The sequence below is a fragment of the Brevibacillus sp. B_LB10_24 genome (assembly GCF_046036945.1).
In the GTDB taxonomy this organism is placed as follows: Bacteria; Bacillota; Bacilli; order Brevibacillales; family Brevibacillaceae; genus Brevibacillus_C.
This window is the reverse complement of record NZ_JBJQOQ010000011.1, coordinates 1-114,294: the sequence shown is the minus strand read 5'-3', so window position 1 is coordinate 114,294 and position 114,294 is coordinate 1. Positions and strand designations below refer to the sequence as shown.

The 114,294-nt window shown below is 49.5% G+C and carries 113 protein-coding genes, 2 pseudogenes and 1 other annotated feature (1 of these 116 only partly in view); of the genes and pseudogenes, 17 read left to right on the top strand and 98 right to left on the bottom strand.

Going from position 1 to position 114,294, the window contains the following annotated elements; all coding sequences use genetic code 11:
* On the bottom strand, positions 1 to 399 hold the start of the coding sequence (locus ACI7RC_RS12645) for a pyridoxal phosphate-dependent aminotransferase (protein WP_408108605.1). 756 nt of this gene lie to the left of the window's left edge; 399 of the gene's 1,155 nt are visible here — the first part of the coding sequence; it begins with the start codon at positions 397 to 399; its stop codon lies beyond the left edge, outside the window.
* 194 nt (positions 400 to 593) lie between these two features.
* Here ACI7RC_RS12645 and pdxR (ACI7RC_RS12640) point away from each other — a divergent pair, with 194 nt between their 5' ends.
* Positions 594 to 2,045 carry a MocR-like pyridoxine biosynthesis transcription factor PdxR gene (pdxR, locus tag ACI7RC_RS12640; protein ID WP_408108604.1) on the top strand — a complete coding sequence of 484 codons (1,452 nt, stop codon included), beginning with the start codon at positions 594 to 596 and terminating at the stop codon, positions 2,043 to 2,045.
* 62 nt (positions 2,046 to 2,107) lie between these two features.
* Here pdxR (ACI7RC_RS12640) and ACI7RC_RS12635 read toward each other — a convergent pair whose 3' ends face one another.
* The 17 genes from ACI7RC_RS12635 to ACI7RC_RS12555 form a co-directional block, all read right to left on the bottom strand.
* A complete protein-coding gene (locus tag ACI7RC_RS12635; protein ID WP_408108603.1) occupies positions 2,108 to 3,013 on the bottom strand; it encodes an NAD(P)/FAD-dependent oxidoreductase in 906 nt (301 codons plus the stop codon).
* Positions 3,014 to 3,118: 105 nt separating this feature from the next.
* Positions 3,119 to 3,517, bottom strand: coding sequence for an RrF2 family transcriptional regulator (locus tag ACI7RC_RS12630; RefSeq protein ID WP_408108602.1), 399 nt, complete (start codon positions 3,515 to 3,517; stop codon positions 3,119 to 3,121).
* A gap of 30 nt (positions 3,518 to 3,547) precedes the next feature.
* Entirely contained in the window at positions 3,548 to 3,856 is a 309-nt protein-coding gene (locus tag ACI7RC_RS12625) for a M24 family metallopeptidase (protein ID WP_408108601.1), read from the bottom strand.
* Positions 3,857 to 3,942: 86 nt separating this feature from the next.
* Positions 3,943 to 4,929 (bottom strand): tryptophan--tRNA ligase, encoded by a 987-nt coding sequence (gene trpS, locus ACI7RC_RS12620; RefSeq protein ID WP_408108600.1) that lies wholly within the window; start codon positions 4,927 to 4,929, stop codon positions 3,943 to 3,945.
* 105 nt (positions 4,930 to 5,034) lie between these two features.
* Positions 5,035 to 5,289 (bottom strand) — a binding site (T-box leader).
* A gap of 106 nt (positions 5,290 to 5,395) precedes the next feature.
* Positions 5,396 to 6,049, bottom strand: coding sequence for a YczE/YyaS/YitT family protein (locus tag ACI7RC_RS12615; RefSeq protein ID WP_408108599.1), 654 nt, complete (start codon positions 6,047 to 6,049; stop codon positions 5,396 to 5,398).
* 330 nt (positions 6,050 to 6,379) lie between these two features.
* Positions 6,380 to 7,009, bottom strand: a complete 630-nt coding sequence (locus ACI7RC_RS12610) for a nitrite reductase (protein WP_408108598.1) — start codon at positions 7,007 to 7,009, stop codon at positions 6,380 to 6,382.
* Between the two features lie 53 nt (positions 7,010 to 7,062).
* Positions 7,063 to 9,492 (bottom strand): heavy metal translocating P-type ATPase, encoded by a 2,430-nt coding sequence (locus ACI7RC_RS12605; RefSeq protein ID WP_408108597.1) that lies wholly within the window; start codon positions 9,490 to 9,492, stop codon positions 7,063 to 7,065.
* A 41-nt stretch (positions 9,493 to 9,533) separates the two neighbouring features.
* Complete coding sequence (locus ACI7RC_RS12600; RefSeq protein ID WP_408108596.1) at positions 9,534 to 9,734, bottom strand: cation transporter; 201 nt, start codon at positions 9,732 to 9,734, stop codon at positions 9,534 to 9,536.
* A 503-nt stretch (positions 9,735 to 10,237) separates the two neighbouring features.
* On the bottom strand, positions 10,238 to 10,720 hold the full coding sequence (locus ACI7RC_RS12595) for a DsrE/DsrF/DrsH-like family protein (RefSeq protein WP_408108595.1): 483 nt from the start codon (positions 10,718 to 10,720) through the stop codon (positions 10,238 to 10,240).
* Positions 10,721 to 11,070: 350 nt separating this feature from the next.
* Entirely contained in the window at positions 11,071 to 11,298 is a 228-nt protein-coding gene (locus ACI7RC_RS12590) for a sulfurtransferase TusA family protein (protein ID WP_019119587.1), read from the bottom strand.
* A 31-nt stretch (positions 11,299 to 11,329) separates the two neighbouring features.
* Complete coding sequence (locus ACI7RC_RS12585; RefSeq protein ID WP_408108594.1) at positions 11,330 to 12,484, bottom strand: MBL fold metallo-hydrolase; 1,155 nt, start codon at positions 12,482 to 12,484, stop codon at positions 11,330 to 11,332.
* Between the two features lie 194 nt (positions 12,485 to 12,678).
* A complete protein-coding gene (locus ACI7RC_RS12580) occupies positions 12,679 to 13,500 on the bottom strand; it encodes a sugar phosphate isomerase/epimerase family protein (RefSeq protein ID WP_408108593.1) in 822 nt (273 codons plus the stop codon).
* Positions 13,501 to 13,509: 9 nt separating this feature from the next.
* A complete protein-coding gene (locus ACI7RC_RS12575) occupies positions 13,510 to 14,673 on the bottom strand; it encodes a dihydrodipicolinate synthase family protein (RefSeq protein WP_408108592.1) in 1,164 nt (387 codons plus the stop codon).
* Between the two features lie 13 nt (positions 14,674 to 14,686).
* The gene (locus tag ACI7RC_RS12570) at positions 14,687 to 15,838 is read right to left on the bottom strand and encodes a Gfo/Idh/MocA family protein (protein ID WP_408108591.1); all 1,152 of its coding nucleotides are present in this window, start codon (positions 15,836 to 15,838) and stop codon (positions 14,687 to 14,689) included.
* Positions 15,839 to 15,951: 113 nt separating this feature from the next.
* A complete protein-coding gene (locus ACI7RC_RS12565; RefSeq protein WP_408108590.1) occupies positions 15,952 to 17,328 on the bottom strand; it encodes an MFS transporter in 1,377 nt (458 codons plus the stop codon).
* A 113-nt stretch (positions 17,329 to 17,441) separates the two neighbouring features.
* Positions 17,442 to 18,257, bottom strand: a complete 816-nt coding sequence (locus ACI7RC_RS12560; RefSeq protein ID WP_408108589.1) for an AraC family transcriptional regulator — start codon at positions 18,255 to 18,257, stop codon at positions 17,442 to 17,444.
* A gap of 79 nt (positions 18,258 to 18,336) precedes the next feature.
* A complete protein-coding gene (locus ACI7RC_RS12555) occupies positions 18,337 to 19,755 on the bottom strand; it encodes an aminotransferase-like domain-containing protein (RefSeq protein ID WP_408108588.1) in 1,419 nt (472 codons plus the stop codon).
* A 111-nt stretch (positions 19,756 to 19,866) separates the two neighbouring features.
* Between ACI7RC_RS12555 and ACI7RC_RS12550 the strand changes: the two genes are divergently transcribed.
* A complete protein-coding gene (locus tag ACI7RC_RS12550) occupies positions 19,867 to 20,781 on the top strand; it encodes a DMT family transporter (RefSeq protein ID WP_408108587.1) in 915 nt (304 codons plus the stop codon).
* Positions 20,782 to 21,106: 325 nt separating this feature from the next.
* On the opposite strand, the gene ACI7RC_RS12545 is transcribed toward ACI7RC_RS12550, so the two are convergent.
* The 8 genes from ACI7RC_RS12545 to ACI7RC_RS12510 form a co-directional block, all read right to left on the bottom strand.
* Entirely contained in the window at positions 21,107 to 22,303 is a 1,197-nt protein-coding gene (locus tag ACI7RC_RS12545) for an MFS transporter (RefSeq protein WP_408108586.1), read from the bottom strand.
* 40 nt (positions 22,304 to 22,343) lie between these two features.
* Positions 22,344 to 22,799 carry a MarR family winged helix-turn-helix transcriptional regulator gene (locus tag ACI7RC_RS12540; RefSeq protein ID WP_408108585.1) on the bottom strand — a complete coding sequence of 152 codons (456 nt, stop codon included), beginning with the start codon at positions 22,797 to 22,799 and terminating at the stop codon, positions 22,344 to 22,346.
* Positions 22,800 to 22,949: 150 nt separating this feature from the next.
* Positions 22,950 to 23,738: a hypothetical protein gene (locus ACI7RC_RS12535; RefSeq protein ID WP_408108584.1), complete on the bottom strand. Its 789-nt coding sequence runs from the start codon at positions 23,736 to 23,738 to the stop codon at positions 22,950 to 22,952.
* A 230-nt stretch (positions 23,739 to 23,968) separates the two neighbouring features.
* Entirely contained in the window at positions 23,969 to 25,348 is a 1,380-nt protein-coding gene (locus tag ACI7RC_RS12530; protein WP_408108583.1) for a nucleotide sugar dehydrogenase, read from the bottom strand.
* Positions 25,345 to 26,157, bottom strand: coding sequence for a response regulator transcription factor (locus tag ACI7RC_RS12525; protein ID WP_408108582.1), 813 nt, complete (start codon positions 26,155 to 26,157; stop codon positions 25,345 to 25,347). The genes ACI7RC_RS12530 and ACI7RC_RS12525 overlap by 4 nt, the downstream gene beginning before the upstream one ends.
* Before the next feature lie 27 nt (positions 26,158 to 26,184).
* Complete coding sequence (locus tag ACI7RC_RS12520; RefSeq protein WP_408108634.1) at positions 26,185 to 27,582, bottom strand: glycosyltransferase family 2 protein; 1,398 nt, start codon at positions 27,580 to 27,582, stop codon at positions 26,185 to 26,187.
* A 68-nt stretch (positions 27,583 to 27,650) separates the two neighbouring features.
* Positions 27,651 to 28,823, bottom strand: a complete 1,173-nt coding sequence (locus ACI7RC_RS12515; RefSeq protein ID WP_408108581.1) for a HEAT repeat domain-containing protein — start codon at positions 28,821 to 28,823, stop codon at positions 27,651 to 27,653.
* An 88-nt stretch (positions 28,824 to 28,911) separates the two neighbouring features.
* A complete protein-coding gene (locus ACI7RC_RS12510) occupies positions 28,912 to 31,131 on the bottom strand; it encodes a hypothetical protein (RefSeq protein ID WP_408108580.1) in 2,220 nt (739 codons plus the stop codon).
* Positions 31,132 to 31,421: 290 nt separating this feature from the next.
* Between ACI7RC_RS12510 and ACI7RC_RS12505 the strand changes: the two genes are divergently transcribed.
* Positions 31,422 to 32,579, top strand: a complete 1,158-nt coding sequence (locus ACI7RC_RS12505; RefSeq protein ID WP_408108579.1) for a stalk domain-containing protein — start codon at positions 31,422 to 31,424, stop codon at positions 32,577 to 32,579.
* A 78-nt stretch (positions 32,580 to 32,657) separates the two neighbouring features.
* Here ACI7RC_RS12505 and ACI7RC_RS12500 read toward each other — a convergent pair whose 3' ends face one another.
* From ACI7RC_RS12500 to ACI7RC_RS12485, 4 genes are read right to left on the bottom strand one after another with little or no spacing between them, the layout of a single operon-like run.
* Positions 32,658 to 33,353: a YjjG family noncanonical pyrimidine nucleotidase gene (locus ACI7RC_RS12500; protein ID WP_408108578.1), complete on the bottom strand. Its 696-nt coding sequence runs from the start codon at positions 33,351 to 33,353 to the stop codon at positions 32,658 to 32,660.
* A complete protein-coding gene (locus ACI7RC_RS12495) occupies positions 33,350 to 33,853 on the bottom strand; it encodes a DMT family transporter (RefSeq protein WP_408108577.1) in 504 nt (167 codons plus the stop codon). The genes ACI7RC_RS12500 and ACI7RC_RS12495 overlap by 4 nt, the downstream gene beginning before the upstream one ends.
* A 54-nt stretch (positions 33,854 to 33,907) precedes the next feature.
* Positions 33,908 to 34,606: a Crp/Fnr family transcriptional regulator gene (locus ACI7RC_RS12490; RefSeq protein WP_408108576.1), complete on the bottom strand. Its 699-nt coding sequence runs from the start codon at positions 34,604 to 34,606 to the stop codon at positions 33,908 to 33,910.
* A gap of 50 nt (positions 34,607 to 34,656) precedes the next feature.
* Positions 34,657 to 35,082, bottom strand: a complete 426-nt coding sequence (locus ACI7RC_RS12485) for a DMT family transporter (RefSeq protein WP_408108575.1) — start codon at positions 35,080 to 35,082, stop codon at positions 34,657 to 34,659.
* 198 nt (positions 35,083 to 35,280) lie between these two features.
* On the opposite strand from ACI7RC_RS12485, the gene ACI7RC_RS12480 reads away from it, so the two are divergent.
* The gene (locus tag ACI7RC_RS12480) at positions 35,281 to 35,778 is read left to right on the top strand and encodes a DinB family protein (protein ID WP_408108574.1); all 498 of its coding nucleotides are present in this window, start codon (positions 35,281 to 35,283) and stop codon (positions 35,776 to 35,778) included.
* 181 nt (positions 35,779 to 35,959) lie between these two features.
* Here ACI7RC_RS12480 and ACI7RC_RS12475 read toward each other — a convergent pair whose 3' ends face one another.
* The 6 genes from ACI7RC_RS12475 to ACI7RC_RS12450 form a co-directional block, all read right to left on the bottom strand.
* Positions 35,960 to 36,886 (bottom strand): DNA-3-methyladenine glycosylase family protein, encoded by a 927-nt coding sequence (locus ACI7RC_RS12475; protein ID WP_408108573.1) that lies wholly within the window; start codon positions 36,884 to 36,886, stop codon positions 35,960 to 35,962.
* Positions 36,867 to 37,418 (bottom strand): methylated-DNA--[protein]-cysteine S-methyltransferase, encoded by a 552-nt coding sequence (locus tag ACI7RC_RS12470; RefSeq protein ID WP_408108572.1) that lies wholly within the window; start codon positions 37,416 to 37,418, stop codon positions 36,867 to 36,869. The genes ACI7RC_RS12475 and ACI7RC_RS12470 overlap by 20 nt, the downstream gene beginning before the upstream one ends.
* 52 nt (positions 37,419 to 37,470) lie before the next feature.
* Positions 37,471 to 38,043, bottom strand: coding sequence for a bifunctional transcriptional activator/DNA repair enzyme AdaA (locus tag ACI7RC_RS12465; RefSeq protein WP_408108571.1), 573 nt, complete (start codon positions 38,041 to 38,043; stop codon positions 37,471 to 37,473).
* A gap of 315 nt (positions 38,044 to 38,358) precedes the next feature.
* Positions 38,359 to 39,069 carry a B3/B4 domain-containing protein gene (locus ACI7RC_RS12460; RefSeq protein WP_408108570.1) on the bottom strand — a complete coding sequence of 237 codons (711 nt, stop codon included), beginning with the start codon at positions 39,067 to 39,069 and terminating at the stop codon, positions 38,359 to 38,361.
* Positions 39,070 to 39,104: 35 nt separating this feature from the next.
* Positions 39,105 to 39,743, bottom strand: coding sequence for a LysE family translocator (locus ACI7RC_RS12455; RefSeq protein ID WP_408108569.1), 639 nt, complete (start codon positions 39,741 to 39,743; stop codon positions 39,105 to 39,107).
* A gap of 154 nt (positions 39,744 to 39,897) precedes the next feature.
* On the bottom strand, positions 39,898 to 40,530 hold the full coding sequence (locus ACI7RC_RS12450; protein ID WP_408108568.1) for an FMN-binding negative transcriptional regulator: 633 nt from the start codon (positions 40,528 to 40,530) through the stop codon (positions 39,898 to 39,900).
* Between the two features lie 99 nt (positions 40,531 to 40,629).
* Here ACI7RC_RS12450 and pdxR (ACI7RC_RS12445) point away from each other — a divergent pair, with 99 nt between their 5' ends.
* Positions 40,630 to 42,009: a MocR-like pyridoxine biosynthesis transcription factor PdxR gene (pdxR, locus tag ACI7RC_RS12445; protein WP_408108567.1), complete on the top strand. Its 1,380-nt coding sequence runs from the start codon at positions 40,630 to 40,632 to the stop codon at positions 42,007 to 42,009.
* A gap of 32 nt (positions 42,010 to 42,041) precedes the next feature.
* Complete coding sequence (locus tag ACI7RC_RS12440; RefSeq protein WP_408108566.1) at positions 42,042 to 42,179, top strand: hypothetical protein; 138 nt, start codon at positions 42,042 to 42,044, stop codon at positions 42,177 to 42,179.
* A 69-nt stretch (positions 42,180 to 42,248) separates the two neighbouring features.
* On the opposite strand, the gene ACI7RC_RS12435 is transcribed toward ACI7RC_RS12440, so the two are convergent.
* The 11 genes and pseudogenes from ACI7RC_RS12435 to ACI7RC_RS12385 form a co-directional block, all read right to left on the bottom strand.
* The gene (locus tag ACI7RC_RS12435; RefSeq protein WP_408108565.1) at positions 42,249 to 42,617 is read right to left on the bottom strand and encodes a response regulator; all 369 of its coding nucleotides are present in this window, start codon (positions 42,615 to 42,617) and stop codon (positions 42,249 to 42,251) included.
* Positions 42,618 to 42,762: 145 nt separating this feature from the next.
* Positions 42,763 to 43,881: a response regulator gene (locus tag ACI7RC_RS12430; protein WP_408108564.1), complete on the bottom strand. Its 1,119-nt coding sequence runs from the start codon at positions 43,879 to 43,881 to the stop codon at positions 42,763 to 42,765.
* Positions 43,882 to 44,095: 214 nt separating this feature from the next.
* A complete protein-coding gene (locus ACI7RC_RS12425) occupies positions 44,096 to 44,797 on the bottom strand; it encodes an N-acetylmannosamine-6-phosphate 2-epimerase (protein WP_408108563.1) in 702 nt (233 codons plus the stop codon).
* A 28-nt stretch (positions 44,798 to 44,825) separates the two neighbouring features.
* Complete coding sequence (locus ACI7RC_RS12420) at positions 44,826 to 46,412, bottom strand: PTS system mannose/fructose/sorbose family transporter subunit IID (RefSeq protein ID WP_408108562.1); 1,587 nt, start codon at positions 46,410 to 46,412, stop codon at positions 44,826 to 44,828.
* A 17-nt stretch (positions 46,413 to 46,429) separates the two neighbouring features.
* The gene (locus ACI7RC_RS12415) at positions 46,430 to 46,903 is read right to left on the bottom strand and encodes a PTS sugar transporter subunit IIB (RefSeq protein ID WP_408108561.1); all 474 of its coding nucleotides are present in this window, start codon (positions 46,901 to 46,903) and stop codon (positions 46,430 to 46,432) included.
* Between the two features lie 12 nt (positions 46,904 to 46,915).
* A complete protein-coding gene (locus ACI7RC_RS12410) occupies positions 46,916 to 47,320 on the bottom strand; it encodes a PTS sugar transporter subunit IIA (protein ID WP_408108560.1) in 405 nt (134 codons plus the stop codon).
* Positions 47,321 to 47,331: 11 nt separating this feature from the next.
* Entirely contained in the window at positions 47,332 to 48,225 is an 894-nt protein-coding gene (gene murQ / locus ACI7RC_RS12405; RefSeq protein WP_408108559.1) for an N-acetylmuramic acid 6-phosphate etherase, read from the bottom strand.
* A gap of 145 nt (positions 48,226 to 48,370) precedes the next feature.
* A complete protein-coding gene (locus ACI7RC_RS12400) occupies positions 48,371 to 49,231 on the bottom strand; it encodes a MurR/RpiR family transcriptional regulator (RefSeq protein ID WP_408108633.1) in 861 nt (286 codons plus the stop codon).
* A 148-nt stretch (positions 49,232 to 49,379) separates the two neighbouring features.
* Positions 49,380 to 49,739, bottom strand: a complete 360-nt coding sequence (locus ACI7RC_RS12395; protein ID WP_408108558.1) for a VOC family protein — start codon at positions 49,737 to 49,739, stop codon at positions 49,380 to 49,382.
* Between the two features lie 145 nt (positions 49,740 to 49,884).
* Positions 49,885 to 51,513, bottom strand: coding sequence for an amidohydrolase (locus ACI7RC_RS12390; RefSeq protein WP_408108557.1), 1,629 nt, complete (start codon positions 51,511 to 51,513; stop codon positions 49,885 to 49,887).
* 17 nt (positions 51,514 to 51,530) lie between these two features.
* Positions 51,531 to 52,880: pseudogene (locus ACI7RC_RS12385) on the bottom strand (APC family permease).
* A 221-nt stretch (positions 52,881 to 53,101) separates the two neighbouring features.
* Here ACI7RC_RS12385 and ACI7RC_RS12380 point away from each other — a divergent pair.
* Positions 53,102 to 54,337 (top strand): MerR family transcriptional regulator, encoded by a 1,236-nt coding sequence (locus ACI7RC_RS12380; protein ID WP_408108556.1) that lies wholly within the window; start codon positions 53,102 to 53,104, stop codon positions 54,335 to 54,337.
* A gap of 21 nt (positions 54,338 to 54,358) precedes the next feature.
* Here ACI7RC_RS12380 and ACI7RC_RS12375 read toward each other — a convergent pair whose 3' ends face one another.
* From ACI7RC_RS12375 to ACI7RC_RS12310, 14 genes are all read right to left on the bottom strand, one after another.
* Complete coding sequence (locus ACI7RC_RS12375) at positions 54,359 to 55,087, bottom strand: gamma-glutamyl-gamma-aminobutyrate hydrolase family protein (RefSeq protein ID WP_408108555.1); 729 nt, start codon at positions 55,085 to 55,087, stop codon at positions 54,359 to 54,361.
* Between the two features lie 104 nt (positions 55,088 to 55,191).
* Positions 55,192 to 56,295, bottom strand: a complete 1,104-nt coding sequence (locus ACI7RC_RS12370) for a GerAB/ArcD/ProY family transporter (protein ID WP_408108554.1) — start codon at positions 56,293 to 56,295, stop codon at positions 55,192 to 55,194.
* A gap of 185 nt (positions 56,296 to 56,480) precedes the next feature.
* Positions 56,481 to 56,813: a luciferase domain-containing protein gene (locus ACI7RC_RS12365; protein WP_408108553.1), complete on the bottom strand. Its 333-nt coding sequence runs from the start codon at positions 56,811 to 56,813 to the stop codon at positions 56,481 to 56,483.
* Positions 56,814 to 56,841: 28 nt separating this feature from the next.
* Entirely contained in the window at positions 56,842 to 58,242 is a 1,401-nt protein-coding gene (locus ACI7RC_RS12360; protein WP_408108552.1) for an MFS transporter, read from the bottom strand.
* A gap of 102 nt (positions 58,243 to 58,344) precedes the next feature.
* A complete protein-coding gene (locus ACI7RC_RS12355; protein ID WP_408108551.1) occupies positions 58,345 to 58,932 on the bottom strand; it encodes a TetR/AcrR family transcriptional regulator in 588 nt (195 codons plus the stop codon).
* 79 nt (positions 58,933 to 59,011) lie between these two features.
* Positions 59,012 to 61,609 (bottom strand): ABC transporter permease, encoded by a 2,598-nt coding sequence (locus ACI7RC_RS12350; RefSeq protein ID WP_408108550.1) that lies wholly within the window; start codon positions 61,607 to 61,609, stop codon positions 59,012 to 59,014.
* Positions 61,606 to 62,289: an ABC transporter ATP-binding protein gene (locus tag ACI7RC_RS12345; protein WP_408108549.1), complete on the bottom strand. Its 684-nt coding sequence runs from the start codon at positions 62,287 to 62,289 to the stop codon at positions 61,606 to 61,608. Before ACI7RC_RS12345 ends, ACI7RC_RS12350 begins: the two co-directional genes overlap by 4 nt.
* A gap of 93 nt (positions 62,290 to 62,382) precedes the next feature.
* Positions 62,383 to 63,384 carry a sensor histidine kinase gene (locus ACI7RC_RS12340; protein ID WP_408108548.1) on the bottom strand — a complete coding sequence of 334 codons (1,002 nt, stop codon included), beginning with the start codon at positions 63,382 to 63,384 and terminating at the stop codon, positions 62,383 to 62,385.
* Between the two features lies 1 nt (position 63,385).
* Positions 63,386 to 64,069 (bottom strand): response regulator transcription factor, encoded by a 684-nt coding sequence (locus ACI7RC_RS12335; protein ID WP_408108547.1) that lies wholly within the window; start codon positions 64,067 to 64,069, stop codon positions 63,386 to 63,388.
* 209 nt (positions 64,070 to 64,278) lie between these two features.
* On the bottom strand, positions 64,279 to 66,243 hold the full coding sequence (locus ACI7RC_RS12330; protein WP_408108546.1) for an endonuclease MutS2: 1,965 nt from the start codon (positions 66,241 to 66,243) through the stop codon (positions 64,279 to 64,281).
* 399 nt (positions 66,244 to 66,642) lie between these two features.
* Entirely contained in the window at positions 66,643 to 66,792 is a 150-nt protein-coding gene (gene rpmG, locus ACI7RC_RS12325; RefSeq protein WP_408108545.1) for a 50S ribosomal protein L33, read from the bottom strand.
* 347 nt (positions 66,793 to 67,139) lie between these two features.
* Positions 67,140 to 67,730 (bottom strand): NADPH-dependent FMN reductase, encoded by a 591-nt coding sequence (locus ACI7RC_RS12320; protein WP_408108544.1) that lies wholly within the window; start codon positions 67,728 to 67,730, stop codon positions 67,140 to 67,142.
* The gene (locus ACI7RC_RS12315; RefSeq protein WP_408108543.1) at positions 67,730 to 68,665 is read right to left on the bottom strand and encodes an NADP-dependent oxidoreductase; all 936 of its coding nucleotides are present in this window, start codon (positions 68,663 to 68,665) and stop codon (positions 67,730 to 67,732) included. Before ACI7RC_RS12315 ends, ACI7RC_RS12320 begins: the two co-directional genes overlap by 1 nt.
* Before the next feature lie 20 nt (positions 68,666 to 68,685).
* Complete coding sequence (locus ACI7RC_RS12310; RefSeq protein ID WP_408108542.1) at positions 68,686 to 70,065, bottom strand: MFS transporter; 1,380 nt, start codon at positions 70,063 to 70,065, stop codon at positions 68,686 to 68,688.
* A gap of 142 nt (positions 70,066 to 70,207) precedes the next feature.
* Between ACI7RC_RS12310 and ACI7RC_RS12305 the strand changes: the two genes are divergently transcribed.
* The gene (locus ACI7RC_RS12305; protein WP_408108541.1) at positions 70,208 to 71,134 is read left to right on the top strand and encodes a LysR family transcriptional regulator; all 927 of its coding nucleotides are present in this window, start codon (positions 70,208 to 70,210) and stop codon (positions 71,132 to 71,134) included.
* A gap of 80 nt (positions 71,135 to 71,214) precedes the next feature.
* Positions 71,215 to 71,973, top strand: a complete 759-nt coding sequence (locus tag ACI7RC_RS12300; RefSeq protein ID WP_408108540.1) for a TrmB family transcriptional regulator — start codon at positions 71,215 to 71,217, stop codon at positions 71,971 to 71,973.
* A 25-nt stretch (positions 71,974 to 71,998) separates the two neighbouring features.
* On the opposite strand, the gene ACI7RC_RS12295 is transcribed toward ACI7RC_RS12300, so the two are convergent.
* From ACI7RC_RS12295 to ACI7RC_RS12235, 13 genes are all read right to left on the bottom strand, one after another.
* The gene (locus ACI7RC_RS12295) at positions 71,999 to 73,180 is read right to left on the bottom strand and encodes an MFS transporter (protein WP_408108539.1); all 1,182 of its coding nucleotides are present in this window, start codon (positions 73,178 to 73,180) and stop codon (positions 71,999 to 72,001) included.
* A 162-nt stretch (positions 73,181 to 73,342) separates the two neighbouring features.
* On the bottom strand, positions 73,343 to 74,188 hold the full coding sequence (locus ACI7RC_RS12290) for a carbon-nitrogen hydrolase family protein (protein WP_408108538.1): 846 nt from the start codon (positions 74,186 to 74,188) through the stop codon (positions 73,343 to 73,345).
* Between the two features lie 16 nt (positions 74,189 to 74,204).
* A complete protein-coding gene (locus ACI7RC_RS12285) occupies positions 74,205 to 74,459 on the bottom strand; it encodes a hypothetical protein (RefSeq protein ID WP_408108537.1) in 255 nt (84 codons plus the stop codon).
* A gap of 3 nt (positions 74,460 to 74,462) precedes the next feature.
* The gene (locus tag ACI7RC_RS12280) at positions 74,463 to 75,476 is read right to left on the bottom strand and encodes a branched-chain amino acid ABC transporter permease (protein WP_408108536.1); all 1,014 of its coding nucleotides are present in this window, start codon (positions 75,474 to 75,476) and stop codon (positions 74,463 to 74,465) included.
* Positions 75,477 to 75,485: 9 nt separating this feature from the next.
* Complete coding sequence (locus ACI7RC_RS12275; RefSeq protein WP_408108535.1) at positions 75,486 to 76,355, bottom strand: branched-chain amino acid ABC transporter permease; 870 nt, start codon at positions 76,353 to 76,355, stop codon at positions 75,486 to 75,488.
* Positions 76,356 to 76,366: 11 nt separating this feature from the next.
* Entirely contained in the window at positions 76,367 to 77,071 is a 705-nt protein-coding gene (locus ACI7RC_RS12270; protein ID WP_408108534.1) for an ABC transporter ATP-binding protein, read from the bottom strand.
* Positions 77,064 to 77,801: an ABC transporter ATP-binding protein gene (locus ACI7RC_RS12265; RefSeq protein ID WP_408108533.1), complete on the bottom strand. Its 738-nt coding sequence runs from the start codon at positions 77,799 to 77,801 to the stop codon at positions 77,064 to 77,066. The genes ACI7RC_RS12270 and ACI7RC_RS12265 overlap by 8 nt, the downstream gene beginning before the upstream one ends.
* Positions 77,802 to 77,840: 39 nt before the next feature.
* Complete coding sequence (locus tag ACI7RC_RS12260) at positions 77,841 to 79,100, bottom strand: ABC transporter substrate-binding protein (RefSeq protein WP_408108532.1); 1,260 nt, start codon at positions 79,098 to 79,100, stop codon at positions 77,841 to 77,843.
* A gap of 30 nt (positions 79,101 to 79,130) precedes the next feature.
* Positions 79,131 to 80,423 carry an ArgE/DapE family deacylase gene (locus ACI7RC_RS12255; RefSeq protein ID WP_408108531.1) on the bottom strand — a complete coding sequence of 431 codons (1,293 nt, stop codon included), beginning with the start codon at positions 80,421 to 80,423 and terminating at the stop codon, positions 79,131 to 79,133.
* A 147-nt stretch (positions 80,424 to 80,570) separates the two neighbouring features.
* Positions 80,571 to 81,056: a hypothetical protein gene (locus ACI7RC_RS12250; RefSeq protein ID WP_408108530.1), complete on the bottom strand. Its 486-nt coding sequence runs from the start codon at positions 81,054 to 81,056 to the stop codon at positions 80,571 to 80,573.
* Positions 81,056 to 81,859: a DUF3100 domain-containing protein gene (locus tag ACI7RC_RS12245; RefSeq protein ID WP_408108529.1), complete on the bottom strand. Its 804-nt coding sequence runs from the start codon at positions 81,857 to 81,859 to the stop codon at positions 81,056 to 81,058. Before ACI7RC_RS12245 ends, ACI7RC_RS12250 begins: the two co-directional genes overlap by 1 nt.
* Before the next feature lie 28 nt (positions 81,860 to 81,887).
* The gene (locus tag ACI7RC_RS12240; protein ID WP_408108528.1) at positions 81,888 to 83,144 is read right to left on the bottom strand and encodes a M20/M25/M40 family metallo-hydrolase; all 1,257 of its coding nucleotides are present in this window, start codon (positions 83,142 to 83,144) and stop codon (positions 81,888 to 81,890) included.
* A 128-nt stretch (positions 83,145 to 83,272) separates the two neighbouring features.
* Entirely contained in the window at positions 83,273 to 83,482 is a 210-nt protein-coding gene (locus ACI7RC_RS12235; protein WP_408108527.1) for a hypothetical protein, read from the bottom strand.
* A 181-nt stretch (positions 83,483 to 83,663) separates the two neighbouring features.
* Between ACI7RC_RS12235 and ACI7RC_RS12230 the strand changes: the two genes are divergently transcribed.
* Positions 83,664 to 84,185 (top strand): GrpB family protein, encoded by a 522-nt coding sequence (locus ACI7RC_RS12230; RefSeq protein WP_408108526.1) that lies wholly within the window; start codon positions 83,664 to 83,666, stop codon positions 84,183 to 84,185.
* A gap of 77 nt (positions 84,186 to 84,262) precedes the next feature.
* On the opposite strand, the gene ACI7RC_RS12225 is transcribed toward ACI7RC_RS12230, so the two are convergent.
* Both ACI7RC_RS12225 and ACI7RC_RS12220 read right to left on the bottom strand, forming a co-directional pair.
* Complete coding sequence (locus ACI7RC_RS12225; RefSeq protein ID WP_408108525.1) at positions 84,263 to 85,660, bottom strand: PepSY-associated TM helix domain-containing protein; 1,398 nt, start codon at positions 85,658 to 85,660, stop codon at positions 84,263 to 84,265.
* Positions 85,661 to 85,861: 201 nt separating this feature from the next.
* Positions 85,862 to 88,051 (bottom strand): heavy metal translocating P-type ATPase, encoded by a 2,190-nt coding sequence (locus ACI7RC_RS12220; RefSeq protein ID WP_408108524.1) that lies wholly within the window; start codon positions 88,049 to 88,051, stop codon positions 85,862 to 85,864.
* 167 nt (positions 88,052 to 88,218) lie between these two features.
* Between ACI7RC_RS12220 and ACI7RC_RS12215 the strand changes: the two genes are divergently transcribed.
* Positions 88,219 to 88,671 carry a FixH family protein gene (locus ACI7RC_RS12215; protein WP_408108523.1) on the top strand — a complete coding sequence of 151 codons (453 nt, stop codon included), beginning with the start codon at positions 88,219 to 88,221 and terminating at the stop codon, positions 88,669 to 88,671.
* A 7-nt stretch (positions 88,672 to 88,678) separates the two neighbouring features.
* Here the strand turns inward: ACI7RC_RS12215 and ACI7RC_RS12210 are convergent, their stop codons facing one another.
* Positions 88,679 to 89,365 carry a sulfite exporter TauE/SafE family protein gene (locus tag ACI7RC_RS12210; RefSeq protein ID WP_408108522.1) on the bottom strand — a complete coding sequence of 229 codons (687 nt, stop codon included), beginning with the start codon at positions 89,363 to 89,365 and terminating at the stop codon, positions 88,679 to 88,681.
* A gap of 200 nt (positions 89,366 to 89,565) precedes the next feature.
* Between ACI7RC_RS12210 and ACI7RC_RS12205 the strand changes: the two genes are divergently transcribed.
* Positions 89,566 to 90,222 carry a response regulator gene (locus tag ACI7RC_RS12205; RefSeq protein ID WP_408108521.1) on the top strand — a complete coding sequence of 219 codons (657 nt, stop codon included), beginning with the start codon at positions 89,566 to 89,568 and terminating at the stop codon, positions 90,220 to 90,222.
* 93 nt (positions 90,223 to 90,315) lie between these two features.
* On the opposite strand, the gene ACI7RC_RS12200 is transcribed toward ACI7RC_RS12205, so the two are convergent.
* The 12 genes and pseudogenes from ACI7RC_RS12200 to ACI7RC_RS12145 all read right to left on the bottom strand — a co-directional run bounded on the left by ACI7RC_RS12200 (position 90,316) and on the right by ACI7RC_RS12145 (position 99,412).
* The gene (locus ACI7RC_RS12200) at positions 90,316 to 91,149 is read right to left on the bottom strand and encodes a 1,4-dihydroxy-6-naphtoate synthase (RefSeq protein WP_408108520.1); all 834 of its coding nucleotides are present in this window, start codon (positions 91,147 to 91,149) and stop codon (positions 90,316 to 90,318) included.
* Positions 91,146 to 91,787, bottom strand: a complete 642-nt coding sequence (locus ACI7RC_RS12195; protein ID WP_408108632.1) for a futalosine hydrolase — start codon at positions 91,785 to 91,787, stop codon at positions 91,146 to 91,148. Before ACI7RC_RS12195 ends, ACI7RC_RS12200 begins: the two co-directional genes overlap by 4 nt.
* Positions 91,788 to 92,611: 824 nt before the next feature.
* A pseudogene (locus tag ACI7RC_RS12190) lies at positions 92,612 to 93,093 on the bottom strand (IS1595 family transposase); the annotation flags it as partial.
* Between the two features lie 195 nt (positions 93,094 to 93,288).
* Positions 93,289 to 93,630 carry a DUF1801 domain-containing protein gene (locus ACI7RC_RS12185; RefSeq protein ID WP_408108519.1) on the bottom strand — a complete coding sequence of 114 codons (342 nt, stop codon included), beginning with the start codon at positions 93,628 to 93,630 and terminating at the stop codon, positions 93,289 to 93,291.
* 15 nt (positions 93,631 to 93,645) lie between these two features.
* A complete protein-coding gene (locus ACI7RC_RS12180) occupies positions 93,646 to 93,912 on the bottom strand; it encodes a VOC family protein (protein ID WP_408108518.1) in 267 nt (88 codons plus the stop codon).
* A gap of 214 nt (positions 93,913 to 94,126) precedes the next feature.
* Entirely contained in the window at positions 94,127 to 94,564 is a 438-nt protein-coding gene (locus ACI7RC_RS12175; protein WP_408108517.1) for a YciI family protein, read from the bottom strand.
* Between the two features lie 114 nt (positions 94,565 to 94,678).
* Positions 94,679 to 95,944 (bottom strand): RNA polymerase sigma factor, encoded by a 1,266-nt coding sequence (locus ACI7RC_RS12170; protein WP_408108516.1) that lies wholly within the window; start codon positions 95,942 to 95,944, stop codon positions 94,679 to 94,681.
* A complete protein-coding gene (locus tag ACI7RC_RS12165; RefSeq protein WP_408108515.1) occupies positions 95,941 to 96,375 on the bottom strand; it encodes a YciI family protein in 435 nt (144 codons plus the stop codon). The genes ACI7RC_RS12170 and ACI7RC_RS12165 overlap by 4 nt, the downstream gene beginning before the upstream one ends.
* Positions 96,376 to 96,776: 401 nt before the next feature.
* Positions 96,777 to 97,622 (bottom strand): DNA/RNA non-specific endonuclease, encoded by an 846-nt coding sequence (locus ACI7RC_RS12160; protein ID WP_408108631.1) that lies wholly within the window; start codon positions 97,620 to 97,622, stop codon positions 96,777 to 96,779.
* 59 nt (positions 97,623 to 97,681) lie between these two features.
* Complete coding sequence (locus tag ACI7RC_RS12155; RefSeq protein ID WP_408108514.1) at positions 97,682 to 98,026, bottom strand: MGMT family protein; 345 nt, start codon at positions 98,024 to 98,026, stop codon at positions 97,682 to 97,684.
* Positions 98,027 to 98,160: 134 nt separating this feature from the next.
* The gene (locus tag ACI7RC_RS12150) at positions 98,161 to 99,006 is read right to left on the bottom strand and encodes a COG4705 family protein (RefSeq protein ID WP_408108513.1); all 846 of its coding nucleotides are present in this window, start codon (positions 99,004 to 99,006) and stop codon (positions 98,161 to 98,163) included.
* Between the two features lie 139 nt (positions 99,007 to 99,145).
* Complete coding sequence (locus ACI7RC_RS12145; RefSeq protein WP_408108512.1) at positions 99,146 to 99,412, bottom strand: hypothetical protein; 267 nt, start codon at positions 99,410 to 99,412, stop codon at positions 99,146 to 99,148.
* A gap of 250 nt (positions 99,413 to 99,662) precedes the next feature.
* Between ACI7RC_RS12145 and ACI7RC_RS12140 the strand changes: the two genes are divergently transcribed.
* Together ACI7RC_RS12140 and ACI7RC_RS12135 are read left to right on the top strand one after the other, a co-directional pair.
* On the top strand, positions 99,663 to 100,340 hold the full coding sequence (locus tag ACI7RC_RS12140; RefSeq protein WP_408108511.1) for a response regulator transcription factor: 678 nt from the start codon (positions 99,663 to 99,665) through the stop codon (positions 100,338 to 100,340).
* Positions 100,337 to 101,797 carry a HAMP domain-containing sensor histidine kinase gene (locus tag ACI7RC_RS12135; protein WP_408108510.1) on the top strand — a complete coding sequence of 487 codons (1,461 nt, stop codon included), beginning with the start codon at positions 100,337 to 100,339 and terminating at the stop codon, positions 101,795 to 101,797. Before ACI7RC_RS12140 ends, ACI7RC_RS12135 begins: the two co-directional genes overlap by 4 nt.
* Before the next feature lie 13 nt (positions 101,798 to 101,810).
* Here the strand turns inward: ACI7RC_RS12135 and ACI7RC_RS12130 are convergent, their stop codons facing one another.
* The 3 genes from ACI7RC_RS12130 to ACI7RC_RS12120 all read right to left on the bottom strand — a co-directional run bounded on the left by ACI7RC_RS12130 (position 101,811) and on the right by ACI7RC_RS12120 (position 103,988).
* On the bottom strand, positions 101,811 to 101,984 hold the full coding sequence (locus tag ACI7RC_RS12130; RefSeq protein WP_408108509.1) for a hypothetical protein: 174 nt from the start codon (positions 101,982 to 101,984) through the stop codon (positions 101,811 to 101,813).
* Between the two features lie 250 nt (positions 101,985 to 102,234).
* On the bottom strand, positions 102,235 to 103,614 hold the full coding sequence (locus ACI7RC_RS12125) for an aspartate kinase (protein ID WP_408108508.1): 1,380 nt from the start codon (positions 103,612 to 103,614) through the stop codon (positions 102,235 to 102,237).
* Between the two features lie 140 nt (positions 103,615 to 103,754).
* The gene (locus ACI7RC_RS12120) at positions 103,755 to 103,988 is read right to left on the bottom strand and encodes a YwbE family protein (RefSeq protein WP_408108507.1); all 234 of its coding nucleotides are present in this window, start codon (positions 103,986 to 103,988) and stop codon (positions 103,755 to 103,757) included.
* A gap of 173 nt (positions 103,989 to 104,161) precedes the next feature.
* Here ACI7RC_RS12120 and ACI7RC_RS12115 point away from each other — a divergent pair, with 173 nt between their 5' ends.
* Positions 104,162 to 105,298: a DUF2087 domain-containing protein gene (locus tag ACI7RC_RS12115; RefSeq protein WP_408108506.1), complete on the top strand. Its 1,137-nt coding sequence runs from the start codon at positions 104,162 to 104,164 to the stop codon at positions 105,296 to 105,298.
* 142 nt (positions 105,299 to 105,440) lie between these two features.
* Here the strand turns inward: ACI7RC_RS12115 and ACI7RC_RS12110 are convergent, their stop codons facing one another.
* The 5 genes from ACI7RC_RS12110 to argH all read right to left on the bottom strand — a co-directional run bounded on the left by ACI7RC_RS12110 (position 105,441) and on the right by argH (position 111,915).
* Positions 105,441 to 106,502 carry an NAD/NADP octopine/nopaline dehydrogenase family protein gene (locus tag ACI7RC_RS12110; protein WP_408108505.1) on the bottom strand — a complete coding sequence of 354 codons (1,062 nt, stop codon included), beginning with the start codon at positions 106,500 to 106,502 and terminating at the stop codon, positions 105,441 to 105,443.
* Positions 106,503 to 106,520: 18 nt separating this feature from the next.
* The gene (locus ACI7RC_RS12105; RefSeq protein WP_408108504.1) at positions 106,521 to 108,482 is read right to left on the bottom strand and encodes a TRAP transporter permease; all 1,962 of its coding nucleotides are present in this window, start codon (positions 108,480 to 108,482) and stop codon (positions 106,521 to 106,523) included.
* Between the two features lie 152 nt (positions 108,483 to 108,634).
* The gene (locus ACI7RC_RS12100; RefSeq protein WP_408108503.1) at positions 108,635 to 109,660 is read right to left on the bottom strand and encodes a TAXI family TRAP transporter solute-binding subunit; all 1,026 of its coding nucleotides are present in this window, start codon (positions 109,658 to 109,660) and stop codon (positions 108,635 to 108,637) included.
* A 41-nt stretch (positions 109,661 to 109,701) separates the two neighbouring features.
* The gene (locus ACI7RC_RS12095; RefSeq protein WP_408108502.1) at positions 109,702 to 110,409 is read right to left on the bottom strand and encodes a GntR family transcriptional regulator; all 708 of its coding nucleotides are present in this window, start codon (positions 110,407 to 110,409) and stop codon (positions 109,702 to 109,704) included.
* Entirely contained in the window at positions 110,410 to 111,915 is a 1,506-nt protein-coding gene (gene argH / locus ACI7RC_RS12090; protein ID WP_408108501.1) for an argininosuccinate lyase, read from the bottom strand.
* Between the two features lie 386 nt (positions 111,916 to 112,301).
* Here argH and ACI7RC_RS12085 point away from each other — a divergent pair, with 386 nt between their 5' ends.
* Both ACI7RC_RS12085 and ACI7RC_RS12080 read left to right on the top strand, forming a co-directional pair.
* Positions 112,302 to 112,925 carry a DUF1361 domain-containing protein gene (locus tag ACI7RC_RS12085; protein WP_408108500.1) on the top strand — a complete coding sequence of 208 codons (624 nt, stop codon included), beginning with the start codon at positions 112,302 to 112,304 and terminating at the stop codon, positions 112,923 to 112,925.
* A complete protein-coding gene (locus ACI7RC_RS12080; protein WP_408108499.1) occupies positions 112,918 to 113,232 on the top strand; it encodes a hypothetical protein in 315 nt (104 codons plus the stop codon). Before ACI7RC_RS12085 ends, ACI7RC_RS12080 begins: the two co-directional genes overlap by 8 nt.
* 320 nt (positions 113,233 to 113,552) lie before the next feature.
* Here ACI7RC_RS12080 and ACI7RC_RS12075 read toward each other — a convergent pair whose 3' ends face one another.
* Complete coding sequence (locus tag ACI7RC_RS12075; RefSeq protein WP_408108498.1) at positions 113,553 to 114,092, bottom strand: NAD(P)H-dependent oxidoreductase; 540 nt, start codon at positions 114,090 to 114,092, stop codon at positions 113,553 to 113,555.
* Between the last annotated feature and the right edge of the window lie 202 nt (positions 114,093 to 114,294).

Below are 114,294 nucleotides of genomic sequence, written 5' to 3'. Positions count from 1 at the left end.
CGACCCTTGCGCGAGTGCCATCATTTCATAAGCCGGCCAGCCCGGATCGGGAATCAGGATTTCTTCATCAGCGTCGGCAATCGCCTGTAAACAGGCGGTCAAAGCCGTTACTGCACCGGTGGTGACCAGTACCTGTTCACTTGTGATCGTTAAGCCATAGCGGCGGGCAAGATGCTCACACAGTGCATCCCGCAGCGATGGAAAGCCGTACACCGAGGTGTAGCCAGTAAAACCTTCGTTCATGGCTGCAGTGGCTGCTTCCCGGATATGCAGCGGCGTATTGGCGTTAGGTTCACCCACTTCCAGATGAATGGCATCGGGAATCGCCGCGGATAGCTCCATGAGCTGGCGGATTCCTGAATGAGGCAGCCTGCTTCTCGTTTTGGACAATTCTTTCATACTCGTATCTCTCCTTCGCGTTTTGGATACACGATCTTAAAAGTACGTAGATGAGTCTTACCTATTTCTCTGTTTTTTAATATGATAAGGTTCATAGATACCGGTGTCTCCATCCAATTGGTTTGCATCTGGGAGCCAACCAAGCTTTATCAGAGAGTCGTCACATTTGCAGACCGCAAGACGAGGTGAAATACATGTTCCTATCCGACTGGAAGCCAAATCGCGCCGACCCGGTCCCTTTGTATAAGCAGATCACGCATTTCATCAAGCAAAAAATTAGCAATGGGGAGTGGCCGCTAGGGAGTAAAATTCCCACGGAGCGGATGTTAGCGCGAGAGTTCGGTGTCAATCGAAGCACGGTCGTAACTGCTTTTGCCGAATTGACTGCCGAGGGCCTGATCGAGGGGAGCAGCGGAAGCGGAACGAGAGTGGTAAACAATACGTGGTCGATCATGGCGGCCAACTCGGCGCCCGATTGGGATGCCTATACCAGATCCGGTGTCTACCGGCCCAGTCTGCCCACCGTTCAAGACATTAATCAATCGGAAAACAGTCCAACGATCATTCGTCTGGGCACAGCAGGTCCTCCCCCCGAACTTTTTCCGACTGACATGCTGCAATCCATCCTGCCCAAGCTGCCGGCCATGATGAAATCGCTGGATTACGAGGATCCCAAGGGACTGCTTTATCTGAGACAGCAGATAAGCGATTACGCGAGGAAAAGAGGAATCGTGGCCTCGCCATCCTCCATCCTGATCGTATCAGGAGCGCTGCAAGCTCTTCAACTGATCTCGATGGGTCTCTTGAAGCGGGGATCTGTCGTTTTGGCGGAAAAACCTTCCTATGTCCAGTCTCTGTCTGTGTTTCAATCTGCGGGAATGAGGATGGCAGGGCTGCCGCTCGATCAAGATGGCCTCGTGACGGATGCGATTCCGCAGCAGAAGCGGGAGCTAAAGGCGGCGATGCTCTATACAATCCCCTGCTTTCACAACCCTACCGGCATCTTGATGGCCGAAGAGCGGCGCAAGCAGCTGCTGGCGATATGCGAGCGGGAGCAGCTCCCGATCGTCGAGGATGATGTCTATCGGGATTTATGGCTTGACCACATTCCGCCCGCTCCGTTAAAAGCAAGGGATAAAAACGGCTTGGTGCTGTACCTGGGAAGCATGTCGAAGACCTTGGGGCCTGGACTTCGCATCGGTTGGCTGATCGGCCCGGATCCTGTCATCAACCGGCTGGCCGACCTCAAAATGCAGTTGGATTACGGGTCGAGCTCCCTGTCGCAATGGACCGTCGCTGAGTGCCTGAGAAGCGGCCTGTACGAGCAGCATTTGCTGCAGACAAGAGAGACTTTGCAGAGACGCCGGGAGGCCGCCTTACATGCGTTGGACACATATATGACAGGAATGGCCTCGTGGAGCTGCCCCTCTGGCGGATTTTTCATTTGGCTGCGGCTGCATCGTCCTGTTTCGATGCGGGCGCTGTTTGAGAAAGCCCTCCAACAAGAAGTTTTGCTCTACCCCGGGAATATTTACGACCGGTCTGATCACCATCATCTACGGCTTTCATACGGCAGTGCATCGCCGGCCGAATTGGAAGAAGGAATTTCGCGATTGGCGAAGATCATTCAGAAATTTGAACGATAGGCCAAAAGAGCCGATATCCCGCCTAAAGGAGGAATATCGGCTCTCGTGCTTACTGGATAAGATTATTGGACGAAATCTTCCTCTGTCAAATCCATATTGACTCCCATGGCGGCACGGCTGCCGTCGGCTGCGGCATAGATCAATTGGGAAGGTGCGATGTATGAAGCATCCCCGGCGGCGTATAAACCAGGTATCGAGGTTCGTCCCAATGGATCCGTCTTGATCCCGCCGTGCTCCGTCCGTTCACAACCCAATTGTTCTCCAAACGGTGTACTTTGCACAAACTGGGGAGTCACGAAGCCGCCAGTCCGCGGAACTCTGATCCCATCGGCAAAGCGAACCTGCTCAAGCTGTCCGTTTTGGCCGATAAAAGCCGCAATTGGCTGCTCCCTGACTACGACCCCCTTTGATTCCAGCTGTGTTTTTTGCTCATCCGACAGGGACGCCATGCCGTTCGTACAGACGACCAAATCCTCGCTCCAATTGAGGACCAGTTTAGCAATATGAAAAGCGGACGGATGTTCGGAAACAACGACAAGCGGTTGATCCCGCAGCTCCCAGCCGTCGCAATAGGGGCAATTGAACAAGCTTTTCCCGTACAGCGGATAAAATCCATCGATCTCGGGAAATATCTCCTTTACGCCAGTCGCCAGGATCAGTTTTCGCGCTTGAACGCGAAGGCCCGCCGAATCGAGCAGCTCAAATCCGGATGCAAGCTTGCCAACGGAAACAACCTCGGTTTGCAGATGATCGACTGACGGGTAACGCAGGACTTCCTCATAAGCAATACGGCGGAACTCGCCCGGTGTGGTGCCGTCTCTTGTAATAAAGCCGTGGGAAGCATGTGTGACGGCATTTCTCGGCTGATTGTTGTCGATCAAAGCCACCCTTCTCCTCGCCCGGCCAAGCACAAGGGCTGCATTCAACCCGGCGGGTCCTCCGCCAATAATCGCGCAATCATACATCATGACATTCATCTCCTTTAAATAGATATTAAAGACTTATTATATCTGTAATAAAGCCAAAAATTTTTAATAGCAAACCAACCCCGTTTTCCCATAACGGGGCCTATCCTACACTTTCGCTAGCTTTTCTGCCAGGTCAGCCAATTTCGTTTGTTTGAGATGCTGCTCCATCTTCTCTTCGGCTTCCTTCATTACAGCCTGGATCAGGCATTCTTCGCCGTGGACAAAATCGCATTCAAATAGAGAAGCCGTGCCTTCAATGGCCTGGATAATGTCCAAAAACGTGATGTCGTCTTTTTTGCGGGACAACCGATAGCCCCCATTAGCGCCGGACACCGATTCGATCATCCCCGCTTTTACGAGCCTTGTCAAAATTTTGGAGAGATACGTTGGAGAGACGCCTTGAGACTCCGCCAGCTGTTGAACGCCTACCGGCTTGACCGGAGAAGCGGCCATGAGTGCAAGCATGGTATGCAGGGCATAATTGGTCGCTTTTGTAAATCTCATGATGGCACCTCATTTACAGACTTAATATATCTATAATATCTTTAGAGTGGTTGGTATGTCAAGCCTTGGCTTCAAATCGCCCGGTTGTATTTTTCGATTTCCAGGAATGCCATGAGCAATATCCTGGTTGAGGCTAATACAGGTGTATCCAGGAAAGTGATACGTTTTCTTGGGTGCAGGAACAGCCCCATGCTTTTTCAAAAAACGCCCGCCAATATCATCCAGTTCTTTTGTCGTCATTCCCGCGCGTGCGTGACGTTTCATTTCACGTATCGTCCATGCAACGATTTTTCCAATTTCCTTTAGGGCATCAATGTCTTTTTGAGATCCGATTGTCATAAATGGTCCCCTCCGCTTTTAGATATTTTTATCTTACTACAAAGGAGGAATTTTCCATTAGCCTGCTATGATATTTTATGCCAGCATTAGAAATAGTTCATACTCATTGCTTCACGGACCTCTTCCATTGTTTCTTTTGCTGCAAGGCGTGCTTTTTTTGTCCCTGAGATGAGTATTTCATCTATTTTTTTCGGATCGTTTTGATACACGATTCTTCGTTCCCGTATTGGTTCAAGCAGGTCGTTAATCCTTTGCGTAATGTTTCGCTTGCATTCCATACACCCGATTTGCCCTTTTTTACAGCTTTCATAAATCTCATCGGAGCCTTCTTTACGAAATGCTTGATGATAAGCATAGATCGGGCAAATATCAGGATGGCCGATATCCGTTTTGCGAATTCGGGCTGGATCAGTCGTCGCTTTTTGTATCTTCTCCTGCACCTCTTCTCGGCTAGAATCCAGATAAATGGCATTTCCAAGGCTTTTACTCATTTTTTTGTTTCCGTCTAGACCGACAAGCCGCGGAATGTCCCCGATGAGCGCTTGAGGCTCCACTAACACAGGTTTATAAAGTTGGTTAAAGCGGCGGACGATTCTCCTGGTCTGTTCAATATGAGGCAGCTGGTCCTCGCCTACAGGAACCAAAGCCGCTTTACAAAAAGTAATATCTGCTGTCTGACTTACGGGATATCCAAGGAATCCGTAGTACATATCTTGGAACCCGCGCTCCTTGGCTTCCGCTTTAATCGTTGGATTGTGGCGCAGGGAGTTGACCGTCACAAACATGGAAAAATAAGTGGTTAACTCGGCAATCTCTGGGATCAAAGATTGAATAAAGATCGTTGCTTGATCAGGGTTAATCCCTGCGGATAAATAATCCAATGCCACATAGCGCAAGTTTTGCTTGATCAACTCAGGTTTTTCGAAGTGAGTCGTCAGCGCCTGAACGTCTGCTAGCAGTAAGTAAGTTTCATATTGGTTTTGCAGCTCCACTCGGTTTTTTAGGCTCCCGACGTAATGTCCAAGGTGAAGTTTTCCCGTAATCCGATCACCTGTTAAGATGCGTTCTTTCATTTTTAATCCTCCTCATCATGAAGCTTGGGTCATATAAACTTGAGATCCACCAACCGTCATCCATGGACATCCCCCCTTTCAAGGAACACAAATAAACCCCGCCCGGTAAAGGACGAGGTTGTCGTGGTGCCACCTTTTTTAATCGCAACAAGCGATTCACTCTCAAGTACGGTAAGAAACAGAAAATCCTTACGATACTCCTCTCTTGATAACGGAGAGAGAATCCCGGCAACGCCTACTCATCGTTCAGCGAAGCGATTCAGAAGCCCATTCGGCATCAGGTAAGGATCGGTTCACAGCAACCACCGACTCTCTGAACCTCAGATCTGATACGTACTTGCTCTTCTTCAACATCGTTCATTCCTTACTTCACTTATGAAAAACTGACTAACTGAATATGATCCATAAGTTAAATGAAAATTTGTAACCACCACGTCAGCATGTGACGTGGTGGTATTGCTTACAGTCATTCGACAAGCTGTGCCTCTGATGCTCTTCCGTAGGGCTTTGCCATCAATCGCTCCCACATCGGGATAAACTGCTTGATCAACGGTCCGATCGCCAGGGCCGTTACCAGTGTCCCCGCCGAGACCGGTCCCCCGAGCAGAAAGCCCACAATCATAACCGTGCACTCAATCCCGATCCTGACTTTGCCGATGCCCCAGCCCATGCGTTCATGCAGGGCCAGCATAAAGCTGTCACGCGGTCCGGCTCCCAGCCGCGGCGAGATGTACATGCCCGTGCCGAAGGTATAGATCAGCAGACCGGCAGCGAACAAGACGACTCGCTCGATGACTGTCTCGCCGATAGGGATCCAGTTCAGCCACATGAACAAGTCAATGAACAGCCCAAAGAAAAACATATTCAAAAACATGCCCACCGTCGGTCTGATCTTGGCGATGACATAGGATGCGAGAATAATCAGCGCACCTACGATTTGCGACCACATTCCGATGGTCAGGCCAAACGTCTTCTGCAATCCGATATGCAGTGTATCCCACGGAGCAACGCCTAAATTGGCTTCTATCATCATCCCGATCCCAAAACCCATCACGGCCAATCCCAGCATGAACATGCCGTATCGCACCGTAAGCGGATGAAGCCAGAACTTCCTTCCCATGATTCATCCCCCTTTTTGGGGCGGTTAACCCCTGTTCTTCTGCCCTATTCAGGACATGCAGGGGGGTGATTGAGAGAATGCTGCCCAATGTCGTCCATACATAGCTTTCACCTTCTTTCCTGCCGAATCCATCATTCGATTGTTTCATGAACCACCATTAAGGGGGGAAATGGGATCATGTTTGAATGGAAGTCCCATATGACTGACCCGCTGAATGTTGTTGCATGATTGCCGCTTGATTTGAAACCCACACCTTCTCATTTTATACAAATGATGCAAATTGTCTATCAAAATAAAAAGCACCAGAATCATCTGGCGCCAATCCTGCTCTCAACCTTCGTTTACTGCTACCGCTTCCCGCAGCGCTTCAACCGATACCCGGTCAATAAATGTAGAAAATTTCTCCTTCTTTTTTCCATTCTCCTGAAAATACCGAATCAAATTCTGTACAAGCGGTATCAATTGCTCTTCTGTGACCGATGAAAGGAATAGCCGGGCGAGCTTGGCCTTCAATCCTTTGCTTTCTCCTCCCACGTAAATATCGAAGCTATCCTTCATTTTGACGACTGCGATGTCTTTCAGCAACGGCTCAGAGGTTCCCAGAGCGCAGCCGGCATACCCGATCTTTAACGGGGAGGGGACCGGATGGCCAGCCACTGCTTCATCCAACTTCTTCGCTGCAGCCATTCCGGCCTCTACTGCTCCCCGGCAAAAATGGCAGGTGATCAGATTTTTGGTGTAAAAACCGGCAGGCTGAATTTCCAGCCCGGCCTCTTGCAGTTTTTCCTTGATTTCTTCTTCGCGTTCTTCCTGCACTTCCACGTAAAGCTGTTTAAACGTCGTCAACTCAATTTTGGCGTCTTCGCCTACGATCGTACCGAGCACGGCCAACTGCTCCGGGCGAAAAATGGTTCCTCCCACCTCAAAACCGGGTGTAACCGCCAATTTCTTTTTCCCCATAAGCTGGTACCCCTCTTTCGCTTATATCCGATACGAGTATCTTGTTGATTTTTTCAGACTCTCGCCCTTTGCAGCCGCAGGGCATTGAGTACGACGGAGACAGAGCTTAAAGCCATCGCTGCACCGGCGATCCACGGTGCCAAAAGCCCGATCGCCGCGACCGGAATGCCCAGCGTGTTGTAGCCAAGCGCCCAGAACAGGTTTTGCCGGATGTTGCGCATCGTTTTGCGGCTCATGGAGATGGCGTCGGCAATGCTGTTCAGGTCACCGCGCATCAAAGTTACGTCGGCTGCTTCCATCGCGACATCTGTGCCGGTTCCGATCGCCATCCCGATATCTGCGACGGCAAGAGCGGGTGCGTCGTTGATCCCGTCGCCGACCATGGCCACTTTTTTGCCTTGTGCCTGCAGCTTTTTCACTTCTTCCGCCTTTCCTTCCGGCAGGACTTCTGCGAGCACATCATCAATGCCCACCTGCCCCGCGATGGCCTTTGCTGTACGTTCGTTGTCCCCGGTGATCATGATGACTTGAATGCCCATCTGCTTCAAGCGCGCAACGGCTTCTTTGGACGTTTCCTTAATCGTGTCGGCTACGGCCACCATGCCGGCGTATTGGCCGTCAATGGCGATCAGCATCGCCGTTTTCCCTTCTTGCTCCAGCTTCGACATGGTTTCAAACACATGCGCTGCTTCCACGTTGTATTTCGCCATCAGCTTGCGTGTGCCGGCGAGCACTTCTTTGCCTTCCACGACCGCGCGAATGCCGTATCCGGGAATGGCTTCAAACTCGTCTGTACCTGGCATGTCGATGCCTTTGGCCGCAATGCCGGAGACGATTGCTTCTGCAAGCGGGTGTTCCGAGTTCTTCTCGGCAGCACCGACGAGACGGAGGAAGGAAGCTTCATCGATGCGATCGGCAACGACATCCGTCAGTTCCGGTTTCCCTTTGGTCACGGTGCCTGTCTTGTCGAGGACGATCGCTTCGATTTTGTGCGTCGACTCCAAATGCTCCCCGCCTTTAAACAGCACACCAAGCTCTGCGGCGCGGCCTGAACCGGCCATAATCGATGTCGGAGTCGCCAAACCGAGTGCACAAGGACATGCGATGACCAGGATCGCGATGGCTTTTTCCAGCGAACCTGCGAAGTCTCCCGGGGTCACCAGGAAAAACCAGACCAGAAAGGCGACAAGGGCGATACCGACTACGATCGGTACGAAAATGCCGGAAATCACATCGGCGATCCGTTGAATCGGCGCCTTGGATCCTTGCGCCTCTTCCACGACCTTGATAATTTGCGCGAGGGCCGTCTCCTTGCCCACTTTTGTCGCCTTCACCTTCAGTCGGCCATTTTTGTTGATGGTCGCGCCAATGACGGTATCTCCCGCTTTTTTCTCAACCGGAATGCTCTCTCCGGTCAACATCGACTCATCGACAGCGGAAATCCCTTCGATGACTTCGCCATCCACCGGAACCTTTTCGCCCGGCTTCACCAAGACGACGTCCCCGACAATGACTTCCTCCACCGGGATGGTCAATTCCTGTCCATCGCGCACGACGAGGGCGGTTTTGGCCTGCAGTCCCATCAACGTCTTGATGGCCTCAGACGTGCGGCCCTTGGCCAGTGCTTCAAACAGCTTGCCGAGAATCACAAGGGTAATCAAGATCGCACTTGTCTCATAATACATCGCTGGAACGTTATGTGCTTCACCTAATGCCATCGCCCATTGAAGTGTTAAAAATAGACTGTAGAAGTACGCGGCCGACGTTCCAAGCGCCACCAGGACATCCATATTGGCGCTTTTGTTGCGAAGCGCCTTGTATGCGCCGACGTAAAACTGTTTCCCTACGTAAAACTGAACGGGCGTTGCCAGCACCAGCTGCATCCATGGATTCATGAACAGATCCGGCACCCAAATCCACGAAGTGAACGAAAAGTGGCCCACCATCGACCAAAGCAAGGGCAGCGAGAGGAGGCTAGAGATCAGCAGTTTGCTTTTTTGCCGGGCGAGTTCCTGTTTGCGGTACTCTCCCTGCTCCGCTTCTTCCTGTTTGGGAACCGCTTTGTAGCCAAGCTTCTCTACTTTCGTCTGCATATCGGATACAGATACATCGGCCGGATTGTACTCGACATGGGCCGTCTCTGTCGCGAAATTGACGGTGGCTTTTGAGACCCCGGGCAATTTGCCCAGCCCTTTTTCAATCCTCATCGCACAAGCAGCGCAGGTCATCCCGACCAGCTGCAGGTCGATGGAATCCTTCGCCGTGTCGTAGCCGAGCTTCTGGATGCGCTGTTCCATCTGGCCGACATCCACTTTTTTCGGATCGTAGACGACGGTTGCCCGTTCCATCGCAAAGTTTACATTTGCCTGCCCGACGCCTTCCATCTTGTTCAAAGCTTTTTCAATTTTTATGGCACAAGCGGCACAGGTCATCCCTGAGAGCTGCAGCGTCGTTTGTTTCATCTCATTGCTTACGGCTTCCATACTAGTCCCTTCTTCCGAGGCGGTCTTCTCGTTTGGTTAACTCAAACGACGGTATACCCCTGTTCTTCTATTGCTTCTTTGATCGCATCCAGGGTGATGCTTGCTTCGTCGTAATCCACCGTTACCGTACCGTTGGACAAATCCACTTTTCCTTTTGCTCCCAAATCCTTCATGGCACCCTCGATACTGTTTACGCAGTGAGCGCAGGACATTCCTTCTACTTTCAGGGTTACGTTTTTCATGGTTCATTTCTCCTTGTGTTTGGTATGGTTATTTCTCATGCAACCGGGCCGCTGATTCGGTTTATTTTTACCCGGTGTGTATGTTTTCTTTCCGAAGGCACTGCACAAGCCACCTGCAATTCTTCAAGGCAGAGTTCTTTATCTGCTGCCCTTCACCTCCTCTCTTCGATATTTACTATACCCCCCTATACTATATTTGTCAATAAGCTCTGCTACATTGTACGTAAAAATTTGTCAACAAAAAAACTTCCCTGCACAAAAAGGGAAGTCAGACTATATAGGCGCGGTATCGCAGAGATCATTGCTTTACATGACTTCGCGATTAAAGAGCAGTCCAGCCGCCGTCAATCACTTAGTGACAGACAGATCTTTCTTCCGCTGAGCCACCTGTTGTGACAAGCTGCCTTCGGTGGAGCAGGAGGTCAATAATCAACATTAGAATTTAACATAGCCTTCGTCAAAAGAATAAACCTCGCTGGCTTTCTTCATGATTCATCCATGTTTTATATAAACAAATTCACTTTTGCATGAGCAGCATCGCCAAGATACGCTGCCACTCCGGCATACTCCAGGCCGTCGATGAGCTCCTCCTGTTGCAAGCCCAAAAGATCCATCGTCATTGTACAGGCAACCAGTTTTACTCCTTGTTCCTGTGCTAATTCGATCAGCTGCGGCAGGGACAGTGCGTTGTGCTTTTTCATCACGTGTTTGATCATTTTCGGGCCCATTCCTAGGAAGTTCATTTTAGATAATCCCAGCTTGTTTGTCCCCCTGGGCATCATCCAGCCAAACGCTTTCTCAAGCCAGCCCTTCTTCACCTTGACCACTTCGTCTTTGCGCAGGGTATTCAAACCCCAAAACGTAAAGAAAATCGTTACTTCATGGTCATAGGCAGCAGCGCCGTTGGCAATAATAAATGCGGCGATGGCTTTATCCAGTTCACCGCTAAACAAAACGATCGTCGTTTTTTCGCGTTTCTTATCCATGTGAAGATCTCTCCTTTTGTGACTGTATGCCTGTCCCCCATTTCATTCATGGTCCTAGGAAAAAAAAAAGACTCTATACGCACAAAGAAAGTAGGGATATAATAAAACCAAGTATTTTAATCGGAAAATGGTGATTAATCCATGTTTGCCTTTTTGAATAAGGTTCTTCTTACACATACATGTGACACATGCAATCATTCCCTGGAAGCCATGCACACCACATTAGGCTATGTGAAGGTCTGCCCGGAAGGTCATTACCGGGAGGAAACCTACTACCATCTCGGAATACGGATTGTGTACGATGATTTGAAATAAGCGAACACGTTGATGGTGTTCGCTTATTTCTCTGCCTACTTCTTTCTTACAAAAAACGTAAAGACTCCATTTTCCTCTTCATGCTTCATCATTTCGTGGTTGGTTTGCTTTACCCAAGCTTGAAAGTCATTTACGGAACCTTTATCCGTTGCGATTACTTTCATCACCTGTCCCGGCTCCAGGCTGTCTAAAGCCTTTTTCGCTTTCACAATCGGCATAGGGCACGCCAATCCTTTTGCATCAACGACGATATCTGCTTGCATTTTTCATCTCTCCTGACGATTTAATTTGGGTTTATTTATCGTGAACCGCACAACGGTTTGGACCGATTTCCATTTCGCGCTGTTCTTCTTCGCTGGGGGAGAGTTTCCCCATATTCGTCTGGCGAATTTCTTGATAGGAATGGGGCTGCGGCGGCAAATTCTCCGTTACTGTTCTTCTGAATTCCGCTTCATCCTGGATATTTAAACCCGGATTCATCCGGAACAAGTCCCCCATCCGGGCAGCAACCCTGCCTCCCTCACCCAGTTCAGATCCTTTTCCAAAGTGGGCGGGAAGGACAATCAGCTCATCCGAAAGCTCCTTGTAACGTTTGTATAAGGTATTGCGCAGATCCTGGACCCAGTCCTCCGCTTTGCCGGCCAAGTCTGGACGGCCGATGGATGCGATGAACAAAATATCGCCTGTCAGCAAATACGTATCGTCTACCATCAAGGAAGTGCTGCCGATTGTGTGACCGGGAGAGTAAATCGGTTGGATCTTGATGGTGGTGTAGCCGACGGCAATCTCTTTGCCCTCGTTCAGTTTTTCGTAGCTGAACGTTACCTCTGCCGCATCTTTTGGCGGGAGCCAGTAGGCTGCCCCTGTTTTCTCGGCTAACTTTTTGCCGCCGGAAATATGGTCTGCGTGCAGGTGGGTGTCGATCGTATGCCTAATCGATACGTTCATCTCTTGGGCAAATTGCTCGTAAACTTCTGTCATTCGCGAAGTGTCAACGACCGCCGCCTCACCGTCAGAGATGACCATGTAAGACAGGCAGCCTTTGCCGATCCGAACGAACTGATAAATCGCACCGCCCGTTTTTAAGTCACCGATTTTAACGGGTTCCACATGCTCACTCCAGGCTTTCATCCCGCCTTCAAGATAATAGATATCGGATCTTCCGGCTTCGACGATTTGCTCCGCGACAAATTTGGATGAACCTTCTTTTGCGCAGACTACGAGCACTTTTTTATGTTGGGGAATCTTGTCCAGTACAGAGTCTACGCCCTCGAGCTGTTCAAAGTACGGAATATTGATGAACTCAATCTTATCTCCTTCGATTTTCCAATCGTTGAATTCACTCTCATTGCGTACATCGAGGATAAACCATTCTGCTCGATCGATAACGATCTGCGCCAGTTCTTTGGCAGACATTTTCTTCATGCCTGCGGCTGCGTTCATTGTCATAGCGATAACCTCCCTGCTTCAGAGTGTGATATACATATACCCCTATATGTATTATTATCTTGTACGAGACTGTTTGTCAACCATATGGGATTAAGATCCTTTACAGGGGAACATCATGTCAACAAGCCGCCAAATCCGTTGCAATCACGGTATTGGCGGCTTCTTTGGATATGAAGTGATTCACCTTCCGTTACTTATACATGCTCCAGATAACGCTCCTTCATCTGCGCGAGAACATCGTCCCCCGGCTTCTCCCAAATCTCCCGATTGAAGATCTCCACCTCGATCGGGCCTATGTAGCCGGAAGCCTCAACCGCCTTGCGGATGCGCTGGATTTCAATCACGCCATCCCCCATCATTCCCCTGGCCATCAGCAAATCCGGGGTTGGCACGATCCAGTCCGAGACGTGGAAACCGAAAATACGGCCGCTTGCACGGGCAATCTGGTTATACAGATCCGGATCCCACCAAACGTGGAAGACATCGACGATCACTCCAACATCTGTGGGGCTGTACTGCTCTGCCAGATCGTTTGCATGGGCCAGAGTCACAATCACCGAACGTTCCGCGGCGTACATCGGGTGAAGCGGCTCGATCCCCAGCCGCACACCGCACGCTTTTGCATACGGTACGAGCTGTTCGATTCCTTCCGCCACCCATTTTCGGGCACTGCCGATATCTTTGTCCGGAGCCGGCCCGCAGACGAGGACGAGGACCTCTGCTCCCAATTCCGCCGCTTCCTCCACGGCACGGCGATTATCATCCAGCCTCTTCTGGCGTTCTGACACGCTTGCAGCGGGAAACATACCACCCCGGCAGATACTCGAAACGCGGAGTCCTGCCTCACGAACGAGTTTTTTGCTTTCCGCAAGCCCCGTTTCGGCAATCTTATGCCGCCATAGGCTGATCCAAGGGATCTGCGCCTGGACGCAGCCATCCACCGCTTCGGACAGGCTCCAATGCTCAGTCGTAATCTGATTCAAGCTTAGGCGCTCGATCGTTTGCAGCTTTTCCATAAGGCCCTCCTATCTAATGCCCGCAAGAGCGAGGACGAGGCGCATGCGCTCGCTTGCCATTTCGGGATCGCGCAGCAGGCCAGCCTTGTCGGCGAGAACGAAAATTCCCGAAAGATGAACGACCGATCGTGCTCCCTCCGCCCCGCCGATCATCCGAAAATGAGACTGGTGACCGTTCAAATACGCCAGAAATACGATGCCTGTCTTATAGGCATAGGTTGGCTCCTGGAAAATGTGCCTGGATAACGGCACGGTCTTCTCCAGAATCGCCTCGTAAAGGCTTAGATCCCCTGCATCAAGAGCATGCAGTGCAGCGGCAGCCGCCGGGGCGATCGCGTCGAAGATTCCGAGCAGGGCGTGGCTGTACCCATGCTGGTCGCCCCGAATCAAGGCTGGATAGTGAAAGTCGTCCCCGGTGTACATCTTGACGTTGTCCGGCAGCAGTCTGCGCATTTTGATCTCTTTGTCTGCGTCCAATAGAGAGATTTTGATGCCGTCCACTTTGTCACGGTGTTCCCGAATGATCCGCAGGCAGACCGACATCGCTTCATCGACATCTTCACATCCCCAATATCCTTTCAACGCGGGATCAAACATGTCGCCCAGCCAGTGCAGGATCACCGGCCGGGACACCTGACGGAGAATTTTCCCGTAGACCCGATCGTAATCATCCGGCTGCTTTGCACAAGCTGCCAAAGCCCGGCTAGCCATCAAGATGATTTGCCCGCCTTTCTCCTCGACAAAGGAACACTGCTCTTCATAGGCTGCTTCCACTTCATCCAGCGTTACTCGTGCTCCCGGCATCAGATGATCCGTACCCGCCCCGCAGGCGACATGTCCTCCCACAGACCGGGCTTCCGTAATGGAGCGTCCGATCAGCTCTTGCGCCTGCTGCCAAGCAAGTCCCATCCCCCGCTGGGCTGTATCCATCGCCTCCGCGACCGAAAATCCCAGCGACCACAGATGATGGCGATACTGCATGGTCGCGCTCCAATCAATCCGGGACTGGTGCAGGGGATCGGCGTCCGCCAAAGGATCGCATACGACATGCGCCGCTGCAAAAGCGGTTCGACACTGCGGTTTTCCCGAGGGCAGCGCGAAGGAAGGGCCGTTTCCCGGTGCATACGCAAAAAGTGAGCCGTTCCGACCAGGCAATCTTATTTCCCGAGACATACTGATTCCCTCCTTACACGTCCAACTTGGGAACGTCGACCCAGCGGCGTTCACGCCAGGAAACAAGCCCTAATTCAGCCAGTTGCGTACCTTTGGCGCCTTCCAGCAGATCCCAGGGGAACGGGGTATCCGCAACCACATGCCTCAAAAACAGCTCCCACTGAATCTTGAAGGCATTGTCGAAGACCTGATTGTCCGGCACCTGCTGCCACTGATCGAAGTAATTCAACGGGCTTGGCATGTCCGGGTTCCATACCGGTCTTGGCGTGTTCACCCGATGCTGAACTTTGCAATCGCGAAGTCCCGCCACGGCGCTCCCCTCTGTTCCATCCACCTGTATTGTCAGCAGATCTTCCCTATTGACCCGCACGGCCCAGGAGGAGTTGACGTGCACGATTATCCCCCCCTCCAGTTCAAATGTGGCATAGGCCGCATCCTCTGCTGTGCATGGATACGGGTCTCCCTTTTCGTCCACGCGCCGGGGAATGTGGGTGACGCCGAGAGACGAGAGGGCGCGAACTTCCCCGAAGAGATTGTCCAAGACATACCTCCAGTGAGGGAACATATCCAAAATCATGCCGCCGCCGTCTTCCGCGCGATAATTCCAGGAAGGCCGCTGCCCTGGCTGCCAATCCCCCTCAAACACCCAATAGCCAAACTGCAGGTTAACGGACAAGATCCGCCCAAAGAAACCCGCATCCACAAGCCGCTTCAACTTCAACAGTCCGGGCAGGAACAGCTTATCCTGCACGACGCCATTCTTGATGCCCGCTGCACGGGCCAATCGGGCCAGTTCGAGAGAGTCTTCCAGATTGGAGGCGGTTGGCTTTTCGCAGTAGATGTGTTTTCCCGCTAAGATTGCCTTGCGAATGTCTTCGGCCCGGCGGTCGGTCGTCTGGGAATCAAAATAGATGACGTTATAAGGGTCTTCCAAACACTCCTCCAAATTGGTGCTGTAGCGTGCAAGGTTATGCGCCTCCGCTAACCCCTGCAGCTTCTGCTCATTTCTGCCGGCAAGGATCGGGTCCGGCATGATCACATCCCCGTTCGGCAGGGAAACGCCCCCTTGATTCCGGATGGCGACGATGGAACGGATCAGATGCTGATTGGTTCCCATTCGACCGGAAACGCCATTCATGATAATGCCAAGCTTGTGTACTGTCATACGATTTCTCCTTTCATGAAGCAATGGATATGATCAAACTGTACAAATTTCCATCAGGAGCGTCTTCCGAATAGCGGAAATGCGTTCTGAAAATTGGAACTCTAATTGACAGGTTACGGCGATATTTCTTCCAGCCGCTGTTCCTTGGTCTCAATTCCAAACAGTCCGAACAAAATGCCCCCGACCAGAGCGACAAGGCCGAAGCCCAGAAAAACGTAGGGTATGGAGGAATCCGTCAAAATGTAGCCGACAAACGTCGGGCCGATGATCGATGCCAGCCGGAGCCAGGCGGTGGCGATACTGGTACCCAGTGCCCGCATTCGTGTCGGATATATCTCGGGTGTGTATAAGTACAGCGCCATCGCAACAATCTGCACCCAGGCATAGCCGAGCGAGGCCCACAGCAGCACCTGGCCCGCTGATGTTGCCCCCAATAACCACAAAACCAGGAAGCAGGCGGCTCCGAACACCATCGAACCGGACAGCCACAGTTTTCGTCCGACCTTGTCGATCGTCATCGCACAAATGAACGCGCTTACAACACCCGCCAAAATCAAGATCAAACCGTAAAGCAATGACTGTTCCACGGAGAGATTGAAAACAGTCTTGAAGATAGACGGCACCCATGTGCTCACTCCGTAAAAGGCAAGATAAGAGGTAAACCAGATGGACCATACGACCAGCGTCCGTTTTCGGTAGATGCCTTGGAACAGTTCTTTAAGACGCGTTGCCCGCTGATGTTCTTTGATCGGCACGATGTTTGGCGCTGGCAGCTCCGTTCCTGTCCGCAGGCGAATCTGGTTCTCGATGAAGGTCATGGCTGCCTCTGCCTCCTTCTCTCTGCCGACTTCAGCCAGCCACCTCGGCGATTCTGGCAATGACCGCCTCATGTAGAGCACCAGCAAGGCAGGCAGTCCGCCGATGATAAAGATCCATTTCCATCCCATCACCGGAACAATAAAATAGCTGAGGATCGCTACCGCCAGCAGTCCGAAGGAAAAGATCAGTTCGTATAAGAGAACGAATTTTCCGCGCTTTCGGGCCTTCGTGATCTCGTTGATATAGGATGCCGCGATCGGAACCTCTCCTCCCAGGCCGATCCCCTGGATAAATCGGAACAGCAGCAAAGAACCAAAGCTCCACGAGGCTGCGACCAGAAAACTCATCATGGAGTAAATCAACACCGTCCACATCGCCATGCGCAGCCTGCCTACCCTTTCCGCAAAGATCCCGCAAATCACTGCGCCGATCAGCTGACCCAGAAAACCGATCGATATGACCAGCCCGATCTGTCCGGGGGTCAGGGAGAACTCTTTGATTAATACCGGGAGCGTATAGGCGATCGCCAGTGCGTCAAACGCGTCAAAAAAGGTGGCGGCCCCCACGATCATCCGCGCTTTTACTTGCCATTTCGTCAGCGGCAAGCGTTCAATTCTCGCTGAAATTTCTTCCAGCTTGGTTGGAGAATTCATTTTTTTCGCAACTTCCATTCATCCATCTCCCTTCAGGGTGCATTTTCTGAATTCGAAAACAATTTTATAAAAATACAGTCAATTCCGTCTTATCAAAAAAGGAACTGGACTCGCAAAATGAGAAGGAACCATCATGACAAAGCGTGCATCTCTCGAAATTTGTTCGGGGAAATCCCCATCACATTTTTAAACGATCGATAGAAGGTAGAGATGTTTTCAAAGCCCACCTCAAAACAAATCGTGGCGATGTCCTTGTCTGTCTCTACCAGCAAATCCTTTGCCCGGTCGATTCTGACATTGTTCAAGTATTGCATGGGCGTCGTCTTGAATCTATCTTTGAAAATATCATTTACATAACGGACACTGATCTCAAACAGTGCGGCCAGATCTTTGGTGGTGATATCGCTGAAATAATGGGTCTCCAGATAGGAACGCATGCGTTCAGCGCGAAGCGTGTTGGCGTCCGTATAGGAAACGGCTGTCCTGCTTCGCTCCAGCAGAATCAATACATTCAGCAAGGAGACGAGAATCGCGTAGGTAGAGATCCGGTCTTGATTCCGCTGTTCGAACAGCATTTTCTTTAGGTGAAGCTTGATTTCACTCGCTACGACCGGGTTTAATCCAAGCACGAACGACTCTTTTTTTAACAGGCGGAAGAAGTCTGGATTGATGATCGACGTTAAAGAATCTTCCCGAAACGACAGAACCAATACCGTCAGTCCGGAGTGGGATTCAATGGCGTGATTGGTGTAGGGAACGATGAAAGAGATCTGATTTTGACCAAAATGATGGGCTTTTTGCTCCAGGGTGATCGTACCCACGCCGTCGATGGCATACAGAATCTGGTAGATCTTATGATGGTGCTTTGCCACCAGCCCCCCATTTTGATGCTTGCTTTCATAGATGAAAAGTCCAGTTTCCGGCAAGATAAATTCACTGTAGGACATGCTTAACCACTCCATCTTTTTTCACTTTTTCTCATTCTAACAAGAAAAACCCGCCTTACGAGTAAGGGCGGGTATATTCTCAGTACAGCGAACAGCTCAGGCCGACAAACCGTTTTATCCCCTCCCGCAGCTGTTGTTCGTTCAGGTAGGAATAGCTCAGTCGCACCCATGACGTATACTCCCTAAGCGGATCGCAGATGGAACCAGGTACAAAAGTGATGGATTGCTCAATCCCTTTCCTTAAAAGACTATCCATCGGGATCGACTCAGGGAGCTTCATCCATAAATTAAAGCCTCCGCTAGGGCTGGACCAGTTCCAATCCGTGACAGACAATTCTTCTTCCATGATGTCCTTTCGAATAGTCAGTGCAATCCGAAGTTTCGCCAAGTGCTGCTGCAACCGTTCGGAAAAGAAATAGTGCAAAAAGATCTTTTGATTCAGCAGCGGTGCCCCGCTGTCCGATAGTGATTTCGCCTTGAGCAAAAGTTTCATCAAGGATGGACGGCATGCCACAGTGGCAATGCTGAGGCCGGGGGCGATGTATTTGCTGAAGCTGCGCAGATAGATGACAGATCCTTCCGTATCATAAGCAAAGAAAGGAAGTGGAGGTTCTTCGTCAAAATAGATATCGCGGTAAGGGTCATCTTCTATCAGTAGACACTGGTATTTTTTGGATATCTCCACCAATCGCTTCCGCTGCTCGGCAGGAACGGTGTAACCCGTCGGATTATGGAAGGTAGGGTTCATATAAAACAACCGCGGCTTATATCTTTGCATGAACATTTCCACCTGATCCAAGTCATAGCCGTACCGATGGATCTCGATCGGGATGATGTTAGCGCCTTGTCTTCTAAAGATATCAATGGCCGGACTGTAGGTGGGCCTCTCCAGTAATATTGTATCTCTTGCTTTTACCAGGACTCTGGCAATCAAATCAATGGCTTCCTGAGAACCGGATGTGATCAGCAATTCATCAGCAGACAGGTAGAAATGATACGCATGGATAAAATAACGGCACAGTGCTTCCCGCAGTTCCTGATCTCCCTGTGTGGTAGAGTAGGTTCCCAGCACTTTGGGATACAGATCAAACACTTTCTTCACGTATTCCGAAAAATAATGATTGGGCAAAAGATTAGGGTCGAGCAGTGCTTTGGAAAATTGATAGGCCGCCTGCACCTGATGGATTTCGGAGAGGTGGCTTTCATGTACGTAGGCAGAAACAATCGGGTCATGCTGTGAATTCACTGGCAGGATGCTGCTGGGTTGAACGTAATAGCCCGATTTATCTTTTACGTACACTTTTCGATTCTGTTTCAGCAATTGATACGCTTTAAAAACTGTCAGCCGATGCACATGGAAATCCGCAGCCAGCGTTCGGACAGAAGGAAGCTTTTCATGTGGCTTCCATTCTCCGCGAATAATTCTCTCCAAAAGATAGTCATAGACTTGTTCGAAAAGCTTATCTGAATGAGCGTTTGAGAGTACCTCCTTTTTCATCCATGCCACCCCCTTTTCCCCTATTATATAGGACTGAACCGAAAACTGTTCTGTTTCATCTCATCTGTTCTGCTCCTGCTCGTTTATGATGAAGAAAAAGGAGGAGTAGAAATGATACTGTTCAATTATTTGCTGATGTGTTTGATTTTTGGGACGACTTTTTTGGCCATCAAGGTAGGAATTGATGCAGGCGCATCGCCCTTTTTCTCAGCGGGCATTCGTTTTTTTTTGGCAGGCGCGATCCTGTTTTTATGGATGGCGTGGAGAAAAAAGGCAAGTGTATCGATTCTGCTCCGGAAGGAGATGTTTCTTACCGGGCTTGGATTAACCTTCGGTGTGTTTGCCTCCTTGTACTGGGCGGAACAGTATTTGAGCTCTGGGATCGCAGCAGTCTTATCGGCAACGGCTCCCCTCATGATTCTGCTGCTTCAGACCGGCCTTACTCGTCACAGTCTCTCCGTTACATCTTGGGCGGGCTGCCTCGTAGGATTAACCGGTGTGATCTTATTGCTTTTACCTGGTGTAACGATTTCGATTAACAAGTTTTGGATATATGGCTGTGCCGCGGTCCTCTTGGGCCAGGTCTTTTATTCTGCCGGTGCCGTGTATTCCCGCCGCGTGGTACAACGATTTCAAGATACATCACCGATCACTTTGAATGCAGCGCAGATGATGTACGGCGGAGCGATGCTTCTCGTTTTATCGATGTTCACGGAACCGGTGCACATGGAATCTATGCTGACCCCAAAGGCTGTCCTTTCGCTTTTATATTTACTTGTCGTTGGTTCCATGCTGGGTCACACCATTTTCTATTGGCTTGTAGCGAAAACCAATCCGGTGTTTCCATCCACTTGGCTCTACATCTCTCCATTGATTTCCCTTTGCCTGGGGGTCCTCTTATACAACGAGCCTCTCACATTGTTGTCGTTGGTCGGAGGGATCACGATCATCGTTGGAATCGTTCTGGTCAACATGGATAACTTGAGACAGTTAGTAGGCAAAAAACAAGCATTTGAAGTAAAGTGATCGAGGCAACAACGGGGATTGTCAAGGGCCCTTTCTGAAGAGATGTTCTCCTTCGGATGCCGTGAACGTTTTTCATGCGGCTTAAGCAGACATGTGTCCCGAAATGTAACATACCTGAGCCATGTTCCATACAAGGCTCAGGTATGTTGATTGGCTAACCCAAAATTTGACTGGGTACCTTTAGGTGACTTTCCCTACTTTGGCGATACGCAAGGATAAGTACTCTTCTTTCGTTATGACAGATATCCTCCCCCCATTCATGAAACGTATACAGAAGGATCATCAAACCTTCTAAGGGTAGGATACTATCGCCAATCTGCAAAGGCTATTTTATTGCTGCGCTGCTTGCTTTGCCTTTCCATAATACGGACATCGCAAAAGCAGCAAACAGGACGATTGCGGCAAATAGATACGGAGCGTGAATATTCACGTCGAACAGGACGCCGCCGACGGCAGGTCCGACGATAATGCCAAGACTTGTATAGGTCGAATTCATTCCTGCCACAAATCCTTGATTATCACCCGCCAATTTGGAGAGGAATGTCGTCACGGCAGGGCGAAGTACATCGCAAGCGAAAAATACGATACACGTCACAGCCATCATCCCCCAATAGCTGCTGACAAAGACCGTGACGAGAATGAAAACAGCGGCCAAGATCAGCGTGCCATGGATCAACCGTTTTTCGCCAATCTTCTCTACCAGCCTCTCAAAGAACGCAATTTGTGCAACCACCCCGGCAATGGAACCTACAGTGATAATCACCGCGATATCTTTGGACGTAAACCCGAACTTCGCATCGACAAAAAGGCTGAACATCATTTCATAAGCCGCGATTCCAAAAGATAAGACAAAGACGATCATCAGCGGGACAAAATAGATGGAATGGAATGATTTTTTCATTTCTTGCAAAAAGCTTGTCCTCATTTTCCCGGTTCTATTTTTCTGAAGCTGTTCCTTCGATAAAGGTTCTTGCAGAACGAGCAAGGATATGAAAGCGGCGATGAAGGCAAACCCTGCTGCGAAAAAGAACGGCGCACGTATCCCGAGCTCGGCGATAAACCCGCCCAGACCAGGACCGATGATGAACCCGGAACTGATGGCAGCAGCTTGATATCCCAGCACTTTTGCCCGGTTGTCCAATGATGTTCTGTCCGCTATATACGTGATAACGGCCGGCATGATAAACGCGTCACTCACACCTCCCAGTATCCTGGAAAGAAACAGAATCCATACCTGATTTCCTACTCCGAATAAAAGCTCCGAAAAAGCAAAAAGCAACAGCCCGAACACAATCATTTTCTTTCTGCCGACGGTATCCACCCAGACACCGGTCATCGGAGATGCCAAAAGCTGCGCAAAGGCAAACGCAGAAATCAAAATTCCCACTGCTTCACCGCTCAAGTGCATTTCTTTTGCAATGGACGGCATGACAGGGACGGCAAGACCAATTCCTACGTATGCAATGAACAAATTAAACAAAACCAAACCTAAGGAGATCTTTTCTTTGTTGACGGTAAACATGTTATTTCCCCAATCATATGAATTGAAACGAGACTATCGACTACCTTTTCTTCTTTTCTTCGGAATCCGCGATAGCCCCGTTGATTTTTTTCATCGTGTCAACCACTTGCTTCAGATCTTCGATACCGATCCGAGAGCAGTATTTTTGGACAAAATCTTCATCTGCCTTGTCGATCAAATCGGCGAATTTCTTCCCCTCTTCCCCAAGTGTGATGAGAGCTTCACGCCGGTTGTTCGGATTGCTTTCACGCACGATAAAATCCCTTTCTTCCAGCTTTGCCAATACCTGGCTAACGGCGCTTTTGGATATGGAGAATTTCAGTGCGATCTCGTTTGCCGTAATCCGCTGATTTCGCATGATGAAGAGCATCATGTTCTCTTGTTGAACAGTCAGATTATACTCATCTATTTTTTTAGCGCCTTTGTTATAGATCATGTAATAATCGTGAATGGTATCGTGTAATTCGTTCACCACTCTGCGATATTCCGCAAGCATGTCAGTCCTCCTGAAATTTAGTTTAGTTAAGTTAACTTAACTATATGCCAAATTGAATCTGTTGTCAATCAAGTTCTGCCACAATAAAGCAGCGGCAGCCCCGGACTTTCATAGGTCACGGTCCCCAGCTGCCGCTGCCAAACTCGACGATTACGATCCTTTTGGCGCCGTATTTTCCTTTTGATAAGCGGACATCCAGGCCGGAAAACCATGGACCGCTATCCCGCCAAACCCATCGTATTTTCCCAGCTGGTCTTTGGTTATGGCCAGCTCTGCTTCCATTTTGCGGGAGCCTTCTTCATAGAATGTGGTTTTCTTGCTTTCCCTGCTCTCGGAAATATCGACGCCGACGATCACTGATTTCCCCAGGGAAGTCGCCTCCTTCACCGTTTCGAGCGCATTGGCGACGATCCCGTCATCGCCCAGGGCCGTGTCCCGGTAGTCCATCAGAACAAGGGTATTGAACCGCTTCAGGATCCACGTGCTCAGGTAATAGTCTTGGTAACCGGGAATTTCAATTTTGTTGGCCCAAAACGGAAGATCGAACGAGACTGCCAACGGCTCAGGCGCCTGTACTTCTCGGGCGATGTACTCCATGTTAGACAGCCATTCCTCCAGCGTATGATCCTGGTCGCTCTTCCATTCCGGCAGGAGGTATGGCTCGATGTCCAGATGAATGCCGGAAAACCGCTCATCCTCGTCTACATTCCGATTGTAGCTTTCCACCCACTCGATAAATTCCTGAATATACGGGCGGCTGCTCTTCAGTCCCCAAGAGGGATCGCCCGCAAGCGCCTCTACTTGTATCCCCTGATTACTGGCCGCTTTGATAAAACGAGCATATTCTTTCGCAGGTACATTCTGGCGGTCGACATACAAGTAAATATTTGTCACGTCATTTTGTTTAGAGAAGGCAAGGATTTCTTCCCGATCGCTCATAATCGTACGCGTATCCCAGATCCAGGTCCCTTTATATGCAGGAGAGCTTTGTGCGAAATACGCGATGAGAAGCGCTGTTAAGATGACAGCAACGACACAGCAGCCCGTCCAAAACAGCCGCATCTTACGCGGAAAAAACCGTTGCAATCGCTGTTTGATACGATTACCCCCTTCTTTGTAGAGTTGTACGCAGCAAGGGAGCTGCAGTTTACAGTACCCGGCTTATGGGTTTATGCCCCTACATACACTTTTACTTTTCTTTCGTTTTTGGAGATGCCCGTCCCTAATTTGTAGATGTTGTCAGACTTGATATCGGCAAATGCGTTGCGCGTATCGATGATCGGTACGCCTAAATGGGCTAAATCCTCATAATCGAAGCTGTGATGGTTGGTGACCAGGACCATGCAATCATAGCCCGCAAATGCACAGCGATCGTATTTGACCGAGTGTACCACATTTCCCTGCGCATCCCGGAAAGAGGTGGCATACGGATCGTAAAACTGCACCTTGGCTCCGCTATCCTTGAACAACTCATAGATTTCCAGGGCCGGAGACTCGCGAAGATCATCAATATCCGGCTTATACGCCATGCCCAGAATCAGCACCTTGGAATTGCGGATGGACTTAGCGTAAATATTAAGTACTTGTGCCGCGCAATGCAACACGTATTCCGGCATGTTGTCATTGATCGATTGGGCCAGCTCGATAAACTTGCTGTAGAAGCGGAATTCTTTTGCCTTCCAGGAGAGGTACATCGGATCAAGCGGAATGCAGTGCCCTCCGATACCGGGACCTGGATAGAAAGGCATAAATCCAAAAGGCTTGGTAGAAGCGGCCCGGATGACCTCCCATACATCGATCCCCATCTTGTCGCACATCATCGCCAATTCGTTCACGAAGGCGATATTGATGCTCCTGAACGTATTTTCCAGCAGCTTGGACATTTCTGCCACCTTAGTAGAAGAAACGGGAACCACTGTTTTGACGACATTGCTGTAGAGAAGCACACCCAGTTCCCTGCACGCTTCTGTCGTACCGCCAATCACCTTCGGCGTGTTGTACGTGTTGAAGCTGCGGTTGCCCGGATCGACACGTTCCGGCGAGAAACAGATGAAGAAGTCGACACCTGCGGTAAAACCTTGCTCCTCCAGCGGCAATTGGATCAGTTCCTCCGTTGTTCCCGGATAGGTTGTGCTTTCTAGTATGATCAAGGTGCCTTTTTTCAGATACTTTTTGATTTCGCTCACGACACTCTTGATGTAGGAGGTATCCGGATCCTGATTTTCATTGAGCGGAGTCGGCACACAAATGCTGATCGCATCAAGCTCCTGAATCAGACGGTAATCTGTCGTCGGAATGAACTGGCCGGAACGGACAGCATCGGCAACAGCTGTGTCGGGAACGTCTTGAATGTATGACTTGCCGCCCAAGAGGGACTCCACTTTCCGCTGATCCAAATCGATTCCGTATAAGGTGAAGCCTCCCTTTACCATCTCCATGGCCAGCGGCAGGCCGACATAACCAAGTCCGATGACCCCGATCTTTCCTGTTTTATTCTGCAGTTTTTCTTGCAATGCGTGATAATGATTTGTCTTCTTCATCTGCTTCATCTCCAGTCACCTAGTTTTTTGATCCTCCACTGAAGTTCGGAGATTGAAAAGGGCTTTGTAACAAAGTCGATGGCTCCCAGCTCAAACGAGCGGTTGAGATGATCGGCCAGCTGCTTGCCTGTCAGGACGATCACCTTCCCTTTGTTTGCGCTGGCCTTCGTGATCTTGTCAATCAATTGATAACCGTCTACGATCGGCAGATTTAATTCCGTAATGACCAGATCAGGCACCGCTTCCGAATAGATCGCCAGCGCTTCAGCGCCATCCTTGGCCTCATACACTTTGTATCCTTCCAGTTCCAGATGCAGTCTGACGAACTCGCGAACCACCTCGTCCGTGTCCACGATTAGGATGGAAGAAATTCCTTGATGGGCTGACTGCTCGACGAACAGACGAATCTCCTTTTCTTCCCCTCGCGCCTTGGCAGCCAGCTCGATTAATTGCGATACCGTACTCTCGGACGGTTCGCCGCATTCGGGAAAACTGGCCACGATTAGTTGTCCTTGAAGAAGGCCGCGGCTTTCGAGGAAGTCTTTGACGATTAAAGACGTATAGTGGGTCGCGGCAAATTTGCGCTCCTCCAAAATCATCGCAAAGACCATGTTGTGATCGTCGAACAGGTATTTGGCTGCAAGCTCGGTTTCGCTCTTGTTCACGAAGGATTCCAACTGATCCAGCGTCTGTTGATTGATGTTGGCAGATGGAGCCAGGATCACGCCGCACGGTTGGTGACGATCGCGGGTCACATGGGTCATCTGCAAAAGCTGCTGGGCCAATTCACCATGCCTGTCCTGAATGAAAACCGCCATGCTGTCCACTCCTTTTCATATGGTTATTTATTTAAACTTGGTTCTGACCATCGTCCCCCAGGTATTGTTGTTGCGCAGATAGTCGATGTGGCCGAGGAATCTCCACAGCACCCCGATTTGCCGATACCCCAGGAACATCAGGAAGGAATACAGCAGCATTTTGTTCAGATCGCTAAGTCTGGGATAGCGGCTAAAGGCGGATTCCTCGATAAACAGGGCGCCAAGACTAAGGATGAAACAGGAAAAGAAGTTTACCAGGGCGAAGAGCACCAGCGTTTTCCAATCGGTCATGTTCAACAGCCAATACCCGAGAATGGCGAGCAGCCCGGTTATGCGAACGTATGGATTTAACGTTTCAAAGAGAATGTTGTAAGGCAGCGTCAGCATGCCGAAGATCTTGTACTTCGGCCGGAACACCATGTGGATTCCTTCCTCGATCATGTTCTTCAGATTTCCGCGGCCCCACCGTTTCCGCTGGCTGCTGAGAATGCGGTACGTATCTGGGGCTTGTGTCCAGCACACTGCGTCCGGACAAAAAGCGACGCGATACGGGATCTTGTTCTCCAGGCAGTAGCGGTGCAGCTTGATGACGATATTCATGTCCTCGCCGGGATATCCGCCGCGGTAGCCTTTGACGGCGATGATTTTATCCTTTTGGAAAACCCCGAAAGCGCCCGATACGATGATCAGGCCGTTCATGGCGCTCCAACCGATCCGCCCGCCCAGGAACGCTTTGATGTATTCCACGTTTTGCAGAGCGGGAAGCAATTTTTTAGGGAACCTTACATTTTTTACAATTCCATCTTCCACCGTGCAGCTGTTTACGATTCGCACATTTCCCCCCACTGCCACGGTATCTTCGGGATTTTCCAAATAGACTCTGGCGATTCGCGTCAAGGCATCCTTTTCCAGCAGGGAATCCGCATCGATCGTGGAGATCAAAGGATAGTGGGACAGGTTAATGCCTGCGTTCAACGAGTCTGCCTTTCCGCCATTTTCCTTGTCGATGAAGTACAGAGTCGGGTATTCCGGGTTGTAGTAGATCCCTCTCACCTTCTCTGTTTGGATGTGATCGGCCATGATCGGATTGATCTTTTCCAAGTTGAATTCATCGATCATCACCTGGAAGGTATTATCCTTCGAACCGTCGTTGATGACGATGACTTCGTATTTCGGATAGTTGAGGGCCAAGAGGGATCGGACGTTTTCGATGATCGTAAGCTCCTCGTTGTATGCGGGCACTAACAGGGATACCGGTGGGAGATGCTTGGAGCCCGACAATTTCTTGATGCGGTTGTACTGAATTCCTCTTTTGAGCGGGAACGTCTGCCGAATCGACAGAGCAAAAATCAGGTAATAGAGGAAAGTAATGACAACGACGTAGTACATGGCAAAATAACCGTACCCGAGCAGGAACTCGCGCAGAAAATGGAGCCATGAATCTGTTTGCAGGTAATACTCGATGAACTTCATGTTTGCCGTCCTCCTATGAACTACACGACACGATAGATTCGGTTCTTTTTGCCGAGAGTCTTTTCGTAGGCGTACAACAGCGCATTATAGCGTGTCAGTTTGTCCAAATCATGGGGCTCGGTCGATAATTGCTTGATCTCTTCCTCGATAATCGCTTGGATCCATTTACCTTGTGCCTGCCCTCGGTACGCCACAGCGCCGGTACAAAGCGCAGCGATTCCTGTTTGACCGAGATGGATTAAGGCGATCGCACTGGCGTACACCACACGTTTGTCCTCATCCTTCAGCGCCTCTTTCAGCGCGTTTACATAGGTTTCATTTCGCAGCGTCGCCAATGCTTGAATCGTCAAGAGGCGGATTTCTCCATTCGCATGGCGAAGCAGCTTGTCTACGACATTTTTCGGGAACAGATGGGAAGAGTTGAGATACAATTCCACTGCTCGTACCTGGATCTCTTCCCGTTCATGGTCGATCAACCGGTAGGCGGCAGACGCAACCCCAGGGCTGCTGTACTCTCTCAAACCGGTTAAACCGATCATGATCAGGGTCGGGTGTTCTTCCTGGACAAATTCGGCAAAAAGGGCATATTGATCGATATCGGACTCCTGGATAATGTCTACCAACAGATCGTAGAATCCCTTCTCGTGTTTGAGCAGGCTGCGAACCATTTGTTTGACATCGTGCTCATCGCGGGCGCATTTTGCCACAGCGCGAGCGATGACAAAGAGCGATGAATCGTGCTTGTGCTGGCGCAGCATTTTGAGCAGCAGCGGTACCGCCTCTTCCACTCTCATACACCCCAGATGATAGGCAGCATCTACCTTTTCCCGATAGGAACCGCCGCCGAGGCGCTGCATGTGGTATTCGATCAGTCCCAAGTCTTCGCAAAGAAGCGTTAACTTTTGCCGCTGCTTTGCATCGGTAAAGGACTCGATCAGATCGTTGAGCCAGTCTTGTAAAAAGCCCCGTTCGGCCTGACTCATCGGGATATTGGGCAAGCGCAGCCGCTCTTCACCGTGAAGATGGGCCTGGATGTATATCAGATAGTCTTTGAATTTGATCTGGAATTGGTCGGATGCCCGTTTCGTCTTCACTTCCTTCAGCTTCATTGCGTAGACCACGACGATAAAAATCGCGTTGCATGCAATGAGAACATACAAGAGGTTGATCGCGATGCTGGTTGAGTTAATCACACAACGAACTCCTTCCTTCATTCCCACCTGTAAAAGGACAGGTGCTCGAGCTTGCCGCAGCCTGTTGTTGCGTCAAGCCCGAACGCGGTTATTTCTTCACGGGTTGATCCACATCACGCATGGCCTTCTGCATGATGTAGTAGCTCTGTTTGGGCCGCTCGACGTATTTGACATCCTTGTCTTCCCAGCTCTTCCATGTGTAAAGCGGCAGTTTGGATACCGGATACGGCGCGTTCCCTTCCAAACCGATCACCTTTTTGGCAGCCTTATCCACGATCCAAGGGACGATGCGAATCCCCTGCACCTTGGTCGATACAAATTGCTTGCCGTCGGTTTGATCGTAATTGATCACGCGCAGCGAACTGGGGTCGCTAAAGCCAAGCAGCATCCACGGGATGCGAACCTCCAGTACATTTCCCTTCGCCTGCCACATCGCTTTGGAATTGTAATCCGGCGCTTGTGGATTGCTGTTACCCCGGAGCAGATTGCCTACCTCTACGTCTTTGAACGGGTGGGACGAACGGGCATCCGGATACTCCAGCAGGTAATTGACCACCAGTTTCCATGGCTTAAAGATACCGGAGTCATCTTGCAGTTCCTTGCTGTCAAACTTCGGATCCGCCGTTTCTTTGTACGAACGCGTATGGACATCGTAGTTGGAAGCAACCAACATCCTGGCCTGCTTCTCATCTGAGAGCTCCAGCAGGGTTTCCAGGCCCTCATCCAAGGTCTTTCCGTTGAGCTGGGGCGCATGGCGATTTCCGCCCGGCAAGGTGTCCATTCCGAAGTAGAGCGCCTGTTTTGCAGGGTCGAACGGTTGGGACAGCTTCGCCATGAGGTAGAGATAGCCCTCATCGTGCGATACCCAGAGTTCATCGATCCCGTCGATCTTTTCGTCGATTTTTTGCTTGTCGCCATCACCAAGCTTGTCCCAATCGGAGGCGTCCCCATCGATGTGAATTTTGTCATCCTTGCTTGGGAACATGCCGAGAACGCCGAAGAAGGATTCGTTGGTCAGGGCGTTGTACCAGTATGCGCGGCGGTCCGGAATATCGTAGCGCATCGTATTCCAGGTCTTTTTAAACCATTCGTCCTGCCAGGTAAAGAGGATGGCGCCGGAGTACCCAGCATCGTGGATTTGCCGGAACATGTCTGCATCCATCTCCCCTTGTTCGCGCTCGTCATGACCGCCCTGATTGCGGCCCAGCATCCCCATGTGGGCGATACCCTGGGAAGACGGCACGCCGTATTCCGTAATCATCACGGGAATGTCCTTGTGATAGTCTTTCAGCTTTTGGAGATAGGTTTTGTAGCTGTCTGCCTCTCCCCGATCATTTTTCATCGTCTGGAATGACTTATCATAAGTAAAGAAATCGGGATAGTAGGGATAAACGTGGTAGGAAGCGAAATATCCTGCATCCCAATTGACAGGTTCAATGTGAGTCGGATCAACGCTCACCATGTCTTCCGCTACCAGCGGTTCCCCCGGATGCTCCAGCGGATCGGTCGTCACCCAGTTGGAAAAGGCGATCGGATGCTGCCAGCCTTGTTTGGCCTCTGTTTGAGCCGTCACGTCAACCATTTCCGCCAGCCATTTTTCGAACGGACTAGCTCCTGGCTTGCTTTGGAAGTACGTTCCTTTGTAATCGGGAACGTCGGCATGTTTTTTGTTCGTATCTCTTACCATAAAGGGGTCCCATTCCGTGCCAATGATCCAGCCCATGAGGTAAGGGCCGGCATTAAAGGCGTACTTCCCGCTTGCTTTACCCGAATGTTCCACGGGCGGGATGTCTGCGTTGCCGTACACCGCTTCTACGGCGTTTTCGATCTCTTTTGAGAACCTTTCCTTCAGTGCAGGATTGAAGGCGTCTCTGCCCGCGATCAGCTCTTCTTCCGGACTCCACACCCCTTGAATAAAGAAGAGCGGATGATCCTGGTGCTTGGCATTGTAGCGGACCAGACTCTCGTAAAACTCCGGTTTCAAGATGGTGTAGACGCGGATGACATTTGCCCCCATCTCCTGGATCATTTCAAACCAGTGTTCGTAGTCGTCGTTTGAAATCGCCAGTTCTCCCGGAAAGTGTCCGGGGATCGTCGCTCCCATGTTTACTCCTTTGGCAAAATAGGGTTTCCACGACTGATTGGCATACTCTTCCATTTGTGAGCCATTTGCTTTAAATTTCACCTGAACGCCTGGACGAATTTCTGCACTTTCCACTTTTGCTGTTGGCGGCCATAGCCAATAGACGCCAATGGCAGCCAGGATCACTACAGCAAGTCCAAGCTTGGCAAGGCGGCTTTTGAACATGTTTTCATCTATCCTTTCGGTGACATGCAAGCTTTCTGACAGATCAGTATCCTCTTGCGTGCAAAGGATATAGTGCGCTCAATATACTCGGTATATTACGTTATTCATTCATGTTTGTCTGTGCACGATTTATGGGTATGCTGTTAGAATTTACAATTTTCATCACACCTCTCTAATAGAATAGAACCTTGTGAATAGAGAGATAGAAAAAATATACATTGTCCGTTAGTTTGCGATATTTTATAATGGCGTTAAAAATACTATCTTTACATGATGTGATTGGAGGAGCAATGAAAAAGATAACCTCGACACTTCTTGCAGGATTCGTCATGTTGTCAGGGACTGGGGTTTCTGCTGCCGCCGGCTCCGATATTAGACTGTTGATTAACGGACAAGCCGTCCAGACAGATATTCCGCTGCAAATGGTCAAGGGTAGAGCCCTCGCTCCTGTCCGTACAGTAGCAGAGCATTTAGGGGCTTCTGTCAAATGGGATGAAGAGAAAAAAACGGTGTTTATCACGAAAGGGAACCAAAAAGCAAACGTCGCCAATACATATGCAAATGACACGAATGAGATAAAATTGGTGATCAACGGCAAAGAAGTGAAATCAGATGTTTCTCCTGCCATCATCGGCGGAAGAACGATGGTTCCGGTCCGGACGATTGCCGAAGAATTGGGTTCTACGGTCGAGTGGAACGAAGCCAAACACACCGTCTGGATTGCTAACCGGATCGTCAACCCTGCCGCAAGCGATTTTCACGGCCAAGGGATGATTACATTCTCGTATGACGACGGGTTGGACTCGTTCTATGATCGCGCCCTGCCGCTGCATGAAAAATTCGGGATGCCGGCTACGCTGAATGTGATCGCCGGGAGGATAAAGGACGGAGCCAATACCGAATTCCTCGAAGCCTCCCAAATAAAAGATGCCTACGACAGAGGCGTGGAGATCGGTTCCCATGCCTATTCGCATTACGACCCGCTAACCAGCAATAACGACGGCGATCTCGAATTTGAATTGGCGAAAAGCAAGGAAATCCTCTTGGGCATCGTTCCAAAGGTAGACTCCCTCTCCATTCCGTTTTCCGATTACGATAATCGGGTACGGGAAGTTGCCAAGAAGTATTACAAAGCCGTCCGCGTCTTCGAGCATCAGCAGAACAACCTTCCGCCGGACGATCCTTATTGGCTGCATACGGCTATTGCGGTAACGAATGAAATGACGTTCGACCAGATCAAATTGCGCATCGATGAGGCCGTGAAAAATAAAAAGTGGTGTATCATCATGCTTCACGGGATCGATCCGGATGCCGGCGATCTGTATGAGATCAAACCGGAACTGCTGGAGCAGATACTCGAGTATGTAAACGACTTGGGAAGGGATAAAATCCTGCCGGTGAATACGATCGACGGTTTGACGATCGCCACGCAAAAACGGGGCAAGTAATCTGATTGAAAACGTGCAAAACCTCTCAACCTCCTAGCGAGATTCGCCATAGAGGAGTTGAGAGGTTTTTTTATCGGTTCAGGCATTCACGGCTAAAATGGAATACAGTTCATCAAGCTTCTGGATTTCGTATGTCGGCACCACTTCCGTGTCATTTTCTTTTCGTTCCGGATTGAACCAGCAGGTATCGATGCCGGCAAGCTGTCCGCCTTTGATATCCGAGTGAAGGGAATCCCCGATGATTAATCCTCGTTCCGGTGAGAAATCCGGGACTCGTGCAAAAACAAAATCAAAAAATTCCTTCATGGGCTTTTGATAGCCGGTATCCTCGGAGACGAAGATCTGCTTGAACAGTGGAAACAATCCGGAATCCCGCAAGCGTCTATCCTGCATCCGGGAAACGCCGTTCGTCACAATGTATAATTCAAATGTCCCGTGCAGGTCTGCTATTAATTTAAAGGCACCTGGTATAAGCTGGTGCCCCTCTTCCAAATAGCTGCGGTACTGCGCATCCAGCAGGGCCCCGTCCACCTCGAGGCCATATTCCTTCAATAAGGTGGAAAAGCGCGTATTCAACACCGCCTCCTGGTCTATCTTTCCTTCCTCAAAGGCCCTCCAGAGACCTTGATTGATCTGTTGATAACGGGATTTTGTCTCTTGGGTAAAGGGAATATTTTGACCTTCCAGCAGCAGGCGAAGCGCTGTGTTTTCCGCCGCTCTAAAATCCAGCAGGGTGTCATCTACATCGAAGAATAGCGTCTGATATTTTTTCAACATGATCTCTCCATTTTTGCGTTTTGTGCTCCGGGATCGAAGCTTGGCATGGCCTGGTTCCCCCGCCTGCCGCCGAATTTAAATACAAGAATGCCGCAGACGATGACCAGCACACCGACCAGCTGTTTACACGTAAAAGGGACCTGCTTCAGCCCAAACCAGCCGAGTGAGTCCCACAATAAAGCAAAACCCAGCTGTGATGTCAAGACGATCGATATGGCATACGTAGCAGACAATCGTCTCATTGCCTGCACCAGACAGGTGACGACACCGACGCCGATCAATCCGCTGAACCAGTACCAAGTTTTCATCTTTTCCAAGAGAAAAAGCTGCTTCCCTTCAAAGATGAGACCTGCAGCCAGCGAAGCCAGGAACCCCATGCCTAATACCAGCGTCGTTGTGGCCCAAGATCCCGCGTGCTGATTCACCTTGCTGTTGAAGATGTTTTGCAAGCTGACCAGCGAACCTGCGACTAGCGCCAAGAAAACTCCTAGAATCATGGCTTTCCCCTTCCCCCCCATTTGCTGTTTTTTCCCAAGGCCCTAGGCAATGAGTTATTCGTAGATGTTATGTCCTGCCAACGTACGCAATCCTTCCCTGTCTTTCACTAGAATGAACCCTTTGCTCCGTTCGATCAGTCCCTCTGCACAGAATTGTTTGATGACCCGGTTCAGATGCCGATAGCTCGTTCCCAGCAGGTTGGCCGTATCCGTCAGACTGACTGTGCTGACTTGACCGGTATAGAGGGAATCGGATTCGTCAAAGGAGACAGATAACAGGTAACTTGCCAGCCGCACTTCTACCGGATACAGTAAATTGAAGCTCAGCGAATTGGATTTGCTGTGAAATTTTTGCGTGATAATGTCCAGCAAAAATGTCAGCAGCGGCGCATATTCGCTTCCGTATTTTTTCAACCAGCGGTGATGGACCCCGATCATCAAGACAGATGAAACGGCCTCGACCGTATTGATGAAGTCAATCCCGCGGACGTATTCGATATCCCCGATCACCTCAAGAGGTGTCTTAAAAGAGAGAATGAGCGTCTTGCCCTCCGGCGAGGTGGTATAGATTTTAATCTTTCCCTTCACCAGTACGTACAGGTACTGTAAAGGCTCTCCTTGGGAGCAGATGAGCTCTTCTTGCGCAAAGCCGTACAGCGATAAATGGGGGATGATTTGTTCCGGAAAGACGGATTCGAGATGGTTTGCCTGCATGTATTGCTTCAATTGTTCGCGATCCTTGATTTCTTTCATGGCTTGGGTTCACCTCTGGTTCACATCTGTCCTCGGGAATGGTCATGCAGTTACAAACTCAGGATCACCACACCTGCTGTCATCAATCCGATGCCGAGGAACTGCGGCAGCCTCATCTCCTGCTTTTCTACGCCAAACCAACCTTTGCTGTCGATGAGAAAAGTCAGGCCCAGCTGGGCAATCAAGAGTGCCGCTATTGTTAGTGTAACACCGTTTTGCTGAATTGCCGTGACATTGCTGAAAATAATGACTGCGGCCAGAGCTCCGCCCGTCAAATACAACGGTTTGACTTGTGCAAACCCATGCCATGATCGGTCCCGAATAAGCATCAGGATCGCGAATGATGCGATGAATCCGGTTAACTGGGTAATCGTCGCCGTTTGCCAGGTGCCGATATCTTGACTAATCCGGGCATTGGCCACTCCTTGCAGGGTTATGAAGGCCCCGCCCAGCAATGCAAAAATAATTCCGCTCATATTTGCACTCCCCATTGTCGTCCATTTCTCTATTTATTAAATGACGGATGCAAATAGGCAGGGTAGGACATATGTCCTTTTAAAGGGAAAACAGTCATCCATCTGTATGCCGTCATCCGATGCCGAACGACTGTGACAAGTATTTCCACACGACCGGGTTTATAGTATGCTAGCCATATAAGGGAGGAGAGGGAAGCTATGGTGAAACAACTGATCGTCGGAGACGCCATGCATGAGCTGGCCACTACGCGCCGCATCCTGGAACGCTTGCCCGAGGAGCATATGACGTGGAAGCCGCACGAGAAATCGATGACTTTGGGCGGGCTGGCCACGCACCTGATCAACCTGCTGAAATGGCTAGTTGCGATTTTTCTTTACCCGGAATTCGATCTTTCGACCGTGCCGCTTCGGAGGGAACCTTTGGAAAGACGCGAAGACGTGCTGGAGGAATTCGACGCAAACGTCGTCAAGCTTGAAAAGCTGTTAGCTGAATGCGACGAAAAAACGCTCGGCGAGGAATGGACCTTGCGGAACGGCGACCATATCATCCTGAGCCAACCGCGGGCGATCGCGCTTCGCACCTTCGGATTAAGCCACATGGTCCACCACCGGGCACAGCTCGGGGTTTATTTGCGGCTTCTCGATATTCCGGTGCCGGGCCTCTACGGTCCCTCGGCTGACGAGGAAGGCAAATAAACTAGAACGCGCCGAAAAGTCGCAGGGAATCGGCTTGACCGCCGGTACTCTGCGACTATTTTTTCGGGACGAATGCTTTTTTGTCGCCAGGCATAGCGCAAATGACTTGCTTTTCCCGCTAGGCGGCAATCCGCTCTAAATCTGCGTATCGGTTGCCGACAGCATGAGACTGTCAGCCTGCCTAATACAAGCTGCGCCATAAATAAAATGTCGCGTATGCCTCCCAACCGGCCCAACTCGCAAACAATTCCTGCAGCTCGGATGGCGTTGGCTTGCGGTTCATGCCGAACCATTCGCGGACGGCATTCTGCAGGCCCACATCGCCGATGGGAAACGCCCGCGGATCGCGAAGGCAGCGCATTCGCACATAATGCGCGGTCCATGGCCCGATGCCGCGGATCCGCACCAGCTCGCGCTCAGCGGCATCAAAGTCGCCAAGCGCAAGCAGCTTGTCACGAGACAGCTCCCCGCGGCTCATCAGGGCGGCGGTCTCGAGTATGGCCGCCGCCTTTGCACGTGTGAGCTGCAGTGCCTGCAGTTCAGCCGCATCGACGCCGACGAGCGCAGCAGGCTCCGGAAAGCGCCGGTACGTCCGGCCTTCCCAGAGCGTGCTTTCGCCGAATGCCTCGGCAAGCCTTGCCTTGAGCTTATAGGCGAAGGCGAGGTTGACCTGCTGGCCGACGATTGCCCAGCAGAGCGCCTCGAACAAGTCCGGTATGCCGATGATCCGAAGTCCGTAAAACCGCTCGCCTAATACGCGAAGCACCGGATCTCCTGCAGTCAGCTTCCGCCAAGGCTCCAGATCGCGGTCCAGATCAAACCAATCGCGTAAATAGCGCTTCACAGCCTCCAATTCGCTCTCGCTGCCCGGCTCGCCTTGCAGGAAACGTACCTGCAGCGCCTGATCATCCGGGCAGGATATTTCCAGCAGCAATCCGCGGCCGGGGGCGGTTCCCTTCTCAGCCTCATTACCCGCCGCTACCAGCCTGATAATCTTCCCCTCGCGAACTTCGTACAAGCTCTCAAGCGGAGATCTTGTCATATACCCAAGGCACCGTTCAAAGCAAAATGGCTGGTCTACTGCCAGCTCAAAACCGGAAGCGCTCATGTCCGCCATCCTCCACGCCTTCGATGCCCTCTAGCCCGAGCAGCCTGCGCTTCATCTCAAGACCGCCGCGAAATCCTGTCAGCTTGCGGTCGGCGCCGATAATCCGGTGGCACGGCAGCAGTACCGGAACCGGATTGGCGCCGTTCGCCGCACCGACGGCCCGCACTGCCTTCGGCCTTCCGACTGCCTCCGCAATGTCGCGGTACGTTCGGGTTTCCCCGTACGGCACGTTCCCAAGCGCAGTCCACACCTGCTGCTGGAACGGCGTGCCGATCAGATCGAGAGGCACTTCCTTGAACGAAACCCGTTCTCCCGCAAAATAGGCCCGCAATCGATCAATCACGCCCGTTCGCTGCACTGCCGCCATATCTTCCTTCGGCTCGGCATCCGGCGCAACCCGTTTTGCCCAGCCCCGCCAATCTTCCAGCCCTTCATGAGGAAAAACGATCCGGCACACGCCGCCCTCCGTCGCCATGATCAGCCAGTTCCGTCCGTCAAGCTCCAGCCTTGTCCACAACAATTGTGTTCTCACCGAATTCCTTCCTTTCCGTTTGTCACGTCCTATGCTGACAAATGAGTCACCTTTATGCCTGTCGATTGCCAACATTCCCCTCGCGGTACGCCGACGGCGACAACCCGGTCTGTCCGCGAAACCACACGGCAAAATGGGACGCGCTGCGAAACCCGACAGCGGCGGCCACTTCAAACATCGGCAGGTTGCCGTTTTCCAACAGCCGCTTTGCTGCCGACAGCCTCGTCTGATGCAGCCGCTCCATTGGCGTCAGCCCGGTTACCCGTTTATAGGTACGCTGCAGATGATACGGACTGATCGCCAGCTTCTGTGCGATCGCCTGCAGCGTCACCCGTTCGCCGTAACAAGCGTCGATCACAGCGTCGGTCTGCGCTGCCAACTGCGCGTCAGGGCCAAGAGCGCCGGGAGTCTCCGGTTTGCAGCGCTTGCATGGCCGGAATCCGTCTCGGATGGCTGCCTTTACACTTGTGTACAGCGTGATATTTTCCCGTTTGGGGGTTTTGGCACGGCAGGATGGCCGGCAGACGATCCGCGTCGTTTTCACTCCCGTGTAATAGACCCCGTCGTAAGTCGACTCTTTCTTGACAATCGAATCGTAAACCTTGTCGAACAACTCCGCGTTCACGAGTACTCCCTCCTTGTCAGGAGATATTTGATAGTTCTCAGTATACCGCTGCAGCAGCGTCATCCCAAGCATTCTTGCATACGACAGCAACTTTTCGACATTCCTTAAGTTCACGCAATCCGCGAAAAGGTAAAGGGAGTCTATTTTGGCCTGCATTCGCAGCTTTTCTCACAGGAGTCCCCCCAACAAAACGCGGAAAACATATGAAAAAACCAACCTTTCCTATGTAAAGGAAAAATCGGCTTTTTCAATGGGACGAAACCGTATTTTTGTCCATATCGACTCACAGGGCGTCATTTTTTACGCTATTTAACCTTAACCCAAGATTGTCATTTCCCTATTATTCATATCTAACACTTCAATCTTCACAATACCACCGAGATTATTGGACACTAAATCAGACAATTCTTTTAGCGCCATATGAAATTCATCACTTCTTGTTTCATCGATTAATTCAATACAGAGAAATGCATTTTTCGTCTTTTCTGTTAGCATCGTCCTCTGAGCTTCACGCCAATTCCAGCATCTGCATATGGCACCGGCATCGTCTTTATAAACAATTTCACCTTCATATGGCGAAGCATTTTCATCACTTCCCAACGGGATAAACGGTTCGTTGCCATTTGCCTGCGTTAGCCGAATATCGCCTACAAAGGTATCAATATCTTCTCCGCCACACGGAAGCCCATAACGCAAGGAAATGGAATTATAGATGTCAACAAGCGGGTTTATTGTTCCGATATGATTGCCGTTTTTCACTCTCTTTAACAAAGCTTCAATGGAGCACCTTGCCCCTTTCTTTGTCTTGAATTTCTGAAAAGCTTCTCGCCAAACGGATATGACTGGATTACTGCTGAATTCCTCCAGACTTAAGAATTTATGTGCTTCTTTCTCTGCCTCCTGCAGCAGCTTCTCGTAGATGTCAACGTCCCTTTTTGAATTATCAATCCCCTGGCAAATAACGGTGCCTATTTTTGCATGAGGGAATAACGACCAAAAATCATCTTCAATGAGAAATCTAGGCATAACATATCTCTCCCTTTCATTTTTCATCATTACTCTTATGTTTTAGAGGGGCTCGCAAAGGCGGAGAATACCCCTAGAACGATATAAAAATAACCAGTTATCCGATTCAGTAACTTTGAACTCACTCTACTGCCCACAACCCGCTTTCTTATACTTGCTGCAAGAACTGCATACAAACCATCACTAATAAAAGCTAGGATAATAAAAATCGTTCCTAAAAGCAAAAATTGTACGGTGACTGATCCGGCAGAAGGCGATATGAATTGCGGAAAGAAGGCTAAAAAAAAGAGTGCTGTCTTCGGATTCATAACTTCTACGAGTGCTGATTCGAAAAATATCTTTTGTAATTTTTTGCGCGGGGCAGTTGGCATTTTTGAAGTCGTTGTATCAGATGTAGAAAATAAAGTCTTACACCCCAGATAGATAAGATAAACAGCACCCAGGTATTTAACGATATGAAAGGCGGTTGCTGATGTCATAAGGATCGCAGAAACTCCAATTGCTCCAGCTAAAACGTGAACAGAACCACCAAGAGATACACCAAGAACGGATACCAGGCCCGCTTTCTTTCCTTGATCTATACTTCTTGCCATGATATAGAACACAGCTGGACCAGGTATGATTAACAATGTAACAGCAGCAATGACAAATAGCCAAATAGTTGAAAACCCCATAAAATGCAACTCCTTACAGTATTTTTGCACATGGTTTCATTAGTCTCCTCCTTGATTGGCGAAAGCAAGGCTACACTTTATTAGTAAGGTTCGCTTTCATAAGGAGGCAATTTGTTTACATACAACATGAACAAGTCAGCGAGAATAAGGCAGATCATGTAAATAACCCTTTCCGTTGCTCACGCATCCACCGAGCAACCTGAACTTCCCCTTGTTCATTTGATTTCTCAAGCTCTGCAACAATGGATTTATAATCGGCGTTGTTGCGATTCTGGCTCATTTTGGCTGCAGCTTGCATGGAGGTGATTTCAACTTCAAAACCAACAATTCCTTTCATTTCGCTCTCAAGCAACTCAGGATGAAACGTATCCCAGAGCCGACCATTTTCTCGATGAGATTCATAGCGTTTCAGCATAGAATCCAAAGCCGATTTCAGCTCATCCCAAGTGAGTACGCGTGCTGTTCCATACGCATGTACAGCGAGATAGTCCCATGTGGGAACCTCTTCGCACTCATACCAACTTGATGAAATGTAAGCGTGCGGTCCTTGGAAAATAAGCAACACGTCCCTGTTATTGTCCAAAGTTTTCTTCTGCATGTTTCCGTATGCTATGTGCCCAGTCGCATAGATTTTCCCTTCATCTTCACGAATTTCCAACGGAATGTGCGTAGCCAATGGACGATGACCGTCAACAGTAATCAATAAGGCAAACGGATAAGACTTCATCATTTGAACTGCCTCATCATGATTCATACGATATTGCTTAGGAATGTACACAATCATCATCCTTTCAACTCGTCATTGAACTTTAAAATATAGTATTATGCAAACTGACATAAAAAAAGATACAATAACAAACAAATATACATGTCAGAGGGAATGCAAATGAAAAATGCCATTTTCACCTTTAAAGATAACGCCCCTAAATACAAACAAATCTACGAGAAATTCAAATCTTTTATTGAGCAAGGCGACATCATGGCGGATGAGCCATTGCCCTCCATTCGTCAACTTGCAGATTCCTTACATGTAAGCCGTAATACAACCTTAATGGCATATGAACAACTTGTTGCTGAGGGGTATATTCGTGGAGAGGGCCGAAAAGGTTATTTTGCAAATGAGTTAGAGCCCCTTTTATTTCAAGAGTCTCGCAGCTCTTCTCATCACAAGCGAACAGAGCCGGTACCACCTGTTCGCATCGATTTCCGCGCAGACGTCGTCGATCAATCGCATTTCCCTTTAAAAACGTGGAGGAGGATTTCAAATCAAGTATTAACGGTAAAGGACAGCTTTCGATACGGGGAACCTTTTGGCGAATTGTGCCTACGCGAACAAATCGCAGCATATATACTCCAGTCTCGTGGTGTGAGAACAGATCCACATGCAATTATTATCGGAAGTAGCACCCAACAAATGCTTGTGTATCTCGGTCATGTCCTGAAACATGATTTTTCTAGCATGATTGTGGAGGATCCTGGTTATGATGGCGCTAGGGAAGCTTTTCAATTAAATCGTTTTACGCTTGAAACGTTACCCGTTTATGAGACAGGTGCTGATTTTTCACACTTAGAACATATGAAATCACGATTAATTTATGTGGCCCCGTCCCATCACAGTCCATACGGGGTAAGCATGTCTATTCAACAAAGGCATGCACTTATCCATTGGGCAAACAAGAGGCAAGGATATATTATCGAAGACGATTACGACAGTGAATTTCGCTATACCCAACAACCATTTCCCGCCCTCGCTTCCATCGATTCAACGAGAGTGATTTATCTCGGGAATTTCTCAAAGTGCTTTCTTCCGGGAATCCGTTTAAGTTACATGGTGTTGCCGCAGCCTCTTTTAGATCGTTATAAACAACAATTCCTTCATTTCGAAAGTACCACTTCCATTCTTAGCCAACTCGCCATGGCTAAATTTATGGAAGATGGAGAATGGAATCGCCACATTAAACGCATGCGGCTTGTTTATAAACGAAAAATGCAGCACTTCGTAACCGTATTAAGAAAAGAATTTGAGCAAAATATTTCCATTATTGGCGAGCAGTCCGGTTTATACTTATTAGTCAAAGTACACTTGAAGCGTTCAGAAGAATGGCTAATCGAGCGTGCCTCTTCTTATGGTGTTAAAGTGTATCCCACCTCACTCTACTTCGTGAAAAACAATTCTGATGTGCCAATTATTAAACTTGGGTTTAGTAATCTTTCTTTTGATGAAATTCAGCTTGGTGTGGAGCTCTTAAAAAAAGCTTGGTCATAAAAAACCAGCAAAGCGCTGGTTTTTCATCATGAATGGAACAATTCGGAAAGAATCTGTTTTGGCACGGCAATTCTTACCGTGACCAATTCATTGACGATTTGGCTGATTTTCAAATCGCAGGCGGCACTTACCAGTCGATATCCGTCTTCAAAGGAGAGCTGCAAGGCTGAACAAAGATCCTTGCAGCTTCATTATATATCACGGAAGCGGGATTCACAGCGAGCGAGAAATCTGTCCGCTCACTCCCCCATCCCCATGATACTCTGGACGGACATGACAACTCGGTCCCTTTGCAGGGGTTTTGCGATAAAGTCGAGCGCGCCTGCACGGATAGCCTTGATGACAGTCTCGCGATGGACGACGGCAGAACAAACGATGATCTTGGCATCACGGTCAAATTCAATGATTTTTTCTGAAGCGGCCAAACCGTCCATCCCAGGCATGGATATGTCCATCAGGACCAATGCTGGCCGATATAAACGGTACATTCGTACCGCTTCTTCCCCTGTGTCCGCTTCGGCGATTATCTCAAAACCCATAGATTCAAACAAGTGGCGAAGCATGAGCCGCGCAAATGCCGCATCATCAACGATCATCATGCTGTTCATTTGATTGTCTTTTCTCTCCTATCTTTTCTGCAAAATCGCAGCCATTGATTTTCCCCTAACCTTTCTTATTTTATAGAGGTCCTCTCAACAATTTCTGAACAAAAAAAGAGAGAGGCTCTGCGCTCTCTCCGTTCCATTCTGATACTTACCTGATACTCATCCACTGGCTGAACCATTCTCTTATGTCCGCCCGCGGAACCAGATCAAACTCATCCCGCAGCATCGCCGTCAGGCGGTTATACTGCCCTTCTACCGCTTCCCGGTCACCAATCGTATCGAACAGCTTCATCAAACGGAAGTAAATTTCTTCCAGATGGGGTTGGATCTGCTGCATGCGCAGGTAGAGGGCGATCGCCCTTGTATGCTCACCATTGGCGGCAAGGTAGTTGCCGACTTTTTCAGCGTGGTTGTACCAGTCCGTACGCAGCCGCTGCCGTTCACTCTCGGCCCAAAGGTAGTCGTAATCGGCAAAATAATCACCCCGGTAGCGCTCGATCAGAGCCAAATGTTCGTCGAGGCTCTTGCTCGCTATCGGCGGGAGTCTTCGCATACTGCTTTCCCATTCGTCCACATCAATGCCGATCTCGCTTATATCCAGCCGATACCCATTTTCACAGTTGATGATTTTCAATCCGATTCCGAGCTGGTCAAGGGTTTTGCGGATTTGATACACGGTTGTATATAACTGGGAGTACCCTTTTTTCCACTCCACATCGGCCCAGAGAAGTTCCAGCAAATAATCCTTCCGCACGGGCTGCCCCCGCCGGTGAACCAGGTAGGAAAATAGTTCCTGGGCTTTTGATGTACGCCAACGGATCGTTTCGGGACTCCTGCCGGAGACTTCGATTTTGAGCGATTGAAAACAGTGAATCCTTTGCAATTTGCCTGAGGCGGTACTGTTCTTGCTCGTCTCTTTTTCTTTTTTTATCCTCATCAAAGTTTTTAGCATCCGCTCGCGCTGGACGGGCTTTAAGACATAATCAAGCGCGTTCAACTCAAACGCCTTCACCGCGTACTCCTCGTAGGCAGTGACAAACACTATATCGGTATCGGGCGAGCGCCTAAGAATTTCTTCTGCCGCTTCAATCCCGTCCATTTCAGGCATTTCTACATCCAAGAAGACAACGTCGGGTTTGAACCGAGGGAGATCGTCGAGGGCCTGCCGGGGATCCTGGTATTTTCCCATAAGCTGCAGCCCTTCCACATCCTGAAGCATTTTTTCCATGAACTGCAGCGATAAACGTTCATCATCGATAAGCAGCACCTTCAGCTGACTTCACTCCAATCTACATTTCTCTCCTGTTTTTGGGAAACCCATGCGAATCGGGGGGTGTATTCGCTTTTTGGCAGATGAGAACGTTTCTGACTTTTCTTGTTTTATTCGATTTGTTTAGGCGATTCCCTTCTCATCCGAAACTTAGATTCGCAATATCGTTACAAATACAAAAATCGCGGGTGTTATCCCCGCGATCTTGTCACTATCTGCAACTCTTGATTTCATCGGCAAACCATCTTGTGATGATCTCTGGCCGGGTAATCGCAGTCCCTACTACGACTGCATGTGCGCCAAGCTCCAGCATTCTTCGCGCCTCTTCCTTATCGTGGATTTTTCCTTCTGCTACGACTGGGGTTTCAAGGGCTTTTGCCAGCCTTTCAACCAGGGCGAAGTCTGCTCCCGTGATATGACTGGTGTATTCCGTGTAACCGGCAAGCGTCGTCGAGACGATGTCTACGCCGTATTCGACTGATTTGACGCCTTCCTCAAAGGTGGAAACGTCCCCCATGATCAATACATCCGGATGGTTTTGCTTAATGTGATGAATGATTTCGGGCAGTGTCTCCCCGTTTGGCCGTCGGCGCAAGGTGGCATCGATCGCGACGATGTCGCATCCCGCTGCGATGACTTCTGCCGCGCTGTTGTAGGTAGGGGTAATGTAGACACTGTAATCCGGATCCCATACTTTGTTGATCCCGACGATCGGCAAACGGACTTTTTGCTTGATCGCTGCAATATTCTCTGGCTTGTTCGCTCTGATGCCGATCGCTCCGCCCTGTTCTGCCGCTGTGGCGAAAGCAGCCATAATGTCTGCGCCGTACATCGGCCATCCTTCCCTGGCCTGACAGGAAACGATCAATCCGTCTTTTATATCTGTTAAGATTTTTTGTTTTTTCTCGTTCACTCTCTTTTCCTCCTATCCCCCGTCCACTTTAGATGATGTGGAGCAGCTTGCCGAGGATTCCGATCACAAAACACAGAACGATCAGAATATAAATCGCATTTTTCTTTTTTAACAGCAGGTAGTAGAACAGCAGCGTCAATGCGATCGGCAGCAAGCCGGGCAAAATCTTGTCCAGCATCTCCTGCAGGACGATCTTCGCACCGGAGAGATCCCATTCAGCTACCAAGCTGATTTTGACAAAATTGACGACCATCGCGCCTGTAACCATTAAACCGGCTATCGTTGCGCCTTGCACGAACTTCTCGATGATATCGGACTGCTTCATCTTCAATATCAGACTCGTGCCGAATTTATACCCGTAGTAAACGCCGTAATAGCGAGCGCCCAGGTTCAACACCAGGTTTGGCACGATAAAGAGAATCGGACCGAGGATGTTGCCGTTAAGCGATAGTCCGGCGCCGATCGCAGCAAACAAGGTCATAAACGTCGCCTTGAAGACGGAATCTCCAATTCCTGACAAAGGCCCCATCAGTGCAGCTTTCGTAGACGAGATTACCTCGCCGGAGATCGGTTTGCCCTGTGCTTTTTGCTCCTCCAAGGCAAGCGCTACCCCGATGACGGCGTTGGCCGTGTACGGATGGCAGTTGAAAAATTCGTTGTGCCGAACGATCGCTTCCTTCAACTGCTGCCTGTCCGGGTACAATTTTTGCAGGGCCGGCATCATCGCATAACAAAATCCGAGATTGCAATACCGTTCGTAGTTGATTGACGTCATGCTGAAGAACGAGCGCCCAAAAGTGCGCCACAGGTCCTTCTTGCTGAGAATGCCGTCCGCGGCTCCTTCCGCTGCCTGCGGAAAGTCAGACCCCGCCCCTTCCTGCTTATCCTTGCCCAGCGCGTAGACAGAGGCGGCGATCCCCAGACCGAGCAGGGCCACGGAGAGCACATCCAGTTTCAGATAGACGGCCAGGACAAAACCGATCAAGAAAAACGACCAGTATTTTTTGAAATTCATCATCTTCAGCAGCATCGCCATCCCGATTGCCGGAAGAATGCCGGAAGTCGCTTTCAACCCGTCCATCAGCCAGGCAGGCATTGCGTTTACGAGGCCGTTTACCCATTCGCTGCCAAAGTAAATCGCGAGAAAACTGGGCACGAACATCACGACGAAGAAACCAAGCAATCCAGTTAAATGAGTGCGTTCCGCCTGTTTGATGTTTCCGTTGGTTAAGTGCTTATCTGCGCGGTGAACAAGATAGATGTTAAAATTCCACGCCAGCATAATTAAGAACTGGGCAAGAATGCCGATCGGCAGCGCGAGGACGATGCCTACTTCTGGTTTGCCTCCGCTTAAGATGGCGAAGGCAGTCCCGATCAGACCGGCGATTTGAGCATTCGGCGGAATGGATCCGCCGATCGGAAGTACGCCCATGTACATCAATTCGACACTGGCCCCGACCAAGAGACCGGTCTGCACATCGCCCATAATCAGACCGAGCAGCGGACCGGCAAAAATGGGCCTGCTGATCATTAGGTAGCCGTAACCGTAGTTCTCTGTCATCAGGAGGGCAATAAACAGGCTGATACAAAGCGCATAGAGCAAGCTGACTTCCATTCAAATTCCCCCCTTAGCTAGATTAGATCAAACAAATTGACTGATTTGTCTTGGGGCGACGTTCTGATTTCACATGCGACGCCGTGGTCTTTCAGCTGCTCAAACACCTTTACATCCTCGTCGCTGACGTATACGGTCTTGGCAATCTGCCGCTTGTTTTCCGCGTAATACATGCCCCCTACATTGATGCTGGGGATCTTCACGCCGTGTTCGACCAGGTAGAGCAGCGTGTGCGGCTTTTTGACGATGAGAAAGATTTTCTCGTTGGCAGATTCGCTATTTTGCAGGAAAGGGACAGCTTCTTCCTTGGACAGAAACGAGTGTTTCTTGCCGGCTGGAACAGCGAGCGACATGATCATTTTCTGCATCTCATCCCCGGCGAGGATGTCGTCTACGACAACAAGCCTGTCCACGCGGTATTCCACGCTCCAAGAATGGGCCACCTGACCGTGTATCAGCCGTTCATCAATTCGGGTAACAGTAATTGCCATCTGCTTTTCCTCCTACACCTGTAGTTTTTTCCTGATATCTGTGACTGCAGCCCTGCCTGACTCGACCAGGTTGTCCCTGATCTCATCGATCGGGGCAAAGTCAGACGCGAGCAGCTCCATGACCAACGGCAGGTTGAAGCCTGTGAACAACTGCATGTTCGGGTGGTCGCCAAGCAGCGTCAGCGACACATTGCAGGGTGTTCCGCCCATCAGGTCGGCCAGTACGATGACCTCTTCGCAATGGCTGAACTTGGCCAGTTCTTCTTGCAGCTTTTGTTTCGTCGATTCCGGGCTGTCCGTGGCTTCCATGGCTATGGCTGCGGCATTCTCTTTGGGGCCGAGAATCATTTCCGCGCTTTTTAACGTTTCGACCGCCATCCAGCCATGGCTGATCAAGATGATTCCCCTGTTTACCATCTGCTGACCTCCTAACCGAGCGTTTTACGGACGAAACCATCCGCGTCCTTCAACTTCGCTTCCGCTTCTGCCAACCCGCAGTTCAATAGAATCATCACAATTGCCGCTTTTACATTTTGGTTGGCCGCATGGTAGTACTTCTCAGCCGTTTCCCGATCTACCCCGGCTGCCTCTGCGATAATCCGTTTGGCCCGCTCTACCAGCTTCTGGTTGGTTGGTTTGACGTCAACCATGAGATTTTTGTAGACCTTGCCGATCCCGATCATCGAGGCTGTAGAGATCATGTTGAGCACGAGCTTTTGCGCGGTGCCAGCCTTCAAGCGAGTCGAACCGGTCAACACTTCGGGTCCGGTCTCGATCTCGACACAGACATCTGCGAATTTGGCCAACTCCGATGCTTTGTTGCAGGTAATGCCGTGTGCTCGCGCCCCCACTTGTTTGGCGTACTTCAGCGCACTGATCACGTACGGGGTTCGTCCACTGGCGGCAAGACCGATGACCGTATCGGCAGCGCTTACATGAATTTGTTTTAACTCCGCTGCGGCCAGATATTCATCGTCTTCCGCCCCTTCTGCAGCCCGGACAAACGCAGCTTCTCCCCCTGCGATCAGGCCCAGGACCATCTGCGGATCCGTGCCAAATGTCGGCGGGCATTCCACAGCGTCGAGAACGCCAAGCCTACCGCTGGTCCCCGCGCCGATGTAAATCAGCCGGCCTCCGTTTTGAAAAGAGCGGATCACATCGGCCACGACTTTTTCAATGCTGTCAATCTCCTTTGCCACCGAGACGGCTACCGTTTGATCTTCTTCGTTCATGACTTCAAGGATCTCCCGCAGACTCATCTCGTCAAGTTGAAGCGTTTTTTGGTTTCTTCGTTCCGTTGCCAAATGCTCCAGCGCCAGCATCAATCCACCACCCAAAATTTTATTTCACAATTTCATTATATATTTGTGAAATAAAACGTCAACAAAATTATATTGGAATTTGAAATTTTATTTCAGAAAGCCGTGTAAAAAAAGACGGATCGCCCACCTTTTCATATGGAGCGATCTATCTTCTCAGGCGCAGCGCTTCCCTCCGTGCAGTGTTGATTTTTTCGATCACAGATGTGCCCAGCTTGTTGCATATGATCAAATACAGCGCATCGACGATATTGAGCTGGGCGATCCGGGACGCCATATTGCCCAATCGGTAGTCTTGTTCCACATTGGGAATGCACAGTTTGATATCGGCTGCCTTGTACAGCGGTGTTTTGTCGATCTGGGTTATCGCAATCACGGTCGCCTTTCGCTTTTTCGACAGCTCGACCACTTCTAAGATATCGGTTGTTTTGCCGGAGGTAGAGATGGCGACCACGACATCGTTTTCTTCCAGATTGGATACCAGCGCCAGCATCATGTGGAAGTCTGGAGACATCAGGGAAGTGAAGCCGATTCGGGTAAACTTGTGGCAAGCGTCCATAGCCGTAACAGATGAGCCGCCAACCCCGCAAAACAGGAGTTTCTTCGCATTCAGCAATGCATGTACCGCTCTCTCCAGCTCCTTCTTGTCCAGTGTCGAAGTGGTGTCTTCAATCGCAATCTTGTTGACATAGGTCACCTTGGTAAACAGATCGTACGATGTATCGTTTTTTTGTATGATCGACAAATCGTTTACATTCATCTCAACCGCGGTCAAATCCCGCACCAGCGACATCTTCAGCGAACGAAAACTGCCTACGCCGATCGACTTGCAGAAGCGGACCACGCTCGCTTCGCTCGCTCCGGTCTTCAGGGAAAGATCTTTGGTCGTCATATTCGGAATGATTTCGGCATTTTCAAGAATAAATTCAGCCACCTTTTTTTCTGCTTGGGTGAGGTTCTCCAGGTTGTTCTGTATTTTCGAAAAGACCGTTACATTGGGGCCGCGCATAATCTCCATCCTTTGCTCTTCCTTTTTCTCTCTCGCTTCTTTCATAATAAACAATCAAGGGGTGCTTGTATACCAAAGGCAAGAACGGTGAAAAAAAGCAGGCTGTCCCGTGTGTGCCTGGACAGCCGAACCCACCCAATAGCGGGAGTCAGTCGGATTGTACATGAGACAAAATGTTGACGAGCTTGCCAAATGGATCGCGGACGTAGAATCGGCGAACGCCCCACGGCTCGTCGGCTGGTCCGTATTCGATCGCGAAGCCGGCCTGCTGCATGCGCTTCAGTACGGCATCCACATCATCGACTTCAATCGACAGATCCGGAACGGGTGTTTGGGACCCGCCCTGTGAGGCAAAGCTGATTTGAATGGGCATCTCCTCGTTGGAGCCGTACGTTGTGATCCAGCCAAAATCCATCAACAACTCGAGGCCGAGCACATCCTGATAAAAATGTTTGGCGGCCTCGACATTCTGCGTCGCTACATTGGCGACAATTCGTTTGACCTTCATGTTTGCTCCCCTTTCGCTTAAGAAATCTGCGTATCCTTGTGATCGTCATGGAAGTTTTCTCCTAAAGCATACGGTATTGCTCACTGTTGTCAAGGCACAAAGAAAAAGGATCGGGAGCCAATCTCCCAACCCTTGATCCTTTTTGCTAGGCTTCATGGACTATCCTGCCGTCCATCATCGTCAAGCATACTTTTGTCTGGCGGATATCTTCCGCATCGACCGTGAACAGGTTGCGGTCCAACACGATCAGATCGGCCAGCTTTCCCGCCTCCAAAGTGCCCAATTCATGTTCGCGAAAATTGCCGTACGCAGACCCGAGCGTGTACGCCCGCAGCGCTTCCGCCAGCGATATCCGCTCATCGGGGTTCCAGCCCCCAGCCGGGTGTCCGTCATTGTGCAGGCGAGTCACCGCACGGTAGATCTCGAGCATGGGGTCGAGGGGGACCACAGGGAAATCGCTGCCGAATGCGAGTTTTGCCCCTGCTCTCATCAAGGAATGGATCGGCCAGGTATAGGGAATGCGTTCGGGACCCAGGCGGCTCACGTACGCATTGTCGGCAAATCTCTCCGCGGAGGCGATGTGCTCAGGCTGCATGGAGGCGATAACGCCAAGCTCGCCAAAGCGGCTGATATCCCCCGGGTCGATGACTTCGATGTGCTCGATCGTGTGTCGGGAGTCCCGTATGCCGTTTTGTCGCCGCGCAGCTTCAAAGCAATCCAAGCCCAGCCGGATCGCGGCATCCCCGCAGGCGTGATAGCGAATGCGAAAACCCTCCCGATCGGCCTTGATCGTCCAATCCTCGATCAGTTCCTGCGGCACCAGTGTTGAGCCGCGGGTTACGGCATTGTCTGAATAAGGCTCCAGCAAAAAGGCAGTATAGGTGGCTGGCACGCCGTCGAGAAAGTTCTTTAATCCGGAAAATTGCAGCTTTCCCGATTTGTATTCTTCCCGCAGACGCCTGGGCCTTTCCAAATCGCCATTACACTCTACCAAAAAATGGATGCGGGCAGTCAACTGGTCTGTTTCGTCAAACTCGCGGTACATGTCGAGATCGCCCAGTTCCATCGTAACCAATGGGAACATGTCTGCCACTGAAGTGACGCCGAGGCTGGCAGCATGGCGCAAAAACCCTTTCAACAGGCTGATTCGGCGCTCACGCGGAAATTGAAAGGCTTGCTTTGCCAAAGCCATCGCCGACTCGTACAAAAATCCAGTCGGCTCCCCGCTCTTATCTCGGGCAATCTCACCGTAGGGCGGATCGGGTGTATCGCGCGTGATGCCTGCCAATTCCATCGCTTTGCTGTTGAGCCAGGCACCGTGGCACTCTGCGTTGAGCAGAAACACCGGACGGTCGGGCACGTATTTGTCCAAGGTCGAACGGTGCGGAAGCTGTTTATCCTCCCAGTACAGATGATACCAGCTGAATCCGATGATCCAGGGATCGTCCAGATGCTCGTCGGCGTACTCCTTCACCATCTGGGCTGCTTCTTCGGCTGATTTGGCCTTCCAGAGATGGACGCACTGCTGCTGCAAGCTTCCCAGCAGCAGATGGATATGAAAATCGTGAAAGCCAGCCATGATCAATTGATCGCCGTACCGAAAAACCTTGGTATCCGGGCCGACCAGGGGCTCGATCTCTTGTAGACTGCCGACAGCGAAGATCCGGTTTCCTTTTACGGCGACACCTCCTGCCCTCGGCCGATCTTCGACCCCGGTAAAAACAGTGTTGCTCATCAAACAGAAGTCGGCAACTCCGGCATGTTGTGTTGTCATCAGCGCTCCTCCAATCGTTACGCGGGTTTATCCGCTTCTTCAAAGCTCAGTTCAGGCGGACGCCGGGTGAACAGCTTCGTCAAGTACGCGAGATAGACCACTCCGATCGCGATCCAGATGCAGCCCAGCGTGAAAGAATGAGAATCGAGATTGGTCCACAGCCAGAGGTTAAAGCACGCTCCGATCAAGGGGACGAGCAGAAACCGGATGATGTCTGCTCCGCTCCGGCGCTGACTGCGGATAAAGTAATGGGAAATGACGGACAGATTTACGAACGTGAATGCGACCAGCGCGCCAAAGTTGATGAATGAGGTGGCCGTAACCAGGTCGACGAACAAACCGGAGATGGCAAAGACGCCAACGAGCATGATGTTAAACACCGGCGTTTTGAACCTGGGGTGGATATAGCCAAACAGTTTCGTGGAGATTACTCCGTCGCGTCCCATCGCGTACAGCAGCCGGGAGACACTGGCATGCGCCGACAAACCTGAAGCGAAGCAAGCGGTAATCATCCCGGCGATGAACACGGACCCGAACAGGGTGCCGCCGATAAACTCGGCAATCTCCGATGCGGCGGAGTCCGGGTTTTTGAAGCTGGCGTAGTCGGGATATACCATATGTGCGACATAGGAGACGATGATAAATAGGGCACCCCCGATCAGGGTGACGAGCAGAATCGCCTTAGGGATGGTCCTCTGGGAATTGATCGTCTCCTCCGACAGCGTTGTGACGGCATCAAAGCCGAGGAAGGAGAGACAGAGGATCGATGAGCCGGCGATGACGGATGACAATGGCACATCGGGATTGACAAAGGGATCGATCGCGGCGAGCGTTCCCGTTCAGATGCCATTCATGATTCCTTTGATGGATAAAGCCATAAAGATGATGATAACAATTGCCTGAAAGACGATCAGCAGCGTGTTGATATTGGTGGTCAACTTGATGCCCAATATGTTGATCAGAGTCATGACCACGATAAACAGGAAGACCCAGATGCCCTGCGGCACGGAAGGAAAGGCGGCGGAGAGATAGATTCCGGCTACCAGGAAGTTGATCATGGGCAGGAACAAATAATCCATCAAAACGGCCCAACCAACCAAAAATCCCAACTGGGGACTCATCGATTTTTGCGTATACGTGTAGGCTGAACCTGCTACCGGGTAGGCCTTGACCATCTGACCGTAGCTGTACGCTGTGAACATCATCGCGGCCAGCGCCAGTAAATAGGCCAACGGCAGCATGCCTTGCGAGATTTGCGTGGCCACACCGTATGTCGTAAAGACTGTCATCGGCGCCATATAGGCCAATCCGAACAAGACGACCGGCGTAAGCGTCAGGGTACGCTGCAGCGAAGCCTGGTTTTTCATCATACCAACTCCTCCGAATGCGGTTTTCGGTCCTACGAACACAAAATGAATGCACTTTCAAAAATGTGAATTGAGGTATCCCACCTCCCTTCTGTTTTTTACCGTACATGATGTAGTTGTCTTCACATCAATGAGAAAATTCTGAACATTATCAAAAAAACATGGAGTATACTTCATCTTTTCCGTTAAAATGAAGACCAGATGATGGGAGGAGTATAGCGGTGAAAATCGGAGCATTTGCCAGGCATTTTCATATCTCGATTGATACGGTTCGGTATTACACGGAGCTTGGTCTTTTGGTTCCCAACAAAAGGGAAAGTCAGCTTCAATTCGATCAAAATTGTTTGGATGACATGCATGTCATTATCGAATTAAAAAAAATGCGCTTCACCCTCCAGGAGATTCACAAGATTCTCTCCTTGAAGCGGATCACGCAATTTTCCGATATGGAAGATCTTCATTTTTTGTCAGTCATGCTGCAGGAAAAGCAGCGTCAGCTCAGTGAGGAACGCGATCAGCTCAACCTGTCCATCGAGCAGATCGAAGAGAAGCTTCGTTCCATCAGCCGGCAGATTACCGTCGAAAACCAATCAGGGGTCCCGCTCGCATTCATCCCCCTGCTGGCTTGTCCGCATTGCCAGAAATCGCTGGATCTGACGGATGCCTGCATTCAAAATCAGGAGGTATTCCACGCCAGTCTGCACTGCTCATGCGGTTATCAAGCCAGTATCAAAGAAGGCATCCTGATGACCACTTCCTCTGTATTCTACACCTCTAAGCTGCAGTACTCCATTTACGATCAAAACACATGGGACGACCTTACGCCAAGCCTGGTCAGTTTGTGGGAAAAAGGAAGCATGTGGATCTATAAACATGTAAGGGAACAGGAACTGGCGAAACGCGTCATTTTAGAGACCAATGTCGATGTCTATGTGTTTCCCCCCAAACACTTTGCCACCCTGCCGAGTGATGCACTCTATATGTTCAGCGGGCACGGATTGGCGACGCTGTCCAAACTGAAGAATAGAATCGAGCAGGTCAATCCTGACCTGCGAGCACTGTACATCGTCAACAGCGATATGATGCTGCCCATCCGTTACGCTTCGATCGACCTCGTGCTGGATACCATCTCATTCAACGACTACTCCATGTTTGATCAAGTCTACCCGCTGGCGAAGCTGAAGCCATACTTGACGGAAAGAGCCCAAATATTGGGAAATCATATGTACTATCCGCCGGGCGCCCGATCCCTGGGCAACATCCCCAAGCTGTATCCCGATCCGCATCCCCGGAATTTCCTGCTGGACTACATGGAGCAGCACATCCAGCTGCATGGCTTTGCCTTTCAAAAACGGGAGTACATCGGCTTTACGACCAACCCCGGCAAATATCTGGACTACCACATCAAGGGGGAGAAACTTCATCTGGTCGCTTATCTGGCTCGGAGGGTTTCTTGATCCCGCTTCGCGGCACCTGTTCTAGGCTTCTTGTTGTTTCTTGCAGCGGATAATAAATGCTTCAAACAGCCTTTTCATCAGCGGATTCGTAGCGGCCATTGATTCGGGATGCCACTGCACGCCGACGGCAAAAGAGGAACCTGTGTACTCGACGGCTTCAATGATACCGTCGGATGCGCTGGCAGCGACTTTCAAATCGTCGGCTACTTCTTTCAGCGCCTGATGATGCAAACTGTTTACCCGGATCCGCATCGCCCCCAGAATCTCAGCCAACCAGCTTCCCGGCTCAATGGCAACCGCGTGAGTATCCCGGCCCCGCTCGACTTTTTGCGAGTGCTGCAGCGGATCGCTCCACTGACTGGGGATATCCTGTATCAATGTGCCGCCGAGAGTGACATTTAAGATCTGTACGCCTCTGCAGATGGCAAGCAGCGGGATGCTGTGCTCCAGCGCGTGCCGGATGAGCGCTATTTCTGCTTCGTCCCGCTCCCGGGTGGTATAGCCCAGCTGGGGATGCGGCTCTTCTCCGTAATAGAGCGGGTCGACGTCCTCGCCGCCGCTCAGGATGACTCCGTCGCACAGAGCGGCAGCCTCAAGCGCTGCCTCCGGATTGAGAAATGGCAGAACGATCGGGATTCCCCCTGCTGCCGCTACCGATCGATGGTAGTCGTGATGTACATAGACTCCTTCCATAAACGCATTGTGTTTGACGTATCCTCCTGTGATTCCGATAACCGGTTTTTGCCGCATCTTCCTTGCACCTTCCTGTCTGTCGATTTTGTTTTGACGTCTTTTTGCAAACTCAGTTACATATTCTTGACGGCGGGTGCTAGTCCTTCCAGATAGGATGCGGATTACCCCTCCTTTTGCCCTTTTTTTCGCAGGACGGCCACGACCCACAGCAGCAGGGGTAAGAACATGCCAAAACTATATTCGTACACCGGCATCGTCTGTTTATCGAACGTATGCAGATAGCTGCTGTTTGGTACTATTACGAGTGCCATCACGGCGAAAATAAAGCCCAGAGGCAAAGGAATCATGCGATATTCCTTCAGATTGAAGGATTGGGCCAAACCTATGGATATCACATAGACTAGAATTGTCAGGCGAAAAAAAATGGTGATAACCCAGATGAACATGATGATCGCTTCAATTCGCTGAAGGAAATCGCCAATATTTATTTTTTTTGCCAACGCATAAGTGGGAAAAGCGTGTCTCTCCACGAATTCAACTCCCAGTACGGAGATGGAGAACAGCGTAATCGCAAACAGCGCCATCCCTCCGGCTAATACTCCGGTCAACAACGCTCTCCCCGCGTCTTTCGGCTTTTTAACACGGGGAAATACCATTAATAAGACAAGTGTTTCGAAAAATGGAAAGCTGAATAACGGAATGGCGCCCTTCAAAACGGGCTTGATGCCATTTGCAAGAACAGGCTCCAAATTCTCCAGCTTGAGAAACGGAGAGACAAACAAGAATAAGAGTAACAATAGGGAGACCACCCAGGGGAAAAAAATCTCTGCTGCTCGTGCGATTGGCTCAAGCCCAAGTCTCACTCCAAAAGCGACTACTGCCATGACTATTAAAAATATGGCGATCAGCGGGGTTTTCGTTAGAATCTGGGTCGCTAAAAAATCCCCAATATCGTATAAGGTAAGAACTGCGATGAAGCAAGGAAAGCCAACTAAAAAGAAGAGCGAGACGATTTTCCCCAACCACCTGCCGAATATCTCTTCGCAGTATTGTACGAGGGTCATGCCGGGGAAGCTTTTTGCCAATGAATTGTAAAATACAATAGCAACCAATCCAGCAGCGACCGCTACAATCGCCGAAATCCAAGCATCCTGCTTTGCCACGGCAACAAGTAAGGAAGGAATCACCAGGATGGCACTGCCGATAACGTAAAGGATGGTTAATATCATAAACTGGCGGGCAGCAACCTGACTTTTATCAGGCATATTTCTTCACCTACTTGATTACTTTACTTAGCGGGTTTGCGCAGAACCCAGGCGGCGGATAAAGGTGCCGCCCCAACCGTGCATTATTCTCATCGCCCGCCCCGCTTAACCATGAAAACTTGTTGTCAGACGGCTTCGGCTTCGCTTTTTTCCTGTTTTTACTATCATTCCTAAACAGATTGCCACTATTCTTCGTTTGAACCAATCTTTGCCCTTAAATCTTCATACTTGACTCGTAACAGCGCAATCGCGTTATCAACATCTTTATGAGAGGTTATATATACGGACACCCAACCCGAGTCAGGAAAAATGTGATGGGGACGAGCTTTCCCTTCTGCTACAATCCGATCACGCTGCGATTTAGAGAAGGGCAAGTCGACCAGGTGATCTCCATGTACATGCCCGATCTCCTTTCCGTTATACACAAACTCAATCCCGCCGAAGCGGTGGGGTTGCTGGCTCACCCCCGGCCATGAAAGTACATGATCAGCTAAAATCTGGCTTGCCGATAAAGACATGGCGCATCCTCCTTTCCGTATTTTATGCCTATGCCAATCCTTGCTTTTGATTTACAGCAGTCTCTATGGAGCCTGAACCCCATATGCGGAAATGCCGGCGGCAGAACAACAAGATCCCGATGTGCAGGGCAGCCAGTACGAGATAGATATTGCTGAACAGGGAGATGGCGGAATCGGCATGCAGCGGATCCCCATTCACCGCCAAACCGTGGGCCACCACCAAGCCGTATACACCGGATGCGACTCCTTGGGCAATAAAGGAAGTCATCGAGAAAAGTCCCATCCCCACTCCCACCTGATCTTTTGTGAGCACTCTTGAGACGGAATTGGACATCGCGATTTGCAAGAATGATTGGCCGACATTGCCGAAGACCAGAAAGAGTGAAATCCACAGCGGCGAGACCCCTGTCAAGATGGACAGCAAGACGAAGCAAGCAAGTATGGAGCCGGATGCAACCGTGAGCAGATAGGTGTTTCCTTTCAGATCGGCCAGTTTGCCGCCTTTTCTTCCCAAGATAGAGGAGGCGATTGCTGCCGGCACCATGGCGAATCCGATCCAATTGGAATCCAAATGGTATACTTCAGCAAACAGGATCGGGGTCAAGAAATAGAGTGAGACTCCGATGCCGGCGATGAGAAAAGCCAGCGTCAGTGTAATGGCATACGGTTTGTTCTGAAACAGCCCGGGTTGAATGAATGGGTCTTTCGCCGTACGAATTCTGACGACGAAGAGTAATAAAACGACTAAGCCTGCAATCAAACACCACCAGGTTTGATCGGTAACCCCGAACAGAAGCAGGGCAACCGATATGGCGAGCAGGCTTCCGCCGAGCCAATCGAAAGTCCGGGGAGTCCCTTTCAGCTCATGCTCCAAATACTTTCGATACAAGGGAAGCAGCGCCAACATCAGCAGGGAAGGAAGAAACAGCCACCGCCAGTTCGCAAAACTGACGACAATCGCGGATATGACGGGCGCCAAGGCGCTTCCGAGCGCAACCCCGACGGCTGACATGCTGATCGCAGAGCCCCTCTGCTCTGGTGCAAAATACCTCACGGGGATGATCAGCGCAATGGCTGGAATCGCCGCCGCTCCCGCAGATTGCAAGCATCTCCCAAGAAGTGCGAACGCAAATGTATGGGATAAAAGCCCAACGAGAGAGCCCGCGGCGAACAGGGTCAGTCCGAATGTGAGCAGACTCTTCAATTGAAACCTGTCGGCCAGTTTCCCATACGTCACGGTTCCAAACGCGTAGATGAGCGTATAAGCGGATGACAGCCAGCTTGCCTGCGCCAGGGTGAGCTGAAATTCTTTACTGATTTGCGGAAGCACAACGTTAAACATCAGGGCGTTCATCGATGAAATCATCACGGTAAACATCATCAACCGCATCAAAACATGTCCTCTTTGCTGCCTTGTGTCTGTGAACATGGCGTTCATCACTCCTAGTACAAAATGTATGCAAGCACATACTTACATCATGCTGAAAAGAAAAGCTCCGCTTTGGAGCTCTTTTCGATATCCGTTACCAGCCTAAGTGGTTAATGCCTTGGTGAATAAGCGTACGCTTTCTTCTATAAATTCGTCCAGCGCGACATCCGAGACCGCTTCGTTGGCGTTGAGCCTGCTGATGAATGCGCCATAATTCATCCACATGAACGACATGGCCAGGATCTCGGGATGGGAGGCGGTGATTTTGCCTTGTGCCGACATGGAAGTCAGATAATCGACCAACAGGTTTTTCAAATGTCTGGGGTTGCGATCTGCCTCCTGTATGACCGAATCAGGGAGACTGCTGCCCCCTTTTAAAACGATGGAAAGCAATTTTCGATTTCGGTTCATGATCTGATGATACGTTCTGCTGAGCAGCAAAAGGTCTGCGTAGAGATCCCCTTTGAGACTCTCGCTAAAGAGCTTCTCCATCTCATTGGCGTAATGAAAGCGGTTGAACGCAGCTTCCAGCAGCTTCTCTTTCGTCCCGAAATGGCGAAACAAGGTGACTTCGTTCACGCCGGCGGCAAGGGAGATTTCCTTGGTAGTCGTACCGTCATACCCCTTCTCGGCCATGAGGTCGATGGCTGCCAGCAGGATTTTATCGCTTGTAGTAGGATTGGCGCTCATGAATTCACCTCGGATCAATGCAAGTACTTGCTTTCACACCCCATCCTATCCCAGTTTACCTGCCATGTCAAGAGGCCGGCTAAATACTCTCCTGCTTGATTGCATCAATGATGTTCTCCTTTTTTACCTTTGCACCGGAATACAGCATGGCTGAACTGACGATGACAAATACGGCAGCAATGACATAGATGATGCTCATCCAGGGAAGCGTGAATCCGTAGCGAAATGTGTTCGTCAACGCCCGATGGATCAAATACATGACAACCACGCTGACGGGAAGCCCGTAAAGCAGCGACTTGATCCCGTAAAAAATACTTTCATAGTTTATCATTTTATTGAAGCCCTTCGGCGTAATTCCAACGGATTTCAGCATCGCAAATTCCCGTTTTCGCAGGGATATGCTCGTTGAGATCGTATTAAAAATATTTGCGATCGAAATCACCGAAATCAATGCGATAAAGCCGTAAGTGAAGACTGACATGAGCATAATCATCTGTTCTTCCCGTTTCCTGGATTGAAACACATTGTACACTTGCAGATTCGTCACATTCATTTCTTCGATTTCCTGTTGCGTTTTCATCGGATCCGAACTTTTTAGATAGAGGAATGCCGGTATGAAGGCGTTCCCTTTCGCTTCTATCAGATGGTCCATGACCTGTTTCGAGACGATGATATTTAACCCGCCCGGCCCCACTGACTCCGAATGAATCCCCATAGGAAATTGATCTGTCAACGCGGCAATTTTCACTTTGGGCAATTCTATCTCTTTTCCCGTTTCGCCATCTATATCGGTTAAAGCGATACTTTGTCCGACATTTGCATGAATGGCCTTCGTTTTGACATATTTCCCTGCATTGCTGTCTCCATAATGGATGGTATCGATCACGATCGCAGCCAAATGAGCCGGGTCCGACAACTGTTCGTAATCTGCACCTACCGCTTTTGCATAAGTTTGGAGGTTCCTATCGTTCAAGGCATTTACCTTAATATAGTAAGGGTATTTTCCGTTCCTCAGTATACTTGGATCCTGCTTTACCGCCTCTTGCAATTCATCAGCCATCGCTGCTTGTTCAATCCAGGCGTTCACATATAACCCGTGAATCACGCTAGATTCCGTCACATCGTCAAGGGATGTAATCGATCTGATCAACGAATCATCGAGTGTTTCTTCATTGTGGTACGTTACTTCAATATCGTAATTTACTCCTTCTTGTGAGAGTACGAGAGATTCTTTCAAACTCGCGGTAAAAAAAGATACCGTTAAAAACAAAACGATACTGATGACGAGCGAAAATACGGTGGCAAGGTATCTGCGTTTGTTCCTTTTTACGTTTTTCAAGCCGATCTCCGCTTCGATACCGAAGAGCTTGCGAATGAACTTCGACGTTTTTACTGTCCTGCGCGTCAGCTTCACATCGGCTGTTTGCCTGATCGCATCAATGGCGGAGATCCTGGATGCTTTTATAGCAGGAAGATACGTTGAAATGAAAATCGTCATCATCGAAACGATACAAGCGATCAAGAGCGATAGCGGTGTGACGATGACCGTCAACTTTTCCGTAACCCCTAATGCACCTTCTATGATGGAGTTAATGAACAAAAAGGTAATCCCAATCCCAACGAGACCGCAGATGATTCCGATTGGGATACTGATGAAACCAATGATCACACCTTCAAAAAAGACGGAATTTCTCTTCTGCTTCTTCGTTGCTCCCACGCTCGCAAGCATCCCTAAATGCCGGGAGCGCTCCGAGACGGAAATCGCGAAAGCATTATAGATCAACGAAACCGAGCCAATGATGATGACCGCCATAATGATGGCTGACAGGGAATAAAGCGTGCTGTTCAAGCCTTCGCTTTTGATCACGCCGTAGTAACGAAGCAAATCCTTATTATACTTGACGGATTCGATGTTGTTTTTCTCTGCCAATTTTTCCGCATGTGCAAACAAGGAACGATCGACTTTTTGCAGGACAACCGTGGCATTGACTTTCTCGTTTGCTCCCATGATGTTTTCGTCCACATAGCTTATGATGGTGTACCCCGGAGACCATGTCGGCTCCCAGGCAGGCCGCTTTATCATGCCGACGACCGTATAATTTCTTGTCACGGTATTTTCTAAGGTTTCGGTTCTCTCGCCATTTTCCCGACGTAATGGTTCAGATTGGTCCAACGGATCTTCGTTGTCTTTCTCGTATCGTTCACCAACTTGAAGTGTGAGCTGGTCACCGATCTTGTATGTTACTTTTGCATTCGCGGCAATATCCTCTGAAATCACTACTTCATCGTCTTTTTGCGGAAGACGTCCCTCGGCGAGTTTAATCGGAAACTGTTGAAAACCTTGTGAGTTATACTCCTTGATGAACAAATACGGTTTGTTATTATTTTGGCTCCCGTCTAACAGGGCATAACCGCGATCCTTCGAAATGACAAGGGTCTTTGTTGCCTCGTCGTTTTTAATCGCTTCAAGCTGTTCTTTGTTCACATCTTTGTAGAGGATATGCCACTCTCCACTATCTGCGATGGTTTGTCTTTTCATCAAATCCATAAAGGAGAAGCCAAGTGTCGCAACTGCCGTCACCATAGCAACTGAAATGATGACGCCAATGATCGTCACAAGCGTTCGTCTCTTGTTTTGCTTCAAATGTCTAAGCGTTAGTTTATTGACAATATTCACGGACGAATCACCTCGTCTTTGGCAATCCTTCCGTCTTCAATTGCAATAACTCTGTCTGCTTGCAACGCGATTCGTTCATCATGGGTAATCACGATCAGCGTCTGCCGATAGGTTTTATTAAACACTTGTAACAGGTCGATGATTTCGCTGCTATTTTTGCTGTCTAAGTTGCCAGTTGGTTCGTCTGCCAGCATAATCGCAGGATTGTTGATCAGCGCCCTGCCAATCGAAACTCTCTGCTGCTGTCCGCCGGAAAGCTGATTGGGCAGATGGTGTAAACGATTTTCCAGACGCAGCGTCTTCACGATGTCATCAAAATGGCTCTTGTCTACCTTCTGTTCGTCAAGCAAAAGCGGCAGCGTAATATTCTCTTCAACCGTCAGGACGGGGATCAGGTTGTAAAATTGGTAGATCAAGCCGATTTGCCTGCGCCGAAAGATGGCCAGCTGGGTTTCATTCAGGCTGTAGATGTCCGTGTTATCGACGAGGACTTTTCCGCTTGTCGGCCTGTCCACGCCGCCCAGCAGATGCAGAAGCGTTGATTTCCCCGAGCCGGATGGGCCAATAATCGCGACAAACTCGCCTTTTTTGACCGAAAACGAGACATCGTCAAGCGCCTTTACCGCCGTTTCGCCCTTTCCATATAATTTGGATAGATGTTCAATTTTCAAGATTTCCATTGTATACCCTCCATCATTTTACCGATGGCTCCATCTTATCTGTCCAAAATGACTTTCAAGTGACTGTGAAAATGACAATTTCGTCACTTGATGTCAAATTACTTGCTTGTAAAATTTTATCCGGAACTGTGCGCCCCCTTCGCTGCTGCTGGAAACATCAATCACTCCGTTTTGTCTGGCAATAATGCTGTGCGCCATCGCCAGACCAATGCCGATGCTGCCCTCGCTTGCATTCTTCCCCTTGTAAAAACGCTTGAAGATATAGGGAATATCCTCCTTGGGAATACCTGTTCCATTATCGGTAATTACAATTTCTGTAAAAAGTGTATTTTCGGAAAAACGAATGGCGATCTGACCACCTTCAGGGGTATGCTCCACACAGTTTTTCAAAATATTGATGACAGCTTCCGCGGTCCAATTGAGATCGCCGAGAAAGGTGACTTTGTCGTCACCCATGACCGAAACCGTTTGTGATTTTATATCCATCGGAATCAGAACTGGCCCCAACGCTTTTCGGACAAGCTCTTCTACCTTGACTTGATCTTGTTTAAATGGTATCGTCCCCGCGTCGATTTTCGAGAGCTTTAACAAAGAAGAGACAAGCCAATCGATTCGTTCAAGCTGAACCCGTATGTTGTGAGTGAATTCCATTCTTTTGGCGACGGGCAGCTTAGGGTCGCTGAGCAGATCCGCCATGACCGTCATGGAGGTAAGCGGCGTTTTAAGCTGATGGGATATATCGGAAATGGCGTCTGTGAGCTGCATTTTGTCCTGCTGCAAAAGGGATCTTTGCTCCGACAGCTTGAGCGTTACTTTGTATATGTCATTTTTTAAAATACTCAGCTCGCCTTCCTGATTGTCTCGAACATCAAGGGAATCATTTCCACTGCTTATTTGCCGCAGATAGTAGGCAAGCTTTTCGATCTCGCGATATCTCCACCTCGTAAACAACAAACTGCTTCCCATCAGCAAAGCAGATGTGATGAAAACGAGCGCCGCAGCCGCAGACGAGAGAAAAGCAGCAGCTAGGATCGCCGCGACACTGACGGTGCACATAAACAGTAAAAGTATTTGAATCTCCCGATTGCGCAGCATGCTAATCCCCCACCTTATAGCCTAAACCGCGCACAGTTTTGATCAGCGTCGGATTTTGTGGATGATCCTCCAGCTTCTCCCGCAGCCTCTTGATATAAACCGTGAGTGTATTGTCATTGACGAAGTCGCCGGCCACATCCCAGATCTGCTCTAAAAGCTGATTTCTGGAGAGGACCTGTCCAATATGGTTGCCAAAGACGAGCAGCAAGCGATACTCCAGCGCCGTCAAAGGAACTTCCACGCCATTCTTATATACCTTTCCTTCGAGTGTATGAATGCGGACATTTTCGATATCGATGACCACATTTGGCTGAACCGGCTTCTGGTATCTCCGCAAGACCGATTTGATCCGCGAGAGAAGCTCGCGAATGCGAAACGGCTTTGTAATGTAGTCATCGGCCCCCATGTCAAGCCCCTTGACGACATTCCCTTCATCGTCAATCACGGTTAAAAAAATGACGGGGATATCCCGCTGCTTTTTCACCAATTGGCACAATTCATAGCCGCTTCCATCCGGGAGCGATAAATCAAACAAACAGAGAGCCAATTGATCGATTTGTTCAGCCAATACTTTTTTGGCCGAGGCAACATCATGGCAAATGACGGTTGAAAAGTGATCTTGCTGCAGCGAATATTCAAGACCGGACGCGATCATTTTATCGTCTTCCACGAGCAAAATTTTCATCTGATGGTCATCCTCACTACATTCCATTGAATAGGGGTATCTTCTTTTAATGTAACAGAAAATGAATGCAAAATCTTTTTTCAAACAAGAAAGTATGAATTTGGCAAGCAAAAACACCCTTGCCTCGTCACTTTTGCCAGCAAGGGTGTTGTATGTTCAACGTTTACACGTTATGTCTGAAACCTTGTCTTTCAGCGAGGGGAGTTTAATCATCTGGACGAATCTTCTTCGCCGGACCGATCTATTTTCAACCCTTCGACATGCCTTTTTTTCATCTGCTTCTCCTTTTTGCGATTCTCCTTTGTTTCAAGCACGATCGACAGGTCGTAGTTGTCCGGGTACAGTTCACTCCCGGCGATCTGGAGCGTCAACCGCGTTTTATTTACTTTTATCTTCTTGTTCATGACGAGCACGCCCAATTCGCCCTTGTGGTTTTCCAGTTCACAGACGATCCCTGACGTCTGCAGGCTGCTGACATATACCCGATCCCCGAGCTGAAAGGGACTCTCTTCCTTTTGCCATGCCTCTTTTCGCCGCTTGACTGCTTGCAGCTGGGTCACTTCCTCTACTTGTTTCCAGTGCGACTGGATAACCTCCTCATTTTGGACCAGGCTGCCGCGAGGTCCTTGGATCGGCTGGTATTCCTTCCGTTCTTTATAAGTGATCTCATGAGCCCGTTCGATCAGCTCGTGATTCATCCCCAGACGCAGGGCGATGGAAAACGCCTGGCTCTCGCCCGCCTGCCCGATTTGCAGTCTGTACAAGGGGCGAAGCGTGTCGAGATCAAACGCCATGGAGCCATTTTCAAAGCCCTCGTGACTGTTGGCAAACTCTTTGATTTCACTGTAATGCGTGGTGGCGATAAGCGTCGCTCCCTTGCGGTGGATCTCTTCCAGGATCGAAATCGCCAATCCCATTCCCTCCTGAGGATCGGTTCCCGAACCCAGCTCATCCAGGATGACAAGCGTCTGGGGTTTGGCGCAGGCCAAGATGCTGATAATGTTGCGGATATGAGATGAGAACGTGCTTAGCGATTGCTCGATGCTCTGTCCATCGCCAATGTCGACCAAGACGTCCAGGAATACGGCAAATTCGCTTCCTGCCGCGACCGGAACATGCAAGCCGGATTGGACCATCAAGGTGAGCAGGCCGACGGTTTTGATCGCAACGGTTTTGCCCCCTGTATTGGGACCGGTTATCACCAAGGACCGGTATCCTTCGCCGATGTGAAAGCTGAGCGGCACACAGCTTTCGCCAAGCATGGGATGTCTTGCTTCTTCGATCTTGATCACGTTTCTGGTATTGATTCCTGCCGTCCGTCCATCGATCATTTTGCTGTATTTGGCTTTCGCGAAAATAAAATCGTAGTTGGCCATCACTTCTATGTTGACGGCGATTTCCCTGCGGCAGGACTCCACCATCTGCGTCAGCACGCTCAGTATTCTCTGAACCTCTGTTTCCTCGGCGGCTTTGACCAGATGATACTCGTTCTGCAGATGCTTCACCTCGGCAGGTTCGATGAATACCGTAAGTCCGCTTGAGGAGCTGTCGAGCACCTGGCCGTCAAAGTGTTTCCGGTGTTCTTTTTTGACGGGGATGACGTAGCGTCCATCCCGCATGCTGATGATTTGATCCTGCAGGATATTTGTCGACGATCTGACGATGCTCTCCAGTTTGCTTTTGATGCGCTCTTCCAAGACCGTCAGCTTTTTTCGCAGTTTCGCCAGTTCTCTGCTCGCCTGGTCATGGACGCGCCCGTTGTGAATGCAGCGTATAATCTCCGCGGAAAGCTCTTCCAGTTCGTACATGGAATACGCGTACGAGCTGATCTGCGGTGCGACGGATTCTTTGGTATGCATAAACTTTTTCAGCTTGGCTCCATTCTCCAGGAAATCGCAAAGAGCGGTGAGCTGGTCCGGCTGCAACACCATCCCTTTTTCCAGCTTGCTGAGCGTCTGTTCCACGCCCTGCAAACTGTGAAGGGGAATGCTGGAGCCGGTATCGACGATCAAACGAGCTTCTGTCGTCTCCTTCAGCCAATTGGCAATAACCGTGACGTCCAGGGAAGGCTGCAGTTTTGCGGCCAGGTCTTTTCCTTTTTCCGACTTGGCAAGCGCCATCACTTTCTCCTTGATCTTGTGAAACTCCAACATTTCCATTGCTGTCTTGTTCACGTTGATTCCTCCTTTAATCTTTTGCATGCAAAAAAGGGCTGCATCAGAACACATGTTCAAATGCAGCCCTTCTGTGGCGGGGAGATACAGGTGTGGTGGTGCAGTCAGCGGCATGCCAAAAAATAGCATAAAAAAACCATGCACAAGTGCATGGACTTACCTCACCCTATATCGTCGGTATTGAGAAGTGTCGCACGTGTTCTTAACTAATCCGGAATGGGAAAGAACTGGCAGGCATCACGAAATAAACCTATAAAAAACACAGGTCTGTACCTCGTTCTTTGTCATCCCGTATGAAATTACTTAGTTAAGAACTACCGCACTCATCAACAGGTCCCCTTTTTGTCAGGTTACTCACATTATATAACAGATACATACAAAAGCAAGGGAGAAGGGGAATTATTTCGTCTCTCGATGCAGGGTGTATTTTTTCAATCTCGGTGAGTATTTCATTAATTCCAACCGTTCCGGGTTGTTGCGCTTATTCTTGGTCGTGATGTAATTGCGGTCTCCTGTTTCTGTGCACTGTAAGGTAATTTTTACTCTCATATTGGTTTCCTCCTGTTCATCGCTCCTGCAAGTGGTCACGCTGGTGATCCTTCACAAATCGTAATCATTATGATTTATCTTGTAATAGACTACCTCACTCGATAAAATATGTCAATACAAATCGAAATGATTACGGTTTGGTTATGAACAAACACCATTCCCCATTGGAAAGATACGTTCATGAGCACGCAACGTGTACAACATGAACGTATCCGCTGGTAAAGCCTATTTCTTCGCAGTTGATGAGTTTGAATGGCAATGCCAAACCACAGTTATTCGACGGTGAGGACGACCTTGCCTCTGAAGCTATGCCTCTGCGCCAGTTCATTCTATATTTGCAGCGATGTTTATCGTAACGTTTTTAATGCACCGCTCCAAGCGATCGTTTGATCCAAAATGGCATTGACATTTCGAATGTGTAAATCGGCTGGTTTACATGTCTTGAAGTCTTCGAAGTCCGTAAATAATGATAATGTCGGATGCACACGCACATCCGCAACTAGTAATTCACCTAAGATTCCACGTAAATGTTCTGCTGCACGAGCGCCACCCGTTGAACCATAGCTTACGATCCCTGCTGCCTTGTTGTTCCATTCATCACGAGCTGAATCAAGTGCATTTTTTAATGCTCCCGTTATGCTGTGATTGTATTCTTGAACAATAAATACAAAACCATCCAAGCTAGAAAGTTTTTCTGACCACGCGATTAATCCTGGTTCTTTACCAGTACCTTCTCCGAAAAATGGCAATTTATAGTCTGCTATATCTACGATTTCATAATTGGCATCTCCTCGTTGATCGGCAATTTCCTTTACCCATTTTCCTACCTGCGGACTTAAACGTCCTTGGCGTGTGCTTCCCAAGATAATACCAATGTTACATTTTTCCAACTTATTTTCCTCCTCATTAATGTTCTGCCGGCTTTCATACCCGGCCATTAATCTGCAATTCGAACGACAATACGTCCTCTCCCGTGTCCCGTTTGACAGAGTTCGTGAGCTTGTCGAAGGTCATGAAGCGAAAATTCTTTACCAATCGTTGCTTTCACTTGTCCGTCCGCAATCAAGTCAGCAATCATTTGAAAAACGTTATGGGGGGCGAATTCATTGCTAAATCGCGCATGTATGCCTAGTTGTTTCGCTTTCTCTTCTGAGGGTATCTCGACAAGAGAGAGCAGTTTTCCACCGCGTTTTACGACTGACCAAGAACGTTCAAGTGTTTCTCCTCCAACAGCGTCAAGCACCAAATCTGCATCTTGAACGATGTCTTCAAACGACGTCGTGTTATAATCAATCACAGTATCCACACCAAGCGACTTCACATAGTCTACATTTGCAGTTGAACAAGTTCCGATCACTTCGGCGCCTTTCCACTTGGCAAATTGAACAGCAAATCCTCCTACACCTCCTGCGGCAGCATGGACCAAGACACGTTGTCCCGATTGCAGATCACCATGTGCAAAAAGCGCCATCCAAGCAGTTGTAGCCCCACCTGAGATCGTGGCTGCTTCCGTAAAAGAAAGATTTTGCGGTTTATGTGCCATGGTTTTCACAGTCGTTGTTATATACTCTGCACTTGCCCCATTATTCGCCCTGCCGAAAACAGCCTGCCCTTTCTGAAACCCTGTCACACCTGAGCCTACTTCTTCGATGACACCGGCAAAAGCCGATCCGGGAATAAAGGGAGGCTGTACTGGATATTTTCTCATCAACCCTTGGCGAAATGCCAAATCAACTGGCAATACGCCCATGGCGTGAACGCGAATCAACACCTCGTCAGCTGATGGTTTTGGAATGGGCAGCTGTTCCATTTGCAGCACCTCAGGTCCGCCAAATTGATGAACGCGAATGGCTTGCATCATTTGTCCAGTCATAATATACATCTCCTTTTCTACTAAACGGATGGTTTCTCCACTCTTATTCGCGCTGCTCTGCCAAATTGAAGGTAGTACAGCAAGAGAATGCCCAGATAAAGGACGGCAAGGACGAAGTAGATATTGCTGAATACAAACGCGTCCTGGTGTGAATTGGCCGGGTTCCAATGAACCTTGGCACCCAGATCTACTGCCTTGCTGTACATGCCGGCGGATATAGCAGCGGCGATAAAGTTAAGCAGCGACAAAAGCCCCATGCCCACTCCCGCCTGCTCTCTCGGCAGCGTGCGGGATATGGTGTTGGACAAGGCAATCTGCAGAAAGGTTTGCCCTACATTGCCGAATATGAGAAAGACAGCAATGAATACTGGCGCGATCCCGGCAAAGGAGGATAGCAAAACAAAGCAAATGAACAACAGTACTGACGCCGTGTAGAAAAGGAACGGATTGCCTTTTTCATCGGCCAGCTTCCCGCCTTTCCTGCTCAGCAGCGCGGAGGTGACGGCGGCCGGCACCATCGCGAACCCCACCATTCCCGCAGGGAGTTGATTGACGTAAGCCAACATCTGCGGGCTTAAAAAGGGCAGCGCGTAACCGATCCCTCCTGCGAGGAAAGCAATCAGCAGCCCAAGGGTATAGTGCCTGTTTCGGAACAGGCGAGGTTGAACAAACGGTTCTGCTGCAGCGTTGATGCGTACCGCAAACAAGACGAACAAGATCAGACCCGCCGCCGCCAGTATCCAGGTCCCATTTGTCACGGACAGCAGCAGCATCGCCACCGCCCCGGCCAACAGTCCGCCGCCAATCCAATCGATTCTGCCAGGCTTGCCGTGTTCGTCGTTTAGATATTTCCGATAAAACGGCAGCGTGAACAACATCAAAAGAGGGATACAGAACAGCCACCGCCAATGAAGCAGGCTGGCGACAAACGCCGAAATGATCGGCCCCAGTGCACTGCCAAGAGCCAGGCCGGTAGCTGATATCCCCAGTGCGCGCCCCCGTCTCTCCGGCGGAAAATAGCGGATCGGGATCAGCATCGCAGTCGCCGGGATCACTGAGGCTCCGACTGCCTGCAGGATTCGGCCGGCAAGTACCATCCAAAATGTTTGGGCGGCAAGCCCGATCAGCGATCCCGCAGCAAGAATGATCAGTCCGAATGTCAGTAAATTTTTTAGTTTGAAGGTATCGGCGAGCTTCCCATACGTAACGGATCCGATCGCGTATATCAGCATGTAAATGGCTGATACCCAGCTCACTTGTGCCAAGGAAAGCTGAAATTCCGCGCTGATCTCAGGCAGTACGATGTTGAATATAGTCGCGCTCATCACGGAAATGACAGTGGTAAAAGCGAGTATTCGAATTAATTTCTCCCCGGTTTGCTGCGGAACTTCCGTTTCCACTCTTTGCCCTACTCCTCTCTCCTCAAGATTCAATTCATTGCCTGCTGGCATGATTTATTTTACAATCAATATTAATTAAACAAAAATATATATTAAGATATCTGCATATAGCTTTGCGTATATGATTCGAAGGAGTGACAACATGGAACTGTTGCAACTGCATTATTTTCGAACGGTTGCCAGATTGGAACATATGACGAAGGCGGCGCAGGAGCTGCGCATCGCCCAGCCCGCCCTCAGCAAGACGATTTCCCGGTTGGAAGAGGATTTGGGCGTACCGCTGTTTGACCGGCAAGGCCGGCAAATCAGGCTGAATACGTTTGGAAAAGCGTTTTTGAAGAAAACGGATTTGGCACTGAAACTACTGGACGAGGGACGCAGAGAAGTCGCTGATCTGGCGGGGCTGGAACGCGGAAGCGTGTACTTGGCGACCTCTACCCTGGATCGCCTGTCGGAGCCTTTGGGGGCCTTTCTTTCCCTCCATCCTGATGTCAACTTTCGCATCACTCAGGCTTCCATGGAGGAAATGACCCAGTTGCTGGAGGACGGAGAGGTGGATTTTTGCTTTACGGCGATACCCATTCATGTGTCCGGCATCAGCGAATTGCCTGTACTTCATGAGGATGTGTACCTGGCTGTGCCTCCCGGGCATCGATTGGCGGAACGAAGCAGCGTCAGTCTTCGTGAAGTTGCCGATGAACCGTTTATTAATTATAAAGAAGGCTATCCGTTTCGAAAAATGAATGACGAGTTCTGTCGAGAGGCCGGGATCGCTCCGAATGTCGTGTGTGAGGTAGACGAACCATCAGCCATCGGCAGTCTCGTCCGCGCCGGGCTTGGCGTCGCATTTGTGGGGGCGTGCAAGGGCAGCGGAGAAACACCACTGATTAAGCTGCGCATCGAGTCGCCCGTATGCCGGCGCACCTTTCTGCTCGCCTGGCTAGAGGCCCGCTACCTGTCCAAGGCGGCGTGTGAGTTTCGGAACTTCCTCGTCCGGTATTTTGCCGAAGAACAGCTGCCGGATCAGGCCTCATCGCCTTCGCCTGGATATATGAGCCTGTCGCGATAAGCAGCGGCGGCGTGGAATTCCTGCTCCCTTTGATTTACTATAAGAAGTAGACGTCCCTCAGAATGCATGCAGGAGGAAATATGTTACAAAAGTTCGGCTTCTCCCAATACGAAAGCAAAGTGTATGAAGTACTGGTAACTGGCGGGGAACCTATGGACGCTGCCCATATCGTGAAGCATTCGGGCGTACCGAAGGCCAAAATATATGAAGTATTGTCCCGCATGACCGAAAAAGGCATGATCATGGAGTCCGTATCGGAAAAGAAAAAGCTGTATACCGCCCTGCCGCTGCCGCTTGCCATAGAGAAACTGACGAAAGAGTTTCAGGACAACGTGAAGCAGCTGAAGCTGGATGCTGCCAAAAAAACCTTTACCGATGACCGTGTCTGGAGTCTGAAAGTGGACGCATCGATTCGGGCACAAAGCAAACAACTCATCCAAGGCGCAACTTCATCCATCCGGATGTCTGCATGGACAGAGGACTTTAGCGAGTATGCGCCCTTGCTGGATGCGAAAGAAAACGCCGGGGTTGACGTTGAGGTCCTTGTAACCGGGCAGGTGATCACCAATCTGACGAAAGTGTATTCACTGATTCCGACGCAAGAGCATGAAGTGTTGGAGCGTTTTCGGCTGCTCATCGTCGATGATCGCGAAGTGCTTTTTGCCGGAGAAGAAAATCATTCCTGGCAAGCGATTAAGACGATGTCCAAACCTATTGTCAAATTTTTTACCGAATTCTTCTACCACGATGTGACGTTAGCCAAAATTACAGAAAAACACGGTGAGCTCTTGATGAAGGATGAGGAAATAAAAAAGCTGCTGATGCAGCTGCGATATTGAAGCAAAAAGAAAGGAATCTGCGCAATCAGGCAGATTCCTTTTTGATGCTCGCTTCAACAAGTTTGGCTCCCGCCGGTCTCGTGACGGAAACAACGGCACATAGCAAAGCAATGAGGACAAAACAGCCGCCGACCCAAGCGTTGTACAATACGGAAGCTTTTTCGATTACGACTCCGCCTGCTGCAGAGCCCAGGGCAATCCCGACATGCAGCGCGGAAGTATTAAGGCTTTGTTGAATCTCATAAGATTCGGGCGCCGTCTCGATCAGATAGTTTTGCTGTGCCGGCGTAATCGCCCAGCTTAACATGCTCCAGACGATCATCACAGCCAAAAATAGATAGAGCGAGAACGTAACGGCCGGTATCAGGAACATCACGATTGCAAATAAGGTGATCGTCAGTAAAATACTTTTGACAGAGCCCCATTTATCTGCCGCCCAACCTCCGACACCGCCTCCGAGGACGGCAGCGATGCCGAATACGAAGTAGATAAAGCTGACCCCATTTGACGTTACATGCAAGGTTGTTTTTAAAAAAGGCGTAAAGTAGGCATACAGAGTCAAATGCCCCGTTCGCATGAACATGGTTGTCAATTGAGCGCTCATGATCTTAGGATTCTTGAGTGACATGAGCTGACGGCGAAGCGGAATCGCCGGTTTTGCCGGGATGCGGGATAGCAGCGCGTAAATTATGATTATAGAAATAAGGGTCAGCACGGCAATCAACAGAAACGGCGCCCGCCACCCGAGGATGTTCCCAATCAGCAAACCAAGCGGAACACCCAGCACCAGAGAGCCGCTGACTCCCATAAATATCAACCCGATCGCCCTGGCCCGGTACTCCTCTTTTACGATCGCAGATGCGATCGTGATCGATAACACGATGATCAGCGAGCCGCTTGCAGCGGATAATACTCTTCCCATCATCAGCACCGGATAGCTCGGACTGAAGCCGGACACCACATTGCCGAGGAAGAAAACAAATAAAGTCCAAAGGTATAACGTCTTTCGCTCTACCCTGGCCGTCACCGCAAGCAAAACGGGAGCAGAGACGGCAAATGCAATGGAGAATACGGTAATGAGCCAACCAGCGTGACTGATCGATATACGCAGGTCGTCGGCGATCAAGTCCAATATCCCGCCAATGATGAGTTCGACCGTCCCTACTACAAAGGAAGCGATCGCGAGAATCAAGATGTTCGCATTCACTTGTTGGAAACCTCCTCGTTGAACGTCACCTTCATTAAGGTTACTACCGTAATAGTAACCTTTTGTTCAACTGAAAACAAGGCAAACTTTTCGTGTCTGGTTCAACTAAAAATAGTCAAACCCCGCTATGTTCGTTACGGGGTTTGACCAAAAGCAAGGTCTTTATTTTGCCGGGTCGCTTCCTTCACGAATCTCCAATGAATAAACTTCAGGTCTTCTGTTATGCAGCGAAGGGATTTTTCTTCTTACTTCCTGTATGAAACCTGTATCGATTGCAGCAAGAACAGTCGTTTCCAAATCGGAAGCGGAAGCAATCACATTGCCCCACGGGTCGATGATCATCGAACGGCCGTAACAGCTCATATCGTGATTATCCCCTATCTGGCCGGGCGCAATCACGTAGGCCTGATTCTCAATGGCCCTTGCACGTAGCAGCACTTCCCAATGATCCTTGCCGGTGTACATGGGAAATGCGGCGGGGACCGTGATGATTTCAGCACCTTGCAGGGCTAAGAGGCGATACAGCTCCGGATACCTGATATCGTGACAGATGGTAAGACCAACTGTTGCAAAACTTGCCCTGTGTACAGCAATTTCTCTCCCAAAATTCTTCGTCCTGGACTCCATGTAGCCATCCTCAATCTGCGCATCAAACAAGTGAATTTTGCGGTACCTGGAAACGATTTCTCCTTTTGGGTCAAACAGCAGCGTCGTATTGTAGTACTTTTCCGTTCCTTCCGCCTTCTCAAGGATGCTTCCGCCGTGCAGCCAAATCCCCAGCTCTGTGGTCAGGCGGCTAAGAAACTGTACCGTTTCACCCGCCGGAATCTCCTCTGCATTTCGTTCCTCTTCCTCCACCGGCCCGATAAAATTGAAATATTCAGGCAAACAGATGTACGTTGCTCCCTTCGCTGCCGCCTCGCGTATCAGCTTTTCTGCTTGATGCAAATTCGATCCCTTGTCGCTTTGGGAGTTCATTTGGACAGCAGCCGCCATGATTGTACTCATTTTTACGGTACCCCTTTCATTTCCAATCTCCACCATTTCTTACCTTGTACCAATCCAAAATGAATGCGGCGTAAGTCTTGGTACAAGCTTTCACACTGGGCAAATCACCCCATTCATCGGGCGCGTTTTGGTGTGCCCGTTTGAGATAGTCGAATATTTCCATCTCCTTATCCAGAGCCGCACCGTGGGCATGGAAACCAAAAAATGTGATCACTGGCGGCACTTCACGGAGCCATGCACGCTCATATGCAAACTTCGTTACCTGTACCATCTTTTATAAATCTTTTGCCTTTGGGAAGAGCTTTCTCATAAATCCTTCCGGCAGGAAAACAATGACTACAACGAGAAGGGCTCCGTAAATCATCATACGGTAGTCGCCGAGAAATCTCATATACTCCAATCCGATGACCAAGACCATTGAACCCACAATCGGCCCAATGATGGTGCCCAGTCCCCCGATGAGTGTGATGACCAAAATTTGCATCATCACGTCGATGTTCATCACAGAGGTTGGCGTCAAGGTATGAATGTAGTGGGCGTAAAACGATCCGGCGACGCCTGCTAAACAGGAACTGACGACAAAGGCAAACAGTTTATAGCGAGTTACGTTTACTCCGAGACTTTCGGCTGCATCCTGCGATTCCCGAATCGCTTTTAGGGCAAAGCCGATGGGGCCTTTCATGATGGTAGAGATGATAAAAACGGTCATAAGCATGATCAACAAAATGAGGTAGTAGCTGCTTTCCCGGTGGGCCAGGGTAAAGCTGATCGGGCCTATTTTATCAAAGGACTCAATTCCATTCAGCCCTAATTCCCCGCGGGTTAGGTCAACCAGGTTGCTGGCAACGAGCTTGATGATCTCGGCAAATGCCAAGGTAACGATAGCGATGTACGGCGCGGCCCGCAAGCGAAGTACCGGCAAACTGACAATCAACCCGGCTAAGGCGGCAGCAAGTCCGCCTAAAACTAGTCCCAACCAGGGAGAAATCCCCAGCTTCATGGAAACCAATGCGGATACGTAAGCGCCTAGCCCGAAGAAGGCATGATGTCCAAATGAAAAGATACCCGCATACCCGACAAGCAAGTTCCAACTTAAGGCTAACACGGCAAACAGCAAGGACAAGATGAGGATGTGCAGGGTGTAGCTGTTACTAACAAGTAACGGCAGGGCTAGCAGAAGAACAGCACCTGCCGAGTAAAGAAAAGGTTTCGAACGCCATATCAGCCCCGATTCCTTTTGCAGAAAGGACTTTTTACGTTTTACACTCTGTTCGTTCTGAATATCCATGTACGGTCATCACCAAACCTTTGCTCCGAATAGTCCTGTCGGTCTGACCCAGAGGACGAGTATAAGGACTGTAAAAGCGACAACATCCCTCCATTCCGAAGAAAAGAAAAAGACTCCCAGGCTTTCCAGAATTCCCAAAATAACCCCGCCGATAATCGCTCCTTCCAGACTCCCTAGCCCACCTAAAACCACAACTGTAAAGGCTTTAAGCAAAGGAGGTATTCCCATCCATGGATTTACGGAATAGATGGGCGACAGCATGACCGCGGCGAGTGTGGCCAGCATGGCACTGATGCCGAATGTAATCATGTAAATGCCGTAAATATTGACACCGTAAATAGCAGCGGCATCGCGGTTCTGGGAGGTTGCCCGCATGGCCATGCCGTACCGGCTAAACTTCAAAAAGGCCCAGAAGAGCACCACGACGACAATCGCGACGACAAAGATCAACATTCGTTGATAGGACATTTCAACACCGGCAATACTCGCATTTCCCTCCACATAATACGGAATGTTCTTGAATCTCTCGCCCCAGACACGCAAAGCGAAGTTTTGCATGAAAATAGATATTCCGATGGTGGCGATCAGCGGGCTAATATCCCATCCAGGTCTATCCAGGAGATGATGAATGATCATTCTTTCGATCAGCACGCCTAGCAAGAATACGGCAATCAGGCTGAGCGAACAGGCGAGAAGCGGGTTCATCCCGGAGGCAACATTGGTAAAATACATCAAATACCCGCCGACCATGTAAAATTCTCCATGGGCGAAGTTCAGCATCTTCATGGTTCCCCATATCAGGGACAATCCACTGGCCACCAACGAATACATCGAACCGATAATCAGTCCATTCAGCAGTTGCTCAACGAGTACACCCATCAGCTCCCCCCCTAGATACCCAGGTATGCTTTCTTTATATAGTCGTTATTTTTCAGCTCTTCCCCGCTTCCTTGCAGAACAATTTTACCCGTCTCCATCACATATCCTCGATGTGATATTTCCAACGCGAGATGGGCGTTTTGCTCCACCAGAAGGATAGTGATTCCCTGACGGTTCAAGTCTTGCAGCAGTTCAAAAATCGATTCGACGATCTTGGGTGCGAGGCCCAGTGAAGGTTCGTCAAGCATAAGCACATCCGGCTGACTCATCAGGGCACGTCCGATCGCAACCATTTGCTGCTCGCCTCCCGACAAGGTGCCGGCTTCTTGTTTTTTCCGTTCTGCCAATCTTGGGAACATCTCGTAAATGTAAGGCAAACGTTCCTTCCGCTTCCCCCAGGACTTCCCTTCAAATGCCCCCATTAACAAATTCTCCTCGACAGTCATTTCCGAGAAGAGATGCCTTCCTTCAGGAACATGGGCCACCCCCATGCAAATAATAGAAGAGGGCCGAACGCGGCGGATATCCTGATGATGAACATTGACAGTCCCGGTCATTGGACGCAGTAAACCGGAAATCGTCTTCAACGTGGTCGTTTTTCCTGCGCCATTGGAGCCTAACAGGGCGACAATCTCCCCCTTCTTTACCGTGAGTGAGACTTGATGAAGAACCTGCACATCACCGTAACAGACATCGATATTTTGGACGTCAAGCATGTTTCATGCCCCCAAGATACGCCTCAATCACCAAGGGATTTTGGGCAATTTCCACCGGTGTTCCCTCGGCGATAGCCTGGCCGTAGTGCAGAACCATTATTCGATCAGAGAGACCCATGGCCGCTTTCATCACATGCTCGATCATGATGATCGTGACACCTGACTCTCTGATACTGCGGATGATCTCCATCATCTCTGCTGCTTCTGTAGGTGTGAGCCCTCCCATCACCTCATCCAGCAGCAGAAGCTTGGGATTTGTGGCAAGCGCACGGGCTAACTCCAGCTTTTTTCGATTCCCGATCGACAATTGTTTGGCTTCCTGATGCTGCAGATCTCCCATCGAGAGAAATTCGAGTACTTCTGCGGCCTTTTTTTTGGCAGCCTGAAGATTTCCTCGTTTTTTTCCAAAGTAGGCTCCAACGGTGATATTATCTAACAGGCTCAAGTTTAAAAAAGGACGAGTGATTTGAAAGGTACGGGCAATTCCCAATTGGCAGCGCCGATCCGGGCCCGTTTTGGTAATATCTTCGCCTTCATAAAGAATCGTTCCCGCATCAGGAGTCAATGCCCCGGCGATTACGTTAAAGAGTGTTGTTTTTCCCGCTCCGTTTGGACCGATCAGACCCAGGATCTCCTGTCGGGATATGTTGAGACTTGTCTCTTTGAGCGCAACCAATCCGCCAAAGGCTTTCGTAATCTGCTGAGCCTGCAAAAGGGGTAAATGGCTCATCTGCTCCCTCCTTCGCATGTTTAGCACAAATTAAAACGCCTACTTCACCCAAGGCTGCGGAATCGGGTTTGCTGTGGAGACATTTTCCGGCCATATGAGTTTATTTTCGCCATTCTGTATTTGCGCTGCAGGCACTGGCAGGAATTCGGCACCGGATTTAATCTGGTGATTTTTCTGATCAAAGACATATTTTCCTAATAACCCTTCCCGCTCAAGTTGGGATAGTTGTTCGGCAATTTTTGTTGAATCGAGACTTTTTGCCTTTTCGATGGAAGTTAGTGCATTAGCCATCGCATCGTAGCCAGAAGCGTGATCGGAAGTGGATGCCACTTTGTATTTGTTTTGAATGGATTCATCAAACTTTTTTTGGCGTTCGATTTGATTGGGATCGTAGCTGAGCGGCGTCCAAATCAGGTTATTTGCGGCAGTTCCCGCCTGTTCGATAAATTCCGGACGAACCGGATAATAAATGGCGAGATGGAGAGCGTCGACTTTGGTTTCCTGAAATTGTTTGACAAACGCTACCCCGGATGCGACCGATGTAAAGCAGGTTACGATCACATCAGGCTTCAGGGAATTAAGTTTGGACAGCTGTGGATAAAAATCGGTATAGCCCAACTGTACGGTCTCGGCGGCGGCAATCTTCCAACCGTCTTGCTCAAACAGTTTTCCGGTTAAGTCTGCGTTGGAACGGCCGTAGTCGGTATCCTCAACGACAAAAGCGACCGTTTTCGTTTTGGGAGTGTACTGCTTGTTCGCCTCCAGGTATTTATAGGTTTCAAAAACGGTCTCGGCGTAAGCAGAACTGCCGAAATTCCCCTTCCAGAAAAACTTGTACTTTTCCGGGTCCTTCTCCACCTTCTCGGCGATCGCTTCGCTGACGGGCTCACCGCTCAAGATGGGGACTTCGTATTGGGATGCCAAATCCATCACGGACATCGTCACGGAGCTGGCAAAAGCGTCCCCGATCAGCAGGTGAACCTTTTGCTGGTTGATCAGCTTCTCCGCGCCGCTCACTCCTTGCTCGGGTTTGCTCTGCGAGTCTTCAAAAAACACTTTGATCGGCAGCTTCTTGCCGTCTACTTCAATTCCTCCCTTGGCGTTCCACTCTTCAACAGCCAACTCGATCCCTTGTTGAAGAGCGACACCGGCATTGGCTGCCGGTCCGGTCAATGGTGCTATGGCGCCGATGCGGATCTCTTCAGCTGCCGATCCCGCTCCAGATGAGCAGCCGGTTAGTGCGCCCATTGCCGCCAGCAAAGGGACGGCAGCCATCCCAAGCCATTTTATTACGTTCATCGTGGTCCCCCCTCGATTTTCAACGCCTGTTCAAGCTTCTCTTACGCCGCACCACTCCAGTATGAACGCAGCATACGTCTTCGTGACTGCTTTGACACTGGGCAAATCGACCCATTCATCCGCTCCGTGCATGTTACCTCCGGTTGGGCCGTAACAAGTCGCGGGGATCCCGTAATACAGATTGTAGAAACGGATATCGGTCGTGGCTGTGGTGGCAGCATATTGCAGCTTTTGTGAAGTCGTCTTTTCGTGCGCGCTTTCCAAGACGCGGAAAATCTCCAAATCCCGATCAAGTGCAACGCCTTCCGCATGGAACCCGTAAAACGTAATCTCCGGTTCTACTTGGCTCAGCCACGGGTCTTGTTTTGCGGCCTCAAGCAGCCATGATTTCACTTCGTCCTTCACCTGCTGCGGGTCTTGTCCCGGGTACAAGCCGATCCGCGCTTCAAACGTACATAATGAGGGAACATTCGAAGCCCAGTCTCCGGAACGAATGATGCCTACATTTACATTTAATGGATGAATGTGATCTTGAAAGCTTGGATGCTTGGGCAACCCATTGATATAGCTTCGATAATCGTCAAGAGCGTTGATCAGTACATAGGCTTTTTGAATCGCATTTACCGCCCGGTCGGCTCTTTCTACATGTGCTCCTACGCCTCTTACCCTCACACGCATCCAGATGACTCCGACTTGAGCTGTCAGAGCGGTCAGCCCGAACGGTTCCGGTATCAGGGCACCGTCTGCCACATAGCCTCTCTCCAGCGTCGCAAGGGCTCCGTTGCCGGTACATTCTTCTTCGATCACCGTCTCTAGCAGAACATCAGCGCCCAGCTTAATCCCCTTCTCTTTAATCGCCTTGACTGCAAAGATCATGGCAGCTATTCCCGATTTCATATCTTGCAGGCCGCGCCCGAACATTTTGTCTCCTTCGATCGTCGAGCCCCACGGATCGTAGTTCCAAAACTCGACAGGCTCAGGGCTTACCACGTCGACATGCCCTTGCAAGATCAAGCTTCTGCCGATTTTCTGCCCTTCTGTCTGCCACTTTCCGACAACGACGGGCCTGCCTTCATACGACCACTCGACTGGGGAGTACCCGGGGAGCTGCGAAATTTTTTTTAGGTCCGGTACAAATGTATCGGTTTCAAGGCCTAATTCGCTTTTAAAATAATCGGCGATACAATGCTGCACGCTTGCTTCATTCCCCAAAGTACTCGGGTATCGGCCAATCTTCTGCAGAAAAGCGACTTCTTCTTCCCATAATGAGTCAATCTTGTCCATTACCTCTTCAAACACGGCTGACTTGTCCTTTTTTAGCATGTTGTTCCTCCTTTTTATGGGGCATTCATTGCTATCAACAAGGTATGTTTCTATCGGTTTGAAAATTCGGATAAAATAAAACTTGCAACTAAAAAAAGCCTTCCTAAGTTATCCTTAAGAAGGCTTTTGCCAGTTCTATCGATTTTTCTATTGACCGGAAAGATGCAAGCCGATTTGTGCTAAGATCGCACTTCCCACATACATGCCGGAAAAGACAAACACGGCGACAATCGCTACCTTCCAGGAGGTTTTTCTCAGATCGACGAGGCGGTCGGCGACGGAAATTCCGGCGAAAGTAAGAATCGGCGTCGTGATGGAGAGAAAATCAACTCCCTGAATTAAGTGGATAAAAGTATCCGACATGAGACAGAACACGAGCGAAGTGATCGAAACCCATCCCAGAACCGGGAAATCCTGCACGATTTTTACCGGGATTTTTTTGACCAAGCCGGAGATGAGAATGCCAATAAAAGAAAACAGCCACAAAACCAGCAATCCGCCAATCGTCGTCCATGTAATCGGTGTGCCTTCGGGGTTTTTGATCAATTTGATTTCCTGTGTAAACAGGATCAGACCGATACTGAGCAATAAGACCAAACCGTACTTCACATATTTATTTAACCCCTGGGCCATTACTTTCCACCTCTAACCAATAATTTATACATGAAGCGCTGCACAGGCACCGCCAAGAACACCATGGTATACGTCCCCAGAAAACTCGTCAGCAGCTGGCTCGCTGAAGCATAAGCCGTGATCGTGTCAGCCTTGTCCGGCATGCCGGCGATCAGGGCAGACGATGCGGCCGTCATCATGCTGGCCGAGCCGACGCCAGAGGACATGGCCAGCGCTTCCACCTTAAACCCGAGCGCGAGCATGATCGGCGCGATAATGCTAAAGAAAAGAGTCCCGAACAGCGTTCCGATAATGTATAAGGACAGGACGCCTCTCCCCTCGTCCGAATCGAGCGTGTACTTTTCGGAGATGTAGGCGAGCTCACCTTCCCGGCCGATCCCCAAGGTAGCCCCGATGGCTTCTCTTCTCAGGCCGATCAGGATCGCGACAGGCAGCCCGATCAAGACCGTGCCAAGATGGCCTAATTCCTGGATGAGAAAGATCCATCCTACTTGCAAAATCTCCTGAATCTTTGGAGCGACGTCGGCCCCGTATCGGGCCATCAACGGCAGCATGATAAAGATCAGGTATTTACCGGAAAAACTTACATTTTCTTTGCTGTATGCTCTCTTCAGGATCCCTTTGCGGAAAACGGAGATCCCCAGCAGCATGGTGATCAAAATCGCAAATACGAGGGGCAAAAAGCTGATCTTGATCGTTCCGAGCATGATCGATCTGATCCCGATAAACTCGGATACGGTAATGACAAGAAGCGCGAAAACAAGCAAAATGACAAAATTCGCTTTCAAAGCACTCGACTTCATTGGACTAATCCTCATTTCCCTTCAACGTCTATTCTGTGATGGACAAAATCAATTTCTCATATTCTTCATAAGAGCGGCGGTACAGCCTGGTTTTGTCGATTCTCCCGTTTAGCTGCTCAAATACTTGCGCCAGGAATCTCGGAAACACCTCAAAGATGTATTCAGGATCGACGTCCTTAAAATCATCCCCGTGAATTGTCCCCGTAAAACCACTGTAACCGATTTGAATGCAAGGGATCATGTAAGACAAATCCCCAATATCTCCCGCAGCACTGATGACATTGTTGTTCCAAATCGCGGAGATTTCCTCATTTCGTTGGAACGCCTCGATGACAAACTCGGACAGGTAGCGGTCCTGGACAAAAGGCAAATAGCCCATCTGCGTCTCGATGGACACCTTCCCTTGCAGGGCCATGGCACTCCCTTTGGCGGCGTCATCCATTTTGGCTGCTGCTTCCTTCATGTAATCGACGGTCAGCGTTCTCAGGTCCGATCCAACGGTAATGCGGTTGGGGATGACATTGGTAGACATGTCCGATTCCATTACGATCGGATTCATCCTGACCTTTTCAGCATCTTTTAGCTGCTGGCGGGTAAGCCCCAATGCCACGTTAAACAAGGTCGACATGCTGTATGCATTTTTAGCGGAAAACGGATCAAACCCCGCATGGGTCGCTTTTCCTTCAAACGTGTATTTTTTATACAAGAACCCGGCCAAATCGCAATTGACCTCGATCGTTCGTTCCGAGAATTCTCCGCCCATCGCATGGACGCAAATGCCGATGTCGATGTCGTCGAACACGCCCAGCTTCATCGCTTCCGGCTTGCCGCCGTAATAGCTGATCTGCTTGTTCTTCTTCAGTTCTTCACGATAGGCCAAGTCCAAATACTCTTCGGCGGGCACAAAAATAAACGTGAGCTTGTAGTCAAACGTTTTATAAGTTTCCGACGTAAAGAAATACCTGTACAGCGCCAAAGCGATCGCGACCTGGGTGTAATGGCCGCAGTTGTGAGCCGCACCTGTCTCTTTATCGGCGCACCAATGCGACGGCGCGTAGACCGCATCCAATTCTGCAATAAATGCGATGTTCAGCTCTCTTCCGCTGCCAAGCGAAGTTTTTAACCCTGTCGTGCTAAACGTCTCCAGCTCGATATCCGGATTCACTTTTTTCAGAAAATCCACAACGGCCTTACGGGTCTTTACTTCTTTGTAGCCCAGCTCCGGGTTTTCAAAGATCGTCCGGGCAATACGGTGAATCTCTTCGTATTGCTCTTTAAATATCATGCTGTCTCCTCCTTGTCTCTAGTAAAATGTAAAATGACGATCGCTATTTAATATTACTTAATTTTATCCTTAAAATACATAAATTTATCGCAAAAATAAAAAGGGGCCTCTAAATTCTGCCCCGGCAACTATACGTAATGCTTGAAAATAATAGTTAAAAATACGGCTGTGCTGACGATGGAGCCGATCAGCAGCAGGACGCCGCTGCGAATGTGCCGCTGAAACAGGCGAAGAAAACCGAAACTGAACAACAGGCCGGTAATCATAAAATAGGCAGCGCCAAGCATAAACAAGTCCCACGACAGAAGCGAAAAATTTACGATGCCCAAGCCGGACACACCATCCCTCTAAACAAAAATGTACATATACCTGCATTATAACAGATGCTCGCCTATTATACCCCCCGTCTGGTACAATCGTAAAGGAACTGTCATGTTTAGCCAGCCATTTGGCACAGCTTGGAACAAAATGTCGTGTTGCACTAGACTGGCAACGATTACACAAAGGAGGTCAGTCGTGATGAAGGTTGTCGTGACGGAATACAACGATACATGGAACCACATGTTCAGTGAAGAAGCTCAAAAAATCAAAGGTATTTTCGGCGATGAGTTGGTTGACATCCATCATATTGGCAGCACTTCTGTGCCTGGATTAAAAGCCAAACCGATCATCGATATCATGCCGGTCGTAAAAGACATTGAAAAAGTCGATGCCTTTGATGAACAAATGACAGGTCTTGGCTATGAGTGCATGGGTGAGTTCGGCATCAAAGGAAGAAGGTATTTCAGAAAAGGCGGAGACAACAGAACCCATCAAATCCATGTATTTCAGGTGGATAACAAGGAGGCTATCGAACGCCACTTGGCGGTCAGGGATTTCCTCCGAACACACGTTGAAGCAGCTAAGCAGTATGGAAATTTGAAAGAAATGCTTGCGAAACACTATCCGGACGACATTGAAGCGTATATGGACGGCAAAGATGCGTTTGTAAAAGAACTGGAAAGAACCGCACTTTACTGGTTTGGCAATGTGAACAGCTAGAGTCATGAACCCGAAAGAGAACGGATGTTCCTCAAAACAGCGGCAGTCCAGGAGGCTGCCGCTCTTTCTTGCGATAGTCACGCATTAAGCATTCTCTTCACACGGGGAACCCTTCTCACAATCAGCAGATCAAACAGTGCGACGACCACGATCGACAGTCCAACGAGCGGGAAAAAAAACCCCAGCGCGATCACGATTACCCCTACCGATTTTACTCGTTTCATATTCTTCGGAATCGCCGGTGCGCCCAGCCTGCCCGACGGTTTCCGCTGCCACCACATGACCAACCCTCCTGCTGCGATGCCGATGATGCCAAGACAAATCACGAGGCCAAACAGTTGACTGAGAAAGCCAAACTCTCCTTGATGAAACGCGATGCCAAGTGAAATCAGCTTCCCCATGAAACCGTAATCTTTCCAGCCAAAATCAGCCAATACTTTTCCGCTGTACTGATCGATATGCAGGGTTTGCTGTGTTTGGGGGGCTGGCCGGTTTGGATATACCTCTGCCGGATCGAGATAGACGGTGTACACACCTGTTTCGGCTTGGGGAAAGGCAATCTTATAACCGGGATGAATCTGCTTGTCTTGGGCGATCTGCATCACCTTTTCAACGGAAATGATAGCCGCGCCTGCCGCTTCTGATCTGGGAACAGGCAAATTTTCCGCCGCCCAGGGAACGTCAGCCACTTCTTTCGTCGGGATGGTCGACTTGGGAAACGCATACGCTTCCCACGGCTGGTCGCCGACCGGTTCACCGGTTCCGGTCGCATCGACGACCCTGTGTGCCATACTGCCCCAAACATCTGTCCACATCAGACCGGAAAAGAGTTGGATGACGATGAATAAAGAAAGCCAGAACGCGGTAACCGCGTGCAGATCCCGCAGCAGAATCCGCCTTCCTTTGCGAAATCGCGGTATCAGGGTGCCGAACAGGGACTTATGCTCGCGTGGCCACCATAAAAACACCCCGGTTATGATCAGAATAACGCCCCAGCAGGCGGTTAATTCGACCCATCGATTAGCGATCACGCCTCCCCATAACATGCCGTTGTGCAGATTTTTCATCCGTTCCATAAAAGTCTCGTCATTGGCCAGCTCACCTATCACTTTGCCGGAGTAAGGATTGACGAAGACGGTTATCGCTTTCCCGCCCCGTGTTATCTCCACTTCGGCGGTTCTCCCGGGCGCAGATGAAGGACGATAGCTGATGATTTTGGCGTCCGGGTACGCTTCAGACACCTTTCCGATTTGTTCGCTTGCGGCCATTTCATCTTTCATTTCTTGCACATGGGTTAGTTCGCGATACATGAAGGATTCCCATTGGGGTTTGAACAGGTAGACCGCTCCAGTCACGGACAAAAAAATAAGAAATGGGGCAAAGATCACCCCCGCATAAAAGTGCCAACGCCATACAGCCAAGTATAAGCCTTTTTGATAGTCTCGTTCCCTTGCAGTCTCAGCTTGTGCATTCATCCTTGTCTTGCTCCTCCCCATCTGTTTTCTGCCGGCATTTTAGTTGAGTATATCCGCTGTCCCTTGCCGCAAGAATGACTCAAGGGGGCTATTTTAAGCGATTTCATGTGGCGATTTTGTGTCGCGCGAAGGATGGGCACATGCAAGAACAGAAAAAACCTCGCTGCGCTGACAGCACAACGAGGTATGAACATCCTGCGTCTACAGGCGTACGCGTTTTAGCCGAAGCGAGTTCAACACGACTGAAATGGAACTAAGCGCCATCGCTGCCCCGGCCAGCCAGGGGGACAAGTACCCGAGCATCGTGAGGGGGATGCCGAGGGAGTTGTACGCCAAGGCCCAAAACATGTTTTGCTTGATATTGGCGATGGTTTTTTGACTCAGCCGGATGGCGTCTGAAATCGCCCCCATATCCCCTTGCATGATGATGACGTCAGCGGCTTCGATCGCGATATCGGTTCCCGTACCGAGCGCGATGCCCACGTCAGACGCGGTCAGGGCCGGGGCGTCATTGATGCCATCTCCCACCATCGCGATGGTTTTCCCCTGCTGTCGCCACCTTTCGATGAGCGCAGCCTTCTCCTCTGGCAGCATGCCGGCGTACACCCTGCTGATCCCGATTTTTTGAGCAACGGCTGTCGAGGCGAACTGATGATCTCCCGTCACCATGATGACCTCTTTTCCCATTTTCTTCAATCGGTAGACGACTTCCCGGGCGCCTTCCTTGACCGTATCGGCGGCAGCCAGCAGGCCGGCAGGCTGCCGATCGACGGCGACGTACAGGACGGTTTTTCCCGCGGACTGCAGTTGGTTCACCAGCGACTCTGTTCCCTCTCTGGTAACTCCTTCCATGATCATCAGCTTTTCTGAACCGATGATCACCTGTTTTCCTTCTACAACCGCTTTAATCCCGTATCCGGGGACGGTATGAGACTCGGCGGCTCGCAACGTCGGAAGGTTTCGTTTTGCAGCGGTCTGTACGATTGCTGCAGCAAAGGGATGCGGGGAACCCGTTTCCGCAGCGGCGACGAACTGCAGGAACTTCGATGTTTCACCTTGGCAGTATACATCGGTTATTTCCGGCTCCCCTTTGGTGACCGTACCGGTTTTGTCCAGGACAACGGTATCTACTTTCTGCAGGGTTTCTAGATGTTCTCCTCGCTTGAATAAAATCCCCGACCGGGCCCCCCGTCCGGAAGCGACCAATATGGAAGTAGGCGTGGCCAGTCCAAGGGCGCAAGGACAGGCGATGATTAGCACCGCCATTGCCTTTTCCAGCGAATCGCCAAAATCGCCCGGGTGAAGCAGGAAGTACCAGGCCAAAAAGGTGATGGCTGCAATCGTCACCACCAGCGGGACGAATATTTCCGTCAGCTCATCGGCGTACCTCTGAATCGGGGCCTTCTTGCTCTGGGCTTCTTCCACCACTTTGATGATTTGCGACAAGGCAGTTTCCCCGCCGATTTTAACTGCCTTTACATGCAGCATGCCGTTCTGGTTCAACGTCGCTCCGATGACAAAACTTCCTTCCAGTTTTTCAACGGGGATGCTCTCCCCCGTGATCATCGATTCATCAAGCGTAGAACTTCCGCGAATAACAATCCCATCAGTAGCCACTCTCTCCCCGGGCATGACGATAAAAATATCTCCTGCTGCCAGTTGTTCGATCGGGATTGTCAACTGCTCGCCGCCGCGCAGGATCACAGCCGACTTTGGCTGCAACTGGTACAGGCTTTTGATCGCCTGAACCGTCCTTCCCTTCGCAGTCGCCTCGAGAAGTTTGCCGATCAATAGAAACGTGATGATCACGGCACTTGTCTCAAAGTACAGTGTCACATGACGTGAAGGGCTGCCGATGGACTGCAGGGTCAGGTAATGACTGTAAAAAAAGGCGGAGGACGTGCTCAGCACAACCAGCAGGTCCATGTTGGCCGACCTGTTTTTCAATGCCCTCCAGGCCCCTTCGTAAAAGGAAAAGCCGATCCAAAACTGGATGGGAAACGTTATCGCAAGTTGAAAGAAGGCGTTTTCGAACAAGGCAGGCACCCAAACTGACGATGCGGCAAAGGGAAAATGGGAGACCATCGACCAGATTAAGGGAATGGACAACAAGGTGGAGATGAGGCACTTTTTCTTTAGCCTGCCGATCTCATGCAGGTGTTTATCTTCCTGCTCTTCCGTCGCTTTATATCCCAGTTTTTCGATTCTCCCCGCTATGTCCGCTTGATTGATCACGTCAGGCTGGTAGGAGATCATCGCCTTTTCAATAGCGAGATTGACTTGCACGGTGTTTACGCCGTTTACCTTGCGAAGGACCTTTTCAATGCGGTTGGCACATGCAGCACATGTCATCCCCGAAATATGCAAGGTAATTTGCCTGGATATTCCCACGAAAACGCCCCCTTCCGGCAACCCGCCAGGTTTCCCTGCATGTCCGTTACAAACATCATATGCGTGTGAGGGGGCAAAGAGAATTTCATTTTTATCCTGAATAAGTAATAAAAAACAATAGTACCTATATATAGAAATACATTCTTTTGCAAAGGGGAGATGGACTTATGAGCGAAAGCAGAAGATCCCTCGTGATTCTTTTGTGCGTACTGGCAGCAGGGGTACCCTGGATCACCGCCTGCTCTGCGCAAGGCCATCAACATGCTACCGCAGCGGCACCGGCTGCAGCGCAACCTGAACAGGCCGAGACAAGCACACAGCAGGATGGGCTGCAATACCACCTGGTGTCGGAGCCGGTCAAAATCCTCGTGGAAAACGAGCTGCAGATTTCCCTGCCAAGCGAACAGGAAGCAGGGCGAAAAGACGCTGTCGTAACGGTAAAGCTGTCGATGCCGGAAATGGATCACGGCGAACTGTCATTCTCTGCCGAGCGCGAGCCGGACGGTGTCTTTACCGCAAAGCTGATTCCGACGATGGTGGGCCGGTGGGTCGCGCAGATCGTCGTGGAAAAGGAAGGACAAACCATCACCTCCCAGTTTGTCTTCGATGCGCAGCCCTGATGCCGGATCACCAAAGCCAGGGATTGATACTGGGAATCCAGCCGCTGATGACCAGACCCCGCATGATCAGGACAAAGCCGATGCATGCTGCGAGAACATTGGCGAAGAGCAGCACCTTTGTGCGCAGCGCCTTCCCCAGCACGATGGAAAACACCCCGACGCACAGCAAAGCCGGCAGTGTACCTAGGCCAAAACAGGCTAATGTCAAGGCCCCTTCCCACATACTCCCCGTCGCGGCCGCTTTCATCTCCATGGCATACGTTAAGCCGCAGGGCAAGAACCCGAGCAAGAGGCCGCTGAAAAAGACAGGTGCCAGGGCCTTTTCCCCTTTTGTGCGGGCGAGCGCTCGTTGAACCGCAGGAAGCCGAAGGGGGCTCCATTTTGCCAGCGGAATGGCCAGCTTCTTCCCTACCCAGAGCAGAATGAACAGTCCGCCCAGTATATTGGCTGCTCCTTGGACCCCCACGAGGCCGCCGGCCACATCGACGAATGAACCGACAAATCCCATACATGCGCCTACAGCCGTATACGTCATGATTCTGCCGAGATTATAGGCCATGACCGTCTGCAGCAGGGGCGCTTTTGAATGCAGTGTCCAGGCAGACATGATCCCCCCGCACATCCCGATACAGTGTGGAGCACTGGCCAAGCCGGTCAGCACGACCAACAGATACTCATAGATGCTTCCGTACATATTCCTCTCCCCCCGCCCCGTTTGTCAGCGCTGGCACGATCGGCTGCCATTCGCCTGCCATATCGTGTTATCATACCTAATCATACGAGAGCCGACGCTTTTTCAAGCTGGCTCGATCGGGCTATTTCTTTTTGGACGTGCCGTTTCGTATGATAAGAGAATGGGTGTTTTTGCAAACCAGCAAAAAGGAGAGAATTTCGTTGAGCGCAACCTGTCGCGTCATCCTGGCAGACGATCATCCCCATGCGCGGGAAGCCATTCGCTCTATACTGGCTGAGAGTGATTTGTTTACGATTGTCGGCGAGGCAACCACCGGTCCCGAAGCATACGAATTGTGCCGCCAACTGACACCTGATCTCGTGCTCATGGACATTCACATGCCGGTATGGGACGGCCTGGAAGCGACGCGGAGAATCAAAGAGGCGTTTCCAACCGTCAAAATCGTCATCTTAAGCGTATCCGACAACATCAAGGATCTGTTCGCCGCGATCCAGCTCGGGGCCCAAGGATACTTGTTGAAAAATATGGACCCGGATGACTGGCTGGCCTACCTGCATTCGCTGATGCAAGGGAATACGGAGACTTCACGTGAGCTCGCCGGACGTATTTTTTACCAGTTTCGCGAAGGGACGAATGAAGATCCTCTCCCCAGCGTCCTGACGTCCCGGGAAAAAGAAATCCTGGAATACGTCGCCTCCGGCGTCACCAATCGCGAGATCGCCAAGACTCTCGTGATCGCGGAAAATACCGTAAAGAATCACATCAAAAATCTGTTGGAGAAGCTGCAGCTCGAAAACCGCGTGCAGCTTGCCTCTTACGCCGTTAGGCACGGTTTAACCAGGCAGGGACAGAAATAGTTCCTAAAAAAGCAGCGGATTCCGGCAAAAAAAATACGCCAGCTTCAACGGCACAATGGCGTTGAAGCGGCGCGACTCTCTTGCTTCCAATCGTCAATATCTCAGCGCGGCCAAATCCACTTCTGGCACAAGTCCTTCCCGTGCAGCCCGGTCGAGCAGGCCGGTTACCGCCGCGTACCCGTCTTCGCCCAAATCGGCGGTGAACTTGTTTACGTACAGATCGATATGGGCTTTGGCAACCTCGGGAGCCAGCTCCTGAGCGTGGCACATCACGTACTCCTGCGACGCTTCCGGGTGGGCCCAGGCGTATTCGACCGACGCGCGTGTCCAGCCCGCGATCGCGTCCAAATCAAGTGTCCGGCGGGCGATGATGGCGCCGAGCGGAATCGGCAGACCTGTGTCGGTCTCCCACCAGTTGCCGAGGTCTGCCAACAGCGTCAGTCCGTACGAAGGGTAGGTGAAACGGGCCTCGTGGATCACCAGACCAGCATCGATCAGACCGTCGCGGACAGCCGGCATGATTTGGTGGAACGGCATCACGACGATCTCGCCCACACCACCCGGAACGTTTTGGGCTGCCCACAGTCGGAACAGCAGGTAGGCCGTCGACCGTTCACTGGGTACCGCTACCCGGCGGCCGGACAGCACAGCCGGGTCAGCCGTGGCGCCTTTGGTCAACACCAGAGGACCGCAGCCTCTGCCAAGCGCTCCCCCGCAAGGCAGCAGCGCGTACTCGGATAACACCCAGGGCAGGGCTGCATACGAGATCTTGAGCACCTCCGGCCCGTCGGGACGAGTTGCCAAGCCATTGGTGATATCGATGTCAGCGTACGTCACGTCCAGCTTCGGCGCACCCGGCACGAGACCGTGCACCCAGGCATGGAAGACGAAGGTGTCATTGGGACATGGTGAAAAAGCAATCTTCATGATAATACCTCCCGTAATACTGAACTTGCTGATTCCAGCGCACGCAAAGCTTCTTCGATCCGCCAGGCTGCCCGATTGCGCGGCCCGACCTGGTTAGATATGGATCGAATTTCCAGAATCGGCAGTCCCCTTTGATGAGCCGCAGTCGCGACGCCGTACCCTTCCATCGCCTCGGCGGCCGCACCCGCCACCCGTTGGGCCAGCTCGTCAGCCGTCTCGGCCGTACCTGTCACCGTCGATACGGTGAGGACGGGGCCGGTCTTTGCGGCCAGTCCGGCGGCCTGCATCGCCTTGGCCACCTGGCCGGCGAGATCGCTGTCGACCGGAACGCGGGCGGTTCCGAATCCCAGCTTGTCCAGGCTGCAAAAACCCTCCGGTGTCTCGGCTCCCAGGTCGGCGGCGACAATCTCGCTCGCCACTACGATCGAGCCCAATTCCGCCATCCCGGCAAAACCGCCTGCGATTCCGGCGCAGATGACCAGATCGTACCGATTAGCAGCCAATGCTGTGGCTGTGCTGGCAGCAGCTGCCGCTGGTCCAACGCCGCCAACGATAACGTCAAAGCGGCCGCAGCCGTTAAGTCCGCGCAAGACGGCGTCCCGTTCGGCCTGGACGGAGGTCATTACCAGCACGCGCATCCCCGCTTCCTGTTGACGGGAGTCTGAGGATTCTGGAGAACTTTCTACATTCACTTTTCCAATCTCCTTTTGTGTAGGTTGCAACGAGATCTTCACTAGTTCGGGCAGAAGGATGTCCCTATCCTTGTCCAAACGATCACTTTCAACGTTAGCGCTATCTCTGACTTATGTAAAGAGGTTTCTTCATTCTAAGTGTAAGGAAGATTTCTTATCCGGGAGGAGCAGTTTCGATGAAATCAAAAGGCTGTTTTCGGAAACTTTGTTGCTATGTAATAACAGATAAAAAATAGGAAAAAGTAACCATTCATAGTATAATTATCATAATATTTGTTCAACTAACGGTTTAGTTCAAGATGAAGGAAAAATATCCGAATTTGTCGAATACCTCAAATAAGAATTGCTGCGGCGGTCATTTTTCTTATTGAACAAGACTTACTATTAAAAATTAATTAGTGGGGAACAATATGATAAGTGATATTTTCATAACAGTAATTTTTATGATTCCATTATATGGATTCTTGATTTGGACTTATAATTGCCCAGAAGATAGTATTTTACTTGGAAAAAGGTGGATGTATAAAGAAGAACCTGAAATCTCTCCAAATCTTATCCGTTATACTAAATTTGCGTCAATATTCGCTATGGTTGGGTCTCCTATCGTTCTTATAAGTATTTTCTTAAAGCCTTATGTTTTCGGTTTAGCTTTAATGGCATTTATCCTTGTCTTAGTTATTGGTGCATTTTTGATACTTACAGCCGATAGTAAATATTAAATTAAATACTTGTTTCTTATTATTAACGGGGTGCTTTAGTTCAATAAGAGCTACTGCATCTATTTCCTCCGCTCGTACACGTCCACGACCAGCTTTTCCTATTACTACTTGACCGTTACGGTCTTGGGCTACAACAACAGCGATTTTAAGACCACTAATTCCTCTTTTTGGGTCTTTTCCACCACGCTCTTTAGGTTCTCTGCCTTCAACTTTACGACATTTAAAAGGCTCTTTGAAGAAGGTTTCATTGCTTTCTACAATACCTTTCAATCCTTCAAAACCTAACGAACGTAACGCAAATCGAATCTTGTGTCTCCAATAGAAGCAAGTAGAGATGTGAATATTAAGCTCTTCGGCAATTTTAGGCAAGGTGTATTCGTCTATCATCATACGGAAATATTTAGTTCACTTTCCAAGATACGTGAGCCTGAATCCTCTTCGGTAGAGAAAAAATCTACTTTTAGGCGATTAAAAAGCGTAATTTGGTCTTGTTTAGGTATATCAGTAAAATCAGCGTAAACATCTTGCCACATCGCTCAACACTCTTTTCCGGAATTTTATCATTTTTGGGAGTATGGGCAAAATAGCAACAATCTACACGAAAAGAGCCAATCAAAAAAACAGGGGCTTAAATAGGGCGATATAAGAAAGCCCTATTCAAGCCGCCGTGTCTGCCACAAAGGTACGACAAGCAAATGGCAATCCACTTATTCGAAATTCCCGTGCGATTAAAGTGAGCCTGAAGCCTGGCTAATCCATGACACCAACTGCCCGGAATCAAACGTATCCCCTTTGCGCAGCTTCAGTGTTTTCCTTTCCGGTGGACCATCGAACATGCCTTCCGGAAGCTCCAGCTCGGCAGTATGAAAGATTGTAAAGCTAACCGCGTCTTTCGATGTGGAGATGACAGCGGCGTATTTTCCGTTTTTCAAAAAATGGGGTTTTTTATACTGAACACGTTCATGCGCGTCCGGAATGGCTTTGTGGACAAGCTCGCGCAAATGAGTGGACAGTTCCTTCTGCCAAGGTTCCTTTATCGCTTCAATAAAATCAGTTACTTCCTGGTTCATTCAAGCATCGCTCCTTTATCTATTGGGTTTGGTGATCTGCCACGTCACTCCGAACTTATCTACGATTTCACCATAAGCCCCCCAAGGCTGAAGGGCAAAAGGATACTTGATTTCACCACCCTCGCTGAGTTTGGCAAATGCCGTTTTTGCTTCCGTCTCATCGTCAAAGGTCAAGGCAAGACAGATGCTGCGGCTGCCGGATACCGGTTCAAAGGAATCGCTCATCATCAGCGTATTCGTTCCAGCTACCGTCAAAGCCATATGCATGACTTTATCTTTCACCGCTTCCGGGGTTCCCGGCATCTCACCGAACGTAGTGAGAGAGAATTTGCCCGCCGAGTGCTTCTACGTAAAAATTGGCCTGGCTTCTGGCATCCTCCGACATCACAAAAGGGTTTAATTGTGCTCCCATATTTTTCAACAACCTTTCCATTAAATTTTGTCATTTCATAATTACGACGAATGAACATTGGTGAATTCGACAAGGGTAATGAAATTATTTATATTTTTTTAGCATGTTGATCTGGTCCTCTAAATCGCCTTCCATAGCCAGTGCTCTGGGGTCGCGCATCGCATCAAGATTCTCTTGAAGCTTCCGCATCTCGATTTCATATTCACCATGGCTGATTGGGACCGGCATCCGAAGCGCCCACTCCACAGCCTCCTCCTCTGTTGTCACATCGATCAGCGTATAGCCGGCAATCAGCTGTTGATCCACCGGAAATGGGCCGACATTCACTTCAGGTTTTCCCCCTTGTAATGGATACGTAATCCTGATCCCGCTGGAGCTAGGCTGAAGATCTTCTGCCGCAAGGAGTACACCGGCTCTCGCCAAAGACTGCCTGAACGCAATCATGGCATCGTTGTATTCCCGCCCGTGCTTTACCCCCGCCTCCGAGTACCCTGTCGACTTGACCATTAACATATATCGCATGATGGTTCCCCTCCTAGTGGGAAGATGGCTTGAGGCAGCTACTGGATGCCGTATCCCTTCCCCTATTATGACGACGAACGGGAAACCATCTAATCGACAAGGCAGCAGAAAAAATTAATTCGAAGCTTCAGACTCACATTCTGCGGCTCGATTCAGTAAAAGCTTCTGCTCACGCAGATTTCGGGTCATCGACGCCGCCCGTTCAAATTCCGCCCGGGCCTCCTCGAACCGCCCCAGCTTCACCAGAAGATCGCCGCGAACGCTTGGCAGCAGATGGTACTCCTTCAGGGAAGGTTCGGTACCAAGCTCGTCCACAATCTGCAGTCCGAAAGCAGGACCAAAGGCCATGGAGATGGCGACTGCCCGATTTAGTTCGACGATCGGCGATGGCGATGCTCTGGAGAGTGCTTCGTACAGGGCTGCAATGCGGATCCAATCCGTTTCGGCAGCAGTAGGCGCCTGAGCATGGCAAGCAGTGATCGCAGCCTGCAGCGAGTAAGGACCGAGCGGCCGTCCCAGCTTCTGGCAGCGCTCAAGTGCCGCCAAGCCGCGGCGGATCAACAGGCGGTCCCACCGCGCCCGGTTTTGGTCCATCAAAAGTACGGGTTCGCCCGTGGCACTGACCCGTGTTTTTAACCGCGAGGATTGTATCTCCATTAGAGCAACCAGTCCGTGAACTTCCGGTTCGTGAGGTATGATCTCGGCAAGTATGCGCCCCAGTCTGAGCGCCTCCTGGCAGAGCAGCGGACGTATCCAATTATCCCCGGAGGTTGCCGAATACCCTTCATTGAACATCAGGTAAATGACTTCGAGTACGGCAGACAAGCGTTCCTGGAGTTCTTCTCCTGCCGGCATCTCGTAAGGAACCTTTTCCGCGCTTAGCGTTCTCTTTGCCCGGACAATCCGCTGGGCTATCGTTGATTCGGCGACAAGGAAAGAACGTGCGATTTCATCAGTGGTAAGCCCGCATAACAGGCGCAGCGTCAAGGCAACTCTGGCATCCTGTGACAATACCGGATGGCAAGTCATAAAGATCAGACGAAGGAGATCATCTTCGATCTCCCCGTCTAAAGCACGATCCACGTCTTCTTCTGTAAACAAATCCGTATGGCGGGCAATCTCTGCGTATTTCTCGTCACGGAGTTTGGTCCTTCGTATCAGATCGATCGCTCGCCGTTTGGCTGTTGTCATCAGCCAGGCACCCGGCTTGTCTGGAATGCCGGTCTCCGGCCATCGTTCAAGGGCAATCAGCAGGGCATCCTGGGCAAGGTCTTCCGCGAGACCCACGTCCCGTACCATTCTCGTCAACCCCGCTATCAGCTTTGCTGATTCCATTCGCCATATGGCGTCAATGGTCCGATGAGTATGGGACAACGTCACGCTTTCTTCTGCTCCTTAAGCTGTTTGCGAAGTGCTGCTTCGTTCGCCAGCCATTCAGGATTGTTCGTTAAGTCCTCCGCCTCAAACACTTGTCTAAGCTCAATTTCGCCCTGTCCAAATCCATGGGGATCCGGCATGCGCAACGCCCATTCAATCGCCTCTTCCCTTGATTTGACTTCGATCAGTGTATATCCTGCGATCAATTCCTTGGCCTCCGTGAACGGACCGTCGATCACCTTTGGTTTGCCTCCAGGCTCCGGATAGGAAATTCGGATACCACTTGAACTGGGCTGCAGTCCGTCAGCAGCGAGCAAAACACCGGCCTTTGCCAATTCCTCGTTATATTTCTGCATGGCATCAATAAGATCTTGGCTGGGTAGAGTCCCTGCCTCTGAATCTGTAGTGGCTTTCACAATCATCATAAATCTCATTTTTGGTACCTCCAGTTTAAAAGTGAAGCTTGTACACCGGTATCATAACTGTCCGAGTATATCCGCCTCTAAGTATACGACGAATGAAACTTGACTGAATCGACAGCCCGTTAAAAATTTTTTTGGTTCTCCCTATTATTTTAAGTACACTCATTTTTCGGCGTCAGGAAATAAAGTTCCTGCCGCCAAAAAATGGAATTACATTCGCAATGAGCCATGTAGCACAAAGCCTTTTCATGCCTTTATCGTCATGAACCGACAGGCAAACCTTCATAAAACCCTCATTTGTGCAAAAGCGATCAGATTCGGCTGCCGAAAACATAGACAAAGAGACCGTCTAAAAGGCAATGGCTGCCTTTTGGACAGTCTCCTAGTCAAAACCTCTCAGCCCAATTGTTTCACTATCTCTCCATGATCAAATCTGCTGCCTGGTGAATCACCTGTCTGACTGGAGCGGTGTCAAGCTCTGTTTCCGCCAAGCCGCTGACCGCTACGAACAGCGGGTTTGCTTCATAGAGGCCGGGCTTGAACAGCAGCCCCGTTTCTCTGGTGATTGTACTGAGTGGCACTTGATACGTCTCCAGGCGTTGATATTCACATGCTTCGTTCAAATGATCCGGACTCTGCCGGATGAGGAACGACATGTTTGTGATACGATTTTGCGTGTTGACAAAAAACACACTCTTCCAAAAGCCAAACGGAACCTGTATCCGGCAGCCGGGCCTGCCGTTGACTCCGCAGTACTCCTCATCTGTTTCCTTGTAAATCGGACCAGTGATCACGAGCATTTTTTTCTCATTTTTCAGACGATAGAGAATCCAGTCCTCCAGGCAGTTCCAGATCCCCGTGTTGAAGTTATGGTGCTGCAGGGCGATATTGGCGTAACAAAACGAGTCGTAGTTCGCTTTTTCCGCTTCCTGGCGCGTTCCCCAACAGACGTCTTTTCTTCGCGTCAAATGTCCGCGGTCGTAGTCGTTCTGGACGTAGTATTCAGGGCCAACTTGATATTCTGCACCGATCCGCTCATCGAAGTGCCACGATTTGTTATTCCTTGGAATCTCCAAAAACTTGCCTTCATCTACGCACGCGGCAGAAAAGACCGCGAACCTCCGCCTTGCATTCATCACAATCGAAAAGTGGGTAAAGTCATACACTCTTCCATCCTGCAGCGCATCTTCCGCCGTTTTTCCCTGCAAAAGGGGCAGCGGAACCTCCTCACCAAGAAACAAAGGATCGTAACCCGTCATCACGCTGTCCACTCCTTTCGTTTACATGGTCTTTAGGGACTGGACTCCCTTTTTATCCATTATACTTCCAAGTCAGGGTCGAACGGCAGATCTCTCCCGCTTGGATGGTATTGATAAACGGCTAAATTTACGCGCTGCCCGTCCGTAAATTCCACGCCTTCACCCTGGAGATAGAGCAGCTGCTTAGTATAAAACTCATCGTCCTTTAACCCGATCTCGCCTTTTACGTTGATGACTCTGTGCCAGGGCAGTCGATGCTTTCGGCTCATGGAGTGAAGAATTCTGACGACTTGTCTGGCTCCCCTCGGGCTGCCGGCCAATGCCGCGATTTGCCCGTATGTCATCACTTTTCCCGGGGGAATCCGTTTGATTATGTCAACCGCTCTTTCGGTAAAACGCTCCATGCTCATCTACCATCCTTGTGTTTCGTTGTACCGGCTTCAAAGAAAATACTCGTGCCTGAGTGGAAAAAGAACTTTACCCTCTGCATTATTATACCATTCGAATGAACTCATGTGGTCAATCGAAGAGATTTGCTCTACTCCTCAGCTGAGCTCGGGAGCAAAATCTCGTCTCTTCTCGTTTTCGTCAAGTAAATGACCAAACTCAAGATCGTTACGAGGAAGATTATGCTAGTTCCCACTGTTCCCAAACCAAGTCCACCCTCAGCGCGAGGCTGTGAAAGATAGTCACCAAGCGAGGCACCAAGAGGACGGGTCAAGATGTAGGCGATCCAGAAAGCAGGCACTGCATGCAGCTTGAAGCGATAGTAAGCGATGAGCACCACTCCGATCAGTGCAGCGAACATGATCGCCGATTTCCAGTAACCGAGGTTGAGACCCTCGGATGTGAGGTCGCCTGCTGCCGTACCCAAGGCGAAGGTAAACAGGATTGCCAGCCAATAAAATGCTTCCCGCTTCGCCGTGAAGATGGAATGAATGGACAGTGTCTTCTCGCTCGCGTACCAAACAGTAAAGGTCGCAAGCAGCACGAAGGTGAAGATAATAGTGGTAGTCTCAAGAGCGACCCCGAAGTTGTCCACGAGGTTGTCGGTGACCAGTGTGCCGACAACACTGATAAGTACGACTGTGAGCCAGTAGAATCCTGGCACATACTTCTTCGATCTAAACTGGAAGAACAGCGCGATGAGCAAGAGGACAGCCATGACAAAGGTCGTGTTGGTCAAGCCCCAGTTCAGGTTAAAGTTCAGGAAGTCTGCAGCCGTCTCGCCTACCGTTGTTGACAGGACCTTGATGATCCAGAAGAAAATCGTAACCTCGGGAACCTTGTTCATCAGCTGTCGCCCTCGCTGTGGAGCGGCAGCGATTTTGTCAGAAATGGATGGAGTTTTCCGATTATCCTGATCCTGCTGATAATATTCCATCTATGAATTCCACCTTATGATCTCGTATTTTTGTAACTTTCACGAAAATCTTTATTTGAAAAATCCCCTCAAAGTCATAGTTCGGGCCTTGCCGTACACTGTCACCTTTGAGGGGAATTATCACAAAAGGATTTTCTTGTTATTTTTTGTCGTCGGCTACTTCCTTGTCATTGTCTTGCTGATTTTGGTCGTCAGCCACTTCCTTGTCATTGTCTTGCTGATTTTGGTCGCTAACAGCGTTTTTTACATTGCCATTTTGAAGTTGTCCATGTTGAACATCTTGGACTGTGTGTACGGCTGCCGGGCTATTTTTAGGTGAAGCCGCAAAAACTGAGTTATATGATACGGCTCCAATTCCTCCCACAACAACTAACGACAGTGCAGTTGCCAACCATTTTTTATTCATCAGTAATCCCTCCTATCATGTTTGTCACATCTTGTTTGTGACAAGTTCATCTTAAAAAAACGCGAATGAAATTGTCCTTAAGAATACATTTGATTTCGCTGAGACGCTGTATTTTTGTAGTACATGAAAATCTCATTAAAAGTTGATTAGATTTTCATGTAATTTCTCTTTTTCTATCAGATCTCCATAATTCTGATATAAGATATGTAATGATTTAACGATACTCATCTCATAAAAGGATGGAAAAACAATGAACAAAGTTCTAGTGATTGAGGATGAGAAAAATATAGCTCGCTTTATTGAACTGGAGTTAAAACACGAAGGCTGCTCCGTGACGGTCGTTGAAGATGGGAGAATGGGTCTTGAAAAAGCAATGGCTGAAGAATGGGATTTGCTACTGCTTGATTTAATGCTGCCAAATTTGAACGGATTAGAAGTGTGTCGCCGCGTGCGCAGTGTAAAACAGATCCCAATCATAATGATAACTGCTCGGGATAGCGTCCTGGATCGGGTATCCGGGTTGGACAGCGGTGCTGACGACTACATTGTTAAACCATTTGCCATTGAGGAATTACTCGCGCGAATGCGTGCCCTTTCCCGTCGGACAGGTCCTCGTAATGACTCGTCCCATTCTATGTTGACTTATAAGGATATCACTGTCGATATGGAAGCGAGAGAGGTAAAACGAAATGATCAAGTAATTGAATTAACCAAACGGGAGTTTGATCTATTTTTTATGTTTTTGCAAAACATCAATCGCGTTTTGTCTCGAGAAGCGATTCTGAATGAAGTCTGGGGTGTTCATACTCCTGTTGAACCTAACACAGTAGACGTTTACGTACGTTATTTGCGAAGCAAAGTAGATCGTCCGGAAGAAGAAAGCATCATTCAGACGGTACGCGGTATAGGATATGTGGTTCGATTATGAAAAACTTAGCAAAAAGATTTGCCAATTTACCTATCAAGTGGAGGCTAGTACTGTCATCATCATGTCTTCTGTTTGTACTGTTTAATCTATTTGGATGGATTCAATACGGTATTATCAGTAAATGGTCTTACAATCAAGAAGAACAACGCATCCAAAAAACGACTTCGGAAATTTACAGTTATATAACTGACCAGGGAAGATCTCTATCCTACGAACAGCTTCACTCCAGTAGTGAGTTTTTACGGAGTATGAACGAATCCGATCAACTAATTCGGATACTCGACAAAAATAGTAAACCTATCTTAACTTTAACGCAGGGCGTTCCTTTGGATTGGGTTTCTCCCGCATCTGTAAAAACACCGTTAATGCAAGAGGTTTGGCATGGGGAAGACCATCTATTGGTGATGCGAACACCCATATCATCTCCATCAGTTGCAGGTACCGTGGAGGTGATTCGCAATTTGGAAAGCTTCGATGAGCTAAATAGCGTCCTTTGGTGGTTCACTTTCAGTGCGGGTCTATTAGCCCTAATCGTAAGTAGTTTTGGCGGATATCTCTTGGCTGGTCAGATTGTCAGGCCGATGAAAGCGATCACTGCGACGATGAAAATGATACGCAATACCGGCGTGACACAGCATGTGGAAGTTTTTCAAAACGGAGATGAAATCTCCCAACTGGCGATGATCTTTAATGAAATGATGGATAAGCTGGAGAAATCGATTCAACAACAAAAGCAGTTTATTGAGGACGCATCCCATGAACTTCGTACGCCTATTGCGGTAATTGAAGGACAATTATCGTTGTTAAAAAGATGGGGCAAGGATGATCCCGCCGTTTTGGAAGAATCTTTGGATGCTGCCCTGCATGAGAGCAAACGATTGAAAGCGCTAGTTGTAGAGCTGCTAGAGCTTAGTCGCACTGAGACCGATCGCGATCTACCGCCTATCGAAACAATCGACGCTTCGCCCATTCTTAATGTGGTTGTTGAGAAATTCAGCATGCTGTACCCTGACTTTCAGATCGAAACGATTTTCCCAGGTGAAGGCGTGCACATCGCAGTTCGACCCAATCATTTTGAACAAGTCATGTCCATCTTCATTGACAACGCAATAAAGTATTCGACAGAAAAGAAATACATCTTGGTAGCGGTCGCCGAAACAGGTCAAGATGTTACTTTTGTCGTGCAGGATGTTGGTGTAGGGATCTCCGAGGAAGAGTTGCCGTATATATTCGATCGATTTTACCGTGTTGATAAAGCCCGAAGCGGTAAAGCGGGATATGGTTTGGGGTTATCTATAGCGTCACGTCTGGTAAAAGCCAATCATGGTCATATCCGGGTAACAAGTGAACTTGGGCAGGGAACAACCATTTTTCTTACATTTCCACGAACAGGTACCATCAATCATAACGCAAAAACGGAGTCTGCTTGGAACGGCGTCATGCCGTTCCCCCGATAAACCGCTTTTTCATTTACTCTCTGTTTGGCGACTTGTATCTATACATGGAATGGTCGGCCCATACCTTGCGAATGGCTAACGGAACAGGCAGTCCGCGGGCTACCCACCGCAAAGCTGACAAAATGTTGGCCTCATCGTCAAATTGTTCAACAATCCGCATCGTCGTTGGGTTCAGATATTGTTTCAATTCCTCCCAGCCCATCTCAGAGTATCGATCATTTCCGTATGTTCGCAAATCTGCAAAGTCTTGGAACTTTGGGTTTTTTATCTGCATCAAACGGCGAATGGCTGCAGCGCATTCGGGATGAATGTTAGGGTTCGCGGGCAATCTCTCAGCCTCTTTCTCTGGTTGTTTGTAAAAATCATACACCGTTTTTCCCAAAATGACAAAGATGCCCTTCTGACAGAAGGACATCTGATTGTCTGCGTCGTTTCACTCAAATCGCCTGCAGCGATTGTGGTTGATCGGCAAAAAACTCGTTGTACAAAGCAATGACGGCCCGGTCCGCATCTACCTCTTTTACTCCGAACATCATGCTGACTTCAGACGAGCCTTGATTGATCATTTCCAGGTTTACTTTTGCCTTCGCCAACGCAGCCGTCGCTTTGGCGGAAGTGCCGACAGAATGTCTCATGCCCTCCCCGACGATCATGACGAGGGCGAGGTCTTCCTCGATAAAAATGTCATCAACTTGCAATTCCCGGCGGATTCGATCCACCACTCGGGATCGAATGATATCGGTGAAGTCCCTTTTGCGCAGGATGACGGAAATATTGTCGATTCCCGAAGGAGTATGCTCGTACGACAATCCCTCTTCTTCGAGAATTTGCAGCAGGCGCCGTCCAAACCCGATCTCCCGATGCAGCAGGTACTTGCTGACGTAGATGCTGCAAAAACCTGTATCACTGGCGATGCCGGACACCCGATTTTCGCTGGCCTCTCTCTCCGATACGATCATCGTGCCGGGAGCGCTCGGATTGTTCGTATTTTTTACACACACCGGAATCCCCGCACGGTATGCCGGGAGCAGCGCTTCCTCGTGAAACACGGAAAAGCCCGCATAGGAAAGCTCCCTCATCTCGCGGTATGTAATCACGCGAATTTCTTTGGGATGCTTCACCAAATTCGGATTGACGGCATAGACGGAGTCGACATCGGTGAAATTTTCGTACAAGTCTGCCTTGACGGCAGCCGCCAGGATCGAGCCGGTGATGTCTGAGCCGCCCCGGGAAAACGTGACCAGGATCCCTTCTTTCGTGTATCCAAAAAAGCCGGGGAAAATCACGATTCCTTTGCGATCCTGCAAAGCGCTGAGCCGTTCGTATGATTCCGGAAGGACCTGGGCGTTTCCTGCTTCATCCGTGACGAACAGCCCTGCGTCGAAAGGATTGACATACTCGACATCTTCGCCCAAGCTCCTCAGGTAATAAGCCACCAGTTTGGCGCAAGTGTCCTCCCCTGCCGCTTTTACCGCATCGATAAACCGGGCAGCGTCCGCTGTATTTTTGGCCGTCAGGACTTCCTGCAGGTCGGCTGTGAGCGTTTCCGCGACCTCCCGGGAGAGCTGAAGCTCCTCGGCAATTTCCGTATAACGTTGGAAGATCTTTTGTTTGAACTCTTCTGCTTCACCATCCGCGAGGTATTTTTCTCCGTAGGCGATCAAGAGGTCCGTCACTTTGATGTCTTCTTTGAATCGTTTTCCCGGTGCCGAAACCACGACCAGGCGCCGCTTGACATCTGCTCTGATGATGTCACACACTTTCTTGATCTGGGCTGCGCTCGCGAGTGAGGTTCCCCCGAATTTTGCTACTTTCATCTCCGTCTCCTCCACTATCTATCCAAGCTGTAAAAAGCTCTTTATCGGCAGTTGTATGCGGTCGGTCATCTACACGCATGATTCTAGGGTAAATGACTTTTCGCAAAAAGACAAGTGTTCTTTTGGGGTGGACACGGATATTACGATTTCTCGATAATCGCCTGAACCCTGCCGATCTGCCCATCCTGAAGGCGGACCTTGATTCCGTGCGGGTGATGAGCCGAATTCGTCAGGATGTCTTTGACAATCCCGCGTGTGGTCTTTCCGGTTTTTTGATCCTTTTTCAAAACGATCTCCACTTCGAGACCTGGGTGGATGTCTTTGCGGTTTTGTCCGTTTTTGATCGTCATTTCGTCTGGCTTGCTCCTTTTCATGTGAATATCTGCCCATCTCCTAGGTTATCAATTATCGCAGAGAAGGAAAAGGGATGGGATGACCGCGGCGGCCCGGCGATAAAACCGGCCAAAATCAGGATCGCTTGACTTCCTCTAGACTAAATAGTAAATTGTCTATTATGAGACAAACGTTGTAAGGATGTGTTTGCTTAATGAGTGTTTCCGAAGCGTTTTGGAATGCTACCTTGGAAGAATTGAAGCGCGGCTATAGATTGGAAGGCGATCATTACGTCTGCCTGCTTTGCGGCAATGAGGTTGAGACCGGGATCGTCTACCCCGCCGACGGCCTTCTCTATGAAGCGGAAAGGTACATGCGGCGCCACATCGATAACGTACACCATTCCGTCTTCGATTATCTAACCCAGTTGGATAAGAAATTAACAGGTTTAACGGAGCATCAGACTCTTCTCCTGCGGCTGTTTTACCAAGGAAAAAGCGATGCCGAAATCCAACAAGAGCTGGGGATCGGAAGTGCTTCCACCATTCGCAACCACCGCTTCGTCTTGAAGGAGAAAGAACGCCAATCCAGGGTGTTTTTGGCCGTTATGGAACTCTTAAAGGAAAGGGATAAACATGCCCCGGCCACCCTTGGCACTGCCAAAAAAGAGAGTATCGCGGCGACCCCCTCCCCTGACGAACAGGATGAAAGAACAAAGATCTTGCGTAAATACTTTCCGGAAGGAACAAGCGGCCCCCTCTACAGTCTTCCCCGGAAGGAAAAACACAAGCTGGTTGTCCTGCAAGAGGCCACCAAGCGCTTTGAAAGCGGCCGGACGTATGATGAAAAGGAAGTCAACCACATTTTGCAGGATGTATATCATGATTACGTCTTGCTGAGGCGAAATCTCATCGATCACTCGTTGCTGGAAAGAGAACCGGACGGCAGCCAATATTGGCTGAAGACTAATGAAGCAGGAAAGGCGGGAGAGCAGATGGACAGAAAGAAAGAACTGAAGCTGCAGTACAAAGAAATGAAAACAGAGGCCGGCGTCTACCAGATCAAGAATACGAAAAATCAAAAGGTCCTGGTCGACAGCACGATGAACTTGAAGACCATAAACGGAAAGAAGTTTCAGCTGCAAAACGGTTCGCACATTAACAAAGCGCTCCAAAAGGAGTGGAATGAATACGGCGAGGAAGCCTTCGTTTTCGAGGTGTTGGAAGTCTTGAAGGTAAAAGAAGACGCCTTCTGGAATGCTGCAGATGAACTGGCAAAGCTGGAGGAAAAATGGCTGGATAAGCTGAAGCCCTATGGGGACAAAGGCTACAACTCCCAGCCGAACAAGTAATCTCTATAATCACGGTATAAATGCCAGGTTGGAGGCCGACTGGATGCGGTAAGTAATCGTTCTACGAACAAAAAAGCCACCCCCTGTGAGGAGTGATAGTATCAATTCTCACAGGGGGTGGCCATATGCATATTGTTAGTGATTACGACAACAGACGAACGATTTCCTCCTTAGAAAGGTCAGCCAAACCGAGATTGCTCAGGTGTAAGCCTTTCTCCCGTAAATTTTCCTTCATCACGATAGAAGCCAGATCGATCAACAGGTTCATACCTGGCATCTTCAATCCCAACCGTTCTCCCAATTCTACCATGGGAATAAGACCGTAGGGAATGTCTTCATAGATATAGCGGTAACGCAGCGTGGTAGGTGCACGACCCGCTCTGTACGCCTGATTGGATTGAATGCCCTCGTACAAACTGTCGGCCTCTACCTGATAGAAACGGCGAAGCAGCTCCAGAGAAGTGGAAAGTTCCACCCCAAGCGCGCGACCGAGTGCCATCCGTTCCCGATCGATCTCTTCGACCACGTTTACCACAGATGGACTTGCTCCGTCCGGATAGAAGAAAAAGTCTCCTTCTGACTCAATTCTCCCTGTGTTCAAGAGTGTTATGGGAACGTGAAAAACCGGATTGACATTGTTTAGCGTAGTTCTGACGATACTGTTTGTGGGGACAAGTTGCGGGTAGACTGCTTTCAACCGCTCCACCACTTCAGCGGCATCACCTGACGGGAAAGTGGCAAATTCCAGGCTATCTTTTACTTTACGGATATGTACCCTCCCTGGCTCGGTATAGCGGCAAGTATAAATAAGTGATTCTGTCTCTGCAAGAATGACTCGCTTGTTAATCCCGGTTTCTTCCAGAACATTAGCAAATTCCAAAGCGCCCCAGTAACCGGGAAAGATCATAATGATCTGGTTTTCCTCCAAATATTGTGCGATGGACCTCGCGACATGTTGATGGGCGGCAGCGGTTGTCGTAATCATAATAGCATCCGCTCCCCGGACCGCCTCTCCCAGGTTTGTAGTGGCGGTAATAGAGGCAAAGCCGTTTACAACACCCTCGGCTGTAATCCCTCCCAACTGGTTTATTTTCTTAACGAGATCAGTTTGTATGTCATACAGTGATATCTCCTGACCGCTCAGAGTAAGATGAGCGGCCATCGATTGACCTCCATTACCGGCACCTATGATGGCAAATTTCACGAAAACGTCCTCCTATCGTTAGAATTTAGTGGAAGAAAGGGAATCATCAACCTTTTCAGAAAATATTACGTACCTAAGAAGGAAAGCAAAGCCAATCAGGCCAATCCCGATCAAGTCAGAAAGAATGCCCGGTTTGATCAGGGCAATAGCGGCGATCCCGAGGATGATTCTGCTCAACGCGTTTGCTTTTCTCCCCCAGAACCATCCTTGTAGTGCGGAACCAAGAGCGATTGAACCGATGACAGCCGTCATGGTGGAAGTTAAAATGGTCCAAATCGATCCCTGCCAAAGTAGAGAGGGTCCGTAGACAAACATAAAGGGAACGATAAACGCAACCAACCCTAATTTGACTGCAGTGATCCCAACCAGCATCGGTTTCGCTTTGGCAATTCCCGCGCCTGCATAGGCGGCCAAGGCTACTGGTGGGGTAATCGCCGACAAGCAAGCGTAGTAAAACACAAACATGTGCGCACTCAATGTAGAGACACCCATTTGTACCAGTGCCGGTGCTACCACGGCAGCGGTAATCAGATAAGCCGCGGTGGTGGGAAGCCCCATTCCAAGCACGCTGGTGGCGAGCATCGTCAAAATGAGCGCGATCGGCAGAATGTCGCCAGATAAAGAGATAACCAAACCGGCAAATTTCAGCCCCGTACCTGTCAGGTTGAGAACCCCGATGATGATTCCGGCAGTAGCACAAGCAGCAATCATCCCTAAAGCGGACTCCGCTCCTTTCGCCAGACAGTCAAGAATCCGGGATAGGCCCATACGTGTTGCTTTCTTCCAGGCAGTCACAATCAGCGTCGAGGCAATTGCCCAAATGGCTGCTTTGATCGGGCTTGCTTTCATAATTGTCATCACAAAAATAAGCACAAGCAGCGGAATAACCAAATATCCGTCCTTCACCAACACTTGCTTAACAACAGGCAATTCCGACTTAGGGAGGCCTCTTAGCCCTAATTTAACCGCTTCCAAATCTACCATGATATAAACGGTCAAAAAGTAAAGAAGAGCAGGAATGATCGAGGCTATGACGATCTCCAGGTAGGAAACACCGACTAACTGTGCCATGATAAATGCAGCCGATCCCAAAATGGGCGGCATGATTTGTCCGCCGGTGGATGACACCGCTTCAACTGCAGCGGCAAAACGGGGAGAATACCCAATGTTCTTCATCAACGGGATCGTAAAAACCCCTGTCGATACCACATTAGCTACCGAGTTTCCGGAAACGGAACCAAACAAGGCACTTGAAATGATGGCCGTTTTTGCCGGACCTCCTCTCGTTCCACCCGCTACACCCAAGGCAAAATCGATGAAAAATTTGCTCGCCCCGGTAGCGTTCAAAAACGAGCTAAACAAGATGAAGAGAAACACAAAGCTGGCAGAAGCGCCGATCGGGACACTGTAGATAGCGTCCAAACTGGTCAAATAGCTGAGAATCCGATCCCAGTTATAGCCGCGGTGCCCCAGGATGCCAGGCAGGTTGCTCCCATAGCGGGCATACAGAATAAAAATGATAGCGAGGACGGGAAGAATCATACCGGTTGTGCGCCTAGTGATCTCAAGCACGAGAATGACAATAATCGCGCTTGCAGCCAGATCCCAAGCAGTTGGCGCAACCCCAATCCGATAGATCAGTTCGTCCATCTCCAGAATAAAATATCCTGTAGCGGCCGCCATCAAGAGAGCAAGGCAGATATCCCAAAGGGGGATTGTGTTACGCAACCCTTTGTTGCTCATCGGGTATAAAAAAAACACCAGAACCCCCGCCAGACCGAGATGAAGCGTATATAAAATCCATGGGGTAACCGGGTAAAATCCGAGTACCCAGATGTGAAAAGCAGACATGAATATCGCGATCGCCGTAATCAGTTTACGTGAGAACCCTCCCAACTCGCGTTTCACGTTGCCTTCCTCCAACTTTGCTTCATCGATCACTGTGTCGCCTTGCGAATCCATTTCTTGCCGCTTCGACATGGCAACCATCTCCTTTTTCCGAATGTAACCCGGCATGATGTTTTTGCTCTATAAACCGCTACACACATACGGGAATTGGACCTTCCCGTTGAGAGCAAGGCTTAAGAAGACGTTGAGAGCAAGGCTTAAGAAGAAGGGAAGAGTTTTCCGAATTATTTCGCCTCTTCGGGAATCAGGTTGTCCGGAATTTGCATCCCTTTCTCTCTGTAGTATTTGATTGCCCCCGGATGAAGTGGTATAGTACTATTAATCACATTCTCCATAATTGTTTCTTTTGCTGAAGGATCGACGGCCAACAAGGCTTCGTGTTTCTCAAAAGTTGCCTTTACAAGGTTGTAGACTAAATCTTCTGATAAGTTTTTGGAAGCGATGGCGATGTTCCAGAACGCAACGACGGGCGTATCTTCTGTTTGGTGTTTGTACGTTCCTTTTGGTATGACTCCTTGCGACCAATAAGGGTATTGGCCAATTACCTTGTCCATCTCTTCCTGACTCAACCCAATGTGTTGGATAGTGTGGGTCGTTTCAAGATCGAGCATAAACGGTCCGGGGACCCCAGTGACGGCAAATCCTGCGTCCACCGTACCGTCGCGAAGGTTGTCAATTGCCGTATTGGTTGGCAAACTGCTGATTTTGCTCGGCTTAACGCCTAATACTTCCAATAGTGCCCTCCCGGCTAGATCACTGGTACTGCCGGGGGCACCTGTAGTAACATGCTTCCCGTTAAAATCACCAATCGTTTTAATCCCTTTGTCCTTAAGGGAGTATATATGCATCACGCTTGCGTACATAGGGAAGATTGCACGAATCTGATCGTACTTCTCTTTAGCCCAGCCCGTACCGCTATACGCTTCCCCGGCGAGCCAGCTTGTGGCAAATCCTAAATCCATTTCTCCCTTTTGAATCAATTGTATATTGGACGCAGGACCACCGGTGACCTCGACGGAAATGTCGGTCCCAGGCACAGTTTCCCCCATGATTTTGGCCCAGCCGCCTCCCCAGACATAATAGGTGCCCCCTTGACTGGACGTCCCCAACAGCAGCCTGGTTTCTACCGGCTTTGCTTGCCCTTGGTTGGATGGAGTTTGCCCCTCTTGGGTTGTCCCACACCCTGCGAACAGAATCGACAGGGTGGAGATTAACGCCAGCAGCGTGACGATGCCTTGCTTCCCCTTCAAATAAAACCCTCCTCTTGTTTCTAAAGATATGTATGAACAGGTCATCCTGAATGGATAAACATTCTTACTCTGTCCCCCCTTATTTTGCTTATTGTCAGGATAACCGGCTTACCTTGCAGAGACATGCCTAGTCTTGTCATTTTTAAGGCGGGTTGGCTTCTGTCAACTTCCAACAGCTTTGCTTCCACCCGATCCAGCAAAATCGGCTCAATGTAGTTTTTCGCTTTAGAAATGTTGAGACCGTAAACTTGCGGTAGCAAGTCATACAACTTTCCTTCCAGCTTGTAGTTGAGTAGTCCGGGAGCTAACACAGCCGGAACGTATGACGTCTCGATTGCGGCTGGTTCATTTCCAAAGTAACGTAGACGGACTATTTCATAAACAGGTTCGTCCGTGTTTACCTCGAGAATTTTGGCAGTGGACGCAGGACACGGTATTTCGCTCAAACGAATGGGGTCGTGCTTGGTCCCTAATTCGGTCGGAAAGTAGAAGTTGATAAGATCTCCTTCCACCTTGGGTTTTGAAACAAACGTTCCTTTCCCCTGCTTTCGGTACAAGACCCCTTCCCTGACCAGATCAAGGATCGCTTGGCGAACGGTTGAACGACTCACTTGGTACTCCTCGGCAAGGTGCAGTTCATTCGGTAATTGATCCCCCTGCTTCCATTCACCGTTATCAATTTTTTTCTTGATCAACTCTTTCAGTTGGTAATATAGGGGAAAACCGTTCTCTTCATTGATTTCATTCATTTAACTTCCTCCAATTTGTAAGGACAGCAACTGATTCACTTCTCTTTCAAGCAACTTTCTTGCAGCGTCTATTGCCGCCTTTTGTTGTTCAAGACAATCGGAATGACTGTCAATGTTCTCTTTCAAACAGTCGAGTTGGGTTTGAACCTCGGTAGGGGCAGGCCCTCCTGGCACACTTTTGGACTGTACATTCAATATCGGATTCAGCGCGATTTTAATGCTTTCCTCGGATAAGGGCAACTCTCGTCCAAGTACCCGCATTGCGGCGTTCTTTACCATCAAGCTGTTGATCTCGTTTGCTTCTCTTCCCTGTTCAAGCGCTTCTGCCACCAGATGTGCAACAACGTGATGAGCCTCCCGGAACGATACATCAGTTTCACGGACGAGCGTATTGGCTAGCTCAGTTACAGTAGAATAATTAGCCGTCACCCTCTCAAGCATACGGGTTCCCTTTATCTTCAAAGTTTCTACGGTCGCTCTGAGAAGCTGGAGTGAAGCTTCTACCTCGTGAAATGCATTCCACGCATACGCGATGCTTTCTGCGCTCACATCCCTGCAATGGCCATACGGAGTGTTCTTGATGCTGGCCGAAGCGGAAACCAATATCCCTAGTACGTGAGCAGCCTTCGCTTTAATGTGCTCTAGTGTAATCGGATTTTTTTTCTGCGGCATGATGCTGCTGCATGCGGCAACTGAGTCACCCACCTCCACAATGGCAAATTCCTCCGTTGACCAAATGTACAGATCGTGACAAAAACGGCTCAAGGTCAACATCAAAATGTTCAGGGCCGACAACGTTTCCAAAATATAATCCCGCGATGCGACGCCATCGAGAGAATTTTGCAAAATGTCGTCAAAGCCGAGCAATTCCGCCGTCTGCTTGCGATTGATCGGAAACGTGGTGGAAGCCATCGCACCCGCGCCAAGCGGCAAAAGGTTGATGTGCCTTAAAGCCTGTTCTACTCTCATATAGTCTCGGTTCAACGCATGAAGCACAGCTGACAGATAATGGGCAAACGTAATCGGCTCGGCAGGCTGTAAATGGGTGTATCCAGACATTACAACATTTACATGTGATTCGGCCACTCTCAGCAAGGAGTACCTGAGTGTATTGATAGATTCCATGATGGATAATATGTACTTGCGGGTGTTCATTCTTGTCACTGTAGCGTACAGATCGTTCCTGCTTCTACCTGTATGCAACTGCCCCCCTACATTTACTCCCACCTGCTTAATAATAAAAGCTTCCATATTAAAATACAATTCTTCAAGGTTTGGGTCGAGCTCAAGCTGCTCCGGTCCCTGCTCCTCCATCATTTTGATCGCCTCGAATATTTTTTGGGCAGTCTCCGCTTGTACAATGCCTTGCCTGACCAGCATACTAAGGTGGGCCTGATTGATTTGAATTATTGTCTCAAACGAGCGTTTCACCTCTGCCTGAAGCGCAGGCTCGAAAAGGTATCGAATAACTTCTTCTGCAGGATTTGCTTTCAATCTTTCTCTCACAATGTTCACTCCAATTCAGAAATCTAATGATAAAGTATGTTAGTATGTTGGTATGTAAGTATGTTGGTATGTTATAATGTACGGACAATTTCTTGCGTGATATTATTATACTCCACAGAGCGAGACTTGGCAATAATTTTTTGAAAATAATACCTAAAACAAATATTTCTTCTTCCCTCCCTTGATAAACTTGAATATCCCCTATTCTCAGAAAAGGTTGGGTAACATCCATACCCTCACCTCGTTAAATGTAGCCTTCGATTCGAAAAAATTGCACAATACGAAACAACTAATTTGTTCGTTTCGTCTATTTAATCGGGAGTAGTCCCCTAACACAATGGTAATTTCCTTTATAGGAAAAACCAGTATAGTAAAGGAGCCTTATTATGAACGAACGTAACAAGGCACGTATCAGTTTTTTTCTCTATATCTTACTTTTACTCGTCTTTGATACAAGGTATTGGTTTATGATTTTAAACATGTTTCTTGCCTTTGCAGCTTTGGAGCTTTCTTTTTTGTTGCCCCTGTTCACCGGAAAAAGCAAGAAAGAGCTCCCGCTCAACGCGTTTTTCTACACCGTTTTTATTCTGTTATCTCCCAATATCTTTTATGTCGTTACAGATTTGATTCACCTAAATATGTTTCCATTTAAATTTAGACAAGGGTTAGTGTTACATGAATGGTGGAATTTTTCCGTTTTGACATGTGGCGTATTGTTAGCGGTCTATTATTTTGTACTGATGCACAAACAGTTGCAGCTTCTGTTATCTCGCCTGAAGTGGAAAAAATTGATTTTCCTCCTGTTTGTATTGTTGTCGAGTATTGGAATCTATATCGGGAGATTTCTCCGCTTTCATACGATCCACGTATTTACGGAACCACTCTCTGTCATTCGTCAATTCATGGATTCTGTAAATGGTGATTCCCTCCTGTTTATCGTGTATTTGAGTGTTTTGCAGCTGCTTGTTTGTTGGCTATTTTTGGATGCAAGAGGTGCCAAGCATGATTGAAGATCAGCTTACAATTGTTGTCGCGGTTTTTATCGCACTGGGATTGGTCATCGTAGTCTCGCAGCTGTATGTGGCAAGACTCTTGTATCAATACGAAAACTCGATTATGTGGTTCTTGATTGGGCTTTTCTTGGTATTTGGACTCAATGTTTATGTTTATCAAATTTTTGTTTTGGAAAAGCGAGCCTGCAATTCGTTTCAAAAACTGCATGAACAAGAGCGAAAAACCTGGAGGAAAGTATATTTGCTTGTGCTTACGCAGTATTTGTTGCTGTTCGTTTGCTTCGGGTTGTACACGTCACCTTAACACATCGTGAAAATCGAAAATATCAAATCCTCTTTCGAGATCAAACAGTAGAGTTCCGCTTCGTCTGAAGGAGAAAGAACGCCAATACAGGGTGTTTTTGGCCGTAATGGAACTTTTAAAGGAAAGGGATAAACATGCCCCGGTCATACTTGGCACTACCAAAAAAGAGAGTATCGCGGCTGCCCCCTCCCCTAACGAACAGGATGCTGGAAATACTGCAGGTACTGAGCAGTGAAACCGTGTGAGAAACGAATGGCCGTCCAAAACGACATGTTCACGTTTTGGGCGGCTGTTTTGTTTCGCTCTTTTTTGTCTTAAGATTAATGAACGAGCACACGCATGGAAGCCTGGATATGTTCCGCATACTTTTTAGCCTCTTGTTCGAGATATTCATCCGAGCCTTTATCCGCATTATAGGTGATGAAGGCGGGAAGATAGGTGCCGTTGCATCTCATGAGGGTTCTTTGTATCGGTCTTAATAATTCGCTGATCGTGAACCAATTGTCACCTCCTGAACGGTATCCTCCCTCAGTACCTCCTGTTGTTGTCGCGACCAAGAACTCTTTGCCTTTCAAATGATCTCCCCCGGGTCCAAAAGCCCAGCCAAACGTCAATACATCATCAAACCACTTTTTTAAAAGAGGTGGGCAGCTATACCAATAAAAGGGAAACTGAAACACAATCCGGTCATATTGTAACAGCAGTTGTTGTTCCTTCTCTACATCGATACTCCAATTGGGGTACTCCTGATAGAGGTCGCGAAAATGGATGTCGGTGTGATTTTTTAGTTCTCGTGCCAATGCTCGATTGGCCCGGGAATGATTTAAATTGGGATGTGCAGCAATAACCATCAGTTTCATGACGATCATCCTCTCTTATTTTTCGTAGGATCGCGATCTACCCCCCCATTATTGTGTGGAATTTCATTTTTGCAAAGTACGCTTTTTTTTCGGACTAGGTCCTGTGAAACGTACCGTAGACGTCACCTGAATTCGGTAGACAGTACGGTAAACCGTACTCAGATTGCAGACAAACTCCCTTGCTGATTTTTACAACAAGGGA

What these genes read in the sequence shown, in the direction of transcription:
- pdxR (WP_408108604.1), top strand. Translation starts at nt 594, where the DNA reads ATGTTCCTATCCGACTGGAAGCCAAATCGCGCCGACCCGGTCCCTTTG.
- ACI7RC_RS12635 (WP_408108603.1), bottom strand. Translation starts at nt 3,013, where the DNA reads ATGATGTATGATTGCGCGATTATTGGCGGAGGACCCGCCGGGTTGAAT.
- ACI7RC_RS12630 (WP_408108602.1), bottom strand. Translation starts at nt 3,517, where the DNA reads ATGAGATTTACAAAAGCGACCAATTATGCCCTGCATACCATGCTTGCA.
- ACI7RC_RS12625 (WP_408108601.1), bottom strand. Translation starts at nt 3,856, where the DNA reads ATGACAATCGGATCTCAAAAAGACATTGATGCCCTAAAGGAAATTGGA.
- trpS (WP_408108600.1), bottom strand. Translation starts at nt 4,929, where the DNA reads ATGAAAGAACGCATCTTAACAGGTGATCGGATTACGGGAAAACTTCAC.
- ACI7RC_RS12615 (WP_408108599.1), bottom strand. Translation starts at nt 6,049, where the DNA reads ATGGGAAGGAAGTTCTGGCTTCATCCGCTTACGGTGCGATACGGCATG.
- ACI7RC_RS12610 (WP_408108598.1), bottom strand. Translation starts at nt 7,009, where the DNA reads ATGGGGAAAAAGAAATTGGCGGTTACACCCGGTTTTGAGGTGGGAGGA.
- ACI7RC_RS12605 (WP_408108597.1), bottom strand. Translation starts at nt 9,492, where the DNA reads ATGGAAGCCGTAAGCAATGAGATGAAACAAACGACGCTGCAGCTCTCA.
- ACI7RC_RS12600 (WP_408108596.1), bottom strand. Translation starts at nt 9,734, where the DNA reads ATGAAAAACGTAACCCTGAAAGTAGAAGGAATGTCCTGCGCTCACTGC.
- ACI7RC_RS12595 (WP_408108595.1), bottom strand. Translation starts at nt 10,720, where the DNA reads ATGGATAAGAAACGCGAAAAAACGACGATCGTTTTGTTTAGCGGTGAA.
- ACI7RC_RS12590 (WP_019119587.1), bottom strand. Translation starts at nt 11,298, where the DNA reads ATGCAAGCAGATATCGTCGTTGATGCAAAAGGATTGGCGTGCCCTATG.
- ACI7RC_RS12585 (WP_408108594.1), bottom strand. Translation starts at nt 12,484, where the DNA reads ATGACAATGAACGCAGCCGCAGGCATGAAGAAAATGTCTGCCAAAGAA.
- ACI7RC_RS12580 (WP_408108593.1), bottom strand. Translation starts at nt 13,500, where the DNA reads ATGGAAAAGCTGCAAACGATCGAGCGCCTAAGCTTGAATCAGATTACG.
- ACI7RC_RS12575 (WP_408108592.1), bottom strand. Translation starts at nt 14,673, where the DNA reads ATGTCTCGGGAAATAAGATTGCCTGGTCGGAACGGCTCACTTTTTGCG.
- ACI7RC_RS12570 (WP_408108591.1), bottom strand. Translation starts at nt 15,838, where the DNA reads ATGACAGTACACAAGCTTGGCATTATCATGAATGGCGTTTCCGGTCGA.
- ACI7RC_RS12565 (WP_408108590.1), bottom strand. Translation starts at nt 17,328, where the DNA reads ATGGAAGTTGCGAAAAAAATGAATTCTCCAACCAAGCTGGAAGAAATT.
- ACI7RC_RS12560 (WP_408108589.1), bottom strand. Translation starts at nt 18,257, where the DNA reads ATGTCCTACAGTGAATTTATCTTGCCGGAAACTGGACTTTTCATCTAT.
- ACI7RC_RS12555 (WP_408108588.1), bottom strand. Translation starts at nt 19,755, where the DNA reads ATGAAAAAGGAGGTACTCTCAAACGCTCATTCAGATAAGCTTTTCGAA.
- ACI7RC_RS12550 (WP_408108587.1), top strand. Translation starts at nt 19,867, where the DNA reads ATGATACTGTTCAATTATTTGCTGATGTGTTTGATTTTTGGGACGACT.
- ACI7RC_RS12545 (WP_408108586.1), bottom strand. Translation starts at nt 22,303, where the DNA reads ATGTTTACCGTCAACAAAGAAAAGATCTCCTTAGGTTTGGTTTTGTTT.
- ACI7RC_RS12540 (WP_408108585.1), bottom strand. Translation starts at nt 22,799, where the DNA reads ATGCTTGCGGAATATCGCAGAGTGGTGAACGAATTACACGATACCATT.
- ACI7RC_RS12535 (WP_408108584.1), bottom strand. Translation starts at nt 23,738, where the DNA reads ATGAGCGATCGGGAAGAAATCCTTGCCTTCTCTAAACAAAATGACGTG.
- ACI7RC_RS12530 (WP_408108583.1), bottom strand. Translation starts at nt 25,348, where the DNA reads ATGAAGCAGATGAAGAAGACAAATCATTATCACGCATTGCAAGAAAAA.
- ACI7RC_RS12525 (WP_408108582.1), bottom strand. Translation starts at nt 26,157, where the DNA reads ATGGCGGTTTTCATTCAGGACAGGCATGGTGAATTGGCCCAGCAGCTT.
- ACI7RC_RS12510 (WP_408108580.1), bottom strand. Translation starts at nt 31,131, where the DNA reads ATGTTCAAAAGCCGCCTTGCCAAGCTTGGACTTGCTGTAGTGATCCTG.
- ACI7RC_RS12505 (WP_408108579.1), top strand. Translation starts at nt 31,422, where the DNA reads ATGAAAAAGATAACCTCGACACTTCTTGCAGGATTCGTCATGTTGTCA.
- ACI7RC_RS12495 (WP_408108577.1), bottom strand. Translation starts at nt 33,853, where the DNA reads ATGATTCTAGGAGTTTTCTTGGCGCTAGTCGCAGGTTCGCTGGTCAGC.
- ACI7RC_RS12490 (WP_408108576.1), bottom strand. Translation starts at nt 34,606, where the DNA reads ATGAAAGAAATCAAGGATCGCGAACAATTGAAGCAATACATGCAGGCA.
- ACI7RC_RS12485 (WP_408108575.1), bottom strand. Translation starts at nt 35,082, where the DNA reads ATGAGCGGAATTATTTTTGCATTGCTGGGCGGGGCCTTCATAACCCTG.
- ACI7RC_RS12480 (WP_408108574.1), top strand. Translation starts at nt 35,281, where the DNA reads ATGGTGAAACAACTGATCGTCGGAGACGCCATGCATGAGCTGGCCACT.
- ACI7RC_RS12475 (WP_408108573.1), bottom strand. Translation starts at nt 36,886, where the DNA reads ATGAGCGCTTCCGGTTTTGAGCTGGCAGTAGACCAGCCATTTTGCTTT.
- ACI7RC_RS12460 (WP_408108570.1), bottom strand. Translation starts at nt 39,069, where the DNA reads ATGCCTAGATTTCTCATTGAAGATGATTTTTGGTCGTTATTCCCTCAT.
- ACI7RC_RS12455 (WP_408108569.1), bottom strand. Translation starts at nt 39,743, where the DNA reads ATGGGGTTTTCAACTATTTGGCTATTTGTCATTGCTGCTGTTACATTG.
- ACI7RC_RS12450 (WP_408108568.1), bottom strand. Translation starts at nt 40,530, where the DNA reads ATGATGATTGTGTACATTCCTAAGCAATATCGTATGAATCATGATGAG.
- pdxR (WP_408108567.1), top strand. Translation starts at nt 40,630, where the DNA reads ATGAAAAATGCCATTTTCACCTTTAAAGATAACGCCCCTAAATACAAA.
- ACI7RC_RS12440 (WP_408108566.1), top strand. Translation starts at nt 42,042, where the DNA reads ATGGAACAATTCGGAAAGAATCTGTTTTGGCACGGCAATTCTTACCGT.
- ACI7RC_RS12435 (WP_408108565.1), bottom strand. Translation starts at nt 42,617, where the DNA reads ATGAACAGCATGATGATCGTTGATGATGCGGCATTTGCGCGGCTCATG.
- ACI7RC_RS12420 (WP_408108562.1), bottom strand. Translation starts at nt 46,412, where the DNA reads ATGGAAGTCAGCTTGCTCTATGCGCTTTGTATCAGCCTGTTTATTGCC.
- ACI7RC_RS12415 (WP_408108561.1), bottom strand. Translation starts at nt 46,903, where the DNA reads ATGGCAATTACTGTTACCCGAATTGATGAACGGCTGATACACGGTCAG.
- ACI7RC_RS12410 (WP_408108560.1), bottom strand. Translation starts at nt 47,320, where the DNA reads ATGGTAAACAGGGGAATCATCTTGATCAGCCATGGCTGGATGGCGGTC.
- murQ (WP_408108559.1), bottom strand. Translation starts at nt 48,225, where the DNA reads ATGCTGGCGCTGGAGCATTTGGCAACGGAACGAAGAAACCAAAAAACG.
- ACI7RC_RS12400 (WP_408108633.1), bottom strand. Translation starts at nt 49,231, where the DNA reads ATGCGCGGCCCCAATGTAACGGTCTTTTCGAAAATACAGAACAACCTG.
- ACI7RC_RS12395 (WP_408108558.1), bottom strand. Translation starts at nt 49,739, where the DNA reads ATGAAGGTCAAACGAATTGTCGCCAATGTAGCGACGCAGAATGTCGAG.
- ACI7RC_RS12390 (WP_408108557.1), bottom strand. Translation starts at nt 51,513, where the DNA reads ATGACAACACAACATGCCGGAGTTGCCGACTTCTGTTTGATGAGCAAC.
- ACI7RC_RS12375 (WP_408108555.1), bottom strand. Translation starts at nt 55,087, where the DNA reads ATGCGGCAAAAACCGGTTATCGGAATCACAGGAGGATACGTCAAACAC.
- ACI7RC_RS12370 (WP_408108554.1), bottom strand. Translation starts at nt 56,295, where the DNA reads ATGCCTGATAAAAGTCAGGTTGCTGCCCGCCAGTTTATGATATTAACC.
- ACI7RC_RS12365 (WP_408108553.1), bottom strand. Translation starts at nt 56,813, where the DNA reads ATGTCTTTATCGGCAAGCCAGATTTTAGCTGATCATGTACTTTCATGG.
- ACI7RC_RS12360 (WP_408108552.1), bottom strand. Translation starts at nt 58,242, where the DNA reads ATGTTCACAGACACAAGGCAGCAAAGAGGACATGTTTTGATGCGGTTG.
- ACI7RC_RS12355 (WP_408108551.1), bottom strand. Translation starts at nt 58,932, where the DNA reads ATGAGCGCCAATCCTACTACAAGCGATAAAATCCTGCTGGCAGCCATC.
- ACI7RC_RS12345 (WP_408108549.1), bottom strand. Translation starts at nt 62,289, where the DNA reads ATGGAAATCTTGAAAATTGAACATCTATCCAAATTATATGGAAAGGGC.
- ACI7RC_RS12340 (WP_408108548.1), bottom strand. Translation starts at nt 63,384, where the DNA reads ATGCTGCGCAATCGGGAGATTCAAATACTTTTACTGTTTATGTGCACC.
- ACI7RC_RS12335 (WP_408108547.1), bottom strand. Translation starts at nt 64,069, where the DNA reads ATGAAAATTTTGCTCGTGGAAGACGATAAAATGATCGCGTCCGGTCTT.
- rpmG (WP_408108545.1), bottom strand. Translation starts at nt 66,792, where the DNA reads ATGAGAGTAAAAATTACCTTACAGTGCACAGAAACAGGAGACCGCAAT.
- ACI7RC_RS12320 (WP_408108544.1), bottom strand. Translation starts at nt 67,730, where the DNA reads ATGGCCGGGTATGAAAGCCGGCAGAACATTAATGAGGAGGAAAATAAG.
- ACI7RC_RS12315 (WP_408108543.1), bottom strand. Translation starts at nt 68,665, where the DNA reads ATGACTGGACAAATGATGCAAGCCATTCGCGTTCATCAATTTGGCGGA.
- ACI7RC_RS12305 (WP_408108541.1), top strand. Translation starts at nt 70,208, where the DNA reads ATGGAACTGTTGCAACTGCATTATTTTCGAACGGTTGCCAGATTGGAA.
- ACI7RC_RS12300 (WP_408108540.1), top strand. Translation starts at nt 71,215, where the DNA reads ATGTTACAAAAGTTCGGCTTCTCCCAATACGAAAGCAAAGTGTATGAA.
- ACI7RC_RS12290 (WP_408108538.1), bottom strand. Translation starts at nt 74,188, where the DNA reads ATGAGTACAATCATGGCGGCTGCTGTCCAAATGAACTCCCAAAGCGAC.
- ACI7RC_RS12285 (WP_408108537.1), bottom strand. Translation starts at nt 74,459, where the DNA reads ATGGTACAGGTAACGAAGTTTGCATATGAGCGTGCATGGCTCCGTGAA.
- ACI7RC_RS12280 (WP_408108536.1), bottom strand. Translation starts at nt 75,476, where the DNA reads ATGGATATTCAGAACGAACAGAGTGTAAAACGTAAAAAGTCCTTTCTG.
- ACI7RC_RS12275 (WP_408108535.1), bottom strand. Translation starts at nt 76,355, where the DNA reads ATGGGTGTACTCGTTGAGCAACTGCTGAATGGACTGATTATCGGTTCG.
- ACI7RC_RS12270 (WP_408108534.1), bottom strand. Translation starts at nt 77,071, where the DNA reads ATGCTTGACGTCCAAAATATCGATGTCTGTTACGGTGATGTGCAGGTT.
- ACI7RC_RS12265 (WP_408108533.1), bottom strand. Translation starts at nt 77,801, where the DNA reads ATGAGCCATTTACCCCTTTTGCAGGCTCAGCAGATTACGAAAGCCTTT.
- ACI7RC_RS12260 (WP_408108532.1), bottom strand. Translation starts at nt 79,100, where the DNA reads ATGAACGTAATAAAATGGCTTGGGATGGCTGCCGTCCCTTTGCTGGCG.
- ACI7RC_RS12255 (WP_408108531.1), bottom strand. Translation starts at nt 80,423, where the DNA reads ATGCTAAAAAAGGACAAGTCAGCCGTGTTTGAAGAGGTAATGGACAAG.
- ACI7RC_RS12250 (WP_408108530.1), bottom strand. Translation starts at nt 81,056, where the DNA reads ATGGCCCAGGGGTTAAATAAATATGTGAAGTACGGTTTGGTCTTATTG.
- ACI7RC_RS12245 (WP_408108529.1), bottom strand. Translation starts at nt 81,859, where the DNA reads ATGAAGTCGAGTGCTTTGAAAGCGAATTTTGTCATTTTGCTTGTTTTC.
- ACI7RC_RS12240 (WP_408108528.1), bottom strand. Translation starts at nt 83,144, where the DNA reads ATGATATTTAAAGAGCAATACGAAGAGATTCACCGTATTGCCCGGACG.
- ACI7RC_RS12230 (WP_408108526.1), top strand. Translation starts at nt 83,664, where the DNA reads ATGAAGGTTGTCGTGACGGAATACAACGATACATGGAACCACATGTTC.
- ACI7RC_RS12225 (WP_408108525.1), bottom strand. Translation starts at nt 85,660, where the DNA reads ATGAATGCACAAGCTGAGACTGCAAGGGAACGAGACTATCAAAAAGGC.
- ACI7RC_RS12215 (WP_408108523.1), top strand. Translation starts at nt 88,219, where the DNA reads ATGAGCGAAAGCAGAAGATCCCTCGTGATTCTTTTGTGCGTACTGGCA.
- ACI7RC_RS12210 (WP_408108522.1), bottom strand. Translation starts at nt 89,365, where the DNA reads ATGTACGGAAGCATCTATGAGTATCTGTTGGTCGTGCTGACCGGCTTG.
- ACI7RC_RS12200 (WP_408108520.1), bottom strand. Translation starts at nt 91,149, where the DNA reads ATGAAGATTGCTTTTTCACCATGTCCCAATGACACCTTCGTCTTCCAT.
- ACI7RC_RS12195 (WP_408108632.1), bottom strand. Translation starts at nt 91,787, where the DNA reads ATGCGCGTGCTGGTAATGACCTCCGTCCAGGCCGAACGGGACGCCGTC.
- ACI7RC_RS12185 (WP_408108519.1), bottom strand. Translation starts at nt 93,630, where the DNA reads ATGAACCAGGAAGTAACTGATTTTATTGAAGCGATAAAGGAACCTTGG.
- ACI7RC_RS12175 (WP_408108517.1), bottom strand. Translation starts at nt 94,564, where the DNA reads ATGCGATATATGTTAATGGTCAAGTCGACAGGGTACTCGGAGGCGGGG.
- ACI7RC_RS12165 (WP_408108515.1), bottom strand. Translation starts at nt 96,375, where the DNA reads ATGAGATTTATGATGATTGTGAAAGCCACTACAGATTCAGAGGCAGGG.
- ACI7RC_RS12160 (WP_408108631.1), bottom strand. Translation starts at nt 97,622, where the DNA reads ATGACGGGTTACGATCCTTTGTTTCTTGGTGAGGAGGTTCCGCTGCCC.
- ACI7RC_RS12155 (WP_408108514.1), bottom strand. Translation starts at nt 98,026, where the DNA reads ATGGAGCGTTTTACCGAAAGAGCGGTTGACATAATCAAACGGATTCCC.
- ACI7RC_RS12150 (WP_408108513.1), bottom strand. Translation starts at nt 99,006, where the DNA reads ATGGAATATTATCAGCAGGATCAGGATAATCGGAAAACTCCATCCATT.
- ACI7RC_RS12145 (WP_408108512.1), bottom strand. Translation starts at nt 99,412, where the DNA reads ATGAATAAAAAATGGTTGGCAACTGCACTGTCGTTAGTTGTTGTGGGA.
- ACI7RC_RS12140 (WP_408108511.1), top strand. Translation starts at nt 99,663, where the DNA reads ATGAACAAAGTTCTAGTGATTGAGGATGAGAAAAATATAGCTCGCTTT.
- ACI7RC_RS12135 (WP_408108510.1), top strand. Translation starts at nt 100,337, where the DNA reads ATGAAAAACTTAGCAAAAAGATTTGCCAATTTACCTATCAAGTGGAGG.
- ACI7RC_RS12125 (WP_408108508.1), bottom strand. Translation starts at nt 103,614, where the DNA reads ATGAAAGTAGCAAAATTCGGGGGAACCTCACTCGCGAGCGCAGCCCAG.
- ACI7RC_RS12120 (WP_408108507.1), bottom strand. Translation starts at nt 103,988, where the DNA reads ATGAAAAGGAGCAAGCCAGACGAAATGACGATCAAAAACGGACAAAAC.
- ACI7RC_RS12115 (WP_408108506.1), top strand. Translation starts at nt 104,162, where the DNA reads ATGAGTGTTTCCGAAGCGTTTTGGAATGCTACCTTGGAAGAATTGAAG.
- ACI7RC_RS12105 (WP_408108504.1), bottom strand. Translation starts at nt 108,482, where the DNA reads ATGTCGAAGCGGCAAGAAATGGATTCGCAAGGCGACACAGTGATCGAT.
- ACI7RC_RS12095 (WP_408108502.1), bottom strand. Translation starts at nt 110,409, where the DNA reads ATGAATGAAATCAATGAAGAGAACGGTTTTCCCCTATATTACCAACTG.
- ACI7RC_RS12085 (WP_408108500.1), top strand. Translation starts at nt 112,302, where the DNA reads ATGAACGAACGTAACAAGGCACGTATCAGTTTTTTTCTCTATATCTTA.
- ACI7RC_RS12080 (WP_408108499.1), top strand. Translation starts at nt 112,918, where the DNA reads ATGATTGAAGATCAGCTTACAATTGTTGTCGCGGTTTTTATCGCACTG.
- ACI7RC_RS12075 (WP_408108498.1), bottom strand. Translation starts at nt 114,092, where the DNA reads ATGAAACTGATGGTTATTGCTGCACATCCCAATTTAAATCATTCCCGG.